112 protein-coding genes (1 of these 112 cut by a window edge) are annotated in these 111,640 nt (G+C 70.8%); 64 read left to right on the top strand and 48 right to left on the bottom strand.

Annotated elements, in window-relative coordinates; all coding sequences use genetic code 11:
* The 3 genes from ACFO0C_RS47850 to ACFO0C_RS47840 all read left to right on the top strand — a co-directional run.
* Positions 1 to 245 carry the 3' portion of a PPOX class F420-dependent oxidoreductase gene (locus tag ACFO0C_RS47850; protein WP_378073568.1) on the top strand. Its footprint begins 148 nt before the window's first position, so 245 of the gene's 393 nt are visible here — the last part of the coding sequence; its start codon lies off the left edge, out of view; its stop codon occupies positions 243 to 245.
* Between the two features lie 202 nt (positions 246 to 447).
* The gene (locus tag ACFO0C_RS47845) at positions 448 to 594 is read left to right on the top strand and encodes a hypothetical protein (protein ID WP_378073567.1); all 147 of its coding nucleotides are present in this window, start codon (positions 448 to 450) and stop codon (positions 592 to 594) included.
* Positions 595 to 916: 322 nt separating this feature from the next.
* A complete protein-coding gene (locus ACFO0C_RS47840) occupies positions 917 to 1,561 on the top strand; it encodes a class I SAM-dependent methyltransferase (RefSeq protein WP_378073566.1) in 645 nt (214 codons plus the stop codon).
* On the opposite strand, the gene ACFO0C_RS47835 is transcribed toward ACFO0C_RS47840, so the two are convergent.
* The 9 genes from ACFO0C_RS47835 to ACFO0C_RS47795 form a co-directional block, all read right to left on the bottom strand.
* Positions 1,512 to 2,555, bottom strand: a complete 1,044-nt coding sequence (locus ACFO0C_RS47835) for a prenyltransferase (protein WP_378073565.1) — start codon at positions 2,553 to 2,555, stop codon at positions 1,512 to 1,514. The genes ACFO0C_RS47840 and ACFO0C_RS47835 overlap by 50 nt on opposite strands.
* The gene (locus ACFO0C_RS47830; protein WP_378073564.1) at positions 2,542 to 3,261 is read right to left on the bottom strand and encodes a class I SAM-dependent methyltransferase; all 720 of its coding nucleotides are present in this window, start codon (positions 3,259 to 3,261) and stop codon (positions 2,542 to 2,544) included. Before ACFO0C_RS47830 ends, ACFO0C_RS47835 begins: the two co-directional genes overlap by 14 nt.
* Before the next feature lie 459 nt (positions 3,262 to 3,720).
* Positions 3,721 to 5,280 carry a glycosyltransferase gene (locus ACFO0C_RS47825; RefSeq protein WP_378073563.1) on the bottom strand — a complete coding sequence of 520 codons (1,560 nt, stop codon included), beginning with the start codon at positions 5,278 to 5,280 and terminating at the stop codon, positions 3,721 to 3,723.
* A 605-nt stretch (positions 5,281 to 5,885) separates the two neighbouring features.
* Positions 5,886 to 6,839 (bottom strand): ricin-type beta-trefoil lectin domain protein, encoded by a 954-nt coding sequence (locus ACFO0C_RS47820; RefSeq protein ID WP_378073562.1) that lies wholly within the window; start codon positions 6,837 to 6,839, stop codon positions 5,886 to 5,888.
* 665 nt (positions 6,840 to 7,504) lie between these two features.
* Positions 7,505 to 10,147 (bottom strand): VIT domain-containing protein, encoded by a 2,643-nt coding sequence (locus tag ACFO0C_RS47815; protein WP_378073561.1) that lies wholly within the window; start codon positions 10,145 to 10,147, stop codon positions 7,505 to 7,507.
* Complete coding sequence (locus ACFO0C_RS47810) at positions 10,144 to 10,965, bottom strand: MerR family transcriptional regulator (protein ID WP_378073560.1); 822 nt, start codon at positions 10,963 to 10,965, stop codon at positions 10,144 to 10,146. Before ACFO0C_RS47810 ends, ACFO0C_RS47815 begins: the two co-directional genes overlap by 4 nt.
* A 99-nt stretch (positions 10,966 to 11,064) precedes the next feature.
* A complete protein-coding gene (locus ACFO0C_RS47805; RefSeq protein WP_378073559.1) occupies positions 11,065 to 13,134 on the bottom strand; it encodes a peptidase M6 immune inhibitor A in 2,070 nt (689 codons plus the stop codon).
* A gap of 57 nt (positions 13,135 to 13,191) precedes the next feature.
* A complete protein-coding gene (locus ACFO0C_RS47800) occupies positions 13,192 to 13,977 on the bottom strand; it encodes an ABC transporter permease (protein ID WP_378073558.1) in 786 nt (261 codons plus the stop codon).
* Positions 13,974 to 14,873 (bottom strand): ABC transporter ATP-binding protein, encoded by a 900-nt coding sequence (locus tag ACFO0C_RS47795; protein ID WP_378073557.1) that lies wholly within the window; start codon positions 14,871 to 14,873, stop codon positions 13,974 to 13,976. The genes ACFO0C_RS47800 and ACFO0C_RS47795 overlap by 4 nt, the downstream gene beginning before the upstream one ends.
* Before the next feature lie 132 nt (positions 14,874 to 15,005).
* Here ACFO0C_RS47795 and ACFO0C_RS47790 point away from each other — a divergent pair, with 132 nt between their 5' ends.
* On the top strand, positions 15,006 to 16,259 hold the full coding sequence (locus ACFO0C_RS47790) for a sensor histidine kinase (protein WP_378073556.1): 1,254 nt from the start codon (positions 15,006 to 15,008) through the stop codon (positions 16,257 to 16,259).
* Positions 16,260 to 16,498: 239 nt separating this feature from the next.
* On the top strand, positions 16,499 to 17,158 hold the full coding sequence (locus ACFO0C_RS47785) for a response regulator (RefSeq protein WP_378073555.1): 660 nt from the start codon (positions 16,499 to 16,501) through the stop codon (positions 17,156 to 17,158).
* Positions 17,159 to 17,162: 4 nt separating this feature from the next.
* Here ACFO0C_RS47785 and ACFO0C_RS47780 read toward each other — a convergent pair whose 3' ends face one another.
* Together ACFO0C_RS47780 and ACFO0C_RS47775 are read right to left on the bottom strand one after the other, a co-directional pair.
* The gene (locus tag ACFO0C_RS47780; protein ID WP_378073554.1) at positions 17,163 to 18,179 is read right to left on the bottom strand and encodes a S66 family peptidase; all 1,017 of its coding nucleotides are present in this window, start codon (positions 18,177 to 18,179) and stop codon (positions 17,163 to 17,165) included.
* A gap of 31 nt (positions 18,180 to 18,210) precedes the next feature.
* The gene (locus tag ACFO0C_RS47775) at positions 18,211 to 18,477 is read right to left on the bottom strand and encodes a hypothetical protein (RefSeq protein ID WP_378073553.1); all 267 of its coding nucleotides are present in this window, start codon (positions 18,475 to 18,477) and stop codon (positions 18,211 to 18,213) included.
* Positions 18,478 to 18,781: 304 nt separating this feature from the next.
* Between ACFO0C_RS47775 and ACFO0C_RS47770 the strand changes: the two genes are divergently transcribed.
* On the top strand, positions 18,782 to 20,908 hold the full coding sequence (locus ACFO0C_RS47770; RefSeq protein WP_378073552.1) for an APC family permease: 2,127 nt from the start codon (positions 18,782 to 18,784) through the stop codon (positions 20,906 to 20,908).
* A 506-nt stretch (positions 20,909 to 21,414) separates the two neighbouring features.
* Here the strand turns inward: ACFO0C_RS47770 and ACFO0C_RS47765 are convergent.
* From ACFO0C_RS47765 to ACFO0C_RS47755, 3 genes are all read right to left on the bottom strand, one after another.
* Entirely contained in the window at positions 21,415 to 21,747 is a 333-nt protein-coding gene (locus ACFO0C_RS47765) for a response regulator transcription factor (RefSeq protein ID WP_378073551.1), read from the bottom strand.
* A gap of 1,141 nt (positions 21,748 to 22,888) precedes the next feature.
* Positions 22,889 to 23,896: a TerC family protein gene (locus ACFO0C_RS47760; protein WP_378073550.1), complete on the bottom strand. Its 1,008-nt coding sequence runs from the start codon at positions 23,894 to 23,896 to the stop codon at positions 22,889 to 22,891.
* Between the two features lie 46 nt (positions 23,897 to 23,942).
* Positions 23,943 to 24,710: a dioxygenase family protein gene (locus ACFO0C_RS47755; RefSeq protein WP_378073549.1), complete on the bottom strand. Its 768-nt coding sequence runs from the start codon at positions 24,708 to 24,710 to the stop codon at positions 23,943 to 23,945.
* A gap of 308 nt (positions 24,711 to 25,018) precedes the next feature.
* Between ACFO0C_RS47755 and iolB the strand changes: the two genes are divergently transcribed.
* Both iolB and iolD read left to right on the top strand, forming a co-directional pair.
* Entirely contained in the window at positions 25,019 to 25,903 is an 885-nt protein-coding gene (gene iolB / locus ACFO0C_RS47750) for a 5-deoxy-glucuronate isomerase (RefSeq protein WP_378073548.1), read from the top strand.
* Positions 25,904 to 25,942: 39 nt separating this feature from the next.
* A complete protein-coding gene (gene iolD, locus ACFO0C_RS47745) occupies positions 25,943 to 27,826 on the top strand; it encodes a 3D-(3,5/4)-trihydroxycyclohexane-1,2-dione acylhydrolase (decyclizing) (protein ID WP_378073547.1) in 1,884 nt (627 codons plus the stop codon).
* 112 nt (positions 27,827 to 27,938) lie between these two features.
* Here iolD and ACFO0C_RS47740 read toward each other — a convergent pair whose 3' ends face one another.
* Both ACFO0C_RS47740 and ACFO0C_RS47735 read right to left on the bottom strand, forming a co-directional pair.
* A complete protein-coding gene (locus tag ACFO0C_RS47740; RefSeq protein ID WP_378073546.1) occupies positions 27,939 to 29,918 on the bottom strand; it encodes a LysM peptidoglycan-binding domain-containing protein in 1,980 nt (659 codons plus the stop codon).
* A gap of 205 nt (positions 29,919 to 30,123) precedes the next feature.
* Positions 30,124 to 30,714 carry a TetR/AcrR family transcriptional regulator gene (locus tag ACFO0C_RS47735; RefSeq protein ID WP_378073545.1) on the bottom strand — a complete coding sequence of 197 codons (591 nt, stop codon included), beginning with the start codon at positions 30,712 to 30,714 and terminating at the stop codon, positions 30,124 to 30,126.
* Positions 30,715 to 30,777: 63 nt separating this feature from the next.
* Between ACFO0C_RS47735 and paaN the strand changes: the two genes are divergently transcribed.
* From paaN to ACFO0C_RS47695, 8 genes are all read left to right on the top strand, one after another.
* The gene (gene paaN, locus ACFO0C_RS47730; RefSeq protein ID WP_378073544.1) at positions 30,778 to 32,442 is read left to right on the top strand and encodes a phenylacetic acid degradation protein PaaN; all 1,665 of its coding nucleotides are present in this window, start codon (positions 30,778 to 30,780) and stop codon (positions 32,440 to 32,442) included.
* Positions 32,439 to 33,365, top strand: a complete 927-nt coding sequence (gene paaA, locus ACFO0C_RS47725; RefSeq protein WP_378073543.1) for a 1,2-phenylacetyl-CoA epoxidase subunit PaaA — start codon at positions 32,439 to 32,441, stop codon at positions 33,363 to 33,365. The genes paaN and paaA overlap by 4 nt, the downstream gene beginning before the upstream one ends.
* Complete coding sequence (gene paaB, locus ACFO0C_RS47720; RefSeq protein ID WP_360294260.1) at positions 33,362 to 33,649, top strand: 1,2-phenylacetyl-CoA epoxidase subunit PaaB; 288 nt, start codon at positions 33,362 to 33,364, stop codon at positions 33,647 to 33,649. The genes paaA and paaB overlap by 4 nt, the downstream gene beginning before the upstream one ends.
* A 10-nt stretch (positions 33,650 to 33,659) precedes the next feature.
* Positions 33,660 to 34,535: a 1,2-phenylacetyl-CoA epoxidase subunit PaaC gene (paaC, locus tag ACFO0C_RS47715; RefSeq protein ID WP_378073542.1), complete on the top strand. Its 876-nt coding sequence runs from the start codon at positions 33,660 to 33,662 to the stop codon at positions 34,533 to 34,535.
* Entirely contained in the window at positions 34,532 to 35,023 is a 492-nt protein-coding gene (paaD, locus tag ACFO0C_RS47710; RefSeq protein WP_378073541.1) for a 1,2-phenylacetyl-CoA epoxidase subunit PaaD, read from the top strand. The genes paaC and paaD overlap by 4 nt, the downstream gene beginning before the upstream one ends.
* A gap of 1 nt (position 35,024) precedes the next feature.
* Positions 35,025 to 36,311: a 2Fe-2S iron-sulfur cluster-binding protein gene (locus tag ACFO0C_RS47705; protein WP_378073540.1), complete on the top strand. Its 1,287-nt coding sequence runs from the start codon at positions 35,025 to 35,027 to the stop codon at positions 36,309 to 36,311.
* Between the two features lie 77 nt (positions 36,312 to 36,388).
* Entirely contained in the window at positions 36,389 to 36,916 is a 528-nt protein-coding gene (locus ACFO0C_RS47700; RefSeq protein ID WP_378073539.1) for a GNAT family N-acetyltransferase, read from the top strand.
* Between the two features lie 93 nt (positions 36,917 to 37,009).
* A complete protein-coding gene (locus ACFO0C_RS47695) occupies positions 37,010 to 37,627 on the top strand; it encodes a hypothetical protein (protein ID WP_378073538.1) in 618 nt (205 codons plus the stop codon).
* 60 nt (positions 37,628 to 37,687) lie between these two features.
* Here the strand turns inward: ACFO0C_RS47695 and ACFO0C_RS47690 are convergent, their stop codons facing one another.
* From ACFO0C_RS47690 to ACFO0C_RS47655, 8 genes are all read right to left on the bottom strand, one after another.
* On the bottom strand, positions 37,688 to 38,404 hold the full coding sequence (locus tag ACFO0C_RS47690) for a hypothetical protein (protein ID WP_378073537.1): 717 nt from the start codon (positions 38,402 to 38,404) through the stop codon (positions 37,688 to 37,690).
* Between the two features lie 14 nt (positions 38,405 to 38,418).
* Positions 38,419 to 38,910 (bottom strand): hypothetical protein, encoded by a 492-nt coding sequence (locus tag ACFO0C_RS47685; RefSeq protein WP_378073536.1) that lies wholly within the window; start codon positions 38,908 to 38,910, stop codon positions 38,419 to 38,421.
* 18 nt (positions 38,911 to 38,928) lie between these two features.
* Positions 38,929 to 39,633 (bottom strand): TIGR03089 family protein, encoded by a 705-nt coding sequence (locus ACFO0C_RS47680; RefSeq protein WP_378073535.1) that lies wholly within the window; start codon positions 39,631 to 39,633, stop codon positions 38,929 to 38,931.
* 37 nt (positions 39,634 to 39,670) lie between these two features.
* Positions 39,671 to 40,009: a hypothetical protein gene (locus tag ACFO0C_RS47675; RefSeq protein ID WP_378073534.1), complete on the bottom strand. Its 339-nt coding sequence runs from the start codon at positions 40,007 to 40,009 to the stop codon at positions 39,671 to 39,673.
* A gap of 99 nt (positions 40,010 to 40,108) precedes the next feature.
* Positions 40,109 to 40,516 (bottom strand): hypothetical protein, encoded by a 408-nt coding sequence (locus ACFO0C_RS47670; RefSeq protein WP_378073533.1) that lies wholly within the window; start codon positions 40,514 to 40,516, stop codon positions 40,109 to 40,111.
* A gap of 83 nt (positions 40,517 to 40,599) precedes the next feature.
* Positions 40,600 to 40,881, bottom strand: a complete 282-nt coding sequence (locus ACFO0C_RS47665; protein ID WP_378073532.1) for a peptidoglycan-binding protein — start codon at positions 40,879 to 40,881, stop codon at positions 40,600 to 40,602.
* 241 nt (positions 40,882 to 41,122) lie between these two features.
* Positions 41,123 to 41,365 (bottom strand): DUF732 domain-containing protein, encoded by a 243-nt coding sequence (locus ACFO0C_RS47660; RefSeq protein ID WP_378073531.1) that lies wholly within the window; start codon positions 41,363 to 41,365, stop codon positions 41,123 to 41,125.
* Positions 41,366 to 41,511: 146 nt separating this feature from the next.
* A complete protein-coding gene (locus ACFO0C_RS47655) occupies positions 41,512 to 41,952 on the bottom strand; it encodes a hypothetical protein (protein ID WP_378073530.1) in 441 nt (146 codons plus the stop codon).
* A gap of 252 nt (positions 41,953 to 42,204) precedes the next feature.
* Between ACFO0C_RS47655 and ACFO0C_RS47650 the strand changes: the two genes are divergently transcribed.
* Positions 42,205 to 43,104, top strand: coding sequence for a S1C family serine protease (locus tag ACFO0C_RS47650; RefSeq protein ID WP_378073529.1), 900 nt, complete (start codon positions 42,205 to 42,207; stop codon positions 43,102 to 43,104).
* Between the two features lie 138 nt (positions 43,105 to 43,242).
* Here ACFO0C_RS47650 and ACFO0C_RS47645 read toward each other — a convergent pair whose 3' ends face one another.
* From ACFO0C_RS47645 to ACFO0C_RS47630, 4 genes are all read right to left on the bottom strand, one after another.
* The gene (locus ACFO0C_RS47645; RefSeq protein WP_378073528.1) at positions 43,243 to 43,539 is read right to left on the bottom strand and encodes a hypothetical protein; all 297 of its coding nucleotides are present in this window, start codon (positions 43,537 to 43,539) and stop codon (positions 43,243 to 43,245) included.
* Between the two features lie 1,381 nt (positions 43,540 to 44,920).
* Positions 44,921 to 46,504, bottom strand: coding sequence for a hypothetical protein (locus ACFO0C_RS47640; RefSeq protein WP_378073527.1), 1,584 nt, complete (start codon positions 46,502 to 46,504; stop codon positions 44,921 to 44,923).
* 44 nt (positions 46,505 to 46,548) lie between these two features.
* Positions 46,549 to 46,824, bottom strand: a complete 276-nt coding sequence (locus ACFO0C_RS47635; protein ID WP_378073526.1) for a hypothetical protein — start codon at positions 46,822 to 46,824, stop codon at positions 46,549 to 46,551.
* Positions 46,825 to 47,149: 325 nt separating this feature from the next.
* Complete coding sequence (locus ACFO0C_RS47630; protein WP_378073525.1) at positions 47,150 to 47,590, bottom strand: deaminase; 441 nt, start codon at positions 47,588 to 47,590, stop codon at positions 47,150 to 47,152.
* A gap of 83 nt (positions 47,591 to 47,673) precedes the next feature.
* On the opposite strand from ACFO0C_RS47630, the gene ACFO0C_RS47625 reads away from it, so the two are divergent.
* A complete protein-coding gene (locus ACFO0C_RS47625) occupies positions 47,674 to 48,633 on the top strand; it encodes a serine hydrolase domain-containing protein (RefSeq protein ID WP_378073524.1) in 960 nt (319 codons plus the stop codon).
* Here ACFO0C_RS47625 and ACFO0C_RS47620 read toward each other — a convergent pair.
* Positions 48,622 to 49,134, bottom strand: coding sequence for a DUF1990 family protein (locus tag ACFO0C_RS47620; protein WP_378073523.1), 513 nt, complete (start codon positions 49,132 to 49,134; stop codon positions 48,622 to 48,624). The genes ACFO0C_RS47625 and ACFO0C_RS47620 overlap by 12 nt on opposite strands.
* A gap of 140 nt (positions 49,135 to 49,274) precedes the next feature.
* Here ACFO0C_RS47620 and ACFO0C_RS47615 point away from each other — a divergent pair, with 140 nt between their 5' ends.
* Together ACFO0C_RS47615 and ACFO0C_RS47610 are read left to right on the top strand one after the other, a co-directional pair.
* Positions 49,275 to 51,035, top strand: coding sequence for a serine/threonine-protein kinase (locus ACFO0C_RS47615; RefSeq protein ID WP_378073522.1), 1,761 nt, complete (start codon positions 49,275 to 49,277; stop codon positions 51,033 to 51,035).
* 8 nt (positions 51,036 to 51,043) lie between these two features.
* On the top strand, positions 51,044 to 51,550 hold the full coding sequence (locus ACFO0C_RS47610) for a DUF6529 family protein (RefSeq protein WP_378073521.1): 507 nt from the start codon (positions 51,044 to 51,046) through the stop codon (positions 51,548 to 51,550).
* Between the two features lies 1 nt (position 51,551).
* On the opposite strand, the gene ACFO0C_RS47605 is transcribed toward ACFO0C_RS47610, so the two are convergent.
* Entirely contained in the window at positions 51,552 to 52,337 is a 786-nt protein-coding gene (locus ACFO0C_RS47605; RefSeq protein ID WP_378073520.1) for a cyclase family protein, read from the bottom strand.
* 87 nt (positions 52,338 to 52,424) lie between these two features.
* On the opposite strand from ACFO0C_RS47605, the gene ACFO0C_RS47600 reads away from it, so the two are divergent.
* From ACFO0C_RS47600 to ACFO0C_RS47580, 5 genes are all read left to right on the top strand, one after another.
* On the top strand, positions 52,425 to 53,849 hold the full coding sequence (locus ACFO0C_RS47600) for a hypothetical protein (RefSeq protein ID WP_378073519.1): 1,425 nt from the start codon (positions 52,425 to 52,427) through the stop codon (positions 53,847 to 53,849).
* A 189-nt stretch (positions 53,850 to 54,038) separates the two neighbouring features.
* Positions 54,039 to 54,392 carry a DUF732 domain-containing protein gene (locus tag ACFO0C_RS47595; protein ID WP_378073518.1) on the top strand — a complete coding sequence of 118 codons (354 nt, stop codon included), beginning with the start codon at positions 54,039 to 54,041 and terminating at the stop codon, positions 54,390 to 54,392.
* A gap of 55 nt (positions 54,393 to 54,447) precedes the next feature.
* The gene (locus tag ACFO0C_RS47590) at positions 54,448 to 55,929 is read left to right on the top strand and encodes a hypothetical protein (protein WP_378073517.1); all 1,482 of its coding nucleotides are present in this window, start codon (positions 54,448 to 54,450) and stop codon (positions 55,927 to 55,929) included.
* 110 nt (positions 55,930 to 56,039) lie between these two features.
* Positions 56,040 to 57,134 carry an LLM class flavin-dependent oxidoreductase gene (locus ACFO0C_RS47585; RefSeq protein WP_378073516.1) on the top strand — a complete coding sequence of 365 codons (1,095 nt, stop codon included), beginning with the start codon at positions 56,040 to 56,042 and terminating at the stop codon, positions 57,132 to 57,134.
* On the top strand, positions 57,131 to 57,745 hold the full coding sequence (locus ACFO0C_RS47580; protein ID WP_378073515.1) for an FMN reductase: 615 nt from the start codon (positions 57,131 to 57,133) through the stop codon (positions 57,743 to 57,745). The genes ACFO0C_RS47585 and ACFO0C_RS47580 overlap by 4 nt, the downstream gene beginning before the upstream one ends.
* Positions 57,746 to 58,113: 368 nt before the next feature.
* On the opposite strand, the gene ACFO0C_RS47575 is transcribed toward ACFO0C_RS47580, so the two are convergent.
* Positions 58,114 to 58,896 carry an SAM-dependent methyltransferase gene (locus tag ACFO0C_RS47575; RefSeq protein WP_378073514.1) on the bottom strand — a complete coding sequence of 261 codons (783 nt, stop codon included), beginning with the start codon at positions 58,894 to 58,896 and terminating at the stop codon, positions 58,114 to 58,116.
* A 93-nt stretch (positions 58,897 to 58,989) separates the two neighbouring features.
* Between ACFO0C_RS47575 and ACFO0C_RS47570 the strand changes: the two genes are divergently transcribed.
* Both ACFO0C_RS47570 and ACFO0C_RS47565 read left to right on the top strand, forming a co-directional pair.
* Positions 58,990 to 59,331: a hypothetical protein gene (locus ACFO0C_RS47570; RefSeq protein WP_378073513.1), complete on the top strand. Its 342-nt coding sequence runs from the start codon at positions 58,990 to 58,992 to the stop codon at positions 59,329 to 59,331.
* A 4-nt stretch (positions 59,332 to 59,335) separates the two neighbouring features.
* Positions 59,336 to 59,833 (top strand): hypothetical protein, encoded by a 498-nt coding sequence (locus tag ACFO0C_RS47565; protein ID WP_378073512.1) that lies wholly within the window; start codon positions 59,336 to 59,338, stop codon positions 59,831 to 59,833.
* Between the two features lie 53 nt (positions 59,834 to 59,886).
* Here ACFO0C_RS47565 and ACFO0C_RS47560 read toward each other — a convergent pair whose 3' ends face one another.
* The gene (locus ACFO0C_RS47560; protein ID WP_378073511.1) at positions 59,887 to 60,378 is read right to left on the bottom strand and encodes a transcriptional regulator; all 492 of its coding nucleotides are present in this window, start codon (positions 60,376 to 60,378) and stop codon (positions 59,887 to 59,889) included.
* A 165-nt stretch (positions 60,379 to 60,543) separates the two neighbouring features.
* Positions 60,544 to 61,329, bottom strand: a complete 786-nt coding sequence (locus ACFO0C_RS47555) for a hypothetical protein (protein ID WP_378073510.1) — start codon at positions 61,327 to 61,329, stop codon at positions 60,544 to 60,546.
* Positions 61,330 to 61,479: 150 nt separating this feature from the next.
* Here ACFO0C_RS47555 and ACFO0C_RS47550 point away from each other — a divergent pair, with 150 nt between their 5' ends.
* Positions 61,480 to 61,938 (top strand): hypothetical protein, encoded by a 459-nt coding sequence (locus tag ACFO0C_RS47550; protein ID WP_378073509.1) that lies wholly within the window; start codon positions 61,480 to 61,482, stop codon positions 61,936 to 61,938.
* A 493-nt stretch (positions 61,939 to 62,431) separates the two neighbouring features.
* Positions 62,432 to 62,761: a hypothetical protein gene (locus ACFO0C_RS47545; RefSeq protein ID WP_378073508.1), complete on the top strand. Its 330-nt coding sequence runs from the start codon at positions 62,432 to 62,434 to the stop codon at positions 62,759 to 62,761.
* A gap of 9 nt (positions 62,762 to 62,770) precedes the next feature.
* Here ACFO0C_RS47545 and ACFO0C_RS47540 read toward each other — a convergent pair whose 3' ends face one another.
* The 4 genes from ACFO0C_RS47540 to ACFO0C_RS47525 all read right to left on the bottom strand — a co-directional run bounded on the left by ACFO0C_RS47540 (position 62,771) and on the right by ACFO0C_RS47525 (position 66,321).
* Positions 62,771 to 63,196: a cupin domain-containing protein gene (locus tag ACFO0C_RS47540; protein WP_378073507.1), complete on the bottom strand. Its 426-nt coding sequence runs from the start codon at positions 63,194 to 63,196 to the stop codon at positions 62,771 to 62,773.
* 313 nt (positions 63,197 to 63,509) lie between these two features.
* Positions 63,510 to 65,006: an FAD-binding protein gene (locus tag ACFO0C_RS47535; protein WP_378073506.1), complete on the bottom strand. Its 1,497-nt coding sequence runs from the start codon at positions 65,004 to 65,006 to the stop codon at positions 63,510 to 63,512.
* 87 nt (positions 65,007 to 65,093) lie between these two features.
* Positions 65,094 to 65,987, bottom strand: a complete 894-nt coding sequence (locus tag ACFO0C_RS47530) for a S66 peptidase family protein (protein WP_378073505.1) — start codon at positions 65,985 to 65,987, stop codon at positions 65,094 to 65,096.
* A gap of 34 nt (positions 65,988 to 66,021) precedes the next feature.
* Positions 66,022 to 66,321, bottom strand: coding sequence for a hypothetical protein (locus ACFO0C_RS47525; RefSeq protein WP_378073504.1), 300 nt, complete (start codon positions 66,319 to 66,321; stop codon positions 66,022 to 66,024).
* 61 nt (positions 66,322 to 66,382) lie between these two features.
* Between ACFO0C_RS47525 and ACFO0C_RS47520 the strand changes: the two genes are divergently transcribed.
* The 6 genes from ACFO0C_RS47520 to ACFO0C_RS47495 all read left to right on the top strand — a co-directional run bounded on the left by ACFO0C_RS47520 (position 66,383) and on the right by ACFO0C_RS47495 (position 73,988).
* Positions 66,383 to 67,678 carry a hypothetical protein gene (locus tag ACFO0C_RS47520; RefSeq protein WP_378073503.1) on the top strand — a complete coding sequence of 432 codons (1,296 nt, stop codon included), beginning with the start codon at positions 66,383 to 66,385 and terminating at the stop codon, positions 67,676 to 67,678.
* Between the two features lie 11 nt (positions 67,679 to 67,689).
* Entirely contained in the window at positions 67,690 to 68,319 is a 630-nt protein-coding gene (locus tag ACFO0C_RS47515; protein ID WP_378073596.1) for a response regulator, read from the top strand.
* Between the two features lie 77 nt (positions 68,320 to 68,396).
* The gene (locus ACFO0C_RS47510) at positions 68,397 to 70,505 is read left to right on the top strand and encodes an AAA family ATPase (RefSeq protein ID WP_378073502.1); all 2,109 of its coding nucleotides are present in this window, start codon (positions 68,397 to 68,399) and stop codon (positions 70,503 to 70,505) included.
* A complete protein-coding gene (locus tag ACFO0C_RS47505) occupies positions 70,502 to 71,431 on the top strand; it encodes a hypothetical protein (protein ID WP_378073501.1) in 930 nt (309 codons plus the stop codon). The genes ACFO0C_RS47510 and ACFO0C_RS47505 overlap by 4 nt, the downstream gene beginning before the upstream one ends.
* 65 nt (positions 71,432 to 71,496) lie before the next feature.
* On the top strand, positions 71,497 to 72,054 hold the full coding sequence (locus ACFO0C_RS47500) for a D-alanyl-D-alanine carboxypeptidase family protein (RefSeq protein WP_378073500.1): 558 nt from the start codon (positions 71,497 to 71,499) through the stop codon (positions 72,052 to 72,054).
* Positions 72,051 to 73,988 carry an ATP-binding protein gene (locus ACFO0C_RS47495; protein WP_378073499.1) on the top strand — a complete coding sequence of 646 codons (1,938 nt, stop codon included), beginning with the start codon at positions 72,051 to 72,053 and terminating at the stop codon, positions 73,986 to 73,988. Before ACFO0C_RS47500 ends, ACFO0C_RS47495 begins: the two co-directional genes overlap by 4 nt.
* Here the strand turns inward: ACFO0C_RS47495 and ACFO0C_RS47490 are convergent.
* On the bottom strand, positions 73,985 to 74,431 hold the full coding sequence (locus ACFO0C_RS47490) for a GNAT family N-acetyltransferase (RefSeq protein ID WP_378073498.1): 447 nt from the start codon (positions 74,429 to 74,431) through the stop codon (positions 73,985 to 73,987). The genes ACFO0C_RS47495 and ACFO0C_RS47490 overlap by 4 nt on opposite strands.
* A 115-nt stretch (positions 74,432 to 74,546) precedes the next feature.
* Between ACFO0C_RS47490 and ACFO0C_RS47485 the strand changes: the two genes are divergently transcribed.
* Both ACFO0C_RS47485 and ACFO0C_RS47480 read left to right on the top strand, forming a co-directional pair.
* Complete coding sequence (locus ACFO0C_RS47485) at positions 74,547 to 75,017, top strand: hypothetical protein (protein WP_378073497.1); 471 nt, start codon at positions 74,547 to 74,549, stop codon at positions 75,015 to 75,017.
* Positions 75,014 to 75,331: a winged helix-turn-helix domain-containing protein gene (locus ACFO0C_RS47480; RefSeq protein ID WP_378073496.1), complete on the top strand. Its 318-nt coding sequence runs from the start codon at positions 75,014 to 75,016 to the stop codon at positions 75,329 to 75,331. Before ACFO0C_RS47485 ends, ACFO0C_RS47480 begins: the two co-directional genes overlap by 4 nt.
* Here the strand turns inward: ACFO0C_RS47480 and ACFO0C_RS47475 are convergent.
* Positions 75,324 to 75,653, bottom strand: coding sequence for a hypothetical protein (locus ACFO0C_RS47475; RefSeq protein WP_378073495.1), 330 nt, complete (start codon positions 75,651 to 75,653; stop codon positions 75,324 to 75,326). The two genes, ACFO0C_RS47480 and ACFO0C_RS47475, sit on opposite strands and share 8 nt — an antisense overlap.
* Before the next feature lie 71 nt (positions 75,654 to 75,724).
* Positions 75,725 to 76,741, bottom strand: coding sequence for a hypothetical protein (locus ACFO0C_RS47470; protein ID WP_378073494.1), 1,017 nt, complete (start codon positions 76,739 to 76,741; stop codon positions 75,725 to 75,727).
* 82 nt (positions 76,742 to 76,823) lie between these two features.
* Between ACFO0C_RS47470 and ACFO0C_RS47465 the strand changes: the two genes are divergently transcribed.
* The 6 genes from ACFO0C_RS47465 to ACFO0C_RS47440 all read left to right on the top strand — a co-directional run bounded on the left by ACFO0C_RS47465 (position 76,824) and on the right by ACFO0C_RS47440 (position 82,762).
* Positions 76,824 to 77,234, top strand: a complete 411-nt coding sequence (locus ACFO0C_RS47465; protein ID WP_378073493.1) for a helix-turn-helix transcriptional regulator — start codon at positions 76,824 to 76,826, stop codon at positions 77,232 to 77,234.
* On the top strand, positions 77,231 to 77,641 hold the full coding sequence (locus tag ACFO0C_RS47460) for a VOC family protein (protein ID WP_378073492.1): 411 nt from the start codon (positions 77,231 to 77,233) through the stop codon (positions 77,639 to 77,641). The genes ACFO0C_RS47465 and ACFO0C_RS47460 overlap by 4 nt, the downstream gene beginning before the upstream one ends.
* A 49-nt stretch (positions 77,642 to 77,690) precedes the next feature.
* A complete protein-coding gene (locus ACFO0C_RS47455) occupies positions 77,691 to 78,026 on the top strand; it encodes a VOC family protein (RefSeq protein ID WP_378073491.1) in 336 nt (111 codons plus the stop codon).
* Positions 78,027 to 78,046: 20 nt separating this feature from the next.
* Positions 78,047 to 80,389 carry an ATP-binding cassette domain-containing protein gene (locus ACFO0C_RS47450; RefSeq protein WP_378073490.1) on the top strand — a complete coding sequence of 781 codons (2,343 nt, stop codon included), beginning with the start codon at positions 78,047 to 78,049 and terminating at the stop codon, positions 80,387 to 80,389.
* Positions 80,390 to 80,421: 32 nt separating this feature from the next.
* A complete protein-coding gene (locus tag ACFO0C_RS47445; RefSeq protein WP_378073489.1) occupies positions 80,422 to 81,357 on the top strand; it encodes a hypothetical protein in 936 nt (311 codons plus the stop codon).
* A gap of 100 nt (positions 81,358 to 81,457) precedes the next feature.
* Positions 81,458 to 82,762: a hypothetical protein gene (locus ACFO0C_RS47440; RefSeq protein WP_378073488.1), complete on the top strand. Its 1,305-nt coding sequence runs from the start codon at positions 81,458 to 81,460 to the stop codon at positions 82,760 to 82,762.
* 65 nt (positions 82,763 to 82,827) lie between these two features.
* Here the strand turns inward: ACFO0C_RS47440 and ACFO0C_RS47435 are convergent, their stop codons facing one another.
* Complete coding sequence (locus ACFO0C_RS47435; protein WP_378073487.1) at positions 82,828 to 83,610, bottom strand: MBL fold metallo-hydrolase; 783 nt, start codon at positions 83,608 to 83,610, stop codon at positions 82,828 to 82,830.
* A 443-nt stretch (positions 83,611 to 84,053) separates the two neighbouring features.
* Here ACFO0C_RS47435 and ACFO0C_RS47430 point away from each other — a divergent pair, with 443 nt between their 5' ends.
* From ACFO0C_RS47430 to ACFO0C_RS47385, 10 genes are all read left to right on the top strand, one after another.
* The gene (locus ACFO0C_RS47430) at positions 84,054 to 85,517 is read left to right on the top strand and encodes an APC family permease (protein ID WP_378073486.1); all 1,464 of its coding nucleotides are present in this window, start codon (positions 84,054 to 84,056) and stop codon (positions 85,515 to 85,517) included.
* A 26-nt stretch (positions 85,518 to 85,543) separates the two neighbouring features.
* Positions 85,544 to 86,461, top strand: a complete 918-nt coding sequence (locus tag ACFO0C_RS47425) for a hypothetical protein (protein ID WP_378073485.1) — start codon at positions 85,544 to 85,546, stop codon at positions 86,459 to 86,461.
* A gap of 5 nt (positions 86,462 to 86,466) precedes the next feature.
* On the top strand, positions 86,467 to 87,729 hold the full coding sequence (locus ACFO0C_RS47420; protein WP_378073484.1) for a histidine decarboxylase: 1,263 nt from the start codon (positions 86,467 to 86,469) through the stop codon (positions 87,727 to 87,729).
* A 40-nt stretch (positions 87,730 to 87,769) separates the two neighbouring features.
* Positions 87,770 to 88,294 (top strand): AAA family ATPase, encoded by a 525-nt coding sequence (locus ACFO0C_RS47415; RefSeq protein WP_378073483.1) that lies wholly within the window; start codon positions 87,770 to 87,772, stop codon positions 88,292 to 88,294.
* Between the two features lie 84 nt (positions 88,295 to 88,378).
* Positions 88,379 to 89,008: a lysophospholipid acyltransferase family protein gene (locus tag ACFO0C_RS47410; RefSeq protein ID WP_378073482.1), complete on the top strand. Its 630-nt coding sequence runs from the start codon at positions 88,379 to 88,381 to the stop codon at positions 89,006 to 89,008.
* Between the two features lie 159 nt (positions 89,009 to 89,167).
* Positions 89,168 to 90,706, top strand: coding sequence for an ABC transporter substrate-binding protein (locus ACFO0C_RS47405; protein WP_378073481.1), 1,539 nt, complete (start codon positions 89,168 to 89,170; stop codon positions 90,704 to 90,706).
* Positions 90,676 to 91,668 carry an ABC transporter permease gene (locus tag ACFO0C_RS47400; RefSeq protein ID WP_378073480.1) on the top strand — a complete coding sequence of 331 codons (993 nt, stop codon included), beginning with the start codon at positions 90,676 to 90,678 and terminating at the stop codon, positions 91,666 to 91,668. The genes ACFO0C_RS47405 and ACFO0C_RS47400 overlap by 31 nt, the downstream gene beginning before the upstream one ends.
* The gene (locus ACFO0C_RS47395) at positions 91,661 to 92,563 is read left to right on the top strand and encodes an ABC transporter permease (protein ID WP_378073479.1); all 903 of its coding nucleotides are present in this window, start codon (positions 91,661 to 91,663) and stop codon (positions 92,561 to 92,563) included. Before ACFO0C_RS47400 ends, ACFO0C_RS47395 begins: the two co-directional genes overlap by 8 nt.
* Positions 92,560 to 93,519, top strand: coding sequence for an ABC transporter ATP-binding protein (locus ACFO0C_RS47390; RefSeq protein WP_378073478.1), 960 nt, complete (start codon positions 92,560 to 92,562; stop codon positions 93,517 to 93,519). The genes ACFO0C_RS47395 and ACFO0C_RS47390 overlap by 4 nt, the downstream gene beginning before the upstream one ends.
* Complete coding sequence (locus ACFO0C_RS47385) at positions 93,516 to 94,163, top strand: ABC transporter ATP-binding protein (RefSeq protein ID WP_378073477.1); 648 nt, start codon at positions 93,516 to 93,518, stop codon at positions 94,161 to 94,163. Before ACFO0C_RS47390 ends, ACFO0C_RS47385 begins: the two co-directional genes overlap by 4 nt.
* On the opposite strand, the gene ACFO0C_RS47380 is transcribed toward ACFO0C_RS47385, so the two are convergent.
* Complete coding sequence (locus ACFO0C_RS47380; RefSeq protein ID WP_378073476.1) at positions 94,147 to 94,845, bottom strand: hypothetical protein; 699 nt, start codon at positions 94,843 to 94,845, stop codon at positions 94,147 to 94,149. The genes ACFO0C_RS47385 and ACFO0C_RS47380 overlap by 17 nt on opposite strands.
* 84 nt (positions 94,846 to 94,929) lie before the next feature.
* Between ACFO0C_RS47380 and ACFO0C_RS47375 the strand changes: the two genes are divergently transcribed.
* On the top strand, positions 94,930 to 96,087 hold the full coding sequence (locus ACFO0C_RS47375; protein ID WP_378073475.1) for an FAD-dependent oxidoreductase: 1,158 nt from the start codon (positions 94,930 to 94,932) through the stop codon (positions 96,085 to 96,087).
* A gap of 497 nt (positions 96,088 to 96,584) precedes the next feature.
* Here ACFO0C_RS47375 and ACFO0C_RS47370 read toward each other — a convergent pair whose 3' ends face one another.
* Positions 96,585 to 96,956: a nuclear transport factor 2 family protein gene (locus ACFO0C_RS47370; protein WP_378073474.1), complete on the bottom strand. Its 372-nt coding sequence runs from the start codon at positions 96,954 to 96,956 to the stop codon at positions 96,585 to 96,587.
* A 125-nt stretch (positions 96,957 to 97,081) separates the two neighbouring features.
* Here ACFO0C_RS47370 and ACFO0C_RS47365 point away from each other — a divergent pair, with 125 nt between their 5' ends.
* Entirely contained in the window at positions 97,082 to 97,303 is a 222-nt protein-coding gene (locus ACFO0C_RS47365) for a hypothetical protein (RefSeq protein ID WP_378073473.1), read from the top strand.
* Positions 97,304 to 97,347: 44 nt separating this feature from the next.
* On the opposite strand, the gene ACFO0C_RS47360 is transcribed toward ACFO0C_RS47365, so the two are convergent.
* The gene (locus tag ACFO0C_RS47360; protein WP_378073472.1) at positions 97,348 to 99,480 is read right to left on the bottom strand and encodes an MMPL family transporter; all 2,133 of its coding nucleotides are present in this window, start codon (positions 99,478 to 99,480) and stop codon (positions 97,348 to 97,350) included.
* Between the two features lie 86 nt (positions 99,481 to 99,566).
* Here ACFO0C_RS47360 and ACFO0C_RS47355 point away from each other — a divergent pair, with 86 nt between their 5' ends.
* The 4 genes from ACFO0C_RS47355 to ACFO0C_RS47340 all read left to right on the top strand — a co-directional run bounded on the left by ACFO0C_RS47355 (position 99,567) and on the right by ACFO0C_RS47340 (position 103,753).
* Positions 99,567 to 100,139, top strand: a complete 573-nt coding sequence (locus ACFO0C_RS47355; protein WP_378073471.1) for a TetR/AcrR family transcriptional regulator — start codon at positions 99,567 to 99,569, stop codon at positions 100,137 to 100,139.
* A 9-nt stretch (positions 100,140 to 100,148) separates the two neighbouring features.
* Positions 100,149 to 101,561: a serine/threonine-protein kinase gene (locus ACFO0C_RS47350; protein WP_378073470.1), complete on the top strand. Its 1,413-nt coding sequence runs from the start codon at positions 100,149 to 100,151 to the stop codon at positions 101,559 to 101,561.
* A 115-nt stretch (positions 101,562 to 101,676) separates the two neighbouring features.
* On the top strand, positions 101,677 to 103,413 hold the full coding sequence (locus ACFO0C_RS47345; RefSeq protein WP_378073469.1) for a hypothetical protein: 1,737 nt from the start codon (positions 101,677 to 101,679) through the stop codon (positions 103,411 to 103,413).
* Positions 103,406 to 103,753: a hypothetical protein gene (locus tag ACFO0C_RS47340; protein ID WP_378073468.1), complete on the top strand. Its 348-nt coding sequence runs from the start codon at positions 103,406 to 103,408 to the stop codon at positions 103,751 to 103,753. Before ACFO0C_RS47345 ends, ACFO0C_RS47340 begins: the two co-directional genes overlap by 8 nt.
* 4 nt (positions 103,754 to 103,757) lie before the next feature.
* On the opposite strand, the gene ACFO0C_RS47335 is transcribed toward ACFO0C_RS47340, so the two are convergent.
* Positions 103,758 to 104,546, bottom strand: coding sequence for a hypothetical protein (locus ACFO0C_RS47335; protein WP_378073467.1), 789 nt, complete (start codon positions 104,544 to 104,546; stop codon positions 103,758 to 103,760).
* A gap of 85 nt (positions 104,547 to 104,631) precedes the next feature.
* On the opposite strand from ACFO0C_RS47335, the gene ACFO0C_RS47330 reads away from it, so the two are divergent.
* Both ACFO0C_RS47330 and ACFO0C_RS47325 read left to right on the top strand, forming a co-directional pair.
* Positions 104,632 to 104,982 carry a GntR family transcriptional regulator gene (locus ACFO0C_RS47330; protein WP_378073466.1) on the top strand — a complete coding sequence of 117 codons (351 nt, stop codon included), beginning with the start codon at positions 104,632 to 104,634 and terminating at the stop codon, positions 104,980 to 104,982.
* Positions 104,979 to 105,944, top strand: coding sequence for a hypothetical protein (locus ACFO0C_RS47325; protein ID WP_378073465.1), 966 nt, complete (start codon positions 104,979 to 104,981; stop codon positions 105,942 to 105,944). The genes ACFO0C_RS47330 and ACFO0C_RS47325 overlap by 4 nt, the downstream gene beginning before the upstream one ends.
* Positions 105,945 to 106,353: 409 nt before the next feature.
* Here the strand turns inward: ACFO0C_RS47325 and ACFO0C_RS47320 are convergent, their stop codons facing one another.
* The gene (locus ACFO0C_RS47320; protein ID WP_378073464.1) at positions 106,354 to 106,911 is read right to left on the bottom strand and encodes a CGNR zinc finger domain-containing protein; all 558 of its coding nucleotides are present in this window, start codon (positions 106,909 to 106,911) and stop codon (positions 106,354 to 106,356) included.
* A 69-nt stretch (positions 106,912 to 106,980) separates the two neighbouring features.
* On the opposite strand from ACFO0C_RS47320, the gene ACFO0C_RS47315 reads away from it, so the two are divergent.
* Together ACFO0C_RS47315 and ACFO0C_RS47310 are read left to right on the top strand one after the other, a co-directional pair.
* Positions 106,981 to 108,063: an EamA family transporter gene (locus tag ACFO0C_RS47315; protein ID WP_378073463.1), complete on the top strand. Its 1,083-nt coding sequence runs from the start codon at positions 106,981 to 106,983 to the stop codon at positions 108,061 to 108,063.
* A gap of 10 nt (positions 108,064 to 108,073) precedes the next feature.
* Positions 108,074 to 108,718: a sensor domain-containing protein gene (locus tag ACFO0C_RS47310; protein WP_378073462.1), complete on the top strand. Its 645-nt coding sequence runs from the start codon at positions 108,074 to 108,076 to the stop codon at positions 108,716 to 108,718.
* A gap of 8 nt (positions 108,719 to 108,726) precedes the next feature.
* On the opposite strand, the gene ACFO0C_RS47305 is transcribed toward ACFO0C_RS47310, so the two are convergent.
* Both ACFO0C_RS47305 and ACFO0C_RS47300 read right to left on the bottom strand, forming a co-directional pair.
* Positions 108,727 to 109,911: an RNA polymerase sigma factor gene (locus tag ACFO0C_RS47305; protein ID WP_378073461.1), complete on the bottom strand. Its 1,185-nt coding sequence runs from the start codon at positions 109,909 to 109,911 to the stop codon at positions 108,727 to 108,729.
* The gene (locus ACFO0C_RS47300; RefSeq protein ID WP_378073460.1) at positions 109,904 to 110,245 is read right to left on the bottom strand and encodes a YciI family protein; all 342 of its coding nucleotides are present in this window, start codon (positions 110,243 to 110,245) and stop codon (positions 109,904 to 109,906) included. The genes ACFO0C_RS47305 and ACFO0C_RS47300 overlap by 8 nt, the downstream gene beginning before the upstream one ends.
* Before the next feature lie 87 nt (positions 110,246 to 110,332).
* On the opposite strand from ACFO0C_RS47300, the gene ACFO0C_RS47295 reads away from it, so the two are divergent.
* A complete protein-coding gene (locus tag ACFO0C_RS47295; protein WP_378073459.1) occupies positions 110,333 to 111,544 on the top strand; it encodes a GNAT family N-acetyltransferase in 1,212 nt (403 codons plus the stop codon).
* The last annotated feature ends 96 nt before the right edge of the window (positions 111,545 to 111,640 follow it).

Here is a 111,640-nt window from a genome sequence, read left to right as displayed (position 1 = left end):
ACCGCAAGAAGTTCAAGAACATCACGGCCAACCCGGCGGTCGCCATCTCGATCATCGACCAGGACAACCCGTACCGGTATGTCGAGATCCGTGGTGTCGTCGACCACATCGACCCCGACCCGACCGGCGCGTTCTTCGTCGAGCTGGCCAAGCGCTACGACGCCCCGTTCGGCACGGCCGTGCCCAAGGACGCCGCCGACCGCGTGATCATCTACGTGCGGCCGACGTTCGCCGGCGGGCACTGAGCCGGGCGGTCATCGAGCTGGGCCGCCGCCCCGACCGGGTTGATCGCCCACCCCAACGGGTCGCGTTCACCGTCGCCGCCGTCCTGCGCGAGGAGGACCGCCGCGGGCGCTGCACCACCACGGGTTCCGGTCCGGCGACCGGAACCCGGAGCGGCCACTGCTGCTGCCCGACAGCGGCGGCGGGGGAGGGCGGCGCTTCGACGTGGCGCACTGGGTGTGGCCGCTGCCGCCGGCGGGGCCGCTGACCTTCTTCGTCGCCTGGCTCGGCTACCGCATCGACGAGTCCGGCACCGAGATCGACGCCACGGTGCTGCACGAGGCGGCCGCACGGGCGATCATCCTGGAGTGACGCCACGACGGTGCAGCGCTCCTCCCCGAAGGCTGCCGCCGGCCGACGGGATCGATGCCGCGGTGCTGCGGTTCTCCTCGAACGCTGCCGCCGGCCGGCGGGACCGGTGTCACGGTGCTGCGCGAGGCTGCGGTGCCTCTCGGGCCGACGCCTCGGACGGCGGATCGAGGCAGGAGGTTTCCCGGAGCGACGCCTCGCCCCGGCGGCCGCGTTGCGGCCTTGCGCCGTCGCCACGTCGCGGTGACCTCACGGTTCGTCGTGGGTTGCGGTTGGTGACGGCTCCGGGCGTACGACCAAACGGTGTTGATCTTATGATGACGCGATGTCGTCGCCGGGAATCGTGCTGGACCAGGAGTTATTGACCGCCGCTGTCGAGGCGGCCGGCTTCATGCCGGCCGACGAGGGGCGCGCGCTCGCCGAGGCCGCGCTCGCCGCACCCGACGGTCCGATCCTGGAGGTCGGCAGCTACCTGGGCAAATCGACGCTGTACCTCGCCGCTGCGGCCCGGGCCCGGGGCGGGAAGGTCGTGACCGTCGACCACCACCGGGGCTCCGAGGAGCACCAGGTGGGATGGGAGTACCACGATCCGGGACTCGTCGACCCGCACCTCGGCAAGATCGACACGCTGCCCGGTTTCCGGCGGGCGATCGCCGCGGCCGGCGCCGAGGACGTCGTCGTGGCCGTCGTCGCCCGGGCCGAGGAGTTCGCGGCGCTGTGGGCGGCACCGCTGGCGTTCCTGTTCCTGGACGGCAGCCACACCGACGAGTCCGCGCAGCGTGACCTGGCGTCCTGGACGCCGCACCTGGCGGCCGGAGGGGTCCTCGCCATCCACGACGTGTTCCCCGACCCGGCCGACGGTGGGCAGGCGCCCTACCGGATCTACCGCAAGGCGCTCGAATCCGGCGACTACGTGGAGCTCACCGGCTGCGGTTCGCTGCGACTTCTTCGGCGATCCCCGGCGTCCTGAAGATCCCCGACCGTGGGTGCGCCGCATGCAGGGCGTCGACGGCCAGCACCACCGCCGCCGCCGTCCACGTGGTCCGCTCCACCGGCCAGCGCACCCCGTCGGTGAGCACCAGCCCCGTCCAGTAGGAGCCGTCCTCCTCCCGCAGGTGCTGCATCGCCGCGACCAGCTCGGTCGCGGCGTCCCGGTCACCGAGCGCGTCCAGCGCCAGCGCCAGCTCGCACGTCTCCGCACCGGTCACCCACGGCCGGTCGGAGACGCAGCGGGCACCACGGCCCGGCACCACGAACTCGTCCCACCGGTCCCGTAGCCGCTGCTTCGCCGCTTCACCGCGAAGCGCGCCGCCGAGCACCGGGTAGTACCAGTCCATCGAGAACCGGTCCTTGTCGGCGAACGCCGCCGGATGCTTGCCGATCGCCTGCTTTCGGATGGCGTTCGCCAGCAGGTCGGCGGCCAGATCCCAGTCCGGCTGCGGCTCACCCACCCGGTCGGCGATCGCCACACCACAGCGCAGCGCCTGATGAATGCTCGACGACCCGGTCAGCAGCGCCACCTCGTCACCGGCCGCCCACCAGATCTCCCCACCCGGCGCCTGACAGCCGGTCACGAAATCCAGCGCCCCGCGGATCGCCGGCCACATCCGGACCAGGAAGTCCTCGTCGCCGGTGCACAGGAAATGATGCCAGCAGCCGACCGCCAGATAGGCGGCGTGATTGGTCTCGGCCGTCGGGTCGGCGACCACCCCGTTCTCGTAGCGTGACGCCCAGCTGCCGTCGGCGCGCTGAGTACGCCGCAGCCAGTCGTAGGCGGCCTCCGCCCGCCCCGGCTCGCCGCCCACGTCCAGCGCCATAGCCGCCTCGACGTGATCCCACGGGTCGAGCTGGCCGTCGGCGTACCAGGGGATCGCCCCGGAATCCTCCTGCCCGGCAGCGATGCTGGCGACCGTGGCCCGGATGTCGTCGGCGCTCAGCACGCCCGGCAGATCAGGCACCGACACCCACGGTCACCTCCTCCTTTTTCAGATAGATCGCCACACTCTTGCCGATCAGCGGATTCAATGCCTGCTCCAGCACCCGGGTCAGCACCGGCTTGTCGGTGATGTCCCAGACCAACATCTTGTGGTACGCCTTCGTCAGGCCGGCGTCACCGATGGCGCATTTCAGCCACCAGTACGGGCTGTGCAGCGCATGCGCGAAGTCGTTGCCGGTGACCGTCAGGCCCGCCGCACGCAGCCGGTCGGACAGCTCGTCCTCCTTGTAGATGCGCACGTGCCCACCCTCGTTGGCGTGGTACTCGTCGGACAGCGCCCAGCACACCCGCTCCGACAGCCAGCGCGGCACCGTCACCGTCGCCAGCCCGCCCGGCTTCAGGACCCGGGTCATCTCCCGGATCGCCGTCACGTCGTCCGGGATGTGCTCCAGCACCTCCGACGCGATGATCCGGTCGAAGCTGGCATCCGGGAACGGCAGCGACAACAGGTCACCCTGAACCGTCGTGAAACTGGCCGTCGCCGGAACCTCCCCGGCCAGCTTCATCGCCACACACCAGGACGCGGTCGTGGCCAGGTCCTTGGCGCTCAGGTCCAGGGCGACGACGTCAGCGCCCCGCCGGTACGCCTCGAAGGTGTGCCGGCCCTCGCCGCAACCCAGATCGAGAACCCGCATCCCCGGCCGAACATCCAGCCGGTCGTAGTCGACGGTCAACAATGTGTCCCTACCTGCCCTTTCCATCCGGTCACCCCGTTGTGGGGTCTTGTCTCGCGCTTCCCGGCTTTCCTGCCGGTGCCCGTTCCTTCTCGTCGTCCGGTACGACCCCGTCCTCCGGTACGGCCGTCGCCGGCTGTGCCCTCCGGCTGTGCCCTCCGGCTGTGCCCTCCGGCTGTGCCCTCCGGCTGTGCCCTCCGGCTGTGCCCTCCGGCTGTGCCCTCCGGCTGTGCCCTCCGGCAGTGCCCTTCGGTCGTGCTTTGGGGCCGTGCCTTTTTCGGTCGTTCCCTGCGGTTGTGCTTTCGGTTGTGCCCTCCGGCCTTGGCTTTCGTCTTGCGCGTGCCGGGCGGTGCCTCCGGTTGTCCGCTCTGGCCGTGCTTCTCCGGCGTGCGCTTCCCGCAAGGGCGTCAGCGGTACCCTCCGGAGCGGTACCCTCCGGAGCGGTACCCTCCGGTGGCGTTATCTGATGCGGGACTCGCGTGTTCCGGCCTCCACCGGCCGGGCTGCGGGCGCGCTGCCGGCGCGGGGCTTGCGACGAGTGCGGTGCGCGGCGATGGCCTCGGCATACCACTCGGCGGTGCGGATGGCGGTCCGCCGCCACGTGAAATGCTCGACCGCCCGGCGGCGACCCTCGGCACCCAGCCGGCGGCGCAGCGCCTCGTCGTCGAGCAGCCGCCCGATCGCCGCCGACAGCGCACCGGGATCACCCGGCGGCACATGCAGCGAGGCCAGCCCATCCGGCCCGGCCACCTCGGGCAGCGCCCCCGCCGTCGTCACGACCAGGGGAACTCCACACGCCATCGCCTCCACGGCCGGCAGCGAGAAACCCTCATACCGCGACGGCACCGCCGCGACCGTCGCCGACCGGAACAGATCAGCCAACTCCCCGTCGGAGATCCCCGACACGAACCGCACCGCATCGTCCAGCCCCAGCCGGGTGATCGCCCGCGCCGCAGCCCCGTCCGGCCGCGCCGAACCCACCACGACCAGCTCGACATCGTGATCGGCGCGCAGCTTCGCCACCGCCTCGATCAGCTCCGGCAGCCCCTTCAGCGGAACATCCGCACTGGCCACCGCGACGACCCGTCCCCCGGAGGCCGGCGCGCTGCGCCAGACCGCCTCGGGTTCCGCCGCCACGCCGCCGTCGGTTCCCTCGATCGTCGCTACCGTGGCGCCGGGTTCGCTGATGGTCGCTGTTGTGGCGCCGGGTTCGCTGATGGTCGCTGTCGTGGCGCCGGGTTCGCTGATGGTCGCTGTCGTGGCGCCGGGTTCGCTGATCGTTGCGGTCGTGGCAGCGGCGTGGCCGACGGTCGCCGTCGTGCTTCCGGAATTTTTGTCTGCCTTCGGGCTGAACGTGTCGACGTCGACGCCGACCCCGATGACCCGCAGGCGTTCGGCCCGCACGCCGAACGCCTCGACGATCTCGTCCCGCGCCGCCTGCGACACCGTCGTCAGCCACGGCAGTTGCCGCGCCACCCGCCCCTGCATACGCGTAAACGCATACCAGCGGCGCAACGACATCCGCCGTTTCCAGTCCGGTGCCGCCGCGAGTTCCAGGTCCCGGTCAACGGTGATCGGATGGTGAATCGTCGCCACCAGAGGCGTATCCGACCAGTTCAGAGGCAACAGCCCGTACCCGAGGCACTGATTGTCGTGCACCACGTCGAACTCGCTGAGCCGCTCCCGCAGATGCCGCCAAGCCCGCAACGAGAACGTCAAAGGCTCCGGAAACGCCCCCGTGCACATGGCGGTCCACTCGAGCACATCGATCCCGCTCTGAAACTCCGACCACGTGGGCGTCCGAAACGGATCCGGCTCCCGATAGAGGTCGAGGCTCGGCAGTACCGTCAGTTCCACCCCGTCATCGAGCTCCGGAAGAGGCGGCCCGGAGAACACCTCCACCCGATGCCCCAGCCGGACGAGTTCCCGCGACAGGTGCCGGACATAGATCCCCTGCCCCCCGCTGTGCGGTTTGCTTCGATATGACAGCAGGGCGATGCGAAGAGGCGCGGAGATCACCAGATGACCCTAAGAGTCAGGAACCAGATGATCACTAGTGTTTCGGCCTGAGGATTCGATCACTTTACGAAAATCAGAAACATTTTCACTCTGCACACCCTTCCGCCTTCCACACCGTTCCCACTCCAGCACACCCAGTAACCCCAAGCCCCACCGAACCACAAATTCGTTCCCGTCGCGCCCCAGATCCACTGTCTCCCCACCACACCTCTGCAAGGCCCGTCTGTGGTTTCGGTCCGTCTGTGGTTTCGGTCCGTCTGTGGTTTCGGTCCGTCTGTGGTTTCGGTCCGGCTGACCGTGGGGCTCACATTCCGCCACGCCCAGTTCGGCTGACCGCGCGGTGTTCACTCCCTCCCGGCTGCCCGCGGCCTGGCTGACCCTGCGATGTTCACACCCCACCGTCCGCGGCCCGACTGATCGCGCGGTCCAGCTGCCGTATCGCCCTTCGCATCGCATCGGGTTTGACGAATTCTCGGGCTGACTCCATGTCCTCATCACAAGGTTTCTTGCCTGACAACCCGCCCGGTCAGCGGCGGGCTATCAGCGGTGGGACGGCAGCGGTGGGACGGTGAGGCGGGCGGTCGACCGTGCATGGGGCGCACCGATCATCGGAACGTCCACCTCTGGTTGGTGCCGCCGGTACATGCGGTCACGATCACACCGTTGCCAGGGCGAGCACCCCAGTACGGGTCGGTGAGGCATCGACCGTTCGCCGCGTTGGTCAGCGTGCCGTCCTGGAGAAGCTGCCACTGCGCGGTAGTACGCCCGTCGCAGCCTGTCAGCTCGACGGTGCCGTCACCCACCAGGTAGGCGCACATGTCGAGCACTTCCAGCGTCCGGTCGGAGTTCAGCTGCCAGCGCTGCGGGCTCGTGCCGTTGCAGTCGTCGATGTGCACCTCACGACCTTCCGCCGCTGCGCCGCCGCGCAGGTCGAGACACAGACCATTGCCGGTGACCAGAAGCCCCCTCCCGGTCGCCGCCGACGTCGGCGTCAGGTCGATCGGGGCGACCGGCGCGACCGGGGTGGTGGTCTTCGAGTCGCTGCCCGGCGACCCAGTCGACGGGCGCGCCGATGTTTCGCCCGCGTCCGCGGATGCCGACGAACTCCGTGGCGCCCGGGTCGACCCGGTCACCTCCCCGGAGCCGCCCTGCTCCCCGTCGTTGCCTTCGCCGCCGCTGGGAAACCCGCTGGGGCTGACCCCGGCCGACCTGGCAGGCCCGACCGCGGCCGGAAGCGACTGCCCTGGTACGGACACCCAGGTCTCCGGCCGCTCACCCGGCCGGAGCAGCGCATACCCGGCAACCGTGGCCACCGCGACCGCCCCTGCCCCGGCGAGCAGCAGCATCCGGCGCCGTCGGCCGCCCTCCAGATCGTCCGGCGCCGGCTCGACCGCCAGAACATCGGGAACGGTGGGCAGCAACTGGGTCGGCATCTCTCCGGCCCGCTGATCCACCGGCCAGGTCGACGTGGACCGAGGCGCCTCCTGCCGGTCGCCGTCCGGCAGAACGAACGGACGCACCAGCAACGGATCACGATCCTCGCCCAGTTCCTCGCCCACGTGGCGTTGTCACCCCCGGTCCCGTACCGGTGGCCCAACTTACCGTCATTCAGCGACGGGCGGGGGGCCCATTAGGTTGATGTACGTCGTTCTCTCGGATACCCGAACCACCCCTGACCACATCACCGCAGCCCAAGAACGCATTCCCTCGCGAACACCGCACCTGAGCATCGGGCCGCAATCCGGACTCACCCGGCGTGGCGGCTTCACAGCGCTGCAGCACCCGGCATGGCGCCGCGTTTCCACGTGTGCGGGACCTGCCGTCGGATCGGCGGCTCGCCCGGACCGGGAATGCCCAGCCCGTGCGAGCCGCGTCTCCGCGTCGGATCCTTGCCACCCTGAGGGCGCTGATTGCCGACCGCCTCCAAACCCTTCAAGCGGCTATGGATCGTGAGACCTCCACGTCATTGGGACCGCGGGACATCTCCGCCGTTGGTGGCTGTGGGACTCCACGCCGTTGGTGACCGTGGACTCCGCTGCTCGGCTCCTGAGACACCCCGATGGCCCTCACCCCCGCCGTGGTAGCTGCAAGACTTCTACGTCGTTGGTGGCCATGGACTCCGCGCCGTTGGTGGCCGCGGGACTTCTACGCTGTTAGTGGCCGTGGACCTCCGCGCTGATGGTGGCTGTGGGACTTCTACGCCGTTGGTGGCCGTGAGGGCTTATCAGGACTTCCAGAACGAGCTCTTCGTAGCGGTTTTGCCGGTGGCGAACTCCTCCAGAACCCGGATCGCCGCAGCCCATCTCTCATCGAGCGGGCCGTCGCCGCGCAGCAGGCCGATCAGGTCGCGGACCGGGTCGAGATCGGCGTCGGCGACCGGCTCGAGCAGGACGGCCAAGCGGCTGACCAGGTCGTCGAGCAGGTCACGGCGGTCGAGAGCCGGCTGGTCGGCAGCGTCGCGCAGCCGGGACACCTCGACGGCGGCGACCTCGCGCAGCTCGTCAACCAGCAGGCCGTCCGCTGTTGCGCCCCGCGACTTCGCCTGAGCGGGTGCTGCACCCGAGCGGGAACGCCGCATCATGCTGGAGAACCCTCGCGGCAGCGCACCGGATGGAGCAGCACCCTCGGCGGGCCCGGACAGCGCCGGCCCGGACGGCGGCTGCGGCGCGCCACCGCTGCCGGCCGGCGAGGAAGCCGAACCGTCGGAGCCGGAACCCCCGAACCCGTCGGTTGAACCGCCGGCCCACGCACTGTCGGCCGCCGGAGAGACTCCGCCCGCCGTGCCGGCCGCGCCGGCCGCGCCCGCCGCGCCCGCAGCGGCCGGCGAATCAGCTGCGCCCGCACGCTTGGCGCGTGGCATGAAGCCGGGACGGCCGGGTTTCGGTGCGCCCGGCGCCGGTGCAAAGGGAGGCGGCATGGGCGGTGCCGCGGCCGGCGCGAACGGGGCCATCGAACCGGGGAACGGTGACGACGCTGCCAGGAAGTAGGGTGCCGGAGCCGGCGGAGCTGGGCTCTCCCAGCCGGACGGCATCTCGACCGGCTGAGTGACCCGCCGGGCCTCGCCGCCCTCGTTGACGACACGGGCGTCGACCGCCACGAACGCGGTGAACCGACAGAGCACACCGAACCGCAGCGAAGTGCCGACGATCTCGGTCTCCAGCGACTGATCGCCGGACGCGTACGCATCCTCAAGATCGCGCAGCCGGGCACGCGCCCACAGCGACGTGACGGCCGGCTCGGCATGCTGCCGGACCGCGACGGTGGTCCGGAACTCCTGGTCGTCTCGGGTCCGCCCGGTGACGGAAAGAGCGCCCTGCACCGAGCCGGTGTAACGACCGGTGATCACGAGCGGGACCCCGGGGTAAAGGCCCGGCAGGCGTACGGGGGTGCGTGTGCCGTCGAGCGTGGTGAACCCGTCGGCGGTGACGGCGAGACTGGTGACGACCGGTGCTCCGATCCGCCGATGGATGTGCTCCATCGCCTCGTCGAGACGGTCCTCGCTCTCGACCAGCTCGGCGCGGCCGGCGCCGAGCGCGGCGAGACGGCCGAGGAAACCGGCGTTGACGGCCCGGTCGATGCCGACGGTGTGCACCCGGATCGAGCCGATCAGGGAAGTCACCTGCTTGACGATCTGATCCTCGTTGCCGACCTGGCCGTCCGTGACCAGGACCAGCACGCGGTCACGGCCGGGGCTGTCGGCCAGAAGCGCGAGCCCGGCGGTCAGCGGACTGAGCAGCTCGGTGCCTCCACGGGCGTCGGCGCGGGCCAGGTGCTCGACGGCCCGGTAACGATGCCGATCGGTCGCCTCCACCAGGCCGGACCCGAGCCCGGCCGGACGGTCGACCTCGTGGTCGAAGGTGAGCACGGCGAAACGGTCGTCGGCCGTGAGCGTGTCGATGACCCGGGCCGCGGCGCGCCGGGCGGCCACCATCTTCCAGCCACCCATGCTGCCGGAACGGTCCAGCAGCAGCACCACGTCTTTCGGGCGCGGCGGAGTGGCCGGCTCCGGCGGCAGCACCACGAGCTGGTAGGTGCCCTGCTCGCCGTCGTCGTCGGGCACCGCCACGGCGGACTCGGAGCCGGGCGCGTAGGCGAGGCGCAGCACGAAGTCACGGTCGGCGCGCTCGCCCGGGGCGATCCGCAGGGTCCCGCCCTGCTCGGTGACGGTGTGCAGACTGGACCGGATCTCGCCGAGCTCCAAGCCGGCCGGGTCGACGTCGACCCCGATGGACAGCCGCAGCGGATTGGGGAACCCGGGCAGCAGGACCGGCGGCGAGATGCGCGAGGCGTCCGGAACAGCGTCGGTGTCCTGCTGCTGGCCGTCACCCGCGGACGGGCCGGGAAGGGGGACACCGGGCACGTAGCGCGGAGCCACGACCAGCGGGAAGCGGAACGTGGCGGCACCGTCCTCATACGCCAACGGGCCGACCAGCCGCAACTGCACGGTGACCCGCTCGCCGGGCAGGATGTTGCCGACCCGCATGGTGAAGACGTCCGGCCGCTCCTCCTCGGCGATGGACGCTCGCTGGCCGGCGGCGATGGCCTGGTCGTAGCGTTCCCGGGCGGCGCCCCGCTCGTGCAACTCGGCGGTGACGACCCGGTCGGCGGCGGTCATCGTCATGCCAGTGACGGCGGCGCGGTCGGGCAGCGGGAAGACGTAGGTGGCCTCCAGCGCCGTGTCATGGGCGTTGACGAACTCGGTGGTGAGCTCGGTGCGGACGAGGAGGCCGCTGATGGAGGCACGAACGTCGAGACGGTCCAGCGGCAGGTTGCCGCGGTCGGTGAGCAAGGTGCCGAGGCCGGCGTCGGACACCTGGCGGTGGCGTTCCAGCTCGGCCGATCCCATCGGGTTCACAGAAATGATCATGCGTTTCTCCCATCGGTGAGCCCGCGGGACGCGAGCAGGTCGAGCAGAGGACGAGCTGCCGCGACGATGTCGTCGCGGTCGAGGTCGGCGGTGTGACGAGGAAGCAGCAGAATCACGCCTTCGCCGAGGGAAACACCGGTGATCAGCGGCGGAACCGGCTGTCCGGCCGGGACGAGCGCATCGATGGCATCGGCCAGCTCTCGCCGGACGGTGCCGCGCCGCGCCGGACCGTCATGGTCGGCGGTGGCCTGAGGCGAGGTCTCCGCGGCGGCCGTGAGCGAGGGGTCAGCGGTGGCCTGAGGCGAGGCATCGCCGTCGGGGAGCGGAGACGACGTATCAGCCGCTGCCTGAGGCGAGATGACAGGCGAGGCGAGCGGCGATGAGGCGTCGGCGGAGAACCCGGCCGGCACGCCGACGACAAGGCCGTCCGGCTCGGCGGGTGCTGCCTTCCAGAACGAGGGTCTCGGCCACGGGGAAGGTGGGGCCACCGCTCCGTCGGTGTCGAGAAGTCGATCGGGCACCCGGGCGACCGTCGCAAGGGTCTCCGCGGAGGCTCCGGCCAGCTCGGCCTGGATCTCGGCCAGGGTGCGGCCGGCTGCCTGCCGTCGCTTGATCGCGACGAGCTGCAGCAGATGACGCGGCCCGTAGAGAACGGTGCGCCCACGCGTGCCGAGTGGCCGGTCGACCAAGCCGATCGTCGTATACCACCGGATCGACCTGCGGTCGGGAACCTCTCGGACGCGGCCGTTGGGGGCACCGGGATATTCCGCGGCGAGTGCCGCGCTCACCCGCTCGACCAACTGCTCCATCGTCCACATGACTCGACAATGACACTGTCACTGTGACACTGTCAATGACGGAAAGGCGATCTGCCCGCCACCCGGGCGCGGTGGCGGGCAGATCGGCGAGGTTCCGGCCTACGGACCAGGCTCAAAGGGCTTGCCGTCGACCGTCAGGGTGTAGGGGGCGTATTGCGTGACAGTGCCGGTGGGCTCGTCGTAGGAGACGATCGCGACCACCTTCGGATAGTGGCGGACCTTGGCATAGTCGGCCAGCGGGACCACCTTGACCTTGGTACGGGCCAGGCCGACCAGCGTCACCTGCCAGTGGTGCACCGGGGTCGGGCGGATCTCGGTGGGCGACTTCCAGCCGTCCAGGCTGTTCGTGCCGGCGGCGATGGCGCCGACCCTGACGTCCTTGATGTGCCAGCCACCGATACTCACGGCGCTGTCACTGACGTATCGGAAACCCAGGAGCACCGTCTTGCCGGCATACGTCTCGAGGTCGTAGGAGAGGGTGACGTCCGCGGCCTTGCCGGTGATCGCCTCGCCGAGCGGGCCCTCGACCGTGGTGTCACCCTTCAGCATCTGGAAGGTCTTGCCGCCGTCCGCGGACACGGTGACGTATCCGTAGTCGAACTTGTCCTCCAGCCCGTAGGTCGTGGTGAACCGCAGGACCGGGTCGGTGGTCGGCACGTCGATCTGACGGACCGCGGCCGAGTCGGTGTCCGGGGTGTTGCCGGAGAAGAGCATCCCCGCGTCCATCGTCCAGGCCAGTGGCATCGGCGGAAGCGATGGGGCGCCCTCGAAACCGACCGTCCGCCAGCCGTGCGGCAGGCGCACGTAATCGGCGCCGTTGGGTGCCGCGCCGGCCTTGCCGTAGGCGGAGGGGTTGTCCAGGTTGACCGTGGAGCGCAGGCTCCGGGCCGTCACCCTCCGCCGTTCGACCCCCTTGACGACACCGCCGGGGTCGCCGGCGACCTTGTCGACCAGCGTCATGATCTGGAAGTCGTGCAGCACCTCGTGCAGATCGACGCCCTCCGGCAGGGCGGCCGCCACCGCTGCGAGGCCATGGTGCTCCTTGTCCTGGTGCAGCGCGGTGAGCAGCTTCGCGCCGAACCGGTCGTGGAGATAGAGCATGAGCTGATAGGTGATGCCGTAATCGGCGAGGATCTCGTCCGGCTGGCCCTCGGTCCACAGGTTCAGCGAGTTGGACGGGCCGCCGCAGTCACGCGGGTTCGGGTTGTAAGCGGTCTTGATGTTGCCGAAGCCCTGGTAACAGACGATGTGGTTGTCGAAGCCGCGATGCCGTACCCCCACCGTGGTGTCGGCGTAGCCGGCGAGGCTCTGCGCATAGTCGGCCATGCCCTCGCTGATCCACACCTCCTCATCCGGGTCGGTGTAGTAGGAGAGCAGATGTTGCCACTCGTGGGCGAAGGTCGACTCGTACATGCGGGGGCGGGCCGGACGGCTTACGCACGGGTCCTCGGCCGGGTCGTGTTTCGGGTCGGGCCCGGTGCGGTGCGCCCAGTCGTAGGCGTCGATCGTGATCACGTTGCGGTCGAACAGTTCGTTGAACTGCTCGGAGAAGAATCCGGAGATGTAGGTCTGACGCTTCGGGAAGTCGAAGTAGTTGTCGTCGCGGATGTTGTCGACCAGTGTGACGGTGCGGTCGCCGGCCCCGGTGAAATCGCCCGGCAGGGCGGCGTTGGTGCCGCTGCGATCCGGTGGGGTGCTGAAGGCCTTGGTCTCGCGGGGAAAGATGACCTCGTCGAACTCGCGGACCAGCGCGGCGATCTGCTCGTCACTGATCTCGGTCGAGTTCTTGCGACAGTCGTCCGCGGGGAAGGCCAGGTCGTTGGCGACCCACACCTCGATGTGCTTGCCGATGCTGCGCAACGTGTAGTCCTTGCGATAGACATCGCCGTCGATCGAGTTGAGCCCGGCCCAGCTGCGGACGGTGCCGACCTCGGGGGCCTGCATCGCGATCCGGCCGGTGGGCCGGGGCTCATAACTCGGGACCGGGAGCGGCTCACCCTCGAAGGTGAGCCGGTCCAGGTCGGGTTCGAGGATCTCGCCATCGAACGAGGGGGCCGGCGTGGTCGGCGCCGGGTGGGGGACGGTCGGTGGCGCGGCCGGCGCCGGGCCGGCAAATAACGGTATGGAAGCGGTGATTGCCGCGAAGCTGGCAAATAGGGTACGCGTCACGTCTCGGGACGCTACCTCCGATCGCCGGATCGTGACGCCAACACCGGCCGTTGTGGATCAGGAAACCTCCCGGCGGAGCACTCGCATCGTCCCCAGGACCAGCGGAAGGACCACCCAAACCCCAGCTGATACCGCCAGCCGGCCCCACTCGCCGGAGGTCATGTCGGCCTCTCCCAGCGCCTGCGAGGTCACGTTGAGATCCAGCCACGCGGCCGCGTCGGCCAGCGCCTTGATGCTCCCGCCCAGGATTGACCACACCGTCGGCAGGGCGAAGAAGACGACGATCGCCAGCGGAGTATTCAGCAGCAGCGCGCCGAACGCGTTGCCCATCAACACGAAGATCACCTGGAGCAGCAGGCTCTGCCAGATCATCGACGGGTCCAGACTCCACGACCCGTCTGCGCCCAATGCCAGAGCCAGCAGATTCGCTGCCGCGGCGAGGACCGCGGTGGCGGCCGTCGCGGCGACCGCGATCAGCGACCCCGCTGCCACCTTCGCCACCATCACCCGGGCACGTGCCGGCACGAGAGTGAAGGTCCCGAGGGCCGTGCGCTGTGACCACTCGCTGGTCACCGAGAGGATGCCGAGGACCGGCAGCAGCACCGCAGACGGCACCAGCCCGAAGCCGTACAGCGCCGCGAAGGTGATCTCGCTGTCGTCGGCCCAGCCCAGCAGGATCGCCGACGTCGCCACGGTGGCCAGGCCGATCACGATCAGCAACCACATGCCGGCCCGGGTATCGGCCAGTTTGCGCAGCTCGACCAGGGTCAGCCGGCTCAGAGGCACCGGGGCGGCGGCTGTCGCCGGCACCGCGGTCGGCATGGCGTCGGTCATCGTGGTCATCGGTGCGCCCCCTCTGGCTCGGCGCCCGTGGTCAGGCGCAGGAACATCTCCTCGAGCCCGCCGGCACCGGCCGGTCGCAGCTCGAGCAACACGACACCGGCCTCGGCCGCGGCCTGGCCGATGGTCTGCGGATCCGACGGCACCAGCACGCTGCCGTCAGCCGACCGGGTGCCGGTCAGACCCATCCGCTGCAACAGCGCGTCCAGCGCCGCGGGGTCGGTGGTCCGCACCATCGTCCCGGCGGCTCCGAGCAGCGCCTCCTTGTCACCCTGCGTGAGGACGCGGCCGTTGCCGATCACCACGAGACGGTCCGCGACCACCTCCACCTCGTGCAGCAGATGCGACGAGAGCAGGACCGTGCCGCCACGGTCGGCGAAACCGCGCAGCAGCCCGCGCATCCAGTGGATGCCCTCCGGATCCAGGCCGTTCGCCGGCTCGTCCAGCACCAGCACCGCCGGGTCACCGATCATCGCGTACGCCAGGCCCAGTCGCTGCCGCATGCCCAGCGAATACGCTCGCACCCGCCGTTTCGCCGCCGCGCCGTCCAGCCCGACCCGGGCCAGCCGCTCCGGCACCCGCGCGGTGTCCAGCCCCATCGTGATCGCCGCCAGCGCCAGCACCTCCCGCCCGGTGCGGCCGGCATGCTGGGCGGACGCGTCGAGCAACACACCGATGTGGCGCCCCGGGTTGCCGAGCCGCCGATACGGCACCCCGGCCACAGTGGCCCGGCCTGCCGTCGGCGGCGTCAGACCGCAGATCATCCGCAAGGTGGTGGACTTGCCGGCGCCGTTCGGCCCGAGGAAACCGGTCACCGTGCCCGGCTCACAGGTGAACGACACGTCATCGACGGCGCGCTGTGGCCCGTACGCCTTGGTGAGGTTCTCAACCACAATCATGCAACCCAGCGTGAGCGAGACGGGGTGGCCACCGCGTCGGCCAAGAGTCGATGCCGCGAAACCTTGGTATAGGTCAGACCATCGACTTTGGTCGGTATCGGGGGATGTCCGCCCGCCCGTAGAGTCGACCGCGTGGGATTGCCGTCGCCGGAATATCGCTGGTTGTGGCCGTCCGCGCTGGCCGCGGACCCGGCCGGGCCGTTGGCCGCCCGCCGGTCCACCCGCGACTGGGCGGTCGACAGTCTGTGTTTCCTGCTCGGCATGGGCTGCACCGTGCTGATCACCCTGGTCATGCTCGACCCCCATTCGGCGACGACGCAGACCTGGGGCGCCACGCCGATGTGGCTCGTCGTGACCGATGCGGTGACGGCCACGATCGCCGCGGCTGGCCTCTGGTGGCGGCGCCGGTTCCTGACGGTGCTGGCGGTCTATCTCCTGGTGCTGGCGACGTTCTCGATGGCCAGCGGTGTCACCCTGCTGATCGTCGTGTTCACCGTCGGCGTGCACCGGCGGTTCGCCGTGCTGGCGGGCTATGTCGGGCTGGTCGTCGCGGCCACCGCTGTCTTCTCCACGGCCCGTCCGGAGGAGGGGCTCAGCTACTGGGAGACGTTCTGGTGGGGCACGGTGATGGCCGTGATCGCGGCGCTCTGGGGCATGATCGTCAGGGGCCGTCGCCAGTTGATCGTCACCTGGCGTGACCGGGCTGAGCGCGCCGAGTCCGAGCAGCGGCTGCGTATCGCCCAGGCCCGGGTTCTCGAGCGGACCAGGATCGCCCGGGAGATGCATGACGTGCTCGCCCATCGGATCTCCCTGCTCAGCCTGCATGCGGGAGCGCTCGAGTTCCGGCCCGGCGCCCCACCGGAGGAGATCGCCGGTGCCGCTGCCGTCGTGCGATCCAGCGCCCACCAGGCATTGCAGGACCTGCGTGCCGTGATCGGTGTGCTGCGTGCCGGGCAGCCGGAGGACGAGCAGACCCCGGAGCGGCCACAACCCACCCTGAGTGCGCTGCCGGCACTCGCCGATGAGTCGCGGTTGGCCGGCAATCGGGTGCGGCTGGAGATCGGCCCCGCGCCCGAGACCGTTCCGGCGGCGACCGGCCGGGCGGCGTACCGGATCGTCCAGGAAGGGCTCACCAACGCCCGCAAGCACGCGCCCGGAGCCGCCGTGCGAGTCACCGTCGGCGGCGAGGCCGGCAACGGCCTGACGATCGAGGTCCGCAACCCGATGCCGATCACCGTGCCGGCCAGGCCGATCCCCGGCACCGGCATGGGCCTCATCGGTCTCGCCGAGCGCGCCATGCTCGCCGGCGGGCGGCTCGACCACGGCCGCACCGACGACGATTTCGTGCTCACCGCCTGGCTGCCATGGCCGGCCGGAGCGTCGTGACCAGCGGGCATCCGGGTAAGACCGGCGGTCTTTCTGGGAGGGCCGGCGGTCTTCCCGGTAAGACCGGCGGTCTTTCTGGGAGGGCCGGCGGTCTTACCGGCAAGGCCACCGGTCTTCTGGGAGGGCGGTCTTCCCGGGAGGGCCGGTGGACTTCCTGGAAAGGCCGGCGGACTTCCCGGCAAGACCGGGCTCATGGAAAGAGGAGTGATGACGGGGGTAGTGGAGATGGACGGACCGGGATGAGTACGGTTCGGGTGCTGATCGTCGACGACGATCCGCTGGTGCGGGCCGGTCTGTCGATGATTCTGTCCGGTGACGACGAGGTCAGCGTGGTCGGTCAGGCCACCGACGGCGCCGAGGTTCCGGCGGCGGTCGCCCGCCACCGGCCCGACGTCGTGCTGATGGACATCCGGATGCCCGGCGTGGACGGGCTTGCCGCCACTGAGACGTTGCGACGGCAGTCCGGGGCGCCCGAGGTGCTGGTGCTGACCACGTTCGACGCCGACGAGTTCGTGCTCCGGGCGCTGCGGGCCGGGGCCAGCGGGTTCCTCCTCAAGGACACCCCGCCCGGCCAGATCCGTGACGCGGTCCTGCGCGTCGCCCACGGCGAGGCGGCCCTGTCACCCAGTATCACGCGGCAGTTGATCGCGCACGTCGCGGCTGGGAGGCCACCCGACCGGGAGCGTGATCGTGCCGAAGACCTGCTGGCCACACTGAGCGCCCGGGAACGGGAGGTGGCCCTCGCCATCGCGCAGGGCCGCTCCAACGCGGAGATCTCCACCGAGTTGCACATGTCGGTGGCCACGGTGAAAGCCCACGTCTCCCGGGTGCTCACCAAACTCGACCTGAACAACCGCGTCCAGGTCGCGCTGCTGGTGCACGACGCCGGGCTGGCCTGAGATGTCAGTCCAGGGTTTGGATGATCTCGGCCCGGTCGCCGGTCAGGACGAGCCGGCCGCGGGCACCGTTGACCAGGGGGAGGTAGGGGGCGACGTGCCCGCACTCCACGTCGGCGACGATCGGCACGCCCAGCCCGCCGAGTGCGTCGAGGACCGCCTCGGTCTGGGTGAGAGTGCCGGTCGGCGGCGCACTGGTCCGGCCCACGATCACCGCGGACGCGCCGTCGAAGAAACCGTTGAGCCGCATGCCGTGCAGATTGCGGCAGATCGTCGCGGCGTCGTCGCCGGCCGCCTCGACGTAGACGAGCAGCCCGTCCGAGGCGAGACCGGCCGTGTCGGCGTAACGGGTGCCGGCCAGATTGCACAGCGTCTCGATGCACCCGCCGATCAGCCGCCCCTCGACGTCCACGTCGCCGGACCCGTCGAGCCTGGTCCAGGCGCCTTCCGCGTCGAGTTCGAATTCGTCGGCCCCGGGGTTCTGCTGGTAATCCACCCAGCCCTTGTCGCGATAGCGCCCGGGTGGCGTCTGGGTGAAGGTGCCGCCGGCCGGGAGCGTCACGATGTCGAGCCAGGAGAGCAGACCCGCCGGCGGGCGGAACGGGGTGTCCATGAGGTTGTTGCCGTGCACGGTGGCCACGCCGGTGAGCAGTGTCAGCGGCGTGATGATCGTGGACATGTCGGAGTATCCGACGATCCAGGTGGGCTCGGCCGCGGCGATGGCGTCCCAGTCGAGCAGGGGCAGCAGATCGATCGCGGTCTCCCCGCCCCACGGCGGCACCACAGCGCGGATCGCCGGGTCGGTGAGCATACGGGTGAGTTCGGCGGCGCGGGCCGGGGCCGGCGCACTCACGTGCCGGTCACCACTCATGCACTCGCCGACGACGACCTCGTAACCACGGCTCCGCACCGTTTCGACAGCGACGTCGAGGCGCTGTTGCAGGCTGTCGGCCACCCCACTGGAGGGGGCGGTGATGCCGATTCGGTCGCCGGGAGTCAATGGTGCTGGATACCTGATCGTCATTTCAGCGATCATGGCACAGGCGGGCGAAGCCTCATTCGAACAGGGAGTGCTTGCGGCCGCCCTCAGTGCGGGCGCGGGCCCGGCGGCGTAACTGGATCACCACGGCGTCGACGGCGGCGACCGCCGACCAGGCAGCCAGCAGCCAACCGGGGACCGTCCAGCCGGCACGCAACAGCAGCGTCGCCAGGATCGCGCACACGACCATGCCGACCAAGGCGAGGACCAACCGCAGATTGAGAGGGCTGTAGGGCTCCTCGACCGTGCCGCGACGGCCGCGGGGCTGCGCTCCGAGTGGCATCCCGGAAACCTACCCCAGCCGGAGACGCCCAAACGAGCGGCCACGGAGGGTTCCGATGAATGCGGGGGCGCCTCATCGGAAATCCCGGTGGCGGTCCAAGGCGGGCAACAGGGTGATGCCGACCCGGGACGCCGACGGCGCCTTGGCGAAGCGATGATCAAAATGGTGCCCGCCAGGGTGAAACGAGGACTTCCGGAGATCTCGACCAATTCATGATCGACATTTTTCTGTATCGCTTGAACGCTGTGAGGGCCATGATGGAGGCCGGTCATCGATTCAGAGTCGATTCGACACGGGAGGCGCCATGTCCCAACCGGAAAGGAAGCTCGGCACCTGGCCGATCTTCGTCATCGCGGTCTCCGCGATGACTCCGCTCACCGTAGTCGCCGGAGCCCTTCCGCTCGGCTACGGCGAGGTGAAGGAAAAGGGCATTCCGGTGGCGTACATGCTGGTCGCCGCCGTTCTAGGAGTGTTCGCGGTCGGCCTGGCCGCGATGGCAAGGCATGTTCCCAACAGTGGCGCCTTCTACGCGTACGCGTCGATCGGCATCTCCCGGCCGGTCGGCGTCGGCACCGCCTTCGTGGCGCTGGTCGCCTACAACGCGATGCAGATCGGTCTTTACGGCGCCTTCGGGGTGGCCGCCCACAACGCATTATCGATCTTCGGCATCGAGATCTCGTGGATCATCTGTGCATTGATCGGCTGGGCGTTGATCTCGGTTCTCGGCCGGCTGGACATAGATCTCAACGCGCGCATTCTCACCGTACTGGTCTGCGCCGAGGTTCTCATTGTTTTGATCTTCGACGCCGCGATGCTCGGTAATCCCAGTGGCGGCACGATCACTTTCGACACCCTGAACCCCGGTCTGATCGCCACCGCGGGCGGCGTGTCACTGCTCGTCGCGGCGATCGCCGGCATGGTCGGGTTCGAGGCGCCGCTCGTCTACGCAGCTGAGGCCCGTGATCCGCGCCGTACCATCGCCCGTGCCATCGGCTACACCCTGCTCGTCGCGGCGTTCCTCTACGGCGGGACCGCATGGGCGATGTCGGTCGTCGCCGGGCCCGACAACATCGTCGTGATCGCCGGCCAGCATCTCGATGACCTCTTTTTCTTCCTCCCCGACCCCTACCTGCCGTCCGTTCTGATCGATCTCGGACGTATCTTCTTTGCCACCAGCCTGTTCGCCGCTATGCTCGCCTTCCACCACACCGTTGCCCGCTACGCGCTGACCGTCGCCCGCGAGGGCGTCCTGCCCGCCGCACTGGCCCGGACCCGAGGCGGAGTTCCGGTGGCGGCATCGACCGCGCAGTCCGCGCTGGCCGTGGTCGTGCTGGTGATCTTCGCGATCGCGATGTGGGACCCGACGACCGACCTCTTCTTCTTCGGCACCGTCTCCGGCGGCCTCGGCGTCCTGGTCCTGATGACCATCGCCGCCTTCGCCGTCGTCCGTTTCTTCCGCGGCGGCGAACACGGCGAGACCCGCTGGCGCCGCGCGGTCGCCCCATGGATCGCGGCGGTCTTCCTCTCGTTGGTCCTGCTGCTCACGGTGGCCTTCTTCAGCGTCCTTCTCGACACCGACAACATTGCCAAGGTCTGGTCCCCGATCCTGTCGTTCCTGGCCGCGCTCGTCGCAGGCATCATCTGGGGACGCAAGCTGCGCCGCGAACGTCCGGACGTCTACGCCGTGATCGGAACCGGTCATCCGCCGCTCGCTCCCGGTGAGTCCCCGCCCGCGGTGATCACCGACGAGCCCGTCACCGCACCGGATTCGTCGCCAGCTGGCGACGGCAACACGGCCGACGCGCACCCCGCGGTAGGCGGATCGGTCGCGGATTCCGCGACCGGCAGCCAGCCTGACGCGGCGGCCCCGGACCGCACCGCCGCGAGCTCCACCGACGCGACGGAGGCGAGCCCCGCCGCGGACCCGGATTCCACCACTGACACGACGCCTGCTGATCCGCATCCCGCGGACCAGGCGACCACGGATTCCGCGACCGAAAATGATCGCAATGTGGCAGGTGACCGAGTGGTGGACACGCAACCCGCTGGCGGGAGCGGCGCGACCGCGGCGGGCGAGACCATCAGCGGCAGTCAAGGTCCAGGTGGGATTTCAAACAGCAGCGAGGGTACGGCTGAAGCGTCCCGCCCCGCGCCGGCTCCCCGTAAACGAGCCCCCGCTCGGACGAGCAGCCCCCGTAAGACCGCCGTCCCAGCGGCCTCCGAGCCGGTGACCGGCATACCCTCGACGGAGAACGGCACCATCGAGAACGGATCCGCTCCCGGTTCCGGAGCCGTCCCCGATTCGTCAGCCACCTCCGAGGGGCCGGCTGCCCGTCCGAGGGCCGCCCGGCGCCCGGCTCCGCGCCCACGCCGCCCGCAGCCATCCGATACAGCGGTTCCCAGCGAGTCGGAGTCCCCAGACGAACGATGACCGCACACCGTGACCGCGGGCGCCCGATGCGCCCGCGGTCCGGAGTGGTGCGGTGCGGACACTGATGATGGGTTACGGCCAGGAGAGCCTGGCCGGGTGGGAGTGCGTGACCGACCCGACAGATCCGGCCGCTGCCGTTGAAGCGGCCGCCGTTGTGACAGACCGGGCCGTCGGCGCAGAGACCGGCCTTGTCCGTGCTGCGGTCGGCCATGTGCGTGCTGCGGTCGGCCTTGTCCGTGCTGCGGTCGGCCATATGCGTGCTGCGGTCGGCCTTGTCCGTGCTGCGGTCGGCCATGTGCGTGCTGTGGCCGGTCTTGTTTGTGCTGCGGTCGGCCATGTGCGTGCCGCGGTCGGCCCTGTCCGGATAGCGGCTGGCTCCGTCCGTGCTGTGGCCGGTCCCGTCCGTGCGGTGTCTCGGGCTGTCCGGCCTGCTGCTTCGGGCGTCTGCGCAGTGACCCGGCCTGCGGTTGCGATGACGCGGGCTGCCGTTGCGGTGAACCTGGCTCTCATTGCAGCATTCCGGCTCGGAACGCTTGGGCGACTGCGTGTGCCCGGTCGTTGGCGTCCAATTTGCGGAACACCTTCTTCAGGTGGCTGTGGATCGTCGCCGGGCTGAGGTAGAGGACGGCGCCGATCTGCTTGTTCGTCTTGCCGTGTGACACCAGCGTGAGGACCTGAACCTCACGATCGGTGAGTTCGCTCGTCTGGCGGGACCGTCGAGGTGCGGTCCGGAAAATATCATTCATGAAGATCGTTTTTCCGGTGCCTGCATGGAGTGCACAACTGGTCACCGGTAACGGTTGTGGTTGGCACAGTGCCCACGGCAGGGCTGCAGTCACCGTCTGTATTGGACGGTGGCCGCAGCACCGATTTGATCACACAGAGTTTCGGTTGCGGGTCGGGCCGTAGCGGTAATCCGAGGACCCTAGCGGACCGAAAAGGCCCTGACGCCGATGGCGTGGTGCGGGCGGAGACGGAATCGAAGGGCGAGCGGGCCGGGGGCCGGGGCCCAGAGGCGAGGGGCGAAGGGCCGGGGCGAGGGGCGAAGGGCGAAGGGCGAGGCGCGACGGGATGGGTTGGGCCGGCTCGGTGTAGGCCCTGTGTAGGCGGCCTGGCATGTCGAGGACGCGAGGGGCGGGTATCTCGGGAGCGAGGTGCGCTGCGTCGGGATGGTCGAGGCGGCAGCAGGGCGGTGGCGTAGACGGGTTCACGCGCGGTTGGCTACGACGGTGTGACATGGCCCCACCGGGATGGCTTCAAGCGGCTTCACCACCAAGATCCCCGGCGTGACGGTTGGATCTGGCCCCACCGGCTACCAGCAGAAAGTCCCGCTAGAGACCGACAAATGGGGCCAGTTCAAGCCGTGATCGACAGGCAGGGATGGGTCCGACTCAAGCCGCCCCGGTGGCGCAAATACGACCGTCGTAGCCACGCGGTCCCGGTGGGTCCGAACCGGGCGGGAGCAGGCCGCGGGTGTCGGTCTCGAGCAGGGGCCATCAGCAACAGGTTCGGGTAACAGGCCTCGCCGTTGTGGTGGCGGACCTTGCCCAGACAGTCGCGGTGCCCAGCGGTGTCCGGGGCCTTGAACGATGATCAGCCGTCGAACGCGACCGCCCGGATGCCCTGGTAGAGAGCCCCCCGGGTTGTCCGGGCGGCGGTGTGGGCGGGCGGCGTGCGGCGCCGGCAGGCGGTGTGGTGCGGCGGTAGGCGGCGAGTGCCAGGCGGCGTGATGCGGCGGGCGGCGCGTGCGGGGATGGGTGGCGCGGTGCGGCGGGCGGCGCGTGCGGGGATGGGTGGCGTGATGCGGCGGGCGGCGCGTGCGGGGATGGGTGGCGCGGTGCGGCGGGCGGAGGGCCGCGGGTGGTGGGTGGCGGGTGGCGGGTGGTGGATGTGGTGCAGGCTTGGGCGGCCCGGGTGGCGCCGGGGGATGAGGCGGGAAAGAGAAAGCGGGGGCCGGTGAGGGCCCCCGCATCGGTGGATTCAGTTCTTGGCGTGCTGCTGGTCGTTGGAGCTTGCCCGGAGACTGCCCGGATGCGCCTTCAGCGACGGGTCGCGACTGGATTTGATCAGGCTTGCGACCGTGGTGACGATCAGGATTCCGATGATGACGGCCAGCGAGATCGGGGTCGCCACCTCGGGAACGGACTCGCTGATGCTCTTGTGCGCCCAGTGCAGGATCAGCTTGACGCCGATGAAGGCCAGGATCAGCGACAGGCCCGTCGACAGGTAGACGAGGCGGTCGAGTAGGCCCTTGACCAGGAAGAACAGCGCCCTCAAGCCCAGCAGTGCGAAAGCGTTGGCCACGAAGACGATGTAGGCCGACTCGGTCACGCCGAACACCGCGGGGATGGAGTCGAGGGCGAACAGCAGGTCGGTGCCGCCGATGGCCAGGAGCACCAGGAACAGCGGCGTGACCATGCGTTTGCCGTCGATCCTGGTGACCATCTTGCCGTCGATGTAGTCGTCGGTCACCGGGAGGAAACGCCGGCCGGCCTTGACCAGGGCGTTCTCGCCCACGTCCGGATCCTCGTCGCGGTGCCGGAACAGCTGGACCGCGGTGTAGAGCAGGATCAGGCCGAAGACCAGGAACATGAACGCGAACATGCTGAGCAGGGCCGCACCGAGTGCGATGAAGATGACCCGCAGCACCAGCGCGATGATGATGCCGAAGGTGAGTACCTCCTGCTGGTACTTCTCGGGTACGGCGAACGTGGTCATGATGATGACGAAGACGAAGAGGTTGTCGACCGACAGGCTCTTCTCGACGATGTAGCCGGCGAAGTATTCGGTGCCGTGGCCCCAGCCGTAGACGCTCCCGAAGACGATGCCGAAGACGATGGCGACGGCGATGTAGAAGATCGACCAACCGGCGGCTTCACGGAAGCCGACGACGTGTGGACGGAGCACCCCGAGAGTCAAATCGAGGGCGAGCAGGGCGACGATGACACCGATGGTGACGATCCACCCGAGCGCGGAGACCTCAAGCATGCTTCACAGGATCCCCAAAGATTCTGCAAACATGCTGAGAAACGGCCTATCCGACGAGGAAAGACCGCTTCGCGAGGCCCATCCAGAAGCCGTCGATCGGCTGATCCGGCGCCCGCGTGGGGTCCTCTGATGCACCCAGAGTGAGGAACATCGGCGCGAAGTGCTCGATCGTCGGGTGCGCGTAGGGCATGCCGGGAGCGCGCTCACGGAAGTCGGCCAGCTCGTCGACGGCGCCGCGGGACAGGGCCTCGGCGGCCCATGCGTCGAACTCCCGCGACCAGCCGGGCGCGGCCGCCTCGGGGCGCCAGTCGCGCAGGAACGGCAGCCCGTGAGTGGTGAACCCGGAACCGATGATCAGCACACCCTCGTCGCGCAGCGGGGCGAGCCGGCGGCCGAGGTCGAGCAGCTCGTCGGGCTCCAGGGTGGGTAGCGACATCTGCAGGACGGGGATGTCGGCGTCGGGGTACATGACGGTCAGCGGCACATACGCACCGTGATCGAGTCCGCGGGTGGTCTGGGCGACGGTCTGGTGGTCCGGCATCAGCTTGCGCACCGAGTCGGCCAGGGCGGGCGCTCCGGGCGCCCGGTACTGCACCTCGTAGTAGCGCTGGGCGAAACCGCCGAAGTCGTAGACCAGCGGGACCGTCGAGGTGGCGCCGAGCATCAGCGGCGCGGACTCCCAGTGGGCCGAGGCGACGAGGATCGCTTTCGGTCGCGGGAGCTCGGCGGCGAGCTCCTGGAGCTGGGCCACCCAGGTGGGGTCGTCGACCAGGGGCGGGGCACCGTGGCTGAGGAAGAGGGCGGGCATCCGCATGGCGGCCTCCGTTGAAGCTTCAACTAATTACGGCAACAGTACGCCGGATTACTTGCGTCCGCAACAAAACCCGGTATTGACGCGGAGAGGGCTGCGTAATTACATCGAAACCAGGCCCGAACCCAGCGTCGCCGGTCCATTACCGCTGGGTGACAGACGGCGAAGGGACCGCGCATGACCCCTCGAGGCGGCGATGCGCTCCGCCAGCGTTGCCGGAGCGATCGCCGCCTCGCGGCGGCCGGGCAGAAGACGGCCGGGCAGAAGGCGGCCGAGCGGGCAACAACCGGAAAACGGTCGGACAGCGCGCCATGACGAGGGTCAACCCGCTGGTCCCGCGCGGCAGCTCCGCCGAGCGCCCTTTCGACGTGGTCGTCACCCCGGAGAACGCCGGCTGGGACTACTGCGGCCTGCGGGTCGTACATCTCCCGGTCGGCGGCCGGGTCAGGTTCCCGACCGGCTGCGACGAGATGCTGGTCCTCCCGCTGGCCGGCGGCTGCGACGTCGCCTGCGACGACGAGCGGCTGACCCTCACCGGCCGCCGCTCGGTCTTCTCCCGCGTCACCGACTTCGCGTACCTGCCCCGCCAGACGCAGGTGACCCTGCGCGCCCCGAACGGGGGACGTTTCGCCCTGCCGGCCGCCCGCGCGGACCGGACCCTGCCGTTCCGTTACGGTGCCGCCGAGGACGTGCCGGTCGACCTGTGCGGCGCCGGCCATGCCAGCCATCAGGTCAACCGGTTCTGCACCCCGGAGTCGTTCGAGACGGACCGGCTGATCGCCTGCGAGGTGCTCACCCCGGGCGGCAACTGGTCGTCGTACCCGCCGCACAAGCACGACGAGCAGGGCGACGGCGAGAGCAGCCTGGAGGAGATCTGCTATTTCGAGGTGGCTGCCTCCCCGGCGGGTGGTCACGGCTGCGGATTCCAGCGGGTGTACGGCCACCCGGACCGCCCGATCGACGTCTGCGCCGAGGTGCGCAGTGGCGACGTCGTGCTGATCCCCTACGGCTGGCACGGCCCGTCGATGGCCGCTCCCGGCTACGACCTGTACCACCTGAACGTGATGGCCGGCCCCGGCGAACGGCGCTGGCTGGTCCGCGACGACCCGGCGCACGGGTGGGTGCGTGGCCGGTGGGCCGCCGAGCGCGTCGACTCCCGGCTGCCACTTACCTCAGTCCGCGAAAAGAGGCGATAGTGCGGGGGAAGGGGCGATAGTGCGGGGGAAGAGGCGATCGTGAAGCAGCGGCTCACCGTCGGCCAGGCCGTGGTGCGTTTCCTGGCGAACCAGTGGACCGAACGGGACGGTGTCGAGCAGCGGGCGGTGGCGGGTTTCCTCGGCATCCTCGGGCACGGCAACGTGGCCGGAATCGGTCAGGCGCTGTTGCAGGCGCAGCGCACCGGTGCGCCCGACATGCCGTTCCGCCTGGCCCGTAACGAGCAGGCCATGGTGCACACGGCGGTGGGCTACACCCGGATGCGCAACCGTCTGTCGGCGATGGCGTGCACCGCCTCGATCGGTCCCGGTTCGACGAACATGCTCACCGGCGCGGCCCTGGCCACGGTCAACCGGCTGCCGGTGCTGCTGCTGCCGTCGGATGTCTTCGCCTCCCGCGCGAGCAGCCCGGTTCTGCAGGAGCTGGAGGATCCGCGGGCCGGTGACGTCTCGGTCAACGACGCCTTCCGGCCGCTGTCACGGTTCTTCGACCGGATCTGGCGGCCCGAGCAGCTGCCTCACGCCCTGCTCAGCGCGATGCGGGTCCTCACGGATCCGGTGGAGACCGGTGCGGTCACCCTCTGCTTACCGCAGGATCTTCAGACGGAGGCGTACGAGTACCCGGACGAACTCTTCACGAAGAGGGTCTGGCACGTGCCCCGCCAGATGCCGGATCCGCTCGCCGTGGAGCGGGCGGCCGCCGTGATCCGTGGCGCGCAACGGCCGCTGATCATCGCCGGCGGGGGAGTGATCTACTCGGAGGCGTCGGCCGCCCTGGACCGGTTCGCCCGGGAGACCGGCATCCCGGTCGCCGACACCCAGGCCGGCAAGGGCGCGCTGAACTGGGATCATCCGAACGCGGTCGGCGGGGTCGGCGCGACCGGCAATCCGGTGGCGAACCGGCTGGCCCGTCACGCCGACGTGGTGATCGGTGTCGGTACCCGCTACAGCGACTTCACCACGGCGTCCCGGACGGCGTTCCAGCGCCCGGACGTGCGGTTCGTCAACCTGAACGTGACCGGGTTCGACGCCGGGAAACTGTCCGCGTCGCCGCTGGTCGGTGACGCCCGCGCCGGGCTGAACGCGCTGCTGCCGGCCCTGCACGGCCGCCGTTTCACCGGTGACTTCTCCGACGACGTGGCGGCCTGGCGGGCGGCGGTCGATCACGCGTTCCGGGGCCGGGGTACGCCGGGTGATCTGCCCACCCAGGCCGAGGTGATCGGGGTGGTGAACGAGGCGTGCGGCGCCCGTGACGTGGTGGTGCAGGCGGCCGGGAGCCTGCCCGGCGACCTGCAGCGGCTGTGGCGGGCCCGCGACCCGAAGCAGTACCACGTCGAATACGGCTACTCCTGCATGGGCTTCGAGATCGCCGGCGCCCTCGGGATCAAGCTCGCCGAACCCGGCCGGGAGGTGTTCGCGCTGGTCGGGGACGGTTCCTACCTGATGATGGCGCAGGAGATCGTCACCGCTGTCGCCGAGAACGTGAAACTCATCGTGATCATCGTGGAGAACCACGGGTTCGCGTCCATCGGCGGGCTCTCCGAGCAGGTCGGGTCGCAGCGGTTCGGCACCGAGTACCGGTTCCGCAATCCGCGCAGCGGCGACTACGACGGTCCCCGGCTGCCGGTCGATCTGGCCGCCAACGCGGAGAGCCTGGGCGCCTCGGTGATCCGCTGCCGGAGCATCGCCGACCTGGTCGAGGGCATCAAGCAGGCCCGGGAGGCGGAGCGGCTGACCGTGCTGCACATCGAGACCGACCCGGCTCCGTCGGCGCCCGCGTCGGAGTCGTGGTGGGAGGTGCCGGTCGCGGAGGTCGCCACGTTGCACAGCACCCGTGACGCGCGGGCCGAGTACCTGGCGGGCAAACGCGACCAGCGCCACCACCTGCGACCAGGGGGTCTCTGATCGCACCGGGGAGACGACGACGCCTCTTGCGTGGCCGGTGCATGCGTGGCCGTATCCCCTGATGGTCTTGATCTTGCCGGTGGAGACCGTGAGCCGGCCTCCACCGGAACCGTCAGTGTGGTAGCACCAGGACCTGGCCGGGGAAGATCCGGTCGGGGTCGGAGATCACGTCCCGGTTGAGGTTGAAGATCTCGCGCCAGCGGCTCTCGTCGCCGAGTTTCTCGCGGGCGATCCTGGACAGGGAGTCGCCGGCCTTGACCGTGTAGAGCCTCGGGATCGGGCCGGACGACTGGGCCGGCGGGAGGAAGAGGACCTGGCCGGGGAAGATCCGGTTCGGGTTCTGGACGGTGGCCCGGTTGAGGACGAAGATCTCCGGCCAGCGGGCCTCGTCACCGAGTTGCTCCCGGGCGATCTTGGCGAGGCTGTCGCCGCGCTGCACCGTGTAGGTCCGCGGTGGCTGACCGCCCGGCAGGACCCCGGCCAGCCGCAGCAGGTCGGCCAGTTCGAACGTGCCGGGCCTGGCCGACGGCAGGGTCGGGCGCCAGCCGGGCTGCTTGAGGATCGAGTCCTCGCTGCGGCGGACCAGGCCGACCAGCACCTCGGCGACGATCGTGCTGCCGACCGGGCCCAGGTGCGCGCCGTCGTGCAGGGCCTTCGCCTCGGCCAGCACGTAGTACCAGAGCGGTGTGCGGGTCAGGAACTCGCTCTCGTCCAGAGCCGCACGCTGGGCGTCGTTGCCCGCCGCCTGCCGGATCTGGTCCTTGCTGAGCACCCGCACACCGAGCAGGTCGGCGACCGCCTGGCCGGTCGGCAGCCGCAGCCGGTAGCCGCGCAGCAGGTTGCGCACCGCGAGCCGGCCCGCGTCGGCGGGCGCCTCCGGGGCACCGGTGGTCGTCTTCAGGCGGAACAGTGCGCCGCCGTTGAGCGCGGCCAGGTTCGTGTCGATCTTGCGGGTCTTCATCACGGCGTCACCGGGGCCGACGATGTTCTCCCACTCGATGATCCAGTTCTCCGGCAGGTTCTCGGCCGGTTCCAGACCGAGATCCTCACCGAGCTGGCCGCTCAGAGCAGTGAACGTGAACAGCAGGTCCAGACTGCCCGGCGGCCGGGTGTTGGTCTTGAAATTCGAGTTGAAGTTGTAAAGGCTACGGACCATGGAATGCCCGAAACGGTACGCCGCGACGGCGAACTCGATCGGCATGAAGAACGGCTCGGCGTGCGGGTTGAACCATTTGTTCCCATGCGTCACGACGTCGTCCACGATCGACTTGTCGGCGACCTTCTTCAGGAAGTCCTGCACCACGATGTGCTGATAGTGCTGGCGCAGGATCCGGCGGGCGTCACGGAACGACAGCCCCTGGTCGATCAATTTGTTGTGCGCCTTCAGGAATGCCACGTGCAGCTGCGAGATGATCGTGTTCTCGTCGTTGCGCGGGTCACCGATCAGGGCCGCCCGGTCGAATCTCGGATCGGCGTTGCGGGGCTCGCGGGGCAGGTCGTTGTCGTCGCCCTTGCCCTTCGGCCGGGCCAGTGGCGGCGGGTTCGGTGCCGGCGGGTTCTGCAGCGTGATCTTGTGGACCTTGCCGATCAGCATCCGGTCGGCGTTGTTCGGGTCGCGCGGTGCCGGCGGCCCGTAGAGGCTGTCCAGGTCTAGCTGGGCGGTCCGCTGGTTGCGCAGCACCCGGCGGATCTGCTCCGGCGACAGCGGCGCCATCCCCGGGTCCAGCAGCACCGCCATGTCGCCGGAGCCGAGACCGGCCTTCTTGTCGTCGATCTCCAGCGTGATGTCGTGATCGATGAACTGGCCGAGATAGGTGTAGGCGGCCGGGATCGGGCTGTCGTCCGGCCGGCTGTCGTCGTCGGTCATCGCCTGCCCGAGCCGCTTCAGCTTGGCCGGGGTGTCCGGTAACCGTGGCAGAAGGTTCGCCTCGTCCTCCTGCAAGGTCGGGAAGAGCAGGTCGAAGGGGTGGGTGGCCACCGGCGGCGCCAGCGCGAACGCCAGTGGGGAGCGGGCGGCGAACTCGGCGAGTTCCCGTTTCGCCCTGTCGATGTCATCGTCGGAGATCGATCGGCCGTGTCCGAGACGAGGCATGATGATTACCTACGCTTTCGTGAGCCTGATTTCGGCGCATTTTGCGCATGCTGAACCGCGAAATGGGCCGCAACAGTAGGTGTCTCTCAGCGGTCACCCTAGGCAGCGGGCGCAAACGGTGCGGACAAGTCTTTGACACCGCGCGGCGCTGTTGTTGGCAAATGGTGCCAACAAAGCGTGTATCAGGCGATCCCCCGGGCGGGGGTCAGCGCGAACGCAATCCGTCGAATGCAAGGTCGGAAACGGTGTCGGCAATCGACTCGGGCGCACCGCGATCCGGCCTGTACCACTCGATCAGCGAATTGACCATGCCGAAGATCAGGCGGGCCGCGGTCGCCGGGTCCACGTCGGCGCGCACCCCGCCCTCGGCCTGCGCCTGTTTCACCAGGTCGGTGACGATCCGGTCGAAGGCGCGGCGGCGCGCCACGGCCTGCTGCTCGGCCACCGTGTTGCCGTGCACCCGCAACAACAGGGTGACGAACTCCAGGCGCTCGGCGAGGACCAGGACACTGCGTCGGATCAGGAGCCTCAGCCGTACGGTCGCCGGGTCCCCGCTGCCGACGGCCTCCCGCGCCGCGTCCTCCAGCGCGCCCAGCGCCCGGTCCACGGCCATCGTGAGCAGCTGCTCCTTGCTGCTGACATGGTGGTAGAGCGTCGACTTGGTGATCCCGAGCGACTCGGCGATGTCGAACATGCTGGTCGCGTCGTACCCGTGGGTGTTGAACAACCGGACGGCGGCGGTCAGCACCGCGCTCTGATCGTGGCCTGGCCGGCCCCGGCGGCGGCTGTTCTCCATCGGCAGAATCTAGCGCCTCGATCCGACTTGATTTACCGACCGATCGGGCGGTTAATGGAGGGCATGACGAGTCCCGCTGAGCTCCACCAGACCCATCGCGAGTTGCTCGACCGTGCGGTCTCGGCGGCCGCGACCCGTGACTACTGGTCGGCGTTCCCCGAGTCGCCGAGCAAGAAGGTCTACGGCGAGGAGGCCGCGCCCGCCGGCGACCGTGCCTTCACCGCCCTGCTCGGCAAGCCGTTCCCGGTCGACGTGCCCGGTGCGGTCGGCTCGGTCTCCACCGAGCGCTCGCCCTACGGCATCGAGCTGGGCGTCAGCTATCCCAAGGCCGACCCGCTCGCGCTCGTCGCGGCCGCCCGCGCCGCCGTCCCCGGCTGGCGTGACGCCGGGCCCACCGGTCGTGCCGGCGTCGCCGCCGAGATACTGACCCGCCTGCACGCGCGCGTCTTCGAGCTCGCCCACGCCGTCCAGCACACCACCGGCCAGGCCTTCGTGATGGCGTTCCAGGCCGGTGGCACCCACGCCCTCGACCGTGGCCTCGAGGCCGTCGCCGTGGCACTGGCGGCCACCACCCGGCTGCCCGGGCAGACCTCGTGGACCAAGGGCGACCTCGCGATGGAGAAGACGGCGACCGTCGTCGGCCGTGGCGTGGGCCTGGTCATCGGCTGCACCACCTTCCCCACGTGGAACGGTTTTCCCGGCCTGTTCGCCAGCCTCGTCACCGGCAACCCGGTCATCGTCAAGCCACACCCCGGCGCGGTCCTGCCGCTCGCCATCACCGTGCAGGTCTGCCGCGAGGTCCTGGCCGAGGCCGGGCTCAACCCCGACGTGGTGACACTCGCCGCCGAGGAGCCCGGCGACCACATCGCCGGCACCCTGGCCACCCACCCCGACGTGCGGATCGTCGACTTCACCGGGTCCAGCGAGTTCGGCGACTGGCTGGAGGCCAACGCCCGCCAGGCCGTCGTCTACACGGAGAAGGCGGGGCTCAACACGGTCGTCGTCGACTCCACCGACGACTACCAGGGCCTGTTGCGCAACCTGGCCTTCTCGCTGTCGCTCTACAGCGGGCAGATGTGCACCACTCCGCAGAACATCCTGGTGCCCCGCGACGGCATCGAGACCGACGCCGGTCACCGCGACGTCGCCGCGTTCGGGGCCGACCTGTCCGCCGCTCTCGACAAACTGCTCGGTGACCCACGCCGCGCCGCCGGGACACTCGGCGCGATCGTCAACGACGGGGTGCTGGGCCGGCTGGAGGAGGCCGCGTCCGGGCCGGGCGTCGTGCACCCGTCGGCCGCCGTCGGTGACGAGCAGTTCCCCGGGGCGACCATCCGGACCCCGGTGGTGGTGCGGCTCGACGCGGCCGATGAGAAGACCTACACCCGGGAGTGCTTCGGCCCGGTGTCCTACCTGATCACCACCGACTCCACGCCACACAGCCTCGCCCTGTTCACCGAGACGGTGCGGGCACACGGCGCTCTCAGCTCGCTGGTCCACTCGACCTCGCCGGCTGTTCTGGAGAGTGCGCGGTCGGCCGCTCTCGACGCGGGCGTCCACCTGTCAGAAAACCTGACCGGTGGGGTGTTCGTCAATCAGACGGCGGCGTTCAGCGACCTGCACGGCACCGGCGCCAACCCGGCGGCGACCGCCTCGCTGACCGATGACTGGTTCGTGGCCGGGCGCTTCTTCACCCTCCAGTCCCGTCGTCACGTGGCGTCCTCATGACCGCCTCCACCGCCTCGACTGCCTTCGACGAGGCGATCGCTCGTGACCAGCGGATCGAGCCGGCCGACGACATGCCCGAGGGCTACCGGAAGACGATGATCCGGCAGATCGCGCAGCACGCGCACTCCGAGATCATCGGCATGCAGCCGGAGGGGGAGTGGATCACCCGGGCGCCGACGCTGCGCCGCAAGGCGATCCTGCTCGCCAAGGTGCAGGACGAGGCCGGCCACGGGCTGTATCTGTATTCGGCGGCCGAGACCCTCGGCGCCGACCGGGGCGATCTCACCCAGCGGCTCATCGAGGGCCGGCAGAAATACTCGTCGATCTTCAACTATCCGACCCTGTCGTTCGCCGACGTCGGCGTGATCGGCTGGCTCGTCGACGGCGCCGCCATCTGCAACCAGGTCCCGCTCTGCCGCAGCTCCTACGGGCCCTACGCGCGGGCGATGATCCGGATCTGCAAGGAGGAGTCCTTCCACCAGCGGCAGGGCTACGAGCTGCTGATGACCATGATGCGGGGCACGCCCGAGCAGCAGGCCATGGTGCAGGACGCCGTCGACCGCTGGTGGTGGCCGTCCCTGATGATGTTCGGGCCCCCCGATGCCGAGTCACCCAACACGGCACAGTCGATGGCCTGGAAGATCAAGCGGCACACCAACGACGAGCTGCGGCAACGGTTCGTCGACATGTCGGTGCCGCAGGCCGCCGCGCTCGGTGTCACCCTGCCCGACCCTGAGCTGCGGTGGAACGAGGAGCGGGGTCACCACGACTTCGGGCAGCCCGACTGGGCCGAGCTCAAACGGGTGATCACCGGCGGCGGCGTGATGAACGAGGAGAGGATCCGGCGGCGGCGCGAGGCCGACTCCGACGGCGCCTGGGTGCGCGAGGCGGCCGCGGCACACGCGGCGAAAGGGACGTCATGACCAGTCACGAGTGGCCGCTGTTCGAGGTGTTCGTGCGGGCCAAGCGCGGGCTCAACCACGTGCACGTGGGTTCGCTGCGGGCGGCCGACCACGAGATGGCGCTGCACCACGCGCGTGACCTCTACACCCGGCGCAACGAGGGCGTCAGCATCTGGGTCGTCCGGTCCGACGCGGTGGTGGCCAGCGATCCAGCCGCCAAGGAGTCGTTCTTCGAGCCCAGCGGCGACAAGGTGTACAGGCATCCCACGCACTACGCGATCCCCGATTCCGTACCGCACATCTGAGGGTCCGATCATGGCATTCGACGACGCCTACGACGCGCTCACCGATCATGAGGACGATGCCCGGTGGGCGTACGGGACCGGCTTCAGCGATCCTCTCGCCGGGGTCTCCAGTGAGTTGCCCGACGGGGTGGACCGGGACGATCTCGCCGCCTACTGCCTGATGCTCGGTGACGACGCGCTGATCCTGTCGCACCGGTTGCAGCAGTGGGTGACCCGTGCGCCCGAGCTGGAGGACGAGCTGGCCATCGCCAACATCGCGCTCGACCTGCTCGGGCAGGCGCGACTGCTGCTCACCCGGGCCGGTGAGGCCGAGGGGCGCGACCGCGACGAGGACGATCTGGCCATGCGCCGGGCCGCGCCCGAGTTCCGTAACGTGGTGCTCGCCGAGCGGGGCGACGACGACTTCGCGCACCTGGTCGCCCGGTTGTGCGTGTTCTCGGTCTGGCGGCTCGAGCTGCTGCAACACCTCTGCACATCCCGTGACCCGATGCTCGCGGCGATCGCGGCCAAGGGAGTCAAGGAGGTCACCTACCACCGGGACTACGCGGCGCAGTGGGTGGTGCGGCTCGGCGACGGGACCCAGCTGTCGCGGCAGCGGATGGTGGCCGCGGTCGCGGCGCTGGAGCCGCTGCTCGGTGAGTTGTTCCAGCCGCATCCGGTCGTGACCCGTCTCGCCGAGTCCGGGGTCGCCGTGGACCCGGGATCATTGCGGGAGGCGTTCGACCAGGTCTGGGGCTATGTGCTGACCACGGCGACGCTCGGCCCCGCTTCCTCCTCCCGGTCTCCGGCCCATCGTGGGCGGGACGGCGTGCACACACCCGGGCTGCTGGAGATCCTCGACGAGATGCAGGGGCTGGCGCGGGCGCTTCCCGGAGGGTCGTGGTGACGGCGACGGCGGCCGATGTGGTCGCGGCGGTCGTCGATCCGGAGCTGCCCATGCTGACGCTTGCGGAGCTGGGGATCGTCCGGGAGGTTCGGCAGGACGACGACGGGGTGCTCGTCACCATCACGCCCACCTATTCCGGCTGCCCGGCCATGGAGACGATTCGTGGTGACATCCGGGTGGCGCTGCGGCGGGCCGGATTCGGGCGAGCCGAGGTGCGTACCGTGCTGGCGCCCGCCTGGACCACCGACTGGATCAGCGAAACCGGGAAACGCAAGCTCGCCGAGGCCGGCATCGCCCCGCCCGGGGCGGCGCCCGTCCGTGCCGCCGGGCCCATCCCGCTCACCCTGGGCGTGCGGACCGCTGTCGCCTGTCCCCGCTGCGGGCAGCCGTCGACCGAGGTGCTCGCGGCGTTCGGCGCCACCGCCTGCCGTGAGCTGCGCCGATGCCCCGCGTGCCGGGAACCTTTCGAACACGTGCGGGAGATCTGAGATGCCACCACGCGGATTCCAGCCACTGCGGGTCGCCGCCGTCGACCGGTTGTGTGCCGATGCGGTCGCTGTCACGTTCGAGGTTCCGCCCGAGCTGGCGCCCGACTTCCGGTTCGGTCCGGGGCAGTCGCTGACCGTGCACCGTGACGGTGAGCGGCGCACCTACTCGATCTGTGCGCCGGCGGGCGCCGCACCACGGATCGGGGTGCGTGAGGTGCCGGGCGGGCGGATCTCCCGGTGGATCGTGCACGACCTGCGGGCCGGCGACCTGGTCGACGTCGCGCCGCCGTCCGGGACGTTCACACCCGACCTCGCCGCGGGCGGCCGGCACGTGCTGATCGCCGCCGGTTCGGGTATCACGCCGGTGCTGTCGATCGCCGCCTCCCTGCTCGAGCAGCCGGTCTTGCCGGAGCACGGTCAAGGTCGGCCGTTCGGTCGGGGCCAGTTCGCGGGCCGTAACTCAGACACCTTTCGAGCGGCCGATGGGGTGCCGGAGCGACGGCTCGCGATGGCGCACTCCGACTCCGGAGGGTCTCTGGCGGCTCTGTCGGGAGCACCGGATCGGGCGGCGCTTTCGGGGTGGCCGGATCTCGCAGGCCGGTCGTCCGGGTGGCCCGGCCCTGCTCGGGGTGCGGCGGGGCGGGCCGAGGTCACGCTCTTCTACGGCAACCGGCGGGCGGACACCGTCATGTTCGCCGAGGAACTGGCCGATCTGAAGGACCGGTTTCCCGACCGGCTCGAACTCGTGCATGTGCTGTCGCGGGAGGCGCGGGAGTCCGAGCTCTTCAGTGGACGACTGGATGCGGACCGGTTGCGGGCGCTCGTTCCGCTCCTGGTGGATGTGCCCGCGGTCGATCACTGGTGGCTGTGCGGGCCGTTCGGGATGGTCACCGACGCCACAGCGGTTCTCGGTGAGCTCGGGGTGCCGGCCGGGCGGGTGCATCGGGAGCTCTTCTGGGTGGACGAGGCGCCGCCCCCGATCGTGCGGCCGGATGCGGTGGACGGCGGGCCGCGCAGTGAGGTGACCGTGGTGCTCGACGGGCGCAGGACGACCGTACCGGTGCCGGATGGTGTGACCCTGCTCGACGGTGCCCAGAAATCGCGGCCGGACCTGCCGTTCGCCTGCAAGGGCGGGGTCTGCGGGACGTGCCGGGCGCGTGTCACCGACGGTGAGGTGACGATGCGGCGCAACTTCGCGCTGGAGGAGGCCGAGGTCACGGCAGGGTTCGTCCTCACCTGCCAGTCCCTGGCCGCCTCACCCGAGGTGGTGATCGACTTCGACCAGTGAGGCGTCGGGGATCCCTCGGGGCCGCCGCGGTGGAAATCGCGTTTCGGACCGCGGCAGGCCGGTGCACAATCGGGCGGATGTGGATCCGGGAAGCGCGTGTCGAGGAACTGCCTGCCCTGCGGGAGATCGAGCGGACCGCCGGAGTGCTGTTCCGGGAGATCGGCATGCCGGAGATCGCCGATCACGAGCCGCTGCCGATCGAGGTTCTGGCCGCGTATGTGAGTGCGGGGCGGGCCTGGGTTGCGGCGGAGTCGTCCGAGGAGGCCGGCTGGCCGGTCGGCTATCTCATCGCGGACCTGCTGGACGGGGATGTCCACGTCGAGCAGGTGTCGGTTGATCCGCGGTTCTCCCGGCGGGGTGTCGGGATGACGCTGATCGATCATGCGGCCGGGTATGCACGTGGGGTCGGGGCTCCGGCGCTGACGCTCACCACGTTTGCCGAGGTCCCGTGGAACGCGCCCTACTACCGGCGGTGCGGGTTCGTGGTGATGGACGAGGCTGGGCTGCCGCCGGGGCTTCGGGCCGTTCGCGATCATGAGGTGGCGGCGGGGCTCGATCGGTGGCCGCGGGTCTGTATGCGGAAGGCCCTCGACTCTTTAGAGTGAGATGTCCGAAACTGGCGGCGATTTACCGATTTGTAGGCGCTAAGTGCCGCCAGGATGGTGCCGGACCAACGCAGCCGGCACCGGGAGAAGACGATGAAGAAGTCACTGACCTTTCGCGTCATCAGCGGCGTCATCGTCGCCTCGACCCTGCTCATCCTGCCCGCCACCGCGTCCGCGGCGGTTCGTGAGCTGACCCGCCCCGCCCCGGCCGCCGCCCCACAGGCAGCGCCCGGCACCGCGATCACCGGCGGCCCGGATACATCGCCGGGCACCGCGACCGCCGGCATGGAACGGGAGAGCGACGACGTCTGGCAGGCGGCGCCGGCCGATGATCAGCCCGGACGCGCCGACCGTGTGCTGGTGGAGCGCGCCGCCCCGGCTACCCTGCCGTTCCGGATCTCGGTTCCCGGCGCCGTGGCCACCGGCTCCTACACCCGGCTCCAGAGCGCTCCGCAGATCACCGTCTCGCTCAAGGTCACCGGCCAGGCCCCGTGCGGCGTGCTCCAGGTGACCCGCAACGGCCCCGCCGACGGCATCGAGTGGCACACCGTCGGCGCCCTGTGCAGTACCGGAACCGCGACCTTCCGCGCCGCGGTCAACCGCCTTTGGGGCAGCCGGTCCCTGCCGTCGATCCGTTTGTGCAACGGCGACAGCCTGGGCCTGGCCGAGGGCGTCGACTGCGACCGGTTCACCCCGCCCCGCGGAGCCTGAAGTCTTTCGGCGCAGATCAAGGCCCATTGCGGCGAATCGCACATCGGGCGACAGCCCGTCTCAGGCCGTCAGCTCCCGCAGGTCGACGACCTGGTCCTCCGCGGGCGGCGTGATCTCCGGGAACTCGGTGTCGAAGTTCGTGAGATCGACCTGCGAGGTGGCAGTGGTCCAGTGAGTCGGGTACGGCTTGCCCGTCGTGGCCACCCCCGCCCGCCATGCGGGGTCCGTGCCGCTCGTCATGTCGATCCAGTAATCGCCACCGCTGCCGAACACCTTTCCTTTGACGAGCGGGCCGGCCGGATCGAGATCAGTGATCATGGCCTGCTGGCCCAGCAGACGCTCCACAGTCACGTCCGACGTGCTCATCCGCACCCAACGCCCGGCCGCCTCGCGCTTCGCGTCGGCCATGCCGGGGCGCTCGGCGAGGATCTCCCAGAAACCGTCGTCCGGGAGCAGGTACTGGTCCTCGCCGAGGATGGTGAACCGGGTGATCCGTCCGCCCATCGACATGGTGCCGGTGGTGTCGCCGTTCACCATCCGGTAACGGCCGAGAACCTTGAAACGGCCGACGGTCCGGGAACCCTCGAAGACGTACGAGCGGGCGCCGGCGACCGCCGCCCGCGCTTCCGCCAGGATCTGCTCGCCGGTGAGCCCTTCGACGCCGCTTGCGCTCGGCGCGGGCGCAGGCTGCGGGTCCGCCGCCGTCGTGCACCCGGCCAGCATCAGGGCGAAGGCCGCGAGAGCAGCGGCGCGCGCATGTGTCAACACGATCGTCATCCCCGTCATGCGTCTCAGAGGCCCAGTTCCTTGCAGAGGTCCCAGTACCGGTCGAGGGATTCGGGGGCACGGCGTTGCTCCGACAGCCCGACGGTGTCGAAGGCATCCATTCCCGCCGCCGCCCGCACACCGAGCACCTCCAGCGCCCCGTTGACGTCGGCCACCCCCGCCACCCGCCGCCCATCGGCGAACGCCACCGCCCACTGCTCCCCGACCCCACCGAAGTACTCGGTCATCACGAGCGCGAACGTGACCGCCGGCCGGCCGGTGACCGCGTACGCCAAGTCGGCGAGCACCGCCCCGCGAGGAAAGTCGTCCGGAAGATCGTTCGGCAGGTCGAGATCCGTCATCACGCCGCGCTGATGCTGCTGATAGGCGACATACGAGTCGCTGATGTGCACCAGGCGCAGCCCGTGTCCGAGCGGCACCCCCGCCACGTCCCACTCCCGGGCCACGGCGTCGTCGAACGGCTCCGGCACGATCAGCGCGGTGATGTCATGTCCCACGACCGGGCAGGCTAACAGTCACAACAGCCGGGTGACGCCCTCGGTTCCGATCCGTTCGTCGAGGCGGGACGGGTCGAGGTTGGCGCAGAGCACGATCGACGCCCCCGCGGTGAGCGGCGCCATCAGCCAGATCAGGGGCTCCTCGCAGGCCGCCGTGTCGACCAGGATCCGGTCGCCGGGTTCGATGCCCCGGGCTGTCGCCACGACGGCCGCGGCTGCGCCGTACTCCCCGAATGTCGTGCCGTCGACGGTGGCCGCCGCACCCGCCTCGACCCTCTGCGGTGGTGGCGGTGCGCCGAGACGTGCCCGCGCCGCGGGCGCAAAATCAAGATAACCAGGGGGTACGTCCGAAGTGGCACCACCGTCGGGCGCCAGCCCCAGGACGAACTGATGACCGGCCGGTGGAACGTCCTCGAGCCAGCTGCCGACGCGCCGCCGTTCGACGAAGGTCACGTCGAGGGCGGGCCCGGTGTCCGGCGACAATCCTGCCGCGGCCCAGCTCCGGAACGACACCTCGATCCCGGCCGCCCACGCCCCGAGAAGCACGGTCGCGGTCTGCCAATGCGGCGGCAGCAACACACCGGCCCGGTCGCCGCGCCGCAGCCCGCATCCGGCGGTGAGCAGGTCAACCGTCGCGGACACCCATTCGCCCAGTTCAGAGGCGGTGAGGCCGGTCCGTTCCCCGGTGGCGTCGTCGTAGAAGGTGATCAACTGGTCGTTCATCGCGCCCCACCCTAGCGACACCGGAGTGGCGCCGGCATCACTCTTCCGTGGCCACGGCCGCGCGGGACGCCAGCGCCATCAGTTCGTAGAAACGGTCATCGGCGAGGGCGTGGTCGCTGAGCAGATGCCCCATCTGTACGGCAACCTCGGCCAGCAGCCAGTGCAGGCCGGGGCTGAGGGGCCGCTCGTGATGCAGGCACAGGATCCCGGCCGGATAGCCGTCGATCCGCAACGGCACCCCGGTGACCAGGAGTCCCCCGGTGTCGCCGGGGCCGTCGGGCGCACCGGCGCCGAATGGGTGGATCACCGCGTCGTGTGCCCGGAAGCCTTCGCGGACGACCTGGGCCAGCACGCGGCCGGCGATGGACTGGGGCATGGTGCCTCCCGATCGTTCGTACCGACGCCTGCCACCATCGCCGTCCGTGGACCGGTGCTGAGGCTTCGCGCCGAGGACGGGACCTAGGTCCCGAACCGGTCAGCGGCTCGACGTGCCGACCCGCTCGACCTCGCCGATGACGTCCCACAGGATCCGCGGCGCCGTGGTGCCCTGGACGGTGGAGACCGTCTTGCGGAACCCGCCGCGGTAGGTGACCGTGAGCTCGTAGGCGTAGCGGTCGCAGCACGGGTTCTTCGGCTGGTAGGAGCCGCGCAGCCGCAGGAACTGCGGGGTGCTCGTCATCCGCAGGGACGGACGGCCGCCCGGGGTGGTGCCGTCGACGGTGAACGTCTCCTGGCGGCCCGCGAAGCCGCCGGAACGGTCGAGCGTGATCGACGTGGCCACCGCCGGTGCCGCGGTGGCCGGGGTGGCCGGAGCGAGCGCCGCGACGGCGCAGGCGGCGGCCAGAGTGGTGAAGGCCTTGCGGCTGATGGTGCGCTCTCCCATGACGTCCTCCGGTTGTCCGGCGCCGCCTGTCGACGCCGTCACTACTGACAACTACGGACAAATCGCCCTGGAAACGGGGTGGTTCAGGCGGCCTGGATCTGGGTGATCTCGCGGGCCTCGGCCGCATAACGGGCCAGCAGGTGAACCGTGCGCGGGCCCGCCTCGCCGTCGGCCGGCAGCCCCATCCGTGCCTGGAAGTAGCGGACCGCCTCGGCGAGCTCCGCCTCATCCGGCCCGACCCGCACCCCCAGATCGGCGAACAGCGCCCGCAGCACCTCCGGATCGGCCGGCGGAACCGGCTCCGACCAGCCGATCAGCCCACCGACGGCGTTACCGACCAGACTGAGCATTCCTCGTGCGGACATCGTGACCTCCCGTGTAGTGGGTGATCCCAGCATCCGTGCCGTGCCTGTGCCGAACATCTGACCGCCGTCTCCAAACCCTGTGCGCCTCTGCGACTTTCGGCCGACCCCCGCGCACGACCCGGAGCCGTCAGAGCGCTTAACGCCGCTCCGGCAGGCGAGGGCACTGTGGCGAACATCAATCCCACTTCCGGCGTCGGCTGTCCCGGCACTCCGGAAGGCCGAAAGTCGGAGGTCGCGCCGGTCAGCTCCGGCAGAGGGTGGAACGGGCCAGACTGACCAGCTCACGGGCGTCGGCGTCCGGAAGGCCGTACTCGCCGAGTTCCGCCGCGACCTCCTTGCGCTCATGCCCGGCGGCGAGCGAGGCACACGCCTGCCCACCCATCTCGGTGATCTCCTCGTTCCGCAGATCCATCGTGACCTGCGACAACTGCCCACGCACGGCCTGCACGAACAACTCACCCGCCGTCGGCGCCGCGGCACTCACCGCTGGCTCAGGATCCTTCCATTGCGGTACGGGGGGCGAGCTCGCACATCCCGTGAGCACCGCCACGACCGCTCCGGCCGCGGTAAGTCCGGCCCGCCGCCTCGTACCCGGCACGCGGTCCCGTGCCATCGGATACGTGCCGCCCATCAGCGTGCCTCCCGCAGCGCGGCGGGCCGGCCCCGACGCAACGCCACCGCCGGCTCACTGATCGTCGGCCCGAACGGGCGCCGCTCGACCGCGGTCCGGGACCGCCCGATCCGCTCACCGTTCGGCCGTCCACCACCACCATCACCACCATCACCACCGGCCGCCGCCCGCTCGCCGTTCGCCGTCATCGCCTCCCCGGCCCGGGCGCCTCCCGGCACTGCGTCCTTGGCCCGTGCGCCTCCCGGCACTGCGTCCCCCGCCCGGGCGCCTATCGCCACCGGGTCGATGGCTCCCGTCGCCGGACCGGTGACGGAGGTGAACTCGGGGCCATCGCAGGCCACGGGTGGCGCCGGGTCGGCGATCAGGGCGAATGCCGGCGGGACCGGGTCGGGGATGAGCAGAGATGCGGGGTCGCCCGGGAACGGCTGGGGGAGAAACACCCGGCCGACCCTAGACGCCGATGCCGACGTTCGGCGTTGCCGCGCCGGAGCCACCCGGACGGGCTACCGGCGGCCGCCCGACCGTGCTACCGGCCGCTTTCGTCCACGTCTCCGTTTGCTGCGTCCGGCCCCGGTGATTCGTCCGGGCCTTCGGCGGCTTCGTCCAAACCTTCGGCTCCTTGTCGGCCGGGCACAGCGAAGTCACAGACCTCTCACCGCTGCGGAACAAACTCGGGGCGCAGTCTCGATCACATGACGGACCTGATGACGCGCCCCACCCGGAACGACGACCCGGCCTACGGCGGCCAGGGAATGCAGAGCCCATACGGCGGGCGGCATCGGGTGACCTACGACCTGCCGCCGACGCACATTCCGCCGGTGATGGTGCGGGATCCTCGGGACCCACGGTGGAAGCGCCGGCTCGCGGGCGGGGCCGCGGTCCTGGTCCTGGTGGCCGGCGGCGGCACCGCGGGAGCCTTCGTCACCGAGAACTATCTGGCCTCCCGCCCGGCACAGGCCGCGGCCGCCGAGACCACGATCACCGAGACCTCCGACCTGGCCCCGATCGTCGCCAAGGTCCAGCCCAGCGTCGTTACCGTCCTGGTCGACAGTTCCCGGTCGTCGTCGCTGGGCTCCGGGGTGATCCTCAGCGAGGACGGCCTGATCCTCACGAACAACCATGTCATCGAGGCGGACGGTTCGGTCAGTGTGCGTCTCGCCGACGGCCAGACGGTGCCGGCGAAAGTGGTGGCCGCCGACGCGACCCACGACCTGGCCCTGGTCCAGGCCACCGGCCTGTCCGGTCTGACCCCGGCGACGTTCGCCACCGACGACAGCGTCGCGGTGGGCGACACGGTCCTGGCGTTCGGCGCACCGCTGGGCCTGGAGGGAACCGTCACCTCAGGCATCGTCTCCGCCCTGAACCGCAGCGTCGACACCGGAGATGAAAAGCTCACCGGCCTGCTACAGACCGACGCCCCCATCAACCAGGGCAATTCCGGCGGAGCATTGGTGGACACCTCCGGCCGGGTGATCGGCATCAACGTGGCGATCGCCACCACTGGAGACAGCAGCGGCAGCGTAGGCCTGGGCTTCGCCATCCCCGCAGACACAGCCACCACAGTCGTCAACCAACTCCGCACCCAGCTCTGACCCCACCACACACCCCAGCCCCGCACCTCCAACTCGGACACCCCATCGACCTTCGACCCAATTCGTCCGCCACATCGACCCCGCTACACCCACCACTCGGCCGAATCTCGCCCGACCCACCCCGATCCCCAGCATTTCTCACCCCACCCGGCCCGAATATCCCTCCACCCGGTTCCCGGCCCGAACTCCACGCGCCGAGCTCCGACCACGACTCCACACCGTCCAATCCCAGGCCAGGCTGCGCAGCGTCCGGTCCCAGGCCAGGCTCCACACCGTCCAATCTCGGGCCAGGCTCCACACCGTCCAATCCCAGGGCGGGTTGCGCAGCGTCCGGTCCCAGGGCGGGTTGCGCAGCGTCCGGTCCCAGGGCGGGTTGCGCAGCGTCCGGTCCCAGGGCGGGTTGCGCAGCGTCCGGTCCCAGGGCGGGCTGGACACCGTCCGGTCCCAGGGCGGGCTGGACACCGTCCGGTGCCAGGCCGGGCTCCGAATGGCCGAGCACCAAGCCAGCCTTCGCACCCGCTCAACCCGCACCCGACTTCGCACCATCGCTATCCGTCAAGGACATGTCCGGTGAGCGCTGCACCAACCACCTCGATGCAGCGCTCACCGCTGGCCCGGGAAAATCCAAATATCGGTGGCGGCCGTATCCGTGCCGTCGAAACGGCGCTCACCGCGGTGACCGCGAACGGTCACCGCCCTGCCCGATCTTGATCGACTTACCACCGAAAGCGGTGGTCAAGCGGTCAAGATCGGGCAGGTCAACCCGGTGATCGTTCATGGTGGGGGCGCTGGTCACCTGCGGATTCGTTCCGGTCGTGGATCTTGTCGGCTGGCTGTCACCGCTGTCTCGACCGCCTCGAGGCACCGCTGACAGCCAGCCACGGCGGCCCGGCGGGCTCTCGGCGGTGTCTCCGCGCGCCTGAGGCAGTGGGCGCAGCCGGCCGGACAAGATCAACAGCCACTCGACAGCCCCTTCCTGCTCGCCATCCCAGCCGACCAGGATTCACGCGCGTGGACAACCTCCGCGTCCGACCGGTGGCGGTGTGTGAGGGATTGCCGGACGGCTACCGGGTGGCACGGCGCGGGCCGGGATCCAGTCGGAGCCGGGGTGTGGGGTCCGGTGTGACGCGGGCGTGGGAGTCCGGCGGGGCGGGTGTGGGGTTCGGTGTGGCACGGGGCGGGCTCCGCGTGTTACGCGGGGTGGGGCCCGGGTGTGGCGCGGGGTGGGCCGGGGTGAGGGCGTTGCGTGGGTCCGGCCGGTGGCGTGCTTGAGCTGCCTGATGGTGACTCGCCTCGTGGTGGCTGGAGTCCGGCGGGGCGGGGTGTGGGGTTCGGTGTGACGCCGGGCGGGCTGCGGGTGTGGCGCGGGGTGGGATCCGGGTGTGGCGCGGGGTGGGCCGGGGTGAGGGCGTTGCGTGGGTCCGGCCGGTGGCGTGCTTGAGCTGCCTGATGGTGACTCGCCTCGTGCTGGCTGGAGTCCGGCGGGGCGGGGTGTGGGGTTCGGTGTGACGCCGGGCGGGCTGCGGGTGTGACGCCGGGCGGGCTGCGGGTGTGGCGCGGGGCGGGATCCGGGTGTGGCGCGGGGCGGGCTGCGTGTGTGACGCGGGGCGGGCTGCGGGTGTGACGCGGGGCGGGCTGCGTGTGTGACGCGGGGCGGGCTGCGGGTGTGACGCGGGGTGGGATCCGGGTGTGACGCGGGGGTGGGGCCGGGTGAGGGCGTTGCGTGGGGTCCGGGCGGTGGCGTGCTTGAGCTGCCTGATGGTGACTCGCCCCGCGGTGGCTGGAGGCAGCCTCGGGGGCCTGGGCGCGCGGATGATCAGAAGTCGCGCCAGGTGTCGAACCACTCGTCGGCCAGTGTGGTGGGGATCCCGGCACGGGCGGCGAGTGCCATGAACGCGTCGCCCGCCTCCTCGCGGCGAATGGTGTCGATGATGTCGAACTTCTCGTCGAGGGCGTTGAGTTTGTCGACCAGCTCGCGCAGCACGGGTTCGACCGCTGCGATTGCGGGGTGAGCGACCGCAGCCGCGTCGGTCGATGGTCGGGAGCCGGTCTCGCGGGCTGATGTCGAGGGCCTGGCCCCGGCAGCCTGACCGGCTGAGGTCGGTGGGGGTGGGGCGAGCCTGGGCAGGGCGTCGAGTGCTCGGAGTGCCGTGGCATAGGCCCGGCAGGCGGCGGCTCCCGCGCGGGTGTTGTCGTCGGACCAGTCGCGGAACGGGTTGTCCATGTTGGTGGCCAGCCAGCGGTCTGCCTTGGCGCCGCTCAACCTCAGCGTCACCGGGGAACGGCGGAAGCGGGTGCGCAGGTCTCTGGCCGTGGAGGCTCTCAGGCCGTCGATCACCAGGTTGTCCAGGGGGAGGTCGGGGAAGGTCTCGGCGTCCAGCGCGTAGGCGTCGAGCATCGTCAGCAACCGCAGGCCGGGCAACTCGGTCAGCGCTGCCGGGGTGTCCAGGCGGCCGGGGGCGGAGGACCGGCGCAGCGTCAGCGTGTGGGTCTGTGGGAACGCGGTGACCACTCCGGCGGGGAGGACGCCCGCGCCGTCGATCGACAGTGACCGGACCTGGGACAGACCGGTGGGGGCGACCGTCGCCGGGGTCGCCTCGAAGAGGTTCAGGTGCAGCCAGCGGCCGTCGTCGGGGGCGTGCACCGTGCGGGCCGAGGCGATGCCGTCGATCGCCAGGTTGCGGAAACGGGGTGGCAGATTGAGCTCACGCAGCGCGTCGCCGCGGATCGTGAGGTGCACGACCCGGGTGCGGGACAGGTCGACCGTCTCCGGCGCGTCGAACCAGACCAGCGAACCGATGAGCGGATGCCGCTCCAAGGCCGCCGTCAGGCCCCGGTCGGGGCCGGACCACCTGATCTGAGTGCAGCGGGGCAGCCGCTCCAGAACCGACCAGTCCACCGGACGGCCGACCGGGTAGGACGCCAGATCGAGAACACCGAGGGCGGCCGTCTCGACCCGGGGGCCGTCACCGAGATCGACGGTGACCGGGTCGGCGCCGCGGGACAGCCGGTAGGCGTCGCGGACCTCCGCCGGCAGGTCGGCCCAGGCGCGGTCGAGGACGACGGCGATCAACGGCCAGTCCCAGGTGGAGATGCTGTTGACATCGGTGGGGACGCCGGCGGGGACGGGCAGGTTGCCGAGCCAGGTGAAGTCGGGTGGCAGCGGGTGATATCGCGGCGCGACCGACGTCTGCGCGATCGGCTCGCGGAAACGGTGGCGCCGCAGGATCGCCGGGCCGGCGCCGTGCAGGTCGTCGAGCCGGGGTGGCTCGGGGGAGAACCAGTCGAGCGCGTGCACGACGACGGACTCGCCGTCGAAACCGGACACCTGGCAGGCGCCGAAACCGCCACCCGGCAGCGGCGCGATCGCGACGTCACCGGTCCGCAACTGCTTCCTCATGCGCCAGAGGCTAGACCCACCCCCCGACATATCACCGTGAGTGATCAGAGGATGGCGCGGAACTCCGGCCAGCGACCCCAGAACCGCTCGACCTCCTCGATCACCGACTGCAGTCCGGCGGCCACCTCGCGGGGAACCGGCGTGCCGTCGTCGAAGGTCGGCGCGGACGGCAGATAGTAGAGGCCACCGCGTACACCAGGCTCGACGCCGAGTGTCAGGACATGTCCGTCCACCTCGAACTGCGTCGCGAACCGCCGGCTGCGCACGATCGCGCCGGTGTGGTGCAGCGCCTCCCGTGGGTGCAGTTCCTGGACCGTCATGATCTCCTCCTCACGAACCAGGACGTGGCCCTGGTAACAGTGAGTACGCATCGGCCGGGTGAGACGTTCAGCCCTCGGCGTCCGATTTTTTATTCGGTACGGACGACAAAGCACCCGAAATCACCACGACCGTCCCGTCGGCTACGAGGCGACGTCCGCGGCGGTCCCGCCCCCCGAGGCGGTTCCGGGCGGGGAGCGGTGGTCACCGGGGGGTGCGGGACCGCTTCAGCCCGGATGCCGCCTCGCGGCCGGGACGGGCCGCGGCGGTCGCGGTGTAGGCCCGGAACGGTCGTCGTTGTGGTCGGGGGCCCCTGGTGCGTACCCCTCAGAGGGCTAGATGGGCGTTTGCCGCACGCGCCGCCGCAGCGTGATCGGGAAGCTCGACCACCTCGATCCCCGCCGCGATGAGCAGTGCCACGCCCTCGCAGGTGACGAAGAGGTCCGGTTCGCGCCAGGCGATCACGACCCGTGGGATGCCGGCCGCGATGATCAGGCCGGTGCAGGTGGCGTGCGGGCGGCTGGCGCGTTTGGAGCAGGGTTCGAGCGTGCTGTACATGGTCGCGGTGCGCAGCCGGGAGCGGCTGTCGACGCGCATCAGGGCCGACTCCTCGGCGTGGACCTGCGGGTCGGAGTCGCGGGACCAGCCGTTGGCGAGTTCGATGCCGTCACCCCCGACGACGACCGCGCCGACCGAGAACGCCGACGTGGACGCCGGGCAGCGGCTGGCCAGCTCGATCGCGCGGCTCATCCACCGGTGGTCGTCCATGCTGCTCCCCGTCGTGCGGTACCGGCCCGAAATCAGCACACTACCCGTGCGTCCGGTTGTTCCCGGACCCCAGAATGGATGCCGTGACCGACCTTGACGAGTTGACCCGCCAGGCCGTCCAGAAGCTGACACCGAACCGCCGCGGGGCCGTCGTCGCCGCGCTGACCGGCGGGGTGACCGAGATCCAGGCGTTCGGAGGGCTGACCGCGGATTCCCGCCTGGAGATCGGCTCGGTGACGAAGGTGTTCACCAGTCTCGTCCTGGCCCGGCTGGTGGAGGCCGGCGAGGTGCGGCTGGACCAGCCGCTGGCCGACTTCCTGCCGGCGCCGGCCGGGATCACGCTGCGACACCTGGCCACCCACACCGCAGGCCTGCCGCGCCTGCCGAAGGGGATGCTGATCAAGGCGCTGCTGCGGCCGAACACCCCGGATCCGTACGCGCACTGCACCGCCGACTACCTGATCGCCAACCTGTCCCGGATCCGTCCGCACACCCCGGGCACCCGGTTCCGGTATTCGAACCTGGGCGCCGGCCTGCTCGGACTGGCCCTGTCCCGGCACACCGGCCTGTCCTACGGCGACCTGGTGGCCCGGGAGGTCAGCGCCCCGCTGGGCCTGACCGCCACCGGCGTGGGCGGCCCGGTCGCGCCGGAGCACGACGCCAAGGGCCGCCCGGTGCAGCCGTGGGACCTGGTCGACCTGGCCGGCGCGGGCGGTCTGCGGTCGACGGTGACCGACCTGGTCCGGTTCGTCCGCGCGCACTTCGAGGAGTCCCCGGTGACCGCGGCGGTGGGGCTGGCGCTCGGCGTCGAACACCGGATCAACCCGTTCATGACGGTGCGTCTCGGCTGGATGGCCCAGCGGCTGCACGAGAGCCAGGGGGGTCACCTGCAGATCTTCCACAACGGGCAGACCGGTGGGGCGTTCGCGTTCGCCGGGTTCGACCCGGAGCGGCGGGTCGGCGTGGTGGTGCTCAGCGACACCTCGCGGATCGTCGACGGCCCGGCCATGGACCTGCTGCGGGCCCTGACGTCACGGGCGTGACAGGCGCCGCATCGACCTGACGTACCGCGCGGTGGCGATCTCCTGGGCGAGAGTGGTCAGCGGTCCTCCGAGCCGGGCCAGCGCGCTCGCCGGCCGGGAGAACGCGGTGATCCGGAACCGGATCCGACCCGAACCGGTGAGATGCAGGACGAACGCCTCCTCGCCGCACTCCGGGTGCCCGTCCAGCGTGCCGTAGGCGAACCCCTGCCGGTCGGGCTGGTCGATGCGGTAGACGACCCGGCACGGCGCGGTCATCCGCAGCGGTCCGGCCCCGATCCGGATCACCACCGGCAGGCCGGGCACGGCCGGTGCGCGGGTACCGACACGGAGCCCGGCGCCCCGGTGCATCCCGAAGGTGATCAGCGCCTCGGCGGCCCGGGCGAACACGTCGGGGCCGGCGCCGACCTCGACGTCGCGCAGCACCTGCCGGTATCCGGCGGGCAGCGGGGCGTCCCGGGTCGCGCCGACCTCGGGATAGGTGAACGGGCCGTCGAGCAGCACCAACTCAGGCTAGACAATCCTCGCCATCGATCAGCGTCTTATAGAAGAATGCATTTGCCAGTGGTGCTGAACCGGAGAGAGATCGACGTGGTTATGACAGTCGGTGGGGCTTAGCCGATCTACGGGCAAGGGGTACGGGGATGGCCGCTCACGAACCACTCGGCAGGGAGTACCTGCTGCACGAGGAGATCGGCCGCGGCGCCATGGCGGTGGTGCGGCGCGCGACCAGCCGGCACGGCGGTCCCGTGCTGGCGGCCAAACTGCTGCGCCCGGAGCTGGCCGGCGACCGCCGCGTCCGGGAGCTGTTCCTCCGTGAGGACGCCGCGCTGCGCGCTCTGAGCCATCCGGCCATCGTGGGCGTGCGTGACCTGATCGTCGAGGGCGGCACCCTGGCCCTGGTGATGGAGTTCGTGGACGGTCCGGACCTGCGCCGTTACCTGTCGATGCGGGGCGGCCGGCTGACCCCGCCGGAGGTCGTCACCGTCGCCGCGCAGACCGCCGCCGCCCTGGCCTTCGCCCACGAGCGCGGTGTCGTCCACCTCGACCTCAAGCCGGAGAACATGCTGGTCGTCCGCGGTTCGATGCCGCCGGAGATCCGGATCACCGACTTCGGAGTGGCGGTCCTGCTCGGCGGCGGGCACCACGCGGCGGCCGGCGGTACCCCCGGGTACACGGCGCCGGAGATCTTCCAGGGCGGCCCGCCGACCCCGGCCGCCGACGTGTGGTCGCTCGGCGTGCTGCTGCTGGAGCTGACCACCGGCCGTCCCACCGGCGACCCGTCGGCGCTGCCCGGCCCGCTCGGCCCGGTGGCCCGCGACTGTCTGGCGGCCGATCCGCGGCGCCGCCCGCCGGCCGCCCGGGTGACCGTCTACCTGCAGAAATTCGCCGCCAGCGGGCAGCGGATCGGGCCGGCCGCCGTCAGCTCGGAACACCCTCCGGTCGCCGGGTACCCGCTGGCCGATGCCGAGCCGCCCACTCTCGCACTGGGCTTTCCTCCGCCGCGGCTGCCGGAGCCCACCTATCCGCCGCCGGCCCCGCCGCAGCCTCCTCGCGCCGCCTTCACCGGGCCGCGTGACACCGCGCCGCAATCCTCTCCTCGCGCCGCTTTCATCGGTCCCCGCGACACCCTCGGCAGCTGGGCCGGTCAACTGCCGGAGAGCGGCCGTTACGAGCCGCCGCCGGCCCCGCGGCAACGCCGGCGCTGGCGCCGCGGCCCGCTGATCACGCTGGCCGCGGGTCTGGTGGTCGCCGCCGTGGTGGCCGGGTTCAACCTGACCACCTCGGCCGGCGCGCGCACCGGCAACCTGGTCACCCAGGTCAGCATCCCGCCCGCGGTGACACCGGTGGAGCGGGGCGCCGAGACCCTGCCGCCCACCGACGACGTGGCCCTGCCGCCGCTGAACACGCCGGCCGCCGAACGACTCCGCGTCACGATGGCCGGCAAGGTCGACGACGGGGCGGGCACGCTGGCCATCTCGATCCGGGACGGGCAGGCGATCGCCTACATCTGTGACGGCGACCGTCTCGAGGCCTGGCTGAAGGGGACGGCGAAGAACGGGCTGCTCAGCCTCACCGGCAAGAACAACACGAAGATCACCGGCCTGTTCGACGCCCGTCGTGCGGCCGGCGAGGTCACCATCGAGGGCCGTTCGCACCGCTTCGAGATCGGCGTCGTCCGCAAGCCGTCCGGGCTCTACCGGCTCAGCAGCCGGGTCGGCGGCGCCACCGTGAACGGGTCGTGGATCGTGCTGCCGGACGGCCGGCAGGTGGGTGTGCTGCTGCGCGGCGAGACCCCCGGCCCGGCCCCGCTGCTGGACCCGGCAACCCGCGCCACCACGATCGACGGCCAGGCCGTCACCGGCGCGACCACGATCGACGTGGACACCGGGGAGGGATTCTGAGCCCGAGGGTGTGGCTGCCCGTGGTGGCCGGTGTGGGGGTCGCGGTCGGTCTCGGTGTCTACGGGCGCCTGCACGAGCCGGTCGGCACCTCCGACGTGGACACGTTCCTGCGGGTCCAGGCCCTGAAGGTGTGGCTGGCCACCGGGGTGGCCGCGTTCCTCGTGGTGCAGTTGCTGTCGGCGCTGGCGATCTACCGGGTGCTGCCGGGCCCGTCGTGGGCAGGGGCGGTACACCGCTGGAGCGGCCGGCTCGCGCTGCTGCTGTCGATCCCGGTGGCGGTGCACTGCCTCTACACGTTCGGCCTGCGGTCGGACACGCCCCGGGTACTGGCGCATTCGCTGCTCGGCTGCCTGCTCTACGGGGTGTTCGTGACGAAGATGCTGCTGCTGAGCAGACCGGGCCCGAGCCACGGCTGGGGACTCCCGATGGCCGGCGGGCTGGTCCTGACGGCGGTCGCCGGACTGTGGCTGACGTCGGCCCTCTGGTTCTTCACCACCATCGGGGTGACCTGGTGAGTCACCAGGTCCCCAGCACCCGGGCCTGCCCGCCCGACCCGCCCTCGTAAGGGATCAGCCCCACGAAGATCGTCGCGCCGGTCCGGGGCAACCGGTCCAGCCCCGCCAGGTTCTCCAGCCCGTAACGGTCCGCACCGGTCAGCGCCAGATGGGTGTCGAAGCTCTCCGAGACGCCCGGGTCGATGCTGAGCGTGTCGACGCCGAGACTGCGGATCCGGCGGCGCCGCAGCAGCCACTCGCAGGCGTCGGTGCCGAAACCGGGGAAGTGCAGCGTCCCGGCCGCGTCGGTGCCGCGGTAGGCGCCGGCGTCACCGATCCGGGAGCCCCAGCCGGAGTACATCAGCACCGCCGCCCCGTCCGGGATCCGGCCGTACCGGCGCTCGAACGCCAGCAGGTCGTCGACGGTCACGACGGTGTCCGGGTCGTGGGCGGCCCGCCGCGCGATGTCGACGACCACCGCTGGCAGGATCAGCTCGTCCGGCCGCAACTCGGTCGAGGTCCGGCCACCCGCGGTGAAGTGCGCGGGAGCGTCCACGTGGGTGCCGATGTGCTCGATGATCCGCCACTCCTGCATGTAGTAGCCGTCGTCCTCGACCGTGGTGACGGTACGGCGGACCGCCTCCTCACCCGGGCTGAACGCCGGAAACCTCTCGGACAGCGGGTAGGTGAGATCGCGGAGGCCACGCCCGGAGTGCGCGGCGGCGGGTTCGGCGGTCACGGCGGCTGCGGCGAGCCCGGCGACTCCGGCGAGCGCGGCCCGGCGCGTTACTTTCGGTTCAGTGCACATGCACACATCGTGCCGGTGGGGCGGCGCGCACCCAATAGGAATCCCGTTGTGTCGGCCCCGTGACCACCGGTTGTCACGGTGTCCATCATGAACACGACACGGGGGATCACATCGGCGTGGCTCGGCCATCCGGTGACGATGGGCGCGCTGGCGGTGCTGGTGATCAACGATCACGTCCTCAAGGCGACCCATCCCGGCTGGGTGACCGGCAAACTCAGCGACGCGGCCGGCATGCTGCTGATGCCACCGCTGCTCGCGGCCCTGGCGGGCCTCATCGCCCCTCGACTGCCGCTGCGCGCGGTCGCCGTCACCGCGATCGTCACGGTGGGCGTGGGGTTCACGTTCGTCAAGATGTGGGCGTACGGGGCAGAGCTCGCGTCCTCCACCTGGAGCACCCTCACCCCGTCCCTGATCCGGGCGGACCCCACCGACCTGCTCGTCCTGCCCCTGCTGGCCGGCGCGTGGTCGACTCTCCGGCACAGTGCGGGCGCCTGGCTCGGGTACGGGACGCTCGGGCGTGGCGCGAGGGTCAGGCCCGAGGGCTGGACGCTCGAGCGCCGCACGGAGGGCGGGCCCGGGCGCTGGACCAGGGCGGTGCGGGTGGCCGTACTGATGCCGCTTGCTCTTGCCGGGGTCGCCGCGACCAGTCCCGCGCCGCGGCCGCTCGCCGACCTCGCTGTCGTGTCCGGTGACGCCGTCTATGTCGGAGCCAGCGAGAGATCCGCCTACAGCGACGACTGGTCGGTCAGCCGGGACGGTGGCGTGACCTGGGACGACGCGGAGGAACCGGCGTCACCGCAGGCGGTCGCGTGCTCGCGGGACGGCGTCTGCTACCGGGTGGTGACGGGCGCGCTCGCGGTGCAGAGCAGCACCGGCGGCGGCCCGTGGACCGACAGCTGGCGCGTCGACGACGCCCAGCGCCGTGCCCTGTACCGGGAGTACGGCGACTCCGAGCACATCAGCGACCTGACGTCGAGGGCGCTCACCGTCCAGGACGTGCCCGGCGGTCATGTGGTGGTGGTCGCCAACGGGCGCGACGGGTTCGCCGTCCGCGCCACCGACGGCCGGTGGGAGCGCATCGGGTTCCCGGCCTTCCCCTGGGACCGGGCCCCGCTGGCCCTGCCGACCGGGCCGGACCCGCTGAGCCGCCCGCTCGTGGTGACGGTGATCGCCCTGATCGCCGGGTTCCTGCTGACCGTGGCCGGAGTGGTGTCGCTGCGCCGTTCCGGTGCCAGCCGCCACTGGTGGTGGCTGCCCGCCCTGCTGCCGGCCGCCGCGATCCTGCTGGTGCCGCCGGTCGTGCTGGCCTGGCTCGAACCGGCCTCGATCCTCACGTTTCCGGCGTTCTTCTGCCCGTTCCTCGCCGTCGGGGTAGCGGTGACCTGCACCGTCACCGCCCTGGCCGCTTCCGGTGCCGAGGCCGCCGCCCGCCGCACGTGGCTCGGCTCGATGGCGGTCGCGGTGCTGGTCACCGCAGGCGCCTCAGCGGCGGCCTGGCAGCTCATGACCTGACCGGCCGCTGTGTCATCCCGGCCATCTGATCCGGCTTTCCGGTGGGGTGCCGGTCACGGTGGGTGGCGTAGTGAGGCCCGTGGCCGGGGGACGGTGAGGGGGGAACGGCCGGTGGGCCCGGGCGCGCCGCGGCCCGGTCGCTGTAGTCTTGCCCGCCGGTGTGAGCCGGGACGGAGATCAGGGGGACAGGTGCGCGCAGGGCGGATGCTGATGGTCGCGGCGCTGGTGGCCGGTGGGCTCGCCGGGTGCAGCGACGACGACGGGGGCGAGTGGGTGACTCCGGAGCCGTCGCAGGCGCCGGGGCAGGAGGCGGCGCCGCTGTCGAGCAAGCAGAAGACGTTCCTGGAGCAGGTGGCCGCCGCCGACGCCAAGGCCGCGGCGAACGAGAGTGCCCTCGATTTCGGCCGGGGCATCTGCCAGGACACCGAGCAGGGCAAGACCGCCGCTCAGGTGACCCGGAACGCGGCGGCCCGTTTCGCGGTGGACACCGCCACGGCCAAGGCGATCGTGAAGGCGGCCCGCGCCAATCTCTGCACCGGGTAGCCGTACCGCCGGAATCGCGATCTGACCGTGACCCACCGCTGACAGTGTGTCGACTGTGAACGCTGATCGGGGGAAAGCGCTCGCCTGGCTGTGTCATCCGGTGACGGTGACCGCGCTGGCGTTGCTCGTCGTCAATGACCATCTGCTGAAATCGGCCTGGCCGGGTTGGGTGACCGGCAAGCTCAGCGACGTGGCCGGCATGGTGCTCGCACCGCCGCTGCTCGCGGCCCTGGCGGGCCTCATCGCGCCGCGGATGCCGTTCCGCCGGGTCGCGGTGGCGGCGATCGTCACGGTGGGTTGCGGGTTCACGTTCGTCAAACTCTGGGGGTACGGCGCCCGCCTCGCGTCCGAGGCCTGGAGCCTGATCACGCCCTCGCTCGTACGCGCCGACCGGACGGATCTGCTGGCGTTGCCGTTCCTGGCGATCGCCTGGTGGACCGCCCGCCGGCCGCTGACCGGTGTGCCCGCCCGGCGCTGGCTGCGGGCGTTGCGGCTGGCAGTGGTCCTGCCGGCGGCGCTGTTCGGGGTGGCGGCGACGAGTGCGACACCGACGCCGGGCGCGTTCGCGGTGGTGGTCGAGGGGGACACCATCCATCTCGGTGCCCACGACGCGTACGAGCCGGCCTGGTCGGTGAGTCACGACGGCGGGCGCACGTTCGCCGACTCCGAGCCGCTGCCGGCGTGGCGGCGGGATGCCAGTCCGGGGCCGTCGGCGCCGCCGGTCACCACGTCGGACTGCGCCCGGTCGGTTCCGGTGGTCTGCTACCGGGTGACGGGGGAGCACCGGATCGCGGTGCAGAGCCGTACCGGGGACGGCCCGTGGCGGGAGTACTGGGGTCTCAGCGACGCGCAGTGGTCGGTGCTGAAACAGGGCTACCCCTACGAGGATTCGACCCACCTGGCGTCGGTGTCGCTGGCCGTGCTCGATGTCCCCGCCGGTCACGTGCTGGTGGTGGCGAACGGGCGGGACGGGTTCGCGATCCGGGACGAGACCGGTTCGTGGCGGCGGATCGGCTTTCCGGCTCTCCCGGAGGACGAGGCGCCGATCGCTCTTCCGGCCGGGGACGCGCCGGTGATGACGGACGACACCCCGGGGGCGGCCGCGGCGGCGCTCGGCGTCTTCCTCGGTGGGCTGGTGCTGACCGGTGCCGGGGTGTTCCGGGCGGTGCGGCGGGGGCGGAGCGGGGTCTGGTGGCTGTTGCCCGCGTCGTACCTGCTGATCCTCGGCTGCATGCCGTCGGCGGTGCGTGGCTGGGACAGTTCGCCGGCGCTGGCGGCGGTCTCCGCGGTGACGAGCGCGGTGCTGGTCCTGGCGCTGGTGGTGGTCGCGCTGGTGGTGGCGCGGACTCCGGTCGAGACGGTCGCCCGGGCCGTGCTGCTGGTCCTGGCGGTGCTGGGGGTGGCGTACCTCGTCTGGCTGTTGATCGGCCGGGGAGACCCCGCGGTGTTGCTGCTGTGCCTGGCCGGTGGCGCGGTCGTGGCGGCCCCCGGTGTGGTGCTGATCGTGGCGAGGGCACCTGAGAGAACCCGGCTGTGACCCCCGCCGCTGCCCAAGTTGTTTGAATCTGAAATAGTTGCCGAGTCAAACGCGTTGTGCGGGGCAGTCCGGGAAGTCAGATTCCCGGCCGATCAGTCCAGGAGCCGGTCATGCAGTTCGGAATCTTCAGCGTCAGCGACATCACGACGGACCCGACCACCGGCCGGACCCCGACCGAGGCCGAGCGCATCAAGGACATCGTCACCATCGCCAAGCACGCGGAGGAGGTCGGCCTCGACGTCTTCGCGCTCGGTGAGCACCACAACGAGCCGTTCTTCTCCTCGTCGCCGACGACCACGCTGGCCTACATCGCCGCGCAGACCTCGACGTTGCAGCTGTCCACCGCGACCACGCTGATCACCACCAACGACCCGGTGAAGATCGCCGAGGACTTCGCGATGCTGCAGCACCTCGCCGACGGCCGCGTCGACCTGATGCTCGGCCGAGGCAACACCGGCCCGGTCTACCCGTGGTTCGGCAAGGACATCCGGGCCGGGATCCCGCTCGCCATCGAGAACTACTCGCTGCTGCACAAGCTGTGGCGCGAGCACGTCGTCGACTGGCAGGGCAAGTTCCGTACCCCGCTGCAGGGCTTCACCTCGACCCCGCGCCCGCTCGACGAGATCCCGCCGTTCGTCTGGCACGGCTCGATCCGCAGCCCGGAGATCGCCGAGCAGGCCGCCTACTACGGTGACGGGTTCTTCGCCAACCACATCTTCTGGCCGGCGTCGCACACCCAGCGGATGGTCCAGCTCTACCGGCAGCGGTTCGAGCACTACGGCCACGGCTCCGCCGACCAGGCCATCGTCGGCCTCGGCGGGCAGGTGTTCATGCGGAAGAACAGCCAGGACGCGGTCAAGGAGTTCCGGCCCTACTTCGACAACGCACCCGTCTACGGCCACGGCCCGTCGCTGGAGGACTTCACCCGCGAGACGCCGCTGACCGTCGGCAGCCCGCAGCAGGTCATCGACAAGACCCTCGGCTTCCGTGAGTACGTCGGTGACTACCAGCGCCAGCTGTTCCTCCTGGACCACGCCGGCCTGCCGGTCAAGACCGTCCTCGAGCAGCTCGACCTGCTCGGCTCCGAGGTCGTCCCGGTGCTGCGCAAGGAGTTCGCTCTGTTGAAGCCCGCGCACGTGCCGGACGCCCCCACCCACGCATCCCTCCTCGCGGCCCGTGAGGTCAAGGAAGAAGTGAAGGCATGAAGCAGCGCAAGCTCGTCGTCATCAGCGCGGGCCTGAGCCAGCCGTCGTCGACCCGTCTGCTCGCCGACCAGCTGTCGGCGGCGGCGGGCGGCGCCGCCGCCCGGCTCGGCGTCACCCTCGACGTCCAGTTCGTCGAGCTGCGCGACCTGGCCCACGAGATCACCGACAACATGCTGACCGGTTTCCCCGGCACCTCACTCAAGCAGGCCCAGGAGGCGGTCACCGCCGCCGACGCCCTGATCACGGTGACGCCGGTGTTCTCCGCCAGTTACAGCGGCCTGTTCAAGTCGTTCTTCGACGTCCTCGACAAGGACGCCCTCGTCGACAAGCCGGTCCTGCTCGCCGCCACCGCCGGGACGGCCCGCCACTCGCTGGTCCTGGAGCACGCGCTCCGGCCGCTCTTCTCCTACCTGCGGGCGGCGATCATCCCGACGTCGGTCTTCGCCGCCAGCGACGACTGGGGCGCCAACTCGGTCGAGGGCCCGCTGCGCGCCCGCATCGACCGGGCCGCCGCCGAACTCGCCCGCGAGACCGAACGCCGCGAACCGGCGGTGGTCACCGACCCCTTCGCCCTCACCGCCAACTTCGAGGACATGCTCAAGAACCTCTGAGTCTTCACCGCCGGGGGTTGATCGCGCGGGGCGGTGAAACCGGCGGTGCGGTCGCGGTTCGTCGCTGGCCTGGTATGCGGACGACTTCTCGGTGGGAGGTGTCCCGTCGGCACCCGGAGCCGGATGCGGGTGCCGTCACCGCCCTCCTGGGGGCGGTGATCGCACCCAGACCCGATGACGGGTGCGGTCGGCGCCCTGTCGAGGGGCGCCACGCGTACCCGATCTGGCAACGGGTGCTCCAGACGGTCCTCGTCACGGGGCGATCCTTGACGAGTCGACCTGAACAGACAGGATGCGAGATTCACCGGTGAACGCCCGCCCCGACCTCTGAGTCTTCACCACCGGGGGTTGGGTCCCACCGGCCCTCTTTACGGCTTTGCTGCCACCCCGCCGTAGAGGGCGACCTGGGCATCGGTGAACTCGACCGGCCCGTCCGGGCGCCACCGGGCGATCGGCAGGATCCCCGGATCGAGTGGCTCCAGGCCGGTGAAGAACCGGGACACCTCGGCGTGACCGCGCAGGCGGGAGGGAATCCCCTGCCTGCGCATGATCGCGCCGAACCGCGCCCACGCCTCCGGATCGTGGTCGGCGGTGATGTGCGAGATCACCAGGTGACTGCCGGAGGGCAGCTCGGACATCAGGTCGGCGACCACCTCGTACGGATCGTCGTGGTCCTCCAGGAAGTGCAGCACCGCGAGGAGGAGCACCGCGACCGGCCGCTCCAGGTCCAGCACCTTCCGGGCGCCGGCCAGGATCGCCGCCGGATCACGCAGATCCCCGTCGACGTACGCCGTCCGCCCCTCGGGCGAACTGGTCAGGAGTGCCCGGGCGTGCGCCAGCACCAGCGGATCGTTGTCGGCGTAGACGACCCGCGCCGACGGCTCGACGGCCTGCGCGACCTCGTGCACGTTGGGCGAGGTGGGCAACCCGGTCCCGATGTCGAGGAACTGCCGGACCCCGGCCCCGGCCAGGAACCGCACGGTCCGGCGCAGGAACGCCCGGTTCTCCCGGGGCGCGGTGGCGGCGTTCGGGTTGACCCGGAGCCCTTCGGCGGCGGCCGCCCGGTCCGCGGCGAAGTTGTCCTTACCGCCCAGCAGAAAGTCGTAGACCCGTGCGGGATGCGGCCGTCCGGTGTCCAGGTTCCCGGTCATCCACAGAGGATACTGGCCCCGGAGAGCCACCGCCGCCCTCCATCCGGCAGGGGTGCCTTGCATCGCATGCAGTCGATACATAGCCTGTGGCACATGTCGGGAGAGAAGGTCGGGACCGCAGTCGCCGTGTTCGGGGCTGCCTTTCTCACGCTCTTCACCGCCGCCTTCCTTCTCGGCGGCGGGCCGGAGTACTGGAAGTTCGCGCTGTTCGTCGCTTCCCTGATCGTTCTCTCCCTGTCGGTGGTCGTCCATTTCTCGCCCGATTCGCTCCACCTTCCGAGGTTGGCGGTTCGCGTGCCCGCCGATCCGGGACCGAGCGTCTCCACTGCGCGGATCACGCCGTTCATTCGTGACGTCCAGCTCCGGCTTCTGAGTGAGCTGCCGATGGTGAGTCCGAAGTCCCGTGGCAGAGACACCAACGGATCGGCAACCTGATCCGATGGCTCAGGGTCACCACTCGCGGAAGCTGCCCCAGCGCCGGGAATTCGGGCGCCTCGAGGTTCCCAAGCTGGAACGCATCGTCGATACGGTCGCGCTCAACAAGGCCACCGCGGAACTCGAGCGGAAACTCGATGATCTGAAGATGGAGGGATTCTCCGAGCCTGCGGCCATCGCCTTGGTGGAGAGTCAGACGACGTATTTTCGCCAGCTTGGTGAGGAGGCCATCTCCATCGCCAAGCGGGATCACCTGGATGCTGTCTCCAAGAACCACATCAACCGAGCCGCCGACAGGCTCCGACGTGCTGACGCCCCGGTGTGGAAGACCGTTCTGAACATCGCCGGTGGCGCCCTCCTCGGCACGGCCGCCCAGGAGATCATCGGTATCGTCAACAGCGTCGGGCCACTGGACAAGGCGAGGGTGCTGATCACCATGGCGCTCGTGGTGGCCAGTGTGGTCGCGATCAGTGCGGCGATACCGAACTGGCGCCGGCGCTGAGGTTGATCATGATGGTACGGCGGGGACGCTCCCGGCGGCCGCCGCGGTGAGGGTCAGGCCGGCGGGCCGGCGATGATCAGGGCGGACACCGCGAGCCAGCCGATGTGCCAGGCCTGGTCCAGCTCGAAGAGGCCGGTGCCGGGGCCGCTCGTCGCCGCGCCGGACGGACGGACCACGCCGACGTGGTCGAGGTAGCCGCCACGGCCCAGCAACCGGCCCAGACGGATCAGCGGGGTCCGCAGGTCGGCGATGAAGTGGGTGACGCCGTTGAGGACGATGCCGGCCACCAGCCAGCCCGGCTCCAGCGGCAGGCGCAGCCACCAGGCGGCGCCGAGCAGGAAGATCGTGGTGGTCGCGGTCCACGACATGACGTGTTTCGCACAGTGCCACAGAGCCACCGACCGCACGCAGCCGGCGTTGTCGAGACCCTTGCCGTAGGCCTGGCCACTGGTCTGCACCCAATGATCACCGATGTAGTGCCCGGCGAGCATCACCGCGAACGCCACCGCCGTGGTGACCGCCCTGACCAGATCTTCGTACTCCATGCCGCGATCCGCCTTCGCCGAGAGTGCCGTCTCATTTCCCACTCCAGCACTACGACGCGGCTGGAACCCGCAAACGTGTCCGCGCACACTGCGTCACGTCCGTCACCCCTCAGACCTTAAGACCTTCAAACCCCCCGAATCCGGCACCCACGACGAAGATGCGGGTCAGGTCAGGTCCCAGCCGCGGACCCGGTGGACGCGGGCCGTCTTCGGATAGGCGGTGCTCGCCGACCGGCCGCCGGTCTCGAAGATGTCGATCATCAGGACCAGCGGGTAGTCCGGCGCCTGACGGAATCGTCCGGCGATCCGGCCCTCGCAGCCGATCACCGTGCCGGCCGGACCCCAGATCGCGGTCCACGTGTGCGGGCGGGACGCATCGAGTGGCACGGACACCTCGGTCATGTCGGTGTGCAACCGGTCGTCGTGGTGCGCCTTGACTCCGATCCGGGCCGTCGTCGCCGCGCCGACCGCCTCGGCGTCGATCTCGAAGACGCAGATCTCTCCGCTGTCCCGCGGGCCGGGATGTTCGCTGCCGACCAGCCAGACGGCCAGCATCGCGCCCGGGTCGGTGCTGGCGCTCACCGTCACGTCGACCCGACCGGCCGACGGCGTCCAGAGCAGGCGGGTCGTCCCCGGCGTACGGACGGTCAGCCCGTCCGGCCGGTGCCGGTGGGTGCCCCGGCCCTCACCGGCGGCCCCGGCGAAGTTCCCGGTCTGCACGTTCGACACGCGCAGCGGTGCGTCCTCGGGCCGCCAGTCCGGCTGGTCGTCGTCGATCCGCAGGCGCAGTCCGTCGCCGTCCAGGTCATACCGTGCCCTCGACCGCTCCGGGGTGCTCCAGTGCGGCAGGTAGTGATCGATCCAGAGGTCGTCCCGCAGGGCCGGGCCGGTGAAGTCGTCGGCGAGATCGGGCGCGCGGGACGGCGGCGCGGGCAGCGCTTCGAAGGTCACGCCACATCCCATCACATCCCGTCTGATGACTTCCCGTAATCGTTGCCCGGATCGCTATGACGGTGCGTGACTCTCACTATGCGGACGACTGCGTCACATCCGCGCGGGGGCCACGGCAGTGGGCGGTAAGGGGCAGGTAGCCTCCCGGTCATGCGAGGAAAGACCACCGTGGCCGTCGTCACCAGCACCCTTCTGGCGATCTCCGGCTGCGCCACCAGCGGACAGTCCGTCGCCCCAGCCGCCACCGCGGCCCCGGCGGTGAGCATCAGCGGCCTCGACGAAGCCACCGCGGCCGTCTGTGGCATCGCCAACCAGGCCACTCTCGGTGAGGGTGGATACGACTTCGACGTCGCCACCGCCAACCAGATCGTTACTCTCGGTAAGTCGTCGAAGAGCACGGTGATCACCGCCGCCGCCAACATCCTCTCCGTCTCGACCCTGCAAGCGCAGGCGTCCGCCGGGGAGCCGGAGGAGGCCGCCCACCTCGCCGAGCTGCGGACCGCGATGCTGAAATTCCAGACCATCTGCCAGGACGTGGACGCGCTGGTCGTCAGCATCGAGGAGAGCGAGCACGCCGTCGACGACGAGTCGGTCAAGTCGACCCGCTGACCGCTGTCGGAGAAACCCCGGACCGTCACGTGTCCGGGGTTTTCCGCATTCTGGGCCGGGAGGTCCAGTGGTGCGAGTCACGAGCGAGGCGGCGGTGGCCGGCTCCGAGTGCCGGGCCGCTGATCGAAGACCAGCCGGGAAGCTGATCGGCAGCGCGGTCCGGATGGCGTGCGAACCCGCTTCGACCAGGGCTTTTCCGCGTCGCCTAGGCCGTTGCGCGGCCGGCGCCACGCGGTCTCCGGTCCCGGTCGTTCATGAGGTCCGGGTCCATCGGGGACGGTCCCGGTCCGGGGTCGGCGGTCGTCGATGCGATTCGCCTGGCGTACGGCGGGTCGATCGGGCCCGCGACGTGCTGATACGGTTCCGGGCGCTCACCCGGAAGGAGTCGTTTGTTCGATGAGGATGATCGGCTGTCCGGACCATGTGGGCGAAACCGGTGTGGCGGTAGGGTCACCGTCCACACGTCACCTGGCCTTGGGGGAGTGCCTTGCAGGTGAACGATCCGGCTCGGGACGCGTTGGAGCAGGTGGAGAGCGCCGCCCACCTGTACGCGGCGGGCGAGGACGAGATAGCGGCGTTCCGGGAGATCCTGGCCCGGCAGCACCCGAACGACCGGGGCACCTATGCGTGCGCCGCTCTGGACCGGGTGATCACCGACATCGCCTTCGACCACCGGACCGAGTGCGACGGCGGAGCGGACTGCCGGACCTGCGCGGGCATGCGTGACGCGCTGACGATCGCGGTGGCCAGCGTCCGGTCGATGATCGCCGACGAGATGACCTGGCGTCACCGGCGGAACCGCCGCTGGTTCTGGAACCGTTGACCCGCGCGGTCAGTGCAGGCGGAAATCGGCGAAGTCGAAGCCCGGGGAGACCACGCAGCTGACCAGGACGGGGTCGGTGCCGGCCGGCTCGGCGGACTGCCAGACACCCGGCGGGATCAGGATCTGCGGCTCCTGCCCGGCGGCGATGTCCGGCCCGAGCAGCACCTCGTCACCGTCGGCGGGCACCTCGCCGGCACCGCCGCGGCGCAGCAGCAGCGGGCCACCCGAATGCCAGAACCACAGCTCGGCCGAACGCACCACGTGCCAGGCGGATCGCTCGCCCGGGTGCAGCAGGAAGTAGATCGCGGTGGCGGAGTGCCGCGGCCCGTCGTAGCCGTCCGGCTCGAACATGACGGGGGAGCGCCAGGTCTCCCTGTACCACCCGCCCTCGGGGTGGGGCTCCAGGCCGAGACGCTCCACGAGATCAGAAGCCATAAGCTGGATCCTATGCCGCTGCGCCGGTCTGACCGGAAATCCACCCTGACTGTGGACACAAAAAGCTGCCCGGCGGACCGGATCCGGGTCGGGGCGGCGAAACTGCGGATGTACCCGTCGTCGGGTCTGGGTGCGTTCACCGCCCCCAGGAGGGCGGTGACGGCGCCCGCAACCGCCTCCGGGTGCCGACCGGACACCTCCCACAGAGAAGTCGTTCGCACACCCGGCCATCCTCCTCACCCCGACCAGCGACAAACCGCGACCGGACCGCGGGTTTCACGCCCGACGCGCGATCAACCCCGGTGGTGAAGACTCAGAGGCGGTAGGGAACGCGGAACAGGCTCTCGGGGTCGGTCGCCGCCTGGAGGCGGCGCAGACGGTCGAGGTGGGCGCCGTGATAGCGGGCCGGATCGATCGGCCCCGGCTCCAGGTAGTTGACGTAACGCCCGGCCGACCACGGTGCCATCGCCCGATGCCCGGATTCGATCCACGTGTACCCGTCGGCCACCGACGCCGGCTCGGCGGCCGGAAGATCCACCAGCCATTGCAGCATGCTGTGCGAGCCGTGCCACGGGAACGCCGACTCCTCCGCCGCGACCCGCGCCGGCGCACCGGTCATCCGCTTCAGCTTCGCCAGGCCCGGCCGTCGCCCGGCGGCCCGCGCCCGCACCACCGCGAGCAGCGCCTCCACCCCGGCCGGCGGCAGCGCCGCACCGAAGATCTCACTGCCGATCACATGCGTGCCGCGCGCCGCCCCGGCCGCCCGCTCCTGAAGGAGCCGCACATGCGGCTCGCGCTCGACCACGGCGGTGGCGGGTTCCCGTCCGATCGCCCGGGCCAGGGCGGTCACCTCACCGTCCGCGTCGCCATCGAGGACATAACCCGCGATGCGTACGGACAACGCGCCCCCACCGTCCGCGGCGAACTGGCAGGTCGACCACGCACTGTCCGGAGCCACCCCGATCCGGGACTGCCATCCGGCAGCGACCGCCGCGGCGTCCGCCCACGGGTAGGTCAGCTGGTACGACCCGGTGATCCCGGCCGGGTGGGTGCGCATCCGCCACGAGGTGATCACCCCGAACCGGCCCCCGCCGCCACCCCGCAGACCCCAGAACAGGTCCGGTTCCCGTTCGGAGTCGACGGTCCGGTGTCGGCCGTCGGCGGTCACCACGTCCACGGCCACGACGCCGTCACAGGTCAGGCCATAGGCGGAGGCGGCCGCCCCGATGCCGCCACCGGAGGTGAGACCACTGATGCCGACACCCCCGCAGGTGCCCGCCGGAACCGACACCCCGTGTGCGCCGAGCCCGGTGTAGACATCGGCGAGGGTGGTGCCCCCGCCGATGGTCGCGGTTCCGGTGGCCGCGTCGTAGCCGACCGTCCGCAGCGGCCGGACGTCCAGGACGAGCCCGCTCGCCGTGGTGGACGCCCCGACATAGGAGTGCCCGCCGCCCCGGGGCACGACCGGCAGCCCGGCCCGGACCGCGAACCGGATCGCCTCGGCGACGTCGTCCGGCCCGGCACAGCGCACGATGGCCGGCGGCAGGATCGTGTCGAACCGTGGCGAGAACAGCAGCCGCGCCTGGTCGTAGGAGTCGGTCCCGGGCAGGTCGAGGCTGCCTTCGAGCCCGGCGGCGAGGGCCTGCCAGTCCGCCGTGGTGGGTCCGGGAGTCCGGCTCGTGGTGACCGGATGCGGACCGCCCGGAGCGGGTGGGCTCGGCGCCGCGGGTCCCGGGCCGCTCCCATCGGGCCGGGGCGCGATCGCACCGAGAAGGCCGGCGCTGAACAGGGCACGACGGGACAGCGGCATACAAACATCCTGACATATGCCATTCTGTCCGTTTATTGGTTTACTGATCTGCGGCGCCGGCCCGCGCTCCCCTCCTGCCGGTTGTGGTCAACGGACGGCGGGCTGGACCGTCAGGGTTCCGGCGGTGGCGTCCAGGAGGGCCGGGGTGCCCAGAGGCACCGCGATCTGGGCGCGGCCGTGGCCGATCGGGAGGCCGCTCAGGACGGGGACGCCCAGGTCGTTCAGGTGCTCGGCCAGGACCTCGCCGGCGCCGGGGCAGGCGGTGAACGAGCCGACGGCCACACCGGACAGGCCGTCGAACCAGCCGGAGCGTTTCAGCTGGACGATCATCCGGTCGACCCGGTAGGCGGCCTCGTTGACCTCCTCCAGCAGCAGGATCGCACCGGTCGTGCCGGGCTGGTGCGGGGTGCCGGCGGACGCGGCCAGGAGGGTCAGGTTGCCGCCGAGCAGGGTTCCACGAGCCTGCCCGGGCACGGTGACGGCGGGTGCGGTGACGGCGGACTCGGCGTGGATCGTCGCCGGCTCCGTGGTCATCAGAGCCTGCCGGGCGGCCGCCGTGGTCCGCGGGTCGTTCAGCAGGGTGCTGCCGGTGGGGCCGTGCAGGGTGGCCAGGCGGGCCTCCTGCCACAGCGCCAGGTGCAGGGCGGTGATGTCGGAGAAGCCGATCACCAGCTTGGGGTCGGCACGGACGGCGGCGTAGTCCAGGTCGTCGGCGATCCGCTGGGTTCCGTAGCCGCCCCGCAGGCAGAGGACGGCCCGGACCTCCGGGTTCCGGAGGGCTTCGTTCATGTCGGAGCGGCGCTCGTCGTCCGTACCCGAAAGGAAAGACCGCCTGCCGAGAGCGTGCCGGCCGCGGTGTGTGCGCAGCCCCCAGGTCGTCAGGATCGCCGCGGCGGCGTCGGCCTGCGGCTCGGTGACCGGGCCCGCCGGGGCGACCAGGGCCACCAGATCGCCGCGCTCCAGACGCCGGGGGCGGATCATCCTCGACGGTGGACGCGGCGGGTGGAGCCGGCGGTCAGGCGCGGCGGTCGGCGGCCGCGTAGGAGACAGCGGCCGTGACGGCGGAGACCGCGATCACCGACGGCCAGGAGCCGATGCGCCGGGCCAGCGGGTGGGAGAGGGCGAACGCACCGAGATAGGTCGCGACCAGGGCGCCGGTGGTCACCGGACCGGTGCGGCGGGCCCACTCACGCCCGGCGAGGATGCCGCCCGCGGCCAGGACGGCGCCGCCGAGCGGGCGGATGCCGGTGCGGCGGGCGACCTGCCAGCCGCCGATCAGGGAGCCGGCGGTGATCACCGCGGTCGGTACGCGCATGCCCCCGACCGTACACCGCACGGGGCAGCACGCCGCCTACGGATCAGTCATGATCGCCGCCATGAATCAGTGGCGGTCAGTGCTGGCCGGTACCGGCGGAGCGATGGTCGTTTCCGTCACGGCCGCACCCTTCTACGCCCACAGTCTCCTTCCCGCCTACCACGACGTGATGATCTCCCCGTTCGGAGACCTCTACGAGCTGGCCCCGATCGTGGCCGTCGTCGGTGCCCTGTTGCTGCTGCGCTGGTGGCCGTACCTGCTGCTGGCCGCCGGCCTGTGCGGCGGCCTGATCGTCATCCAGGAGGTGGCCGCCGGACAGGAGACCTCCCTGTACCCGTCGGCGATGATGCTGCTGCTCCACGAAGTCCCCTACCCGCTGGCGCTGATCGGCACGCTCGGCTGCGCCCAGAGCCTGCGCGAGCGGGGCGCCCCGGTGGCGGGACTGGTCGGTGGGGTGGCGGCGTTCGCGGGTGCGCTGGCCGGAGCGGTCTTCATCCTCCAGGGCCCGTCCATCACCGGCTGGATGGTCGGGCTGGTCGTCGTCGGCACGGTCGCGCTGCTCCCGGCGTTGTGGACACTGGGCCGCGGAGACACCGCGGCCGCACCGGCGCCCGGGTGGGACGGCGCCCGGCATGTCGTCGCCGCCGGGCTCGTGACGGCACTCAGCATCCCGGTCAGCGTGTACGGCAGCCAACTGTTCGGGCTCATCGCACCCGGCGACAACCCCGACCGGGGCTATCTCGTCGTCGGCACGTTCACCCTGGTCTGTGTCGTGCTCCTGGCCACGCTCAGCGGCGGGTGGGCGCTGGCCGGGACCCTGACCGGTGCCGCGATCCTGGTCGCGGTGGCGATGTCGCTGTTCGTGTCGATCGGCAGCCTGCAGGACAGCGGGCCGCTCGTGTGGCTGACGGCCGCGGGCGGGCTGGCGCTCGGAGTGGCGGTCGCGGCCACCCGCTGGAGGGTGGCCGGTGCCGTGGTGCTGAGCGTCGCGGCCGCCGTCACGCTGGTGCTGACCCGCGGCATCGTCCGGATCCAGGTCCTGACGGAGACCACGCCGGACGTCCGGGCGTACCCCCTGCTGGTCCTGGGTGTCGCCGCGGTAGTGGCGGTGTTCGGCGCGATCACGCCCGCCCTGGCCCCGTCCGGCGCGGTTCCGGCGGTACTCGGGCCGCTCGCCGGTGTCCTCGCCGTCGCCGGGCTGCGGATCCTCAGGGGCCTGCCACTGTCCTCGGCCGGCAACGGCGACGGCCACTTCGTCGCGTCGGCGGTGCTCGCCCTGGTCGCGGCGGCAGGCGTCGCGGCGATCGGGCTGGCCGGGCACCTGATCAGGAAGCGCACGGTTACGGTGAGCCCGTGACGGTACGAGTGATGGTCGTCGACGACCACCCGATGTGGCGTGACGGGGTGGCCCGCGACCTGACCGAGGCCGGATACCAGGTCACCGCGGCCGTCAGCGAGGGCGCGCAGGCCGTGCGGGTGGCCCCGGCCGCTGCCCCCGACGTCGTCGTCCTCGACCTGCAACTGCCGGACCTGTCCGGTGTCGACGTGATCCGCGGGCTGCTCGCGGCACTGCCGGGCGTCCGCATCCTGATGCTCTCGGCCAGCGGCGAACAGCAGGACGTCCTCGACGCGGTGAAGGCCGGCGCCAACGGCTACCTGATCAAGTCGGCGGGACGTGACGAGTTCCTCGACGCGGTCCGGCGCACCGCCGAGGGCGACGCCGTGTTCACTCCCGGGCTGGCCGGGCTGGTGCTGGGCGAGTACCGGCGGCTGGCCGCGACCCCCGCCGCCGACACCGACCGGCCGCAGCTGACCGACCGCGAGACCGAGGTGCTGCGGCTGGTCGCGAAGGGACTCAGCTACCGGCAGGTCGCCGACCGGCTGGTGGTCTCGCACCGCACGGTCCAGAACCACGTACAGAACACGCTGGGCAAACTCCAGCTCCACAATCGCGTCGAACTGGTCCGCTACGCCATCGAGCACGGGCTGGACATCTGAGGTCTACCCTCATCAGCGTGATCCGCGTCGACCGTCTCAGGGTCCCCGCCCCTCCGGAGTTGATACGGGAATGGGCCGTGGAGCGAGAACGGGCGAGGAACCACTTCGCTGTCCCGGAGGAATTGCGTCGGCAATCCCGCTTCGAATTCAGCGCTTACCGGGCGCCGGCGGTCCGCGAGGCTCTGTTCCGGTTGTTCCACGGTAAGTGCGCGTTCTGTGAGAGCCCGGCCGACGACATCATGCACTTCCGCCCCGAGGGCGGTGTGGTGCACTCCGACGGCACGTTCCTTCCCGACCACTACTGGTGGCTCTCCGGGGAGTGGGACAACCTCTATCCGTCCTGCGCGTTCTGCAACCGCCACCTTGCCAGTGGCAGGGGAGGCAGGTTCCCGCTGGAGACGGAGAGTTCCCGGGCTCCCGTCGAGGCATCCGCGGAGCAACTCGCCGAGGAACTGCCACTGCTCCTGGACCCGTGCCGGGACCGGCCGGAAGATCATTTGTTGTTCGAGGTCACCGGCGAAGTCGCAGGTCTCACCCTCCGGGGCCAGACGACGATCACCCTGGCCGGTCTCAATCGTCCCGAGCTCGTCGAGAAACGCCGGCGACTCGCCGCCGGGCTGACCCGTCTCCTCCACGCGGTGTGGGACAACCTCGAGGGGCCGGCTGCCGACGATGTGGCCGGCCCCTTGCGGGAGCTGTTGAGGGCAGTCCGTGAGGAGCAGCCGTATGTCGCGCTCGCCCGGCAGATCGTCGGCGAATTCCATGACATCCTGCCGCCGCACTTGCGTGCGCTGTTCGACGGGACGGGGACGCCGCCGCTTCCCGACCGGGAGACTCCTCCGGTGCCGCATGACGAGTTCCTCGCTGATCAGGAGGATTTCAGTCTGGCCCGGCCGGGCGACGCCGAGACCTACCGCGCCTTCCGGCGGTACGTCGAGCACGTGTCGATCCGCAACGTGAAGGCGATCAGGGAACTCGACCTCGATCTGACCCGCTCGGCGGCTAGGACGGCGCCGTGGACGGTCCTCCTGGGCGAGAACGCCGCCGGCAAGAGCACCGTCCTGCAAGCGATCACCCTCGCCCTGATCGGCCGGGACGGAGTGGAGCGCCTCGGCCTCGACGCCCGGGTCTTCATCCGCCGGTCGCAGGGAGTGAGCAGCGGGTCGGTGAGTGTCCGGCTGAGTGGTTCCACCCGGGAACGGACGCTCCGATTCACCCATCACGGCTTCGAGTACGAGAACGCCGAGGAGCCGCAGACCCTGGTGCTGGCATATGGGGAGACACGGCTGCTTCCGGCGCCGGATCTGCCGAGTGCCGCCGGTCAGGAGTGGGGCCGGGTCGAGGGCCTGTTCCGGCCCGCCCGGGCTCTCATCGATGCCGAGCAGTGGCTGATCGACGCGGAACCGCCGACCTTCGACTACGTGGCGGGTGCGATCCGCGATCTGCTCGGCCTGCCTGCCGGGCAGTGGCTCCACCGGAACAGGACCAGCGTCTGGGTGACCGAGAAAGGCCGGCGGATCCCCCTCGGCGAGCTGAGCACCGGATGGCAGTCGGTTCTCGCCACCGTCATCGACATCCTCGAGATGGTGACCCGGCTGTGGCCGAAACCCGATCTCGCGGAAGGCATCGTCCTCCTCGACGAACTCGGTGCGCACCTGCACCCCCGGTGGCGGCTCCGGCTGGTGACCGGGCTCCGGGAGATGCTGCCGGGGATGCAGTTCATCGCCTCGACCCATGAGCCGCTCTGCCTCCGCGGGGTCAAGGAGCACGAGACGGTGCTGATGCGGCGGGACGCGCAGGGTCTGGCGTTCGCCACCACCGATCTGCCCGCTCCGACGGACATGCGTGTCGACCAGTTGCTCACGTCGCGTTTCTTCGGTCTCGGATCCACGCTCGATCCTGACCTCGACGCCAAGTTCGATGAGTACTACGAGCTGCTGGCGATCCCGGAGACCAGCCTGACGCCGGAGCAACAGGACACGAGGGAACGGCTGGCGTTCGAACTCCAGACACAGGGCGTCCTCGGGCACAGCCGCCGTGACCAGCTCGTCTACGAGGCCATCGATTCCTTCCTGGCCGGCGAACGCGCGACGGGGAGGGAGGATCCGGAACTGAAGGAGTCGACCCTGCGGCGGGCACGGCAGCTGTGGACGCTGGCCCGGCAGGACGAGGACGTGCGGGAGTGATCCGGGTGGACCGGGCGAGGGTGCCGGCCCCGGCGATCCTCACCGACGCTGGGGGCAAGGGCGTACGGGAGGCCACACGCGCCCGGAAATCCCTGGAGAGGTGGGTCGCCGACGGCAAGAAGCCGGAGGCGTGGACGTTCACGTTCGCCGTCTACCGCGAGCGGGAGATCAAGGATGCGCTGACCGCGCTGTTCCATGGCAAGTGCGCCTACTGCGAGACCCGGTATGCCGCGACCCAGCCGATGGACGTCGAGCACTGGCGACCGAAAGCCCAGGTGCAGGACGCTGCCGGCCCTCCCGTCCGGCCGGCCTACCACTGGCTCGCGGCGTCCTGGAGCAACCTGCTGCCCAGCTGCATCGACTGCAACCGGCGCCGCACCCACGTCGACGTGGGTGCCGGCCGTATCCACGCGATCGGCAAGCAGGACCAGTTCCCCCTGGATCCCGGTTCGGCCCGCGCCACCTCTGCCGCCGGTATCGTGTCGGAGGTTCCTCTCCTGCTCGATCCGTGCGCCGACGATCCGGAGACCTTCCTCGACTGCACCGAGGACGGCCTGATCACCGCCCTGGCCACGGACGGTCTCGTGCGGCGGCGGGCCGAGGCGTCGATCCAGGTCTACGCCCTGAACCGGAACGGACTGGTCTTCGAAAGGAAGGAACTCCTGCGCCGGATCCGGCTGCGGATCGCTCGGGTCGCGCAGATCCTGCAGCTTCTCGACGGCCTGCCGCCGACGGATCGTACGGCGCTCGTCCTGGACGAGATCCTCGCCGAGGACATGCGGGAACTCGCCCGGATGCGCCGGAACGACCAGCCGTACTCACTGCTCGCCCGCCGCCTGATCGACCGGTGGATGGACCAGGTGACCACCCACGGGGCGGCGCCGGGCGCCCTCGATCCGCACGCGGCGCCCGGTCGCGCCCAGTAGGTACTCATACCGGATTGAGTACGGGTACTCATGCTCCGGCCTCCACATTCGGCGATCTTCTTCTCATGTCTGAGGAACGCCGTCGTGATCCGGTCTATCGTGCCGTCACCCGGGCCGTGGCCTATCTGCTGTCGCCGGTCGCCTGTCTGGTCGCTCCCGGCCGGGCCCGTCGGACCGCCTGCCGGTGGGCGCTGTCGCTGCGGTTTCCGGCCGAGGACCTGGACGGGTTGCAACCGGCGGCGCGGGAGGCGTTCGAGGCGGCGCGGACCCGGGCGCTGTGGCGGCACGGTGAGCTGATCGGCCTCACCTCCGGGTACCGCACGGCGGCGCGGCAGGCGTCGCTCTACGCCGAGGAGGTACGGCGCAGCGGGTCGGTGGCGGCGGCGCGGCGGTGGGTGCTGCCTCCGGGCGAGTCGCGGCACGTCGCCGGGACGGCCATGGACGTACGCCCCACCGAAGGCGCCCTCTGGCTGGAACGGCACGGCTGGCGTCACGGGCTCTACCGGATGTACGACAACGAGTGGTGGCATTTCGAGCACTGTCCGGACGGCCCGCCGGCCCGGCTGCCGCATCCGGGGGCGGGTAGCGCGATCGACGCCGATCGGTCAAGATCGCGTCCATGAGCGATCGGTGGCGGGCGGTTCTCGCGGGCGCCGGCGCGGCCCTGATCATCGCGGTGGCCACCTCCCGGGGGCTCGAGGGGTTCGGGCTGATGCCGATCACCGTCTCCCCGTCCCGCGGCGGCTATCGCGGGCTGGGCTGGCTGGTGGCGGTGACCCCGGTGGTGGCCGGCTTCGCCGCCCTGGTGCTGGTCCGCTGGTGGCCGTACCTGGTGACGGCCGGTGGGCTGACCGGGTCGCTCGCCGTCCTGCGGTGGCTGGGTGTCGCCGACCTCGGCACCGTCGCTCACATCGTCGGCGCCGCCGGATATCCGCTGGCCGTGGTCGGGTTGCTCGGCTGCGCGCAGAGCCTGATCCACGGCCGCCGCCCGGGCACCGGTTCGGTGGTGGCGGGGCTGTCGGCCGGTGCGCTGGTGTTCGCCTCGGCGCTGCTGGGCAGCTTCTGGATCTTCGGCACCGAGCGTCTGCGGTACTGGCACATCGGCCTGCTCGTCGCCGGTCTCGCCGCTGTCGTACCGGCGCTGCTGCGCTGGTGGCGGGGTGACGCCGCCGCGGCCGGTCCGCTGCCCGGACCGTGGTGGCGGTGGTCCCGGCTGCGGCTGGTGCTCGCGGCCGGTGCCGCGACGGCGGTGCCGCTGCCGCTGTCCCGGCTCAGCACCGAGCAGATCGCCGACCTGTTCGGGGTGGGTACGTCTGCACTCCAGCGGCACGGGTTCGCCGAGGTCGCGATGGTCGGGGCGATCACGCTTGCCCTGGTGGCAGTGCTTGCGGCGGTGGCCGGGCTGTGGAGTCTGGCCGGTGCGTCGACCGCCGCGACCCTGCTGGTGGCGATCTCCGGGCCGGTGCTGCTGGGGATCGCCGCGACCCGTCCCGACGGGCCGGCCGGCTGGCTGGCGGCGCTGGCCGGGGTGGCGATCGGGGCGGCGGTGGTGGCCACCCGGTGGCGGGTCGTGGGTGCGGTGGTGCTGACCGTGGGGGCGGCCACGACGGTGTTCATCGCCTGGTCGGCGACGACCGGTGATCCGGAGAAGCTGGCCGAGCAGCATCATCTGGTGCCGGGGCTGGTGCTGCTGGTCACGATGAGTGCGGCGGGCACGGCTGGCATCGGGGCGATCGCACCGGCCCTGACCCGGACGGGTGCGGTGCCCGCGGTGCTGGGGCCGTTCACGATGGTGCTGTTCACGGCCGGGATGCAGACCGTGCAGGTGACCTATGTGAACGCTGACGGGCTGCCCGAGTCGTCGTATCTCAATCCGGTCGGTCACATCGACTCGTCGGGGTTCCTGCTGCTGGTGGCGGGGGCCGGGGTCGCCGGGATCGGGGTGGCGCAGTATCTGACCGAGCGCTGGGAGGAACGCAAGCGGGCGGAGCAGATCCGGCGGGAGGCGGCCGCGGCCGAACGGGAGCGGCTGGCCCGGCCCATCCACGACGGGGTGCTGCAGGTGCTGGCCATGGTGCAGCGCGGGGAGAGCGGCAGCGAGCTCGCGGCACTGGCCGGAGAGCAGGAGGCGGCGTTGCGCAACCTCTTGCGTGGAGGGGGTTCGCCTGGCCGTACCGATGAGGAGGATCTGAACCTCGCGCTCGCCCTGCCGGGAGTGGAGTTGTCGGCGCCGGCCACGCCGGTGTTGTTGCCGGCCGGGCCGGCCGGGGAGCTGATCGCGGCCGTCCACGCCGCCCTCGACAACGTCCGCCGGCATGCCGGCGACGGCGCCCGGGTGTGGATCCTGCTGGAGGACGAGGGCGACGGGGTACGCGTGACCGTCCGTGACGACGGCACCGGGATCGCCCCCGGGCGGCTGGAGGAGGCCGCCCGCACCGGGCGTCTCGGCGTCGTCCAGTCGATGCGCGGCCGGATCACCGATCTGGGTGGCACCACCGGCATCCACAGTTCACCCGGTCAGGGCACCGAGGTCGAGTTCTGGGTGCCGCGCCGTTAGCCGAGCTTGAGCACCACGAACTCGTCGGCGCCCTCGCGGATCACCTCGAGCTCGTCGAAGCCGCAGCGTTTCAGTGCCCGGATCGACGCGACGTTGTGGACGGCGGCCTCGGCGTAGAGCGGGCGGGTCTCCTCCTGTCCGGCGCCGACGAACGCGGTCAGCGCCCGTGTGCCGACGCCGCGGCCCCAGAACTCGCGGCCCAGCCAGAAGCCGATGAGCCGTCGCCCGTCCTGCCACCAGGCCACGATGTTGCCGGCCACGTCGCCGTCGACGGTGATTGCCCGCACCCGTGACGTCTGGTCGGGGAGCACCCGCTTCTCCCAGTGGTCGAAGAACGCCTGCCGCTCCCGGCCGGGGAAATTCGCCCGCTGCTGGGCCTCGGGGTCGCCCTGCTGCACGAAGAAGACCTCGATGTCGCCGGCCTCGATCGGGCGAAGCCGCACCGCTCCACTGTCCACTCGTCGACTCTACGCTCCGCGCCGCAAGGAAAGTACTTGCCTATCGGGAAAGTGACCCTGTACTTTCCTGGTAGGCAAGTACATTCCGAAGGGGGAAGTGATGGACATTCCACCGGTCGACGCCGAGCTCGCCCTGGCCGAGGTGCGCGCCCGCCGTGAGCAGGTCGTCGACACCAACCTGGTGCCCCGCTGGTTCTGGCCGGCCATCGGCGGCCTGATGTTGCTGTTCATCGGCGCGGTGGAGAGCGGCATCGGCTGGGTGATCGCCGTCGGTACGATCGGCTACGTGCTCGGGTTGGGTGCCGTGATCGTCGCCGTTGTGCGCAGGACGCGGGTCCAGGTGCGGTTCGGCCTGCTGGGCGGCCGCGGTGTCGGTGCCATCCTCGGGTTCGCGGCCGGTCTGACGGCGCTCGGTGTCGCCCTCGGGTTCCTGCTGGAGGCGTTGTCGGCCCCGTTCCCGGCGTTGCTGGCCGCGGTCCCGGTCGCCGCCGGTCTCGCCGTCGGTGGCCCGCTGCTGATGTCCTACCTGCGCAGGCTCATGCTGTCGCGTCCGCTGGCGGGCTCGCGGTGACGCCCCGTTTCGACGAGCTGATCCACGCGCCGACCCGCCTGTCCCTGGTGAGCCTGCTGGCCGCGACCGACTGGGCCGACTTCCGGTTCGTCCGTGACAGCCTGGGCCTGTCCGACTCGGCCCTGTCCAAGCAGCTCACCACGCTGGAGGAGGCCGGCTATGTGGAGATCCGCAAGGCGTTCGTCGGCAAGCGCCCGCGCACGTCGGTGCGGCTGAGCGCCACCGGTCACGACGCGTTCGCCGGGCACGTGGCCGCCCTGCAGGAGATCGTCGCCCGGTCCGGGCTCGCCGTCCTGCCCGACCAGGTCAGCTGAGCGGCAGGTCGACCCGGCGGCCGAGGCCCCACTCCGCGGCCTCGTCGTCGGTGACCATCGCGAACGCCCCGTCCGGCACGTCGTCCAGCGAGACGGCCCGGGACGCGGCGGCCAGCAGGTCCGCCTCGCCCGCCCCGGCCAGCAGGAAGACGTAGACGTCGCCGAACTCCTCGCCGTCGTCCGGGACCTCGACCGTCCCGTCCTCCTCCAGTTCGGCGAGGAAGTCCTCGATCCGGTCGATCCAGGGGTACGGGTAGGCGCCCCGTCCGAGCCCCGCGACCGGTGTCAGCGGGACATGGATCTCGACGACGACTTCAGCCATGCCCCCATGCTGGGGCACCCCGCCGCCGCCCGCAGCCGCTTGCCGGCTTCGGGCGGCGGCGCCGCGCACGATCAGTCGGTGACCGCGGGCAGTGACTGTGCGGCCTTCAGTGCGGCCGCCGCGGCCGTGTACGGGTTGTAGGTGTACGTCCGCGACAGCGTCCCGGTGGCGCTGAAGTAGGAGGCGGCGAGCTTGGCCGGGTCGGTGGCGATCTCACCCCGGCCGGGTACGTCGTTGCCGTCGTCCCAGCCCCACGGCGCGTTGGCCGAGTTGGTGCCGCAGGAGAAGGTGCCGGTGCCGCACCCGCCCGAGGTGTCGCCGGCGAAGGTGCCGAGCGAGGCGAAGAGGCTGCCGGTGTTGCGCTGCGCCCACAGCCCGCCACCGGCGAAGATGTCGATCAGCTGGTAACGCACGTCCCGGTCGTTGGCGCCGCTCGGTGACTCGGAGACGCTCAGCGACGGGTAGTAGACGACGCCGTCGCCGTCGATGTCGTACTGCGGCCACGCCTTGAGCCCGTGCCCGCCGCGCTCCTGGGCGGTGACCGGGTGCTGGAAGGCGTCGTGCGGCGACGACTGGAGCTGCAGCGTCCCGTCGATGGTCTCGGCGCCGTTGGCCCAGCCGCTGGCCGACGGCTTGTACGAGTAGAAGTCGCTGTGCGCCACCGTGACCGCGGCCTTGAGACTGCCGTACTCCGAACCGTCCTTCTCGACGATCTCCAGCACGCCCTCGCCGTCGTTCTCGTGCTCGGTCTCGAAGAACGGGTGGTCGATCCAGTCGCGCGGATGGAAGAACAGGTAGGTCAGGTAGTAGTGGGTGCCGGTCTCCAGGACGGAGTAGTAGACGGCGGCGTCGGTGTTCGTCCCGGCGTTGTCCCAGTTGTCCCGGCCGTTCAGGTTCCCGTCGAAGTCGTACCGCGTGATGTAGTCACTCTTTCCGGCGAGCGCGTGCGAGCCGGTCGTGTCGACGTCCTGGTAGTGGATCGGGGCCCAGCGCAGGGCGATCTCGGCCCGGCTGGGCGCGGCCTGCGCGGGGGTGGCCAGAGCCGCCGCGAGCAGGGCGCCGGCCGCCATGGAGCGGATGATTCGCACACGTCCTCCTTGTATCGGTGAACGTGAATATAAAAGACTCCTCACATAAAGAGGTGGAGGTCAGGTGAACTACTCTGGGCCGATGACCGACGCCCGGCTGCGCGAGCTCGTGCTGATGCGTCGTGTCCGCGACCGGATCGACCGTGACTACGCCCAGCCGCTCGACGTCGAGGCGCTGGCCCGGCACGTGCACCTGTCGGCCGGGCACCTGAGCCGGCAGTTCAAGGCGGCGTTCGGCGAGTCGCCGTACAGCTATCTCATGACCCGGCGGATCGAGCGGGCGATGACCCTGCTGCGTCGGGGCGATCTGAGCGTCACCGAGGTGTGTTTCGCGGTCGGCTGCTCGTCGCTGGGCACGTTCACCACCAGGTTCACCGAGCTGGTGGGTGTCTCGCCGGGGGCGTACCGTCGGATGGCGCCGGGTCAGGCCGAGGGGCTGCCCGGCTGTGTGGTGAAACAGGCGACCCGACCGGTCAGGAGCAGGCAAGCATGAGCCTCGTCATCCATTCCACCTTCCTGCCCGCCGACGACCACGAGAGGTCGCTGGAGTTCTACCGCGACGGCCTCGGCTTCGAGGTGCGCAACGACGTGGGCTACGGCGACATGCGCTGGATCACCGTCGGCCCGCCCGGGCAGCCGCAGACCTCGATCGTGCTCACCCCGCCGGCCGCCGACCCGGGCATCACCGACAGCGAGCGCCGGACCATCGCCGAGCTGATGGCCAAGGGCAGCTACGCCGGGATCGTGCTGGGCGCCACCGACCTGGAGCAGACCTTCGACAGGTTGCAGGCCACCGGCGCCGAGGTGGTCCAGGAGCCGGCCGACCAGCCCTACGGGGTGCGTGACTGTGCCTTCCGCGACCCCGCGGGGAACATGGTCCGGATCAACCAGCTCACCTGATCAGGAATCAAGAAGCGGGACCGGAGTGCCAGCACCTAGCGTGACTGGCATGACGAACGAAGGCATCAAGACCGTCCTGCACCCCGTGACCGACCTGGAGAAGGCCAAGGCCGTCTACTCCGCGCTGCTGGGCGCGTCACCGACCGCCGACAGCCCGTACTACGTCGGCTACGACGTGTCCGGCCAGCACATCGGCCTGGTTCCGGGTGGGGCGAAGCAAACCGTGGCCTACTGGCATGTCTCCGACATCGATGCCAAGCTGGCCGAGCTGACCGCGGCCGGCGCGACCGTCGCCGAGGCCCCGAAAGAGGTCGGTCCCGGCCGTCGGGTCGCCACCGTGACCGATCCCGACGGTAACGTTCTCGGACTGCTCCAGGACAGCTGAGTTTCAAGGGGGAGAAACTGTTGAGCGCCCATCGCTCGATCCGTGTGCACGGCGCCCGGGTCAACAACCTCAAGGACGTCAGTGTCGAGATCCCGAAACACCAGCTCACCGTCTTCACCGGGGTGTCCGGCTCGGGGAAGAGCTCGCTGGTCTTCGGCACGATCGCGGCCGAGTCGCAGCGGCTGATCAACGAGACGTACAGCGCTTTCGTGCAGGGGTTCATGCCGAACCTGGCCCGCCCGGACGTGGACGTGCTGGAAGGCCTGACCACGGCGATCATCGTCGACCAGGAGCGGATGGGGTCCGACCCGCGGTCCACGGTCGGCACCGCCACCGACGCCAACGCGATGCTGCGGATCCTGTTCAGCCGCCTCGGTGATCCGCACATCGGTTCCCCGCAGGCGTACTCGTTCAACGTCGCCTCGATCTCCGGGGCCGGCGCGGTGACCATCGAGAAGGCCGGGGCCACCGTCAAGGAGCGGCGGAGCTTCAGCATCACCGGCGGCATGTGCCCGAAGTGCGAGGGCCGGGGCAACGTCAACGACTTCGATCTGACCCAGCTGTACGACGAGACGAAGTCCATCAACGAGGGCGCCATCTCGATCCCCGGGTACAGCATGGAAGGGTGGATGGGCCGGATCCTCCGGGGCTGTGGTTTCTTCGACGTGGACAAGCCGATCGGCAGGTTCACCAAGCGTGAGCTGAGCGATCTGCTCCACAAGGAGCCCACCAAGATCAAGGTGGACGGGATCAACCTGACCTACCAGGGTCTGATCCCGGGCATCCAGAAGTCGTTCCTGTCCAAGGACGTCGACGCGATGCAGCCGCACATCCGGGCCTTCGTGGAGCGGGTCATCACCTTCACCACCTGCCCGGAGTGCGACGGCACCCGGCTGGCCGAGCACGCCCGCAACTCGAAGATCAAGGGCGTCAGCATCGCCGACGCCTGCGCGATGCAGATCAGCGACCTGGCCGGCTGGGTGCGCGGCCTGGACGAGCCGTCGGTCGCCCCGCTGCTGGAGAAACTGCAGCACACGCTCGACTCGTTCGTCGAGATCGGCCTCGGCTACCTCTCGCTGGACCGTCCGGCCGGCACGCTCTCCGGCGGCGAGGCGCAGCGCACCAAGATGATCCGGCACCTCGGGTCGGCGCTGACCGACGTCACCTACGTCTTCGACGAGCCGACCATCGGCCTGCACCCGCACGACATCCAGCGGATGAACGAGCTGCTCCTGCGCCTGCGCGACAAGGGCAACACGGTCCTGGTGGTGGAACACAAACCCGAGGCCATCGCCATCGCGGACCGGGTGGTCGACATCGGTCCGGGCGCCGGCACAGCCGGCGGAGAGATCTGTTTCGAGGGTACGGTGGACGGCCTCCGATCCAGCGGGACGGTGACCGGCCGTCACCTGGACGACCGTTCGAAGCTGAAGCCGTCGGTCCGCACGTCGAAGGACACCCTGGAGATCCGTGGCGCCGCCACCCACAACCTGCGTGACGTCGACGTGGACATCCCGCTCGGCGTCCTGGTCGTGGTGACCGGGGTGGCCGGCTCCGGCAAGAGCTCGCTGATCCACGGCTCGGTGGCCAAGCGCGACGGCGTGGTGGCGATCGACCAGACCGGCATCCGGGGGTCCCGGCGCAGCAACCCGGCCACGTACACCGGCCTGCTGGAGCCGATCCGCAAGGTCTTCGCCAAGGTCAACGGGGTGAAACCGGCCCTGTTCAGCGCCAACTCCGAGGGCGCCTGCCCGACCTGCAAGGGCGCCGGTGTGATCTACACCGACCTGGGCATGATGGCCGGGGTGGCCAGCCCGTGCGAGGAGTGCGAGGGCAAGCGGTTCGAGGCGTCGGTCCTCGACTACAAGCTCGGCGGCAAGGACATCAGCGAGGTCCTGGCGATGCCGGTGCTGGAGGCGGAGAGGTTCTTCGCCGAGGGCGAGGCCCGTATCCCGGCCGCGCACGCGATCCTGCGGCGCCTGGTCGACGTGGGCCTGGGTTACCTGACCCTGGGGCAGCCGCTGACCACCCTGTCCGGCGGCGAGCGGCAGCGGATCAAGCTGGCCACCCACATGGGTGACCGGGGCGGCGTCTACGTCCTGGACGAGCCGACCACCGGCCTGCACCTGGCCGACGTCGAGCAGCTGCTGGGCCTGCTGGACCGCCTGGTCGACTCGGGCAAGTCGGTGATCGTCATCGAGCACCACCAGGCCGTCATGGCGCACGCCGACTGGATCATCGACCTCGGCCCGGGCGCCGGCCACGACGGCGGGAAGGTCGTCTTCCAGGGCGTCCCGGCCGATCTGGTGGCGGCCCGCTCCACACTGACCGGTGAGCACCTGGCGGAGTACGTCGGCGGCTGACGCCGGCGAGGCGGAGACATTAGTCTGCTTCGATGGCAGATGAGAGGTTCTCCCGGCAGACCGCCAGGATCAGCAGGGAGATCCACGACAGCGGGCTGCGCGTCTTCGCGCTGGCCGCTGCCGTGGAGCCGTGTGAGGCGCTGTTCGGCAACCTCGTGGAGGAGGACGGCGAGATCGCCGCGGTCCAGGTGGACTATTCACGGCCGGACGGGCCGTGGGTGCAGGTCGAGTCGGCGCGCGGCCATGTCGCCCCGCTGCGTCTGCTGCTGGAGCAGCGGGTGCGGCGTGAGGGCGGCCGCTACGCCGATCTCACCTGGGTCGAGGAGCCGGCGACGGTCCTGGTCGACGGCCGGGCCGAGCGGGCCGAGACGATCCGGGCCGGCGCGCGGTGGCGGGCGGTGCGGTGCGACGTCGACGGGGTCCGGATCACCGTGCTCAGCCAGGACTGGATCACCGGCGAGGTGGCCGTGGAGACGATGACCGACCCGGTTCCGATGCTCGACCGGCTCGCCACGGTGCCGGCCCCGGTTCCTCCGCCCTATAGTCCCGAGCCGATTCCCCCGGGTGAACCGCATCGTGTTCTGATCGAGACCATTCTGTGTCGTGATATCGAGCACGCGAAATGGGTCGCCGAGGGCGGTCCGATGCCGGGTTCGCCGGTTTACGCGGGCGCATTGTGGGAGGCCGCCGTGCTGCGGCAAATGGATCTGAGTGACGATCGGGACGCGGAGCGTGCGGACCGCGCGATCGGTGCCATGGTCGCCCTCGCGTCCTGCCTGCAGCGCGAGACGACGTGGTTCCGGGATGACGCTGAGCTGCGTGAACGCGCGATCTCGGAGATTCTCCTGCGGGTCACCGGCCTGGCTGCCGATGTGCCCAGCGCGGCCGCGCAGAAAGCCTGGCTGCATCGGGCGGAAGGTGGCGATTGGCGATCCGAGTGGCGGAACTGGGCGGCCGGGCGACCCTGACCGGGGGAATTGACGCGCATCTCGTTGAGGGGTCCTCGTACACTGCCAGATCGCGGCACCGGGGGAGTGTCGCCTACCTCTCGAATGGAGATCTCTGCGCATGAAGCGCTTTACTGCCGGCGCGGTCGCCGGCGTCGCCGTCCTGGCCCTCACGGTCGGATGTGCGAACCAGATTCAGCAGCTGGAGCCGAAGCTCGAGCTGAAGAAGGCCGCGGAGGACCTCGGCGCGGCGGAGAAGCTTGGCTTCACCGTCAAGGCGGGCGGCAGCGTCGACGACCTCATCGCGGTGGCGAAGAAGGAGTCCGGCGAGGACGGCTTCACCGATGAGGACGCCGACATCCTGCGCAAGATCTACAACTCGTCCTTCACCGTCGCGTGGGACAAGGCGGCCGAGGGCGTCAACGACGACAAGGCGCTGATCAGCGCGACGATCGACGGCCTCGCGGGCACCGAGATCCGGGTCGTCGACGAGGTTGCCTACATCAGGGTCCCGGTCCGGGAGATCGCCACGAAGTTCGGCGTGCCGGCGAACGAGTTCGACCAGATGGCCGGTGAGATCAGCAGTGAGATCCCGGGTGTCGAGATGCTCGTCAACGGTGCCTGGGTCTCGATCGCCGCGTCCGACGTGGAGGAGTTCACCAAGGGCCTGACCGGCGCCAGCGCGGCTCCCACCACCCAGGAGGAGAGCGAGAAGCTCGCCGCCGAGTTCAAGACCAGCGCGGAGAACCTGCTGAACGGCGCGGACGTGGTCCGTGACGCCAACGACAAGACCCACCTCACGGTGACCTCGACGACCGTCAAGGCGCACGCCGAGGCGAAGCGGCTGGTCGAGGCGATCGAGAAGATCGCCGACAAGGACCAGGCCGCGACCCTGAAGGAGGCCGTCGGCGACAGCCTCGACAAGGCCCCGGCGGACAAGCCGATCGTCCTGGACCTGTGGGTCGACAACGGCAAGTTCAAGGCCTTCGAGGTCAACTTCCTCCAGTTCGTCGAGGGCGCGACCGGCCGGGCCTCGCTGCGCGTGGAGATCTCCACCAGCACCGAGATCACCAAGCCGGACAACGTGACCAAGCTCGACGTCGGCCCGATCTTCGAGGCGATCAGCGAGGTCGGCGCCGGCCTGGCCGGCCTGGAGGACACCGACCTGGGCGGCGCGACCAGCGGCGGCGACGCCAAGGTGTGGGCCGAGCTGGTCGGCCAGCAGGCCGTGCTCTCCGCGCTCGCCGACGGCGGCAAGCCCGCCAAGTACCTGAAGCAGGCCGCGGAGGAGTCCTCCTTCGGCAGCATCAAGGTCAAGGTCGTGCGGACCGGCGTGGCCCAGGTCAACTCGGGCACCGGCGTCGCCTGCGTGATCGTCCCGGCGACCACCAGCGGTAAGCCGAAGGTCGTCGAAGGCGCCTGCTGACGTCCCGGCATCATGGAGCCCGGCCCGCCGTCACACGGCGGGCCGGGCTCCGGCGTTTCCGGCCGTCAGCCGGCCTGGGCGCGGCGCAGCAGTTCCGGGTCGTGAGCGTTGACGATCATCAGGTCCGGGGCGGCGGCCGCCCACAGCTCGGCGAGCCGGGCGTGGTTGGCGGCGACCAGCCCCCGGTCGTAGGCGATCATCCGCTCCGAGGCGACGAGCATCCGGGGGCTCGGGGTGCTCCCGTCGATCTGCCCGCGGTGGTAGAAAGCGTCGCCGGCGTGCAGGATCCAGCGGTCCCCGGCGTCGACGGCGACCGCGGCGTGACCCCGGGTGTGCCCGGGCAGGGCGATCAGCACGACCCCGGGCCGGATCTCGGTGGCCGAGGCGAAACCGCGCCACACGTCGCCCGCCTCCGGGTGGTGCTCGACCAGGTCGGGGCCGTGCTCGCGCTGGGCCGGCGGGTACCGGTGCCGCTCGGTGAAGGTGCGCGGGCGCTGTGCGGCGTCCGACTCGGCGGCGGTCAGGTGCACCCGGGCCTGCGGGAAGTCGGCCAGGCCGCCCGAGTGGTCGGCGTCGAAATGGGTGAGCACGATGTCCCGTACCGCCGCGGGATCGTGACCGAGACGCTCCACCTGCCGTGACGCCGTCTCGGAGACGTCCAGGACCGGCTTGATGAGGTGGCGTGCCGTGCCGATCCGGCGTGCCGGGTCGGTGGCGCAGCGCAGACCGAAACCGGAGTCGACGAGCAGCAGGCCGTCGTCGGTCTCGACGAGCAGGACGTGACAGACGAGGCCGCCGGGTGTCCGGGCGGGCCGCATGGTGCCGCAGTTCAGGTGGTGGACCCGCATCGGCTCTGCCTCCAGTTATCGGTGCGGAAAATCCTATGCGGTGAGATCGAAAAGTGATGTCACGGTCTGTGGTCGACGATTCTTTCAGCGCTGAAGATCGGTTTCCATCGCCCGTGCGGGCACCGCCCACGGATTCCTGCGTGTGGCGGGTGTCGATGGTTTCGAATACCTGCACGTTCCGATGCACGTGCGAGCCGCTGACCTGCTGAAGATGGTGTTACCGGCGATAACGGTCACCGAAGGTGATTGCCGTGCATGGAGTGCATTGAACGTCACTGATAGCCATATCCGTTCTTCAACGCGTAAGGTTCTTCCGGCTCAGTTGATCAACTGAGGGCACGACCCTGGCGAAGGAGGCCGAACGGGACCAACTACTCTCTGGCACCGTCCACAGTGGGCACTCTCCTGCCGAACTCCTTCCCCCCTCAAGGAGATAGATAATCATGGCTACAGTAGCCGCGGCCATGGCCCGCCGCACGGTCACTGCGGGCGCTGCCTGGGCACTGGGCGCCACCACGTCCGCCCCGATGGTCGTTCTCGTCGGCGGTATCGTCGCCACCTACGCCAACTCCGAGGTGACCGCGCTTCCCCTCCTGTTCGCCCTCGTCGGCGGCGTCATCACGCTGCTGCTCGTCGGCTACACCGCGATGGTCCGGGCGGTTCCGCACTCGGCCCCCTACTACGCGATCACCGCGCGCGGGCTCGGCGCGACCGGCGGCGTCGCGGCCGGCTTCGTGGCCCTCCTCGCGTACAACGCCCTGCAGATCAGCCTCTACGGCCTGTTCGGCTCGATCCTGTCGGGGATAACCGGCATCGGGGCGTGGTGGCTGTTCGCCGCCGTCGCGATCGGCATCGTCACGGTCCTCGGCACCCGCCGCATCGTGCTCTCCACCCAGATCGTCCTCGGTGTTCTCGTGCTCTCCCTGCTGGTGGTGGGCCTGTTCGTCGTCGTCGGCTTCCTCGACCCGGCCGACGGCATCCCCAGCGCGGCCTTCGACCCGGCCGGCCTGAGCGTCCCCGGCCTCGGCCTCGCGGTCGCCCTGACGCTGGCCGCGTACACCGGCCCGGAGGGGATGGCCGCGTTCATCGAGGAGGAGGACAGCGGCGAGGGCAAGCGGGGGAAGGCGATCAGCCGCGGCATGATGATCTGTGCGCTCAGCCTGATCGGCGTCTACACCGCCGCTGCCTGGGCCCTGCAGTCCGCCACCGGCTCCGACCAGGTGGCCGCCGCCGCAGCGGCCGACCAGAACCTGCCGGTCACCCTGCTCTCCGACCGCGTGCACCCGGTCTTCGGCATCCTCGGTGTGGTCATCCTGCTCCTGGCCATCCTGACCTCGCTGATCAGCTTCCACAACATCATCAACCGGTACGCGTTCGCGATGAGCCGCGAGCAGGTCCTGCACCAGTTCCTGTACCGCACCGGCGCCGGCACCGCGGCCGACGCCCCGGTCGGCGCGAGCCGCGCCCAGAACGCACTCGCCGCCGTCGTCGTCCTGGCGTGGGCGATCTCCGGCGCGGACCCGGCCACCACCCTGTTCAGCTGGGCCAGCACCGTCGGCGCGATGGGCCTGCTCGCCCTGCTGATCATCTCCGCGGCGGCCGCGCTGCGGTACTTCGCCCGAAACACCGACTCCGGCGAGAGCGGCTGGGCCACCACCGTCGCGCCGCTGTTCGGCCTGGCCTTCGGCATCGCCATCCTGGTCACCATGCTCCTTCAACTCGACGCCCTGGTCGGCGCCGAGCCCGGCTCACTGGCTCCGTACGCCCTGCCCGCCCTGCTCGTCGTCGCCGCGATCGCCGGCGTCTGCCGGGCGCTGATCCTGCGCCGTTCCCGGCCACAGGTCTACGAGGGCATCAGTCACGGCGTGCCCAGCGTGTACGCGGTCCCCGACCGCATCGACCTCTGAGCCCCGCGAAGGGAAACCCAGATCCCATGTCGTACAACATCCCCGGCCGACATGCTCAGCCCTCCTGGGACGACGGCTCCTCGAACCCGCCCTGGGGGCAGCCCGTCCCGCAGCAGCAGTACCAGCCGCCGCAGTACCAGCAGCAGCCCGCCTGGCACCAGCACGCCGCGCCGCCGCCCACCCCCCAGTGGCAGGCGCCGCAGGGCGGCCCGAGCCCGGAGGACCGGCGCTGGGCCTACCTGCGGCACAGCGCCGGAACCAGCCTGCGCGGGATCAACGCCATCCACGTCACCCGGGCGCTGGAACGGCTGCACTCCCGGGACCAGCCGCTGGCCCCGCACGGCGTCACCCTGTTCTTCATCACCGAGGCGCCCTCGCAGCACCTGGGTTATCAGGTCCTCAGCGCGTCCCGGTGGGGCTACGCCGGCCCGGAGTACGACAACCTCGTCGCGTTCCTGACCGGACTGAACGCCACCGCCCAGACCTTCATCGCCCAGCACGAGAAGGCCGGACGGGTCTGGGATCCCCGCGACCCGGACTATCTGATGGTCAACGTCGGCGACATCCAGCGCCCGTCGACACCGACCCGCTACGTCGGGATCGGCATGGAGACCCTCAACACCGACAGCCGGCAGTGGTACGACGTGGTCCCGGTCCTGCTCAGCTCGGGCATCAGCAGCCTCCAGGCGATGAGCTACGTCCCCGGCGAGGGGGCGGTGCAACTCGTCGACGGCTCGGAGATAAGGGTGGTCCGCGACGACAACCGCCGGGGCCGGGGCAACGACCTGATCTGCAACAACCCGCTCGACGCGACCCAGGTCTACTCCACCACCCAGAACGTCCCGGAGAAGCTCGGTGCGCAGCTGCGCCAGGCCTGGCCGGCGTTCCAGGACCTGGCCCGGACGCTGAGCGACCATCTGAACCCGCACGGCCAGGTCTGGTGAATCCGGTGGACACCCCCGCGATATGGCCGGGGGACTGGTCCGAAGCCATCAGGCTGGACCGGGCCCCCGGACTCGCCGACGTCGACGCGGTCCTCACCATGATGATCGCCCGCGCGGACCAGGCGCAGCGCCGCACGATCGGGTTCCCGGCGGCCACCGACATCGACTGGGGCCGGACCCAGGGTCTGTTCACCCGGCTCTTCAACAACGTCGGCGACCCCGGCACGGCCCCGTCCGGTGCCGCGCACACCAACGCGCTGGAGGTCGAGGTCGTCCGGTGGTTCGCCGACGTCGTCGGGCTGCCGCAGAACGACCGCTGGGGGTACGTCACCTCCGGCGGCACCGAGAGCAACATCGCCGCGCTCCGGGTGGCCCGTGACCGCTACCCGGACGCGGTGCTCTACCTGACCCATGCGAGCCACTACTCGATCCGCAAGACCGCCAGCCTGCTCGGCATCCACCAGCACGACGTCGCCCTGGTCCGCGACAGCTGGTACGGGGAGATGGACTACGGCCACTTCGAGCAGCTGGTGGCCCGGCACTCGGGGCGTCCCGCGATCGTGGTGGCGACCGCCGGCACCACCCTGTGGGAGGCCGTCGACCAGCCCGACCGGATCGAGACGATCCTCGACGCGTACGGCGTGACCCGCCGCCACGTGCACGTCGACGCCGCCCTGTCCGGGATCCCGCTCGCCCTCGACGGCACGCTCGGCCTGGGCGCCGGCAGCCCGATCGACAGCATCGCCATCTCCGGGCACAAGTTCCTGGGTACGCCGATCCCGTGCGGCGTCGTGGTGATGCGCGACAGCGTCCGGGTCGAGCGGGGCGAGCACATCAGCTACACCGCCACCCTGGACAGCACGATCCTCGGCTCCCGCTGCGGCCAGGCGCCGGCCCTGCTGTGGACGGCGATCGCCATGTACGGCCGCAACGGCCACCAGGCGCGGGCGCTGCGGGCCAGGCGCATCGCCGCGTACGCCGTCGAGCGGATCAGCTCCCTCGGCTGGCCCGTCTACCGTCACCCGGACGCGTTCACCGTGGTGCTGCAGACCCCGCCGGCATCCCTGACCGCCGAGTTCGGCTGGGTGCTGTCGGTCGACGGCGACTTCTGCCACATCATCTGCATGCCCGGCGTCACCCACGAGGTCGTCGACGAGTTCGTCGCAGACCTGGGCCGGGTCGTCGCCCGGTGGGCCGTGATGGCCGAGTGCCGCAGCCGGCCGGTCTGGCGTTCCCTGGATGCCGGGGAGGATCTCCTGACCGCGTGATCGGTGCCGGGATCGGCGCGCGGATGACAGCATTCACCGTGTGGCGCAGCGGCTGATTCTGATCAACGGGCTCCCCGGCTCCGGCAAGAGCACCCTCGCCGGCCGGCTCGCGCCCGCGCTGCGCGTACCCCTGATCGGCAAGGACGCCCTGAAGGAGGCGATGGCCGCCGCCGTCCCCGGTGTCCCGCCGGGCGCTCTCGGCCGGGTCGCGTCGCAGGTGATGTGGGAGCTGGCGGCCGCGACACCCGGCGTCGTCATCGTGGAGAGCTGGTGGTTCCGCCCGCGCGACCTGGCGTTCGCCGCCGAGGGTGTGGCCCGCTCCGGCGCGCGCAGTATTGTCGAGATCTGGTGTTCGGTGCCGCCCGAGGTCGCCGTCGAGCGTTACCGGGCCCGGGGTCGGCACGCCGTCCACGAGGACGAGCGGCGGCTGGCCGAGGACTGGCCGCGCTGGGCCGCCGAGGCGCAGCCGCTCGGGCTCGGGCCCACCATCGTGGTCGAGACCGACCGGCCGGTCATCGCCACCCACCTCATCCAGGCGATCACCCAAGCCATCGGCGGTGTGTAGCAGTTGGTAAGGCGTACGACCCCACACGGTTGTGCGAGCCGACGAGAATGAACTGGGTCAGCGGGGTTCACGGAGAGGGCGGACGTGTACGAACTGGTCAAGAAGGTCGTCCGGATGCGGGTGGAGGGGGCCGAGCACGTGCCGGCCACGGGGCCGGTGCTCCTCGCCTCCAACCACCTGTCGATCACGGACTCGACGTTCCTGCCGATGGCGGTGGCACGGCACGTCACCTTCATGGCGAAAGCCGAGTACTTCACCGGGCGCGGGCCGTTCGGGCGGTTCGTGTCCTGGTTCATGTCCCGTGACGGGCAGGTCGCCGTCGACCGGGACGACAAGCGGGCCGCCGTGGCCTCGCTCGACACCTGCCTCGACGTGCTGCGCGGCGGCAGCGCGTTCGCCATCTACCCGGAGGGCACCCGCTCGCCGGACGGGCGCCTCTACCGCGGCCGGACCGGGGTGGCCTGGCTGGCCCTGAAATCGGGGGCGCCGGTCGTGCCGGTGGCGATGTTCGGCACCGACCGGGTGCTGCCGCCCGGCTCGGTGGTCCCGCGGCCGGCCCGGGTCCGGGTCGTCTTCGGCAAGCCGGTGCAGCTCGCGGCGATCGCGACCGACCCGGAGAACGCACGGGAGCGGCGGGCCGCCACCGAGGCGATCATGGAGGCGATCGGCAAGATCTCCGGCCAGGAGTACGTGCCGAGATACGCCCGCGCCTAGTCGTCACGTCACCGGGCGCCCTCGCTGTGGATCATCGCGGCGGGGGCGCCCGGTGCGTTTCTGTGCCCATCCTGCTGTAGTTGCCAAGAGTTTGCAATAGAACCGTCGGAACGATCACGGCTTATTGCCACTCATGTGCAACTACAGAATCATGACGGCATGCTTCGTCTCCTGGGGACCGCCGCCGTCACCCTCCTGGCCCTCACCGCCTGCTCGGCGCCGGCCACCACCGGATCCACATCGGCCGGTGACACCTTCGTCGTCGCCACCGCCGGCGAGCCGGACACCCTCAACCCCCTTCTCGGGTACGGCACCGACGGCGCCTCCCTCGTCTACGACGGCCTCGTCGCCCGGGACGTGGACAACGCACTGGTTCCCGCGCTCGCCGCCGCGCTGCCCACGGTGTCCGCCGACGGCCGCACCGTCATCGCGAAGCTCCGCACCGGGGTCACCTTCCACGACGGCAGCCCGCTGACCGCCGCCGACGTCGTCTTCACCTACACCGCGGTGCTCGACCCGGCCGTCGACTCGACACTCCGCTCCGACCTGGACATGCTCGCCGGCGTCACCGCGCCGGACCCGTCCACCGTGCACTTCACGCTGAAGTACGCGTACGCCCCGTTCCTCCAGCGGCTCACCCTCGGCATCGTCCCCGCCGGGGTGCTGCGCGGCCAGGACGTCAACAAGGCCGCGTTCAACCGGGCGCCGATCGGCACCGGGCCGTACCGGGTGACCTCCTGGACCCCCGGCGACCGTCTCGTCCTCGCCGCCAACGACGACTACTGGGGCGGCCGGCCGGCCAACCGCGGCGTGATCGTCGCGTTCGTCGCCGACGACAACGTCCGCGCCCAGCGGGCCCGGGCCGGCGAGTTCGACGCCGTCGAGCTCGCCCCGAAACTCGCCACCGCGTCGCCCGGTCACACCGTGCACCGGGTGCCGACCGCCGACTACCGCGGCGTCATGCTGCCGATGAGCGGCCCGGTCACCGGCGACCCGGCGATCCGCAAGGCCCTGGACGCGGCCGTCGACCGCCAGGCCATGGTGACCGGGGTCCTCGGCGGGGCCGGCGATCCGGCGTACGGACCGGTGCCACCCACCTCGCCGTTCCACGTCGCCACCACCCCCGCCCCGGTCGACCTCGACGCGGCCGGCTGGGTCGCCGGCGCCGACGGCATCCGGGCCAAGGGCGGGCAGCGCGCCACGTTCGCCCTGATGTACCCGGCCACCGACAGCCTGCGCAAGGAACTCGCCCTGGCCGTCACCGCCGACGCGAAGAAGGCCGGCATCGAGATCCGGCCGGAAGGTCTCACCTGGGACGCCATCGAGCCCCGGATGGGCACCGACGCGCTGATCATGGGCTGGGGCACGCCGTACGACCCCGACTTCGTCTCCTACAAACTGTTCGGATCCCGGTTCGCCGGGCAGGGCTTCTTCAACCCCGGCTCGTACCGGTCGGCGATCGTGGACAAGGCACTCCAGGACGGCCGCGACAACGCCGGGACCGGCGAGCGCACCGCCGCGTACGCCACCTTCCAGCGGCAGCTGGCCGCCGACGCGCCGTGGGTGTTCCTCACCTACCTGCGCCACACCTACCTGGTCCGCGACGACATCACCGGGGTCGCCCCGCGGGTCGAGGCGCACGAACACGACGTCGCCAACAGCCTGTGGTGGAACATCCACACCTGGACCCGGCGGTGATCCGGGTCGTCCGGCGGCGGCTCGCGGTCGCCGTACCGGTCCTGTTCGCCACCACCGCCGGCATGTTCCTGCTCGGCGCGGCCTCCCCGATGGACCCGGCCATGCAGTACGCCGGGGCCGCCGCGTTCACCACGAGCGAGGAGAACCTCCAGCAGATCCGCGACAACTGGGGCGTCGACGATCCGCTGCCGGTCCAGTACCTGCGGTGGCTCGGCAACCTCGTCCAGGGGGATCTCGGATGGTCCACGTCCCGGCACCAGGCGGTCACCGAGGTCATCGCCGACCGGGCCGGTGGGACGCTCCTGCTGATCGGCGTCACCCTCGCCGTGGTCCTGGCCGGCAGCCTCCTGATCGGCACCCTGGCCGCCTACCGGCGCGGGAGGATCCTCGACCGCGGGGTACGGGCCGTCGCGTACGCCGTCGAGTCGATGCCGGTGTTCTGGCTGGCGCTCGCCGCGATCGCGGTGTTCGCGCTGGCGCTCGGCTGGTTCCCGGCCGGCGGGCTGACCGACGTCCGCGCCACCTCGGCGACGTTCACCGACGTCGCCCACCATCTGGTGCTGCCGGTGGCCGTCCTGGCGATCTCCCAGGCCCCGTGGTTCGTCCTGTTCGTCCGCGACGCGGTCGCCGAGAGCCTGCGCGAGGACCACGTGCTCGCCGCCCGGGCCCGTGGTCTGGCCGGGCGGACGGTCCTCTTCGGCCACGCGCTGCGGACCGCGCTCCTGCCGTTCCTCACGCTGGTCGGCACCCACCTGCCCGAACTCGTCGGGGGCTCGGTCCTCGTCGAGACGGTCTTCTCGCTGCCCGGGCTGGGTGCGGCGAGCGTGCAGGCGGCACTGGGCAGCGACTTCCCGTTGCTGGCCGCGATCACCCTGATCACGACGGCGGTGGTCCTGACCGCCAACCTGCTGACCGACCTGGCCTACACGGCCGCCGACCCCCGGATCCGGATCGATGGCTGACCTCCGCAACCCCGCCCCACCCCACACCGCCGGTTCCGCCGAGGTGCGTTCCGGCCATACGTGGCGGCGCACCCTCGCGTGTGCCCGGCCCGGTGTCGCCGCCGTCGTGCTCGGGGTGGCGGTCGGTGCCGCCCTCCTCGTCCCCCTGGTCGTGCCGCTGGACCAGAGCGCCGTCGCCCTCGACCGGGTCGCGCTGCCGCCGTCGGCCGCTCATCCCGGCGGCACCGACGACCTGGGCCGCGACGTACTGCACCGCAGCCTCTACGGCCTGCGCGTCTCCCTGCTCGTAGGCCTGGTCGCCGCCGCGGCCGCCACTCTCGTCGGCGGTGTCGTCGGCGCACTGGCCGGCCTGCTCGGTGGCTGGGTGGACCGGACCCTGATGCGCGTCGTCGACACCATCGCGGCGCTGCCCCACCTGCTGCTCGGCATCTTCATCGTGGCGATGCTCCGGCCCGGCCTGGGCGCGGTGATCCTGTCGATCGGCCTGACCCACTGGCTGTCCACCGCCCGGATCGTCCGCTCCGAACTGTTGTCCTTACGCACCCGCCCGTTCATCGACGCCGCCGTCGCCGGGGGAGCGGGCCGCACCCGGATCCTCACCAGACACCTGCTCCCGCACGTCCTCCCGAAGATCGCGCTGGCCACCACCCTGATGATCCCGCACGCCGTCTGGCACGAGACGTCGCTGAGCTTCCTCGGACTCGGCCTCCCACCCCATCTGGCCTCCCTCGGCAACATGATCAATGACGGTCAACGCTCGCTGTTGACTGGCGCCTGGTGGGCGAGCATCGTCCCCGGCGCGGTCATCGTCGTCGTCACTCTCGCCATCGCGGCACTGGCCGCCCGCTGGCGTGATCGTCTGGATCCCCGAGTCCGTGCGGAGCTCGACCTGTGAACCCACTGCTGACCATCTCCGGGCTCACCGTCCGCTTCCACCTCCGCGACGCGGTGGTCCAGGCGGCGACGGACATCGATCTGGCGGTACGCCCGGGCGAGCTCCTCGCCGTAGTGGGCGAATCCGGATGCGGCAAGTCGGTGCTGGCACACGCCCTGCTCGGCCTGCTGCCCGCCAACGCCACGGTGACCGGCCGGGCGACACTGACCCTCGACGCGCCCGGCGCCACCCCCGGCCGCGGTGCCGCTTCGGTGGATCTGCTGGGGTGCGGGGAGAAGACCCTGGCCGGAGAGATCCGGGGACGGCGCGTCGGGCTCATTCCGCAGAGCCCAGCCACCGCGCTCACACCCGTTCGCCGAGGCCGGCGACTTCTCGCCGAGACTCTCGCGGCCCACGGCCGTGACCCCGGACTCGCCGACCGGGTCGCCCGGGACGCGGGGCTCGACGCGGAGGACCTGGACCGGTACCCGTTCGCGCTGTCCGGGGGCATGGCCCAGCGCCTGGCCACGGCACTGGCGCTCGCCGGTGACCCGCCTCTGCTGATCGCCGACGAACCGACCAGCGGGCTCGACCGGCCGCTCGTCGAACACACCCTCGACCTGCTCCGGCGGCGTTGTGACGACGGGGCCGCGGTCCTCCTGATCACCCATGACCTGGCCGCGGCGGAACGCGTCGCCGACACCCTCGCCGTCATGTACGCCGGCCGCATCGTCGAGCACCGGGCCGCGGATGATCTGTTTCGGGCGCCGGGCCACCCGTACACCCGAGGGTTGTTGAATGCTCTGCCGGACCGCGAGTTCCGGGCGATCCCCGGCCATCCGCCGATGCTGACCGCTCTCCCGGAGGGATGCGCGTTCGCCGCCCGCTGCGAGCGTGTGAGCAGCGCCTGCGTGATCCAACCGGCCGGGCCGGTCGCCTGCCATCACCCGCTCAGCATGGCGGAGGTGCCCGCATGAGTCTCGTCGCCGACGGCGTCAGCGCCGGATATCGCGGCCGGCAGGTCCTCACCGATGTGTCATTCTCGGTCACCGCCGGCGAGACGGTGGGGCTTCGGGGGCCCTCGGGTTGCGGCAAGTCAACACTGGTACGGGTGCTCGCGCTCCTGCACCAACCGGATGCCGGGCACGTGACCCTGGACGGCGAACGGATCATCGGTGTCCGCCATCGGGTGCCGGCGGCCGTCCGTACCGGAATCGGTGTCCTGTTCCAGAGTCCCCGCGCCGCGAGCGACCCGCGGCTGACCCTCGCCGACCTGATCGCCGAACCGCTGCGCGCCGTCCGGCACCCACGGGAGCGGATCGCCGGGCGGGTCGCCGAACTCGCCGACCGTGCCGGACTGACGGCGGACCTGCTGGCCCGCCGGCCGCACGCGGTCAGCGACGGCCAGCTGCAACGTGCCTGCCTGGCCCGCTCGCTCGTGCACCGGCCCCGCTACCTGCTGTGCGACGAGGCGACCACGATGCTCGACGCCTCCACGCAGGCCCTGGTCGCGGCCGTGATCAGCGAAGAGCAGGAGGCCACCGGCATGGGCGTGGTGGTGGTCTCGCACGATCCGGCCCTGCTGGCCCGGTGGGCCGACCGGGTCACTGAACTTCGCTGAACCGTTTCCCGTCCCGCAGGTCGGTGATCAGCGTGAGGACGCCGGGCGGGCCGCCGTGATCGGTCACCCAGCGACTCACCACACAGGCCGCCAGCAGGTATTTGTGGTCGTCGCCGGGCGGCCCGGCGGTCGCCCAGTCCGCGTCGGTGATCGGTGCCGCCTCCTCGTAGGGGACGAGGCACCGGTCACCGCCGGTCTCCGGCCCCAGATAGCGGACGTCGTCCGAGATCAGCACGGCGAGACCCTCGTCGAACCAGTCGGGCACCGCGTCAAAGGCCGACCCGAGCCGCTTGTGCAGCTCGATGTGCGCGAGCTCGTGGGTGGCGATCGTCTCGTTCGCCCCGTCGGGTGAAAGCCGCAGCGCCCACCGGCCGAACGCCTGCCCCTTCTCACCGCCACCGCCGATGCCCCGGTAACACTCGGCGGTCGCGCAGATCAGCACCCGCGCGTCGGAGGTCCGCTCACCGTAGAAGTCACCGATCCGGCGCTGCGCCGCGGCTATGATCGTCCGGTACGTCTCGTCGTCACGCTCGGCATACACGCCGTCGCCCACGCTGGAGAGGCCGTAACACTGCGGGCAGGCGATCGCCGCGATCGACGGGGCGGCCACCACCGTCGCGCCGATCCCCAGGCCGAGCAGCCCGGCCACCAGCCCGGTGATGATCCATCGACGCTTGGGCATGCGGCCGAGAATAACCTCCGGGCGGGCCATCGACAGCGGCGGCCCGAACCTCCACTATGGCCACAAGATCGGCTAGGGGAGAGTATGACTTCTTACGATGTGATCATCGTGGGGGCTCGGGTTGCCGGGTCGCCATTGGCCGCGCTGCTCGCCAAGCGCGGATATCGGACTCTGCTCGTGGACCGGGACACGTTCCCCAGCGACACGGTGTCGACCCACGTCCTGCACCCGCCGGGCGTGGCCGCATTGCAGCGGTGGGGCGTTCTCGACCAGGTCGTCGCCACCGGCGTTCCGCCGGTCAGCCGTTACAGCACCGACTTCGGGCCGGTCACCGTCTCCGGTGCGCCCGGCACACCCGACAACCCTTACGCGTACGCCCCCCGCCGCGTCCTCCTCGACAAGATCCTCCTCGACGCGGCCGCGGCCGCCGGTGCCGAGATCCGCGAGGGGTACACGGTCGAGGAGGTGCTCGTCGACGACGACGGCCGGGTCACCGGCATCCGGGGCCTCGACGGCACGGTCGAACACGCCACCCTCGTGGTCGGTGCCGACGGACGCAACTCGGTGGTCGCCAAAGCCGTGGACGCCCCCCTCTACGAGGACCGGCCGCCGTTGACCGTCGGCTACTACTCCTACTTCAGCAACCTGCCGATGGACGGGACGTTCGAGGCGTACAGCCGTCCCGGCCGCGGCTGGGCGGTGTGCCCCACCAACGACGACCTCACCATGGTCATCGGCGGCTGGCCGCACTCCGAGCTGGCCGAGCACCGCAACGACATCGACGGCACGTTCGCCGCGATGTTCGACAGCGCCCCGGCCTGGGCGGACCGGTTCCGGGACGCCAAGCAGGAGTCCCGGTGGGTCGGCGCGTCGGTGCACAACTACTTCCGGGTGCCGCACGGCCCGGGATGGGCGCTGGTCGGTGACGCCGGTTACTGCCGTGACTACATCACCGCGCAGGGCATCACCGACGCGTTCCTCGACGCCGAACTCCTCGCCGACGCGATCGTCGCCGACGACCTGCCCGGATACCAGGCGCGGCGAGACGCCCGGGCGATGCCGTTCTACCAGATGACCCTCGGCATCGCGTCACTCCAGCCGCCGGACGAGCAGATGGTCCAGCTGGTCATGGCGATCGCCGGGAACCAGGAGAAGATGGACGCCTTCACCCGCCTGAACTCGGGTGTCACGTCGCCGGTCGAGTTCTTCGCCCCGGAGAACATGGGCCGCCTCTTCGCTTGATCCCGCCTGCCGGTTCCGGCTCTGGTTTCGGTCTCGGCTCTGGTTCCGGTTCCGGTTCCGGTTCCGGTTCCGGTTCTGGTTTCGGTTCCGGTTCTGGTTTCGGTCTCGGTTCTGGTTTCGGTCTCGGTTCTGGTTTCGGTCTCGGTTCTGGTTTCGGTCTCGGTTCTGGTTTCGGTCTCGGTTCTGGTTTCGGTCTCGGCTCTGGTTTCGGTCTCGGCTCTGGTTCCGGTTCCGGTTCCGGTCTCGGCTCTGGTTTCGGTCTCGGTTCCGGTTCCGGTTCCGGTTTCGGTCTCGGCTCTGGCTTCGGTTCTGGCTTGGGCTTGACGCAGGCGCTCGCCCCGGATGAGGCCGAGATTGAGGTCGAGGGCCGACACCGCCCGTCGTCGTCGTTTGATGTCGCCCGGTCGCGCCGTAGTGCGCCACCGGGCGACGCCATTTCCGGTGGCCGCGTCACCACTGTCCCTGGCGAGCTCAGGCAAGGGGGAGGAGCGGAAGGATCAGGCGGGGGAGAGCTGGGCGGCCACGATTCGCCAGCCGGTCTTGTCGCTGTGGGTCCAGGTTCGGGCGTAGCGGAGCCGCGCGGTGAACGGCGAGCCGTTGAACGTGCCGGAGACCGCGCACAGGGCGAACGTCGCCCCGGTCGGCCCGGCGACGAGAACCTCCAGGTCCTCCTCGACCAGCGTGTCGATCTTGGAACTGCCGGACCGGTACGCATCGAGATCGTCGGCCTTGCGGAATCGGGTGCCATCCGGCCCGATCGCGATCAGGCGGTCGTCGAGCAACTCGTCGAGCACACTGACGTCGCCGTCGCGCTGCGCCTGCTGCAGGCGGTGCTCGGCGGCGAGCAGGTCGGCCTCGGTAGCGGGCACCATGGCCTCCGTTCAGGTCGTTTCCGCTGGTCTGCTCATTGCACCCTACTGCCCGAAACCACCGGAAAAAGATCAAGTAGGCTGCGCGCCCGGAAGATCCACTCTCGACATTCCGTGGAGGAATCGTGGCTGTCACCGCCGACCTGCAGAAGGTGCTGGACAAGGCGTACCAGGACAAGAGCCTGGAGGAGGTCCTGAACGCCCCGGTCGAGGCGCTGGCCGGAGTGAGCGAGAACGGCGGCAAGCTGATCCGTGAGGCCCTCGGCGTGAAGACCATCGGTGAGCTGGGCCGCAACAAGTACTTCCGCGCGGCCCAGGCCCTCGCCGCTCTGGCCGACGCCAGCTGATCCACCGGTGCTGGGGTCACTCCCAGGGGCCCCAGCACCGGCTGTCAGCTGCCGGCCGTGGCGAGGGGAGCGGCCGGGGTGGCCGGGACCGGGGCTGGGGTGGGCGCGGCGGCCGGCCACCAGTTGGCCCGACCGGCCAGGCGCATCAGGGCCGGGACCAGGATCGCCCGGATCACTGTCGCGTCGACCAGGATGGCCACGGCCGTACCGACGCCGACCATCTGGAGATACATCACGTCGCCGGTGGCGTAGAGGGCGAACGACACGGCCAGGATCGTGGCGGCCGCGGTGACCAGCGGGGCGCTGCGCTGGAGGCCCTCGAGCACGGCGCGGTCGTTGTCGCCGGTGGCGTCGTAGCGCTCTTTGATGCGGGAGAGCAGGAACACCTCGTAATCCATGGACAGGCCGTAGGCGACGCAGAACATCAGGATCGGGAACGCCGGGTCGAGGGTGCCGATCGGGGTGAAGCCGAGGACGCCGGCCAGGAAGCCCTCCTGGAAGACCGTCACGAGCACGCCGAACATCACGGCGAGGCTCAGCAGGTTGAGGACCGTGGCCTTCAGCGGCAGGAGCAGGCTGCGGGACATCGCGAACAGCACGCCGAACGAGACGGCCAGCAGGACGGCCGCGACCAGCGGGATGCGGTCGGTGAGCATGGTGCGGAAGTCGGTGAGCTCGGCCGGGTAGCCCCCGACCTGGACGGCGGCACCGGATGGTGCCGGGACCGCGCGGACGGCGGCGACCAGCGACGGTGTGCCGGTGCCGGAGAGCGCCTCCCGGGTGGGGACCGCCTCCAGCCGGGTGCCGGTGATCCCGGCGGGTGCGGGGCCGGTGCGGGTGCCGGCGGCGAACACGCCGGCGGGTGAGTTGACCTGGGCTATCCCGGGGACGCGGGAGACGGCGGCGGCGTAGTCCGCGGAGCCGGCCGCGGTGGTCAACAGGTGCAGGGCGTCCTGTGGCTCGGTAGGGAGGACCTCGCGCATCACGTCATACGTCTGCCGGGTCGAGGCGGCCGGTGGCAGCACCCGGTCGTCGGGCAGGCCCAGCCGCAGGCCGAGCGCGGGCGCCGCGAGGACACCGGCGATCAGCAGGCCGAGCACGGTGAACAGGACGGGCCGGCGCATGACGAGGATGCCCGTACGGGTCCAGAAGCCGTCGTCGCGCACCGGCGGCGGGCTCCGTCGCAGGGCCCGTGGGCCGAGGACGGCCAGCGCGGCGGGCAGCACGGTGAGGGCGCCGAGCACCGCCAGGGCCACGACCAGGATGCCGGCGTAGGCGAACGAGCGCAGGAACGCGAACGGGAACAGCAGCAGCGCCGAGAGTGACGTGGCAACGGTCAGCCCGCTGAAGACGACCGTGCGGCCGGCGGTGCGGACCGTGGTGGTGATCGCGGCCGGAACGGGCGCGCCCGCGGTGAGCTCCTCCCGGAAGCGCGCGATGACGAACAGGCTGTAGTCGATGCCGAGGCCGATGCCCATGACCAGGGTGATGTTGGCGGCGAACGTCGCGACCTCGGTGTATCCGGCCAGCACGCGCAGCCCGGCCAGGGTGCCGATCACCGCGAGCAGCCCGACGCCGAGGGTGAGCAGGGCGAGCCGGACCCGCCGGTAGAGGACGACCAGCAGCGCGATCATGACCGGCACGATCAGCAGCTCGGCCCGCAGGAAATCGCGGGTGGCCTGCTGACTGACCTGGCCGGCCACCGCCTCCGCGCCGCCCACGGCGACGGTGATCACGCCGGTGTCGCGGGTGTAGGCGGGCAGGATCCGCTCCCGGATGTGCTGCCGTGCGCTGGTGGCGTCGCCGGTGACGTGCGCGAGGATCAGCGCGTGCCGGCCGTCGGCGCTGCGCATCGTCGGGTCGCCACCGCGGGACCAGTAGGACCAGACGTCGAGCACGGCGTCCTCGGCGCGCAGCTCGGTGGCGACGGTGGTCGCGGCGGCCGCCACGGCCGGGTCGTCGATCGCGCCGGTGACCAGCAGGACGAGGTTGGCGTTGCCGGTGCCGTGCTCGCGGGCGAGAGGCTCCTGCACCCGGACGGACTCGCTGCCGGGCGCCTCCCAGCGACTGAGCACCAGCACACTCATCGCACCGGCGGCGACGGCGGCGAGGCCGAGGGTCAGAACGGCGGCGGCCAGCAGGATCAGGCGTCGATGGCGGAAGAGCACAGGACTCACCCCTGATAAGCTCCCGATGAATACGAGCGGTCGCTCGTGAAACGAGAATACGAGCGATCACTCGTATTCGTCAAGGACGGTGCACAGTGGTCAGACGGCAGGCGCGTGGCCGGCAGCGCATCGGCGAGATCCTGGACGCGGCATCCGCCCTGTTCGCCGAGGCCGGCTACGACCGGACGTCGACCAACGCGATCGCCGCGCGGGCCGGCATGTCACCCGGCTCCCTCTATCAGTACTTCCCGAACAAGCAGGCGATCGCCGACGCGCTCTCCGAGCGGCTGCTCGCCGAGTTGCGCGAGGCGCACGCGGCTTCGTTCGACGACACCGCGGTGGCCGGGCTGCCGCTGCCCGACCTGGTCTCCCGGGTGGTCGACCCCCTGGTGTTCTTCCACGTGACCCACCCCGGCGCCAAGGTGCTCATCGGCGAGAAGGGCCAGTCACTGCACACCGGTGTCACCGACCGTGTGGGGTCGCTGTTGCGGGCCCGCTCGCCGGAGCTGCCCGACGACGACGTGCGGCGTACCTCGACGGTCGCCGTGCAGATCGTCGCCGCGCTGATGGGCAGCATCGTCGCAGCTCCCGAGCCGGAGCGTGCCGCCCTGGTCCAGGAGCTGAAAAGGGCGCTCACCGGATACCTCGCGACGCCGGCGGACCGCTAAGCTGCCGCGGTGCTTCAGGCCGGTGGGCGACTCGGGAACCGTTACCTCCTTCAGCGGCGCCTCGGCGCGGGCGGGATGGGGGAGGTCTGGCTGGCCGTCGACGAGGTGCTCCGGCGCACCGTCGCGGTCAAGGTCATGCTGCCCACGGTCGCCGACGACCCCGATTTCGCCAAGCGGTTCGAGTCGGAGGCCACGTCGATGGCCCGGATCAACCACCCGGCCGTCGCCTCGATCCACGACTTCGGTCGCGACCAGGGCGTTCATTACCTGGTGATGGAGTTCGTCGACGGCGAGTCGCTGGCGCAGCGGCTGAGCCGGGAGGGGCGGATCGCGCCCGAGGAGACGATGCGGCTCATCGAGCAGGCCGCGATCGGGTTGCAGGCCGTCCACGACGAGGGCCTCGTGCACCGCGACATCAAACCGGCGAACCTGCTGGTCCGCCGCAACGGATCGGTGGTGATCACCGACTTCGGCATCGCCCGGCACGAGGCCGCGAGCCGCCTCACCGTTTCCGGCGCCATTCTCGGTACGCCCACCTACCTCTCCCCGGAGCAGGTGAAGGGCGAGCCCGCCGGCGCCCTCAGCGATGTGTACTCGCTCGGCCTCGTCGCCTACGAGTGCCTGGCCGGGGAGAAGCCGTTCGTCGGCGACAGCCCGTATGCGGTGGCCCTCCAGCGGCTGCAGGAGGGCCCGCGCACGATCAAGGTCACGCTGCCGGTGCGCGTCCAGGCGGTCGTCGAGCGGGCCCTCGCGATCGAGCCGCGGGACCGCTGGCCGTCGGCGGCCGCGTTCGGTGCCGCCGCCCGTGAGTCGGTGCTCACCGACGCGCCGGCCTCCGCGCGGACACCCACTCCGGTGCCGGCCACGGCTCCGGCCGCCGCCGGCCGCCTGCCCCTGCTGCTGGCCGCCCTGTCCGTGGTGTTGCTGGCCGTCGTCGGTGTCCTGGCCTGGGGCCTGCTGTCGACGGACGACGAGGGCGAGGCCGTCATGCAGATGCCCTCGACCTCGTCACCGGCCGGTAAGCAGGGCCAGGACTGGGAGCCACAGGGTTTCGTGTCCTGCGGCGACGCGTACTGCCCCGTCGAGCCGATGTGCTGGGGCGGTCTGGTCGCCAACAGCGGTGTCGCCGTCGCGCCGCGCCCGGTGGACTGCGCCGAGCCGCACTACTGGGAGACGTTCCGGGCGGTCGCGATGCCGGCCGGCGGGGTGCGGATCTCCGACGCGGACCCGCTGATCGAGCGGTCCGGCATCGCGGAGGCGTGCTCGGCGCAGGCGATGGCGTCACGCAGCAGCGAGCCGACGAAGACCCGCAAATGGCAGCGCGACGTGTGGCCGATCCCGGTCGGCGCGGACACGATGCTGCACTGCATCGCGAGCGCGCCCGGCGGCGAGTCGACCGGTGGGTTCTTCCGCCAGCCCTGACCCGCCGGAGCGCTCCCACGGCCGTGTCGGCCGGAACGATCACCCGACCGGGGGAGTTGCGTCACTCGCTGGAGTCGATACGTTGGCCATCCTCATTCCACTCCGGAGGGTTGAGATGGTCGATCCGGATCCGCACGCCCAGCCGCTGCTGAGCACTCCCGCCTATCGGCAACCCGAGACGATGAGCGCGACGACCAGGCATCTCTCCGCCGCGCCCTATCTGGACATCTCCTTCGCCAATGTGGTCATCCGGGAGGTCCTCGAGTCCGAGCGCAAGGCGGTGCCACCGTCCTACGGCTTCGACCTCGATCCGGTGGTCCGGCACAGCCTGCGGGCGCGGCGTCTACTTCTTCTGCGGTACGGGCTGGTCACGATCGTTCTGATCGTCGGTTTCTGCCTGAGCCCGATCGCCACGATCGGCTGGCTCCTGCTCTGCGGGATCGTCGTCGGGTTCCGTTCCCGGATCCTCGGCGGGTTGCCGCCGCAGGTGCGGATGGGCATCATCGCGGCGATCGCGCTCTCGGTGCTCTGCCTCGGCGGCTACTGGCTGGTCCAGAGCATGTCCGGCGACATCGGCGACATCCTGTTCGGCAGTTCCGGGAGCGACTACTACGGCAGTGACTTCGGGGGCGACGACTTCGGGTTCACCTACCTCGACTTCCTCTACCCGGTGGTGCTGACCGCGGCGATGTTCGCGGTGCTGTTCCTGTCCCGCCGGCACGTCCTCGGCGTCATCATCACCGAGCTCGCGCCCGGCACCCCGAACAGCGCGCCGCGCAGCGCCAACGCCCGGGTCGAGCGGCGGCTCGCCATCGTGGCCGGCATGCAACGGGGCAACATGTCGGTGCACGACCGGTATCCCTTCCTCGGGGCCGGGCAGTTCCGGCACGGCTGGGACCTCGCCGTCACCCTCAACCCCGCCGACAAGGAGAAGGCCACCGGCAGGATCCGGATCGACGGGGCGGTCCTCAACCGGCGGGTGGCCGAGGCGATCGTGGCACTGCGCTCGCCGGCGCTCAGTGACGGGGAGAAGGTGCCGAACGTCTTCGTGGTGCCCTATGTGGTGGCCAACGGCTGGCGGCGTACGGATGATCCGCTCATCGATCCGAACACGCGGGCGCCGTACACCCAGGCCTCACCGGAGACGCTCGCCGCGATCGAGGGAAGCCCGCAGGGTGGCATGCGCTACTACCTGCGCGCCGTCGTGCCGGCCCACGGCAAGGAGATCCAGACACCCGGCCGGCGCCCGGTGCTGCCCGCACAGGACAGTGGGGTGGCCGTCACGGCGTTCGTGCACCTGGCCGTCGAGGGCGGCATGCTCTACGTCGAGTTCGTCGCCACCGTGATGCCCGAGGTCCAGCGGTTCTACCAGCTCGGTGACATCCTCCGACCCGAGCGCGCCCCGGCCTACGCCGCCGCGGCCACGTTCGGCAACTTCGTCCGGGAGAACCTGCTGGCCCCGCTCTGGTTCGTCCAGATCGGGTGGGACGCGTTCCGCCTGTCCGGCCGGATGGCCAAGTCCGCCCGCGAGGCCGAGGAGCTGCGGTTCCACGACTACGGCGCCGACCTCAGCGTCCGCGACCTGGGCGCCGACTATCCCATCGACAAGTTCCTGAACCATCTGGACGCGGCGAAGTACATTTCACTGCTGGACAAGGCGGTCGTCGAGGAGGTGCTGAACTTCCTGGACGAGCACGGTGTGGACACCGGCGAGTTCCGGATGAAGGCGGCGAACGTGTCGTTCGACTTCAGTACCAAGACGTTCAGCGGCGGCCAGCAGATCTTCGGCAACAACAACCGCATCAACCAGACCAACTTCCCGAAGGCTCCGGGCGGAGGCAGTGGTGGCTGAGCAGCGTTTCGAGAACTTCACGTTCCACGGTGGACAGCAGGTCTTCGGCGACAACAACACGGTCAGTCAGACCAACAATTTTCGGTACGGCGACGAGCGCGACGAGATCCTCGAGCACCTGGAGACGATCCGCCGTGCCGCGCCCGCGCCGGCCGAGGTGGAGCCGGAGATCGTGATCATCGAGCAGGCGATCGAGCGGCCCACCGTCGAGTCCCGCGGCCGGGTCGACCACGCACTCGGCCAGCTGGCCCACAAGCTGGGCCGGTTCCGGACGGCCACCGAGGCGCTCTCCGCGGTCAGCGCGATCGCGGCGGCTGTCGTGCAGGTCTGGTCGTCCTGACCGGTCAGATGTCGTCGGCGGAGCGGGCGCGGAGGCCGTTGGCCTTCGCCACCGGGTTCCACCGGGTGAGGAACGCCCGCTTCGCCGCACCGGCACTGGTCGAGGCACTCCGGCCCCGGTCGTAACCGGAGTCGTCCGCCGCGCCGCAACCGCCGGACAGGGTCGGCTCGGCCCACGCCAGGAATCCCTGGTCGGCCTCCCACGCGTACCGCAGCGCCTCGAGCAGGCCGGCCCGCAGCTCCTCGCCGCCGGACAGCGCGCTCACATCGGCGTTGCGCACCGTCTCCATCTGCGACTGACGCTCGTCGCCGACCGCACGGATGTCCGCGACCGCCGCGGCCAGGCCGTCGCATTGGCCGACCTGCTCGATCGCCAGGTTGAGCTTGCGCCGGCTGGCCACGCTCTGCGACAGCACCGCGTCGAACGCCGCCGCCTGCGCCCGCGGGTCGGCGGCCGCCGTGGTCGCCGGCGTCGTCGGGTCCACGGTGGGTTCCGTGGTCGTCGGAGCGGGCACCGGATCGGTCGTCGCCTCGGTACGCGTCGGCAGTGCCTCGGTGGGCTGCGGCCCGGGATCGTCCGTCCCGTTGGTCCGGAAGTAGATCCCCGCCGCGACGGCCAGGACCACCAGCAGCACGGATGCCCCGGCGATCAGGGGAACCCGGTTCGGCCGCGACGGCTCCGGCGGTGGTGGCGGCGCGTAGTAGGTGGTGGCCGCGTGGGCCAGCGTCGAGTTGCATCGGGCGCAGCGGGCCGCGTCCGGATCGTTGTCGAGTCCGCAGGTGGGGCACACCATGTCACCCATCGTATCGATCACCGTGTACGCGCGGTACGCCCTTACGGGGTGGCGCTTGTTTTGATTGTTCGCATAGAATGCGAACATGTTGGTTCGCATCGACCCCGCGTCCGGGGTGCCCCTCGCCGATCAGATCGCCGCCCACGTGCGCGGCGCGGTCGCCGCCGGCACCCTCGCACCCGGCGACCGGCTGCCCGCCGCCCGCGACCTGGCGGAGTCGTTGCAGGTCAACATGCACACGATCCTGCGGGCCTACGCGCGGCTGCGTGACGAGGGCCTGATCGAGCTACGCCGAGGCCGCGGCGCCACCGTCCGCCGTGGCGACGCCGCCGACCGGGCCCGCCTGGTCGACGCGGTTCAGAACCTGCTCGACGCCGGCCGGCGACTCGGACTGGACGTCGAGGAACTTGTGGACGAAGTACGGAGGCTGGCATGACCGATCGAGTCCGTTTCCATCCGGCCGTGGCATTGGCCGCGGTCCCGGCGGCGCTGGTGCCATTGACCGAACGGCTATGGGGTGACCGCCTACCCGACCCGCTGCCCAGCCACTGGGACTTCGCCGGGCGCGTCGAAGACACCACCACCCTCAGCGCCATGGTCACCGCGCTCGTCGCCATGGCGGCCGTCGCGGTGGTCGCCGCCCTCGTCGCGGCACTCGCACCGGCACCGCGGTGGCGGGTCCGCCGGGCCGTCATCGGTGCCGCCGGTGCGATCACCGCCGGCACCGCCGCGATCTGGCTGGTCACGGCCGGTCTCTCCCTCGACGTGGCCGTTGCCACCGACGTGCCCAGCCCGTCCTGGCAGATCATGCTGCTGATCCTCGCCCCCGCGGTGTGGGGCGTGCTGGTCGCCCGGGCCTGCGGGACCGCGCCGGAGGAGCCCGCCGCCGACTCCCGGCCGCCGGCCGGTCTGGCCCGGCTCGACCTGGCCCCCGGCCAGCGGGCCGCCTGGAACGAGACGTCACCGCTGCCCCGGGTCGCGCTCATCGCCCTGGTTCCGTTGCTGGTGGCGGCCGTGGGCCTGGTCGTCGGCGTGAGTTTCTGGGCCGCGGTGCCGCTGCTGCTCGCCACGGCCGGCGTGCTGCTGCTGATGCGGACCCGGTTCACCGTCGACGCGCGCGGCGTGACCATCGGCTTCGGCCCGTGGTCCTGGCCGCGGGTCCGGGTGCCGATGCGGGAGATCGTCTCCGCGGCCCCGACCACGGTGCGCATGCTCGAATGGGGCGGCTGGGGTTACCGCAACAGTCTCGACGGCCGAGGCCGCGGCCTGATCATGCGCAGCGGCCCGGGCGTCCGTTTCGAACTGTCCTCAGGCCGCTACCTGGTGGCGACGGTCCGCGACCCCGCGACGGTGTCCGCCCTGGTGAACACGTTGCTGGACAACGTCCGCACGCCCTGACACCCCGCGCCGGATGCCGAGCCGATCCCACCGGTTCCGCATCCGGCGTCTCGGCCATCATCTCGGCCACCCTCGACTTCCGCACCTCGGTGTATCCGCTGCCCCGGCCTGCCTCTGAATCTCCGCGAGCGCCGGCCGCGGATCTCGAACGTCGGCGATATTGCGATTCCGCGCTGGCCGCGGGCAGTGCGGGGTCGGTCGTTGTGGCGGGGCCCGGGCACCTGGTCGCGTGGTCCGGCGGGGAGGAAGCCGGAGTGCTGGTGCTCGACGAGCTGTTCCGGGTGCACCTCGCATGGGCTGGGCGGCGCGAGCTCGGTTGGTCCCGGGGTGAGCGGGACGGACGCATTCGGCCCGGCGGTCGCGTTTCGGCCGGGAGGTGGGGCCTGCGTCGCGGTGTAGCCCGGGGACCTTACTGGCCGTACTGAATGGTGGTTTTTCTTGCTCTGAACGCCGTCATGTTGACGCGGTTGCCGCAGCGGACCGAGCAGAAGCGTTTGGAACCGTTGCGGGAGAGGTCGATGAAGAGGCCGGCGCAGTCGTCGGCGTCGCAGACGCGGAGGCGGCCGGTCTCGTCCATGCGGATGACGTCGATCAGGGCCATCGCGGCCTCGACGCGGATGCGCTCGGCCAGCGGCGCGTCGGACCCGGTCGCGTGGATGTGCCAGTCGGAGCCGTCGTGGCGGGTGAGATAGGGCACCGCGTGGGCCTCGCGCAGCATCCGGTTGACCGCCTCGACCGCCGCGTCGCGGTCCAGAGTCCAGACGTCGCGTAGCAGGTCACGGGTCTCCCGGACGGCCTCCAGCTCGGCCTGGTCGCGATCTTTGCGGCCCGAGTAGGCGACGAGCAGACCGTCGAGCTGATCGAGCGTGGTGAGTTCGTCGTCGCCGCTGCGGGAGGCGCCCGGCGCGGTGTTGGCGAGGTCCACGACGAAGTGCAGCGCCTCCTCTGTGTCAGGGGCAAAAAGCAATTTGACTCCTTATCCAGGGCGGCCTAGCGTCAGGGGCATAAGCAATTTAGCCCATCACTGGGGGTCGTCGTGAAGTCGCCGCAGCTCGTCGGGCTGGCCGCCGCGGTCACCTCGGCCGCCACCTTCGCCACCTCGGGCGCGTTCATCAAACCGCTGCTGGAGGCGGGCTGGTCGCCGGCCGCCGCCGTCACCGCCCGGGCGATCGTCGCCGGGATCCTGCTGCTGCCGCTCGTGCTGTTCTCGCTGCGCGGCAGGTGGGACGCGCTGTGGCGGGGCCGCTGGCGGATCGCCGGGATGGGTGTCATCGCGGTCGCGTTCACGCAGCTCACCTACTTCGCGGCGATCCGGCTCATCCCCGTCTCCACCGCCCTGCTCGTCGAATATCTCGCGCCGCTGCTGCTGGTCATCTGGGTCGCCGTCACCACCCGGCGGGTGCCGCGCCCGATGGTGCTGGTCGGATCGGTGCTGGCCATCGGCGGTCTGGTGCTGGTGATCGGGCCCGGCGCGCTCGGGGCCGTCGACCCGGTCGGGGTGGGTCTCGCGTTCGCGGCGGCGGTCGGGTGCGCGGTCTACTTCGTGGTCGCGGCCCGGCCGTCCGACGGGCTGCCGCCGGTCGCGCTCGCCGGAGCCGGGCTGCTGCTCGGCGGGCTCACGCTCGGTGCCGCAGGGCTCGCCGGAGTCGTGCCGATGGAGATGCGGTTCGGGACGGTTCCGCTGCTCGGGGCGGTCGTCGCGTGGTGGGTGCCGCTGATGGTGGTGGCCTTCTTCGGCACGGCGGTGGCCTATGCGACCGGCATCTTCGGATCGGGGCGGCTCGGGTCGCGGCTGGCGTCGTTCGTCGGGCTGCTGGAGGTCGTGTTCGCCTCGATTCTCGCGTGGATCGTGGTGGGCGAGCAGCTCACGCCGTTGCAGATGGCCGGTGGCGTGCTGATCCTCGCGGGCATCGCGTCCATTCCGGCCGAGCCGGTCGCGGTCGTTTCGGCCGAGCCGGTCGCGGTCGTTTCGGCCGAGCCGGTCGCGGTCGTTTCGGCCGAGCCGGCCGCGGTCGTTCCGGCCGAGCCGGGTGCGGTCGTTCCGGAGCCCGGGGGTAGTGCCAGCACTACCCCCGAGACTATGGCCGGCTGTATCCCCAAGGGATCGTCGACTGCCTAGCGTCTAGGGCATGACGACGACGCAGCTCGACCCGGTTCTCACGCCCGCCCCGGTCGCTCGGGTCCTGCCGCGGCTGGCCGCCGACACCCGCTATGTGCTGACCGGCCTGCCACACGCGCTGGCCGCGATTCTCGTCTGCGTCACCGCGCTGTCGGTCGGTGTCGGGCTGGCGGTGCTCTGGGTGGGTGTGCCGCTCGCGTTCTTCGCCCTGATGCAGGCCCGGGGCTTCGCGGCAGCCGAGCGCGAGCGGATCGCGCCGGTCCTGGAGCGCGAGATCTCCGCTCCCGCCTATCGGCCGGCGGGTGCCGACACCGTCCCGTCGCGGCTGTTCGCGGTGCTCGCCGATGCGCAGACCTGGCGCGACCTGGCCCATGCCGCACTGCGCTGGATCCCCAGCTCGATCGCGTTCACCCTGGTCGCCAGTTGGTGGGCCGCGGCCCTCGGCGGGCTGACCTGGGTGCTCTGGGGCTGGGCGCTGCCGAGCGACAGCACCGAGCTGCCCGAGATGCTGGGCTTCGGCGACGGCTATCTGACCAACGCAGTCTTCCACGGCCTCGTCGCCCTGGTCTTCGTCGTCAGCCTGCCCGCGGTGGCGCGATGGGCGGCGCTGCTGGAGGCCCGCTTCGCCGCGACTCTGCTGGCGCCCGGCTCGTGAGGGATCCCTTACGCGCCAGCCGCCAGCCGTTCGAGGATCAGGCGCCGTTCCGCCTCGGTGGGGGCCAGGTCGAGCGCCCGCTGCCAGCTGCCGGCCGCCTCGTCGTCACGGCCGGCCCGGCACAGCAGATCGGCGCGGGTGGCGTGCAGCAGATGATAAGCGTCCAGGCCGTCGATCGTGTCGATCAGCGCGAGTCCCGCCTCCGGGCCGGTGGCCATCGCGACGGCGACCGCCCGGTTCAGGTCCACGACCGGGCCCGGCGCGACTCGGCGCAGGTGATCGTAGAGTCCGGCGATCTGCGGCCAGTCCGTCTCGTCCAGGCTGCGGGCCGTCGCGTGACAGACCGCGATGGCCGCCTGGAGCTGGAAGGGCCCGGCCCGTCCGCGGCGCAGCGCCCGCTCGCACAGCGTGGCCCCCTCCTCGATCAGCTCCCGGTCCCACCGGGCCCGGTCCTGATCGCCGAGCGTGAGCAGGGTGCCGTCGGCGCTGGTCCGGGCCTCGCGCCGGGCGTCCTGCACCAGCATCAGCGCGAGCAGGCCCAGCGCCTCCGGCTCGTCCGGCATCAGCGTGACCAGGGTCCGCCCGATCCGGATCGCCTCCCGGCACAGCTCACCGTCACCGGAGTAACCCTCGTTGAAGAGCAGATAGAGCACGTGCAGCACGGTCGACAGCCGCTCCGGCAGCAGGTGGGCCGGTGGCACCCGGAAAGGGATGCCCGCGTGCCTGATCCGCTGCTTGGCGCGGAAGATCCGCTGCCCCATCGTCTTCTCCGGCACGAGGAAGGCACGCGCGATCTCCGCCGTGCTCATCCCGGCGACGCTGCGCAGCGTCAGCGCGACCTGTGCCTCCTCAGAGAGCGCCGGATGGCAGCAGGTGAACATGAGTTCCAGCCGCTCGTCCGGGATCTCCGCGTCGATGCTGTAAGGCGGTTCCGGCTCCATGGCTACCTCCCGCAGCTTCGCCCGCTCCACCGCCGCCCTCCGCACCCGGTCGATCGCGGTCCGGCGGGCCACCGTGGTCAGCCAGGCGATCGGCTGATCGGGTGTCCCCGACTCCGGCCACACCCGCAACGCGGTCGCGAAGGCCTCCTGGGCGCACTCCTCGGCGAGGCTCCAGTCACCGGTGAGCCGGATCATCGTGGCGACGATCCGGCCCCACCCGTCGGCGTAGGCCGCGGCGATGTCGTTACTCATCGCCCCAGGGCCACACCGGCCGCAGCTCGATCGCACCGGTCCAGGCCATCGGGTGTTTCGTCGCCACCTCGATCGCCTGGTCCAGGTCGTCGCACTCGAGCACGTCGAAACCGGCGATCACGTCCTTCGTCTCGATGAACGGGCCGTCGGTGACCAGCACCTCCCGGTTGCGGACGCGGACCGTGGTGGCCGCGCTCGCCGGCCGGGTCCGGTCACCGATCAGCCGGATCCCCTTGCCGTCCATCTCACCGGCCCAGTCGTCGACCTCCGGCTTCCCGTCGTCCTGTCCGGGCGTGAAATCCGGGTCGACGCACACCAGCATCAGGTACTTCATCCTCGTTCTCCTCTCCGTGCTCCATACGGACACCCCCATGACGAACGGGACCCCACCGTTTCTACCGAACTCCCTAAGATTTTCTGAATGACCGAGGTGACCGTGCGGCCGATGACCGAGACCGAGTACGACCAGTGGCAGCACGACCTGGCCACCGACTATGCGGCCGAGCACGTCACGGCCGGTAACTGGCCGGCTGAGGGTGCCTACGAGCGGGCCCGTGCGGAGACCGCGGGGCTGCTGCCGGACGGTGCGGCCACCGAGGGCATGCTGATCCTGACCGGTGTGGTCGGCGGCGAGCCGATCGGGCGACTGTGGATCGGACTGGAGCATCCGCGCCGGGTTCCGGGGTGCGCCTTCCTCTACGACATCGAGGTGGTCGCCGGGCAGCGCGGCCGGGGGCTGGGGCGGGCTCTGCTCACCGCCGGGGAGGGCGTGGCCCGGGAGCACGGGGCTCAGGCTCTGGAACTCAACGTCTTCGGGGCCAATCCGACAGCTGTTGATCTTTATCGGACGTCCGGCTATCACGTCACCACTCAGCAGATGCGTAAGGAACTGGTGCGGCCGGCGGCGCCACGGTTTCCGCGGATGGCCGCCTATGACCGGGCCGCGTTCGGCGGGGACACGAGTGGATTGGCCGGGGCTGATCGGCGGCTTGCCGTTCAGGAGGCGGAGGTCTGTCTCGGCCGGGCGAAACTGGCGCACGCCCGGTTCCTGACCGGCGTCGGCGAGCCTCTCCCGGCCGGGGGCGTCTCCGCGGCCGCGAGCGTCTCCGCGGCCGGGGGCGTCTCCGCGGCCGCGAGCGTCTCCGCGGCCGCGAGCGTCTCCGATTCCTCGGCCCAGGGAGTCTCGGCGGAGTCGTCGCTGATCGAGCGGGCGATTGTCCTGTTCCGGCAGGCCGGCGATGTGCACGGTGAGGCGGAGGCGCTTTGCTGGATGGGCATCCATCACCAGGTGGTTCGGCAGGACGACGCCGAGGCTGTGCCGTTCTTCGAGCAGGCGGCGGCTCTCGGGGATCCGATGACCCGGTCGTTCGCGCTGCGGCATCTCGGCGTCGCCCGTCACCGGGCCGGGGACCTGACCGCGGCCCGGGAGCTGCTGGAGGAGTCGACGGCGCTGCGCCGCGAGCACGGATTCCCGGTCGGCGTCGCGGCGAACCTGGTCGGTCTCATCTATATCGCGGCCGCTGAAGGGCGCGACACCAGCGGCATGATCGCGGAAGCGCGGGCCCTGGCGACGGCGGCCGGTGCGACGACCATCCTGGCCGAGGTGGAGGAGGCCGCTCAGGCACGGCCGTGACCCGGCCCGACTGCCGGATCGCACCTCGGTGGCGGGTTTCGGGATGGCCGCGATGTGACGGCGGCCGCGATGTGACGGCGGCCGCGATGTGACGGC

Source organism: Actinoplanes subglobosus, assembly GCF_042650585.1.
Taxonomy (GTDB): Bacteria; Actinomycetota; Actinomycetes; order Mycobacteriales; family Micromonosporaceae; genus Actinoplanes; species Actinoplanes subglobosus.
This window is presented reverse-complemented; position numbering and strand designations above follow the sequence as displayed.

Bases quoted from the DNA above. Each gene is read 5' to 3' on its own strand.
- ACFO0C_RS47840 (WP_378073566.1), top strand. From the start codon at position 917: ATGTCGTCGCCGGGAATCGTGCTGGACCAGGAGTTATTGACCGCCGCT.
- ACFO0C_RS47815 (WP_378073561.1), bottom strand. From the start codon at position 10,147: ATGATCATTTCTGTGAACCCGATGGGATCGGCCGAGCTGGAACGCCAC.
- ACFO0C_RS47810 (WP_378073560.1), bottom strand. From the start codon at position 10,965: ATGTGGACGATGGAGCAGTTGGTCGAGCGGGTGAGCGCGGCACTCGCC.
- ACFO0C_RS47800 (WP_378073558.1), bottom strand. From the start codon at position 13,977: ATGACCACGATGACCGACGCCATGCCGACCGCGGTGCCGGCGACAGCC.
- ACFO0C_RS47795 (WP_378073557.1), bottom strand. From the start codon at position 14,873: ATGATTGTGGTTGAGAACCTCACCAAGGCGTACGGGCCACAGCGCGCC.
- ACFO0C_RS47785 (WP_378073555.1), top strand. From the start codon at position 16,499: ATGAGTACGGTTCGGGTGCTGATCGTCGACGACGATCCGCTGGTGCGG.
- ACFO0C_RS47780 (WP_378073554.1), bottom strand. From the start codon at position 18,179: ATGACGATCAGGTATCCAGCACCATTGACTCCCGGCGACCGAATCGGC.
- ACFO0C_RS47775 (WP_378073553.1), bottom strand. From the start codon at position 18,477: ATGCCACTCGGAGCGCAGCCCCGCGGCCGTCGCGGCACGGTCGAGGAG.
- ACFO0C_RS47770 (WP_378073552.1), top strand. From the start codon at position 18,782: ATGTCCCAACCGGAAAGGAAGCTCGGCACCTGGCCGATCTTCGTCATC.
- ACFO0C_RS47760 (WP_378073550.1), bottom strand. From the start codon at position 23,896: ATGCTTGAGGTCTCCGCGCTCGGGTGGATCGTCACCATCGGTGTCATC.
- ACFO0C_RS47755 (WP_378073549.1), bottom strand. From the start codon at position 24,710: ATGCGGATGCCCGCCCTCTTCCTCAGCCACGGTGCCCCGCCCCTGGTC.
- iolB (WP_378073548.1), top strand. From the start codon at position 25,019: ATGACGAGGGTCAACCCGCTGGTCCCGCGCGGCAGCTCCGCCGAGCGC.
- ACFO0C_RS47740 (WP_378073546.1), bottom strand. From the start codon at position 29,918: ATGCCTCGTCTCGGACACGGCCGATCGATCTCCGACGATGACATCGAC.
- ACFO0C_RS47735 (WP_378073545.1), bottom strand. From the start codon at position 30,714: ATGGAGAACAGCCGCCGCCGGGGCCGGCCAGGCCACGATCAGAGCGCG.
- paaN (WP_378073544.1), top strand. From the start codon at position 30,778: ATGACGAGTCCCGCTGAGCTCCACCAGACCCATCGCGAGTTGCTCGAC.
- paaA (WP_378073543.1), top strand. From the start codon at position 32,439: ATGACCGCCTCCACCGCCTCGACTGCCTTCGACGAGGCGATCGCTCGT.
- paaB (WP_360294260.1), top strand. From the start codon at position 33,362: ATGACCAGTCACGAGTGGCCGCTGTTCGAGGTGTTCGTGCGGGCCAAG.
- paaC (WP_378073542.1), top strand. From the start codon at position 33,660: ATGGCATTCGACGACGCCTACGACGCGCTCACCGATCATGAGGACGAT.
- ACFO0C_RS47705 (WP_378073540.1), top strand. From the start codon at position 35,025: ATGCCACCACGCGGATTCCAGCCACTGCGGGTCGCCGCCGTCGACCGG.
- ACFO0C_RS47700 (WP_378073539.1), top strand. From the start codon at position 36,389: ATGTGGATCCGGGAAGCGCGTGTCGAGGAACTGCCTGCCCTGCGGGAG.
- ACFO0C_RS47695 (WP_378073538.1), top strand. From the start codon at position 37,010: ATGAAGAAGTCACTGACCTTTCGCGTCATCAGCGGCGTCATCGTCGCC.
- ACFO0C_RS47690 (WP_378073537.1), bottom strand. From the start codon at position 38,404: ATGACGATCGTGTTGACACATGCGCGCGCCGCTGCTCTCGCGGCCTTC.
- ACFO0C_RS47680 (WP_378073535.1), bottom strand. From the start codon at position 39,633: ATGAACGACCAGTTGATCACCTTCTACGACGACGCCACCGGGGAACGG.
- ACFO0C_RS47675 (WP_378073534.1), bottom strand. From the start codon at position 40,009: ATGCCCCAGTCCATCGCCGGCCGCGTGCTGGCCCAGGTCGTCCGCGAA.
- ACFO0C_RS47670 (WP_378073533.1), bottom strand. From the start codon at position 40,516: ATGGGAGAGCGCACCATCAGCCGCAAGGCCTTCACCACTCTGGCCGCC.
- ACFO0C_RS47665 (WP_378073532.1), bottom strand. From the start codon at position 40,881: ATGTCCGCACGAGGAATGCTCAGTCTGGTCGGTAACGCCGTCGGTGGG.
- ACFO0C_RS47650 (WP_378073529.1), top strand. From the start codon at position 42,205: ATGACGGACCTGATGACGCGCCCCACCCGGAACGACGACCCGGCCTAC.
- ACFO0C_RS47640 (WP_378073527.1), bottom strand. From the start codon at position 46,504: ATGAGGAAGCAGTTGCGGACCGGTGACGTCGCGATCGCGCCGCTGCCG.
- ACFO0C_RS47635 (WP_378073526.1), bottom strand. From the start codon at position 46,824: ATGACGGTCCAGGAACTGCACCCACGGGAGGCGCTGCACCACACCGGC.
- ACFO0C_RS47630 (WP_378073525.1), bottom strand. From the start codon at position 47,590: ATGGACGACCACCGGTGGATGAGCCGCGCGATCGAGCTGGCCAGCCGC.
- ACFO0C_RS47615 (WP_378073522.1), top strand. From the start codon at position 49,275: ATGGCCGCTCACGAACCACTCGGCAGGGAGTACCTGCTGCACGAGGAG.
- ACFO0C_RS47605 (WP_378073520.1), bottom strand. From the start codon at position 52,337: ATGTGCACTGAACCGAAAGTAACGCGCCGGGCCGCGCTCGCCGGAGTC.
- ACFO0C_RS47600 (WP_378073519.1), top strand. From the start codon at position 52,425: ATGAACACGACACGGGGGATCACATCGGCGTGGCTCGGCCATCCGGTG.
- ACFO0C_RS47585 (WP_378073516.1), top strand. From the start codon at position 56,040: ATGCAGTTCGGAATCTTCAGCGTCAGCGACATCACGACGGACCCGACC.
- ACFO0C_RS47580 (WP_378073515.1), top strand. From the start codon at position 57,131: ATGAAGCAGCGCAAGCTCGTCGTCATCAGCGCGGGCCTGAGCCAGCCG.
- ACFO0C_RS47575 (WP_378073514.1), bottom strand. From the start codon at position 58,896: ATGACCGGGAACCTGGACACCGGACGGCCGCATCCCGCACGGGTCTAC.
- ACFO0C_RS47570 (WP_378073513.1), top strand. From the start codon at position 58,990: ATGTCGGGAGAGAAGGTCGGGACCGCAGTCGCCGTGTTCGGGGCTGCC.
- ACFO0C_RS47565 (WP_378073512.1), top strand. From the start codon at position 59,336: ATGGCTCAGGGTCACCACTCGCGGAAGCTGCCCCAGCGCCGGGAATTC.
- ACFO0C_RS47560 (WP_378073511.1), bottom strand. From the start codon at position 60,378: ATGGAGTACGAAGATCTGGTCAGGGCGGTCACCACGGCGGTGGCGTTC.
- ACFO0C_RS47550 (WP_378073509.1), top strand. From the start codon at position 61,480: ATGCGAGGAAAGACCACCGTGGCCGTCGTCACCAGCACCCTTCTGGCG.
- ACFO0C_RS47540 (WP_378073507.1), bottom strand. From the start codon at position 63,196: ATGGCTTCTGATCTCGTGGAGCGTCTCGGCCTGGAGCCCCACCCCGAG.
- ACFO0C_RS47535 (WP_378073506.1), bottom strand. From the start codon at position 65,006: ATGCCGCTGTCCCGTCGTGCCCTGTTCAGCGCCGGCCTTCTCGGTGCG.
- ACFO0C_RS47530 (WP_378073505.1), bottom strand. From the start codon at position 65,987: ATGATCCGCCCCCGGCGTCTGGAGCGCGGCGATCTGGTGGCCCTGGTC.
- ACFO0C_RS47525 (WP_378073504.1), bottom strand. From the start codon at position 66,321: ATGCGCGTACCGACCGCGGTGATCACCGCCGGCTCCCTGATCGGCGGC.
- ACFO0C_RS47520 (WP_378073503.1), top strand. From the start codon at position 66,383: ATGAATCAGTGGCGGTCAGTGCTGGCCGGTACCGGCGGAGCGATGGTC.
- ACFO0C_RS47515 (WP_378073596.1), top strand. From the start codon at position 67,690: ATGGTCGTCGACGACCACCCGATGTGGCGTGACGGGGTGGCCCGCGAC.
- ACFO0C_RS47500 (WP_378073500.1), top strand. From the start codon at position 71,497: ATGTCTGAGGAACGCCGTCGTGATCCGGTCTATCGTGCCGTCACCCGG.
- ACFO0C_RS47495 (WP_378073499.1), top strand. From the start codon at position 72,051: ATGAGCGATCGGTGGCGGGCGGTTCTCGCGGGCGCCGGCGCGGCCCTG.
- ACFO0C_RS47485 (WP_378073497.1), top strand. From the start codon at position 74,547: ATGGACATTCCACCGGTCGACGCCGAGCTCGCCCTGGCCGAGGTGCGC.
- ACFO0C_RS47475 (WP_378073495.1), bottom strand. From the start codon at position 75,653: ATGGCTGAAGTCGTCGTCGAGATCCATGTCCCGCTGACACCGGTCGCG.
- ACFO0C_RS47465 (WP_378073493.1), top strand. From the start codon at position 76,824: ATGACCGACGCCCGGCTGCGCGAGCTCGTGCTGATGCGTCGTGTCCGC.
- ACFO0C_RS47460 (WP_378073492.1), top strand. From the start codon at position 77,231: ATGAGCCTCGTCATCCATTCCACCTTCCTGCCCGCCGACGACCACGAG.
- ACFO0C_RS47455 (WP_378073491.1), top strand. From the start codon at position 77,691: ATGACGAACGAAGGCATCAAGACCGTCCTGCACCCCGTGACCGACCTG.
- ACFO0C_RS47445 (WP_378073489.1), top strand. From the start codon at position 80,422: ATGGCAGATGAGAGGTTCTCCCGGCAGACCGCCAGGATCAGCAGGGAG.
- ACFO0C_RS47440 (WP_378073488.1), top strand. From the start codon at position 81,458: ATGAAGCGCTTTACTGCCGGCGCGGTCGCCGGCGTCGCCGTCCTGGCC.
- ACFO0C_RS47435 (WP_378073487.1), bottom strand. From the start codon at position 83,610: ATGCGGGTCCACCACCTGAACTGCGGCACCATGCGGCCCGCCCGGACA.
- ACFO0C_RS47430 (WP_378073486.1), top strand. From the start codon at position 84,054: ATGGCTACAGTAGCCGCGGCCATGGCCCGCCGCACGGTCACTGCGGGC.
- ACFO0C_RS47425 (WP_378073485.1), top strand. From the start codon at position 85,544: ATGTCGTACAACATCCCCGGCCGACATGCTCAGCCCTCCTGGGACGAC.
- ACFO0C_RS47405 (WP_378073481.1), top strand. From the start codon at position 89,168: ATGCTTCGTCTCCTGGGGACCGCCGCCGTCACCCTCCTGGCCCTCACC.
- ACFO0C_RS47395 (WP_378073479.1), top strand. From the start codon at position 91,661: ATGGCTGACCTCCGCAACCCCGCCCCACCCCACACCGCCGGTTCCGCC.
- ACFO0C_RS47385 (WP_378073477.1), top strand. From the start codon at position 93,516: ATGAGTCTCGTCGCCGACGGCGTCAGCGCCGGATATCGCGGCCGGCAG.
- ACFO0C_RS47380 (WP_378073476.1), bottom strand. From the start codon at position 94,845: ATGCCCAAGCGTCGATGGATCATCACCGGGCTGGTGGCCGGGCTGCTC.
- ACFO0C_RS47375 (WP_378073475.1), top strand. From the start codon at position 94,930: ATGACTTCTTACGATGTGATCATCGTGGGGGCTCGGGTTGCCGGGTCG.
- ACFO0C_RS47345 (WP_378073469.1), top strand. From the start codon at position 101,677: ATGGTCGATCCGGATCCGCACGCCCAGCCGCTGCTGAGCACTCCCGCC.
- ACFO0C_RS47335 (WP_378073467.1), bottom strand. From the start codon at position 104,546: ATGGTGTGCCCCACCTGCGGACTCGACAACGATCCGGACGCGGCCCGC.
- ACFO0C_RS47330 (WP_378073466.1), top strand. From the start codon at position 104,632: ATGTTGGTTCGCATCGACCCCGCGTCCGGGGTGCCCCTCGCCGATCAG.
- ACFO0C_RS47325 (WP_378073465.1), top strand. From the start codon at position 104,979: ATGACCGATCGAGTCCGTTTCCATCCGGCCGTGGCATTGGCCGCGGTC.
- ACFO0C_RS47310 (WP_378073462.1), top strand. From the start codon at position 108,074: ATGACGACGACGCAGCTCGACCCGGTTCTCACGCCCGCCCCGGTCGCT.
- ACFO0C_RS47305 (WP_378073461.1), bottom strand. From the start codon at position 109,911: ATGAGTAACGACATCGCCGCGGCCTACGCCGACGGGTGGGGCCGGATC.
- ACFO0C_RS47300 (WP_378073460.1), bottom strand. From the start codon at position 110,245: ATGAAGTACCTGATGCTGGTGTGCGTCGACCCGGATTTCACGCCCGGA.
- ACFO0C_RS47295 (WP_378073459.1), top strand. From the start codon at position 110,333: ATGACCGAGGTGACCGTGCGGCCGATGACCGAGACCGAGTACGACCAG.